Annotated in this window: 115 protein-coding genes and 3 tRNA genes (2 of these 118 cut by a window edge); 27 read left to right on the forward strand and 91 right to left on the reverse strand. The window is 59.6% G+C overall.

The window, feature by feature from the left end; translation table 11 throughout:
* Both VM554_12820 and VM554_12825 read left to right on the forward strand, forming a co-directional pair.
* On the forward strand, window positions 1-437 hold the 3' portion of the coding sequence (locus VM554_12820) for a zinc ribbon domain-containing protein (protein ID HVJ09256.1). 64 nt of this gene lie to the left of the window's left edge; 437 of the gene's 501 nt are visible here — the last part of the coding sequence; its start codon lies beyond the left edge, outside the window; it ends in the stop codon at window positions 435-437.
* A complete protein-coding gene (locus tag VM554_12825) occupies window positions 434-1516 on the forward strand; it encodes an acyltransferase (protein HVJ09257.1) in 1083 nt (360 codons plus the stop codon). Before VM554_12820 ends, VM554_12825 begins: the two co-directional genes overlap by 4 nt.
* Here VM554_12825 and VM554_12830 read toward each other — a convergent pair.
* From VM554_12830 to VM554_13085, 52 genes are all read right to left on the reverse strand, one after another.
* Window positions 1398-2816: a hypothetical protein gene (locus VM554_12830; protein HVJ09258.1), complete on the reverse strand. Its 1419-nt coding sequence runs from the start codon at window positions 2814-2816 to the stop codon at window positions 1398-1400. The genes VM554_12825 and VM554_12830 overlap by 119 nt on opposite strands.
* Window positions 2817-5852 carry a phage tail protein gene (locus tag VM554_12835; protein ID HVJ09259.1) on the reverse strand — a complete coding sequence of 1012 codons (3036 nt, stop codon included), beginning with the start codon at window positions 5850-5852 and terminating at the stop codon, window positions 2817-2819.
* A gap of 9 nt (window positions 5853-5861) precedes the next feature.
* The gene (locus VM554_12840) at window positions 5862-6260 is read right to left on the reverse strand and encodes a hypothetical protein (GenBank protein ID HVJ09260.1); all 399 of its coding nucleotides are present in this window, start codon (window positions 6258-6260) and stop codon (window positions 5862-5864) included.
* Window positions 6261-6321: 61 nt separating this feature from the next.
* Window positions 6322-7248 carry a hypothetical protein gene (locus tag VM554_12845; GenBank protein HVJ09261.1) on the reverse strand — a complete coding sequence of 309 codons (927 nt, stop codon included), beginning with the start codon at window positions 7246-7248 and terminating at the stop codon, window positions 6322-6324.
* A 31-nt stretch (window positions 7249-7279) separates the two neighbouring features.
* Window positions 7280-8167: a hypothetical protein gene (locus VM554_12850; GenBank protein HVJ09262.1), complete on the reverse strand. Its 888-nt coding sequence runs from the start codon at window positions 8165-8167 to the stop codon at window positions 7280-7282.
* Window positions 8164-10767, reverse strand: coding sequence for a hypothetical protein (locus tag VM554_12855; protein ID HVJ09263.1), 2604 nt, complete (start codon window positions 10765-10767; stop codon window positions 8164-8166). Before VM554_12855 ends, VM554_12850 begins: the two co-directional genes overlap by 4 nt.
* Window positions 10757-11092: a hypothetical protein gene (locus VM554_12860; GenBank protein ID HVJ09264.1), complete on the reverse strand. Its 336-nt coding sequence runs from the start codon at window positions 11090-11092 to the stop codon at window positions 10757-10759. Before VM554_12860 ends, VM554_12855 begins: the two co-directional genes overlap by 11 nt.
* Window positions 11093-11124: 32 nt before the next feature.
* The gene (locus VM554_12865; protein ID HVJ09265.1) at window positions 11125-11427 is read right to left on the reverse strand and encodes a hypothetical protein; all 303 of its coding nucleotides are present in this window, start codon (window positions 11425-11427) and stop codon (window positions 11125-11127) included.
* An 84-nt stretch (window positions 11428-11511) separates the two neighbouring features.
* Window positions 11512-12279, reverse strand: a complete 768-nt coding sequence (locus tag VM554_12870; protein ID HVJ09266.1) for a hypothetical protein — start codon at window positions 12277-12279, stop codon at window positions 11512-11514.
* Between the two features lie 86 nt (window positions 12280-12365).
* Complete coding sequence (locus tag VM554_12875) at window positions 12366-12842, reverse strand: hypothetical protein (protein HVJ09267.1); 477 nt, start codon at window positions 12840-12842, stop codon at window positions 12366-12368.
* Window positions 12839-13318 (reverse strand): hypothetical protein, encoded by a 480-nt coding sequence (locus VM554_12880; GenBank protein HVJ09268.1) that lies wholly within the window; start codon window positions 13316-13318, stop codon window positions 12839-12841. The genes VM554_12875 and VM554_12880 overlap by 4 nt, the downstream gene beginning before the upstream one ends.
* On the reverse strand, window positions 13315-13956 hold the full coding sequence (locus VM554_12885; protein ID HVJ09269.1) for a hypothetical protein: 642 nt from the start codon (window positions 13954-13956) through the stop codon (window positions 13315-13317). Before VM554_12885 ends, VM554_12880 begins: the two co-directional genes overlap by 4 nt.
* Window positions 13957-14841, reverse strand: a complete 885-nt coding sequence (locus VM554_12890; protein HVJ09270.1) for a hypothetical protein — start codon at window positions 14839-14841, stop codon at window positions 13957-13959. It lies immediately after the preceding gene.
* Window positions 14838-15023 carry a hypothetical protein gene (locus VM554_12895; GenBank protein ID HVJ09271.1) on the reverse strand — a complete coding sequence of 62 codons (186 nt, stop codon included), beginning with the start codon at window positions 15021-15023 and terminating at the stop codon, window positions 14838-14840. The genes VM554_12890 and VM554_12895 overlap by 4 nt, the downstream gene beginning before the upstream one ends.
* 104 nt (window positions 15024-15127) lie before the next feature.
* Window positions 15128-15373, reverse strand: a complete 246-nt coding sequence (locus tag VM554_12900) for a hypothetical protein (protein ID HVJ09272.1) — start codon at window positions 15371-15373, stop codon at window positions 15128-15130.
* A gap of 76 nt (window positions 15374-15449) precedes the next feature.
* Complete coding sequence (locus VM554_12905) at window positions 15450-15932, reverse strand: hypothetical protein (GenBank protein HVJ09273.1); 483 nt, start codon at window positions 15930-15932, stop codon at window positions 15450-15452.
* 83 nt (window positions 15933-16015) lie between these two features.
* On the reverse strand, window positions 16016-17269 hold the full coding sequence (locus VM554_12910) for a phage major capsid protein (protein ID HVJ09274.1): 1254 nt from the start codon (window positions 17267-17269) through the stop codon (window positions 16016-16018).
* Window positions 17270-17438: 169 nt separating this feature from the next.
* Complete coding sequence (locus VM554_12915) at window positions 17439-18539, reverse strand: S49 family peptidase (GenBank protein HVJ09275.1); 1101 nt, start codon at window positions 18537-18539, stop codon at window positions 17439-17441.
* The gene (locus VM554_12920; GenBank protein HVJ09276.1) at window positions 18536-20152 is read right to left on the reverse strand and encodes a phage portal protein; all 1617 of its coding nucleotides are present in this window, start codon (window positions 20150-20152) and stop codon (window positions 18536-18538) included. The genes VM554_12915 and VM554_12920 overlap by 4 nt, the downstream gene beginning before the upstream one ends.
* Window positions 20149-20328 carry a hypothetical protein gene (locus VM554_12925; protein ID HVJ09277.1) on the reverse strand — a complete coding sequence of 60 codons (180 nt, stop codon included), beginning with the start codon at window positions 20326-20328 and terminating at the stop codon, window positions 20149-20151. Before VM554_12925 ends, VM554_12920 begins: the two co-directional genes overlap by 4 nt.
* Window positions 20325-22055: a terminase large subunit gene (locus tag VM554_12930; GenBank protein ID HVJ09278.1), complete on the reverse strand. Its 1731-nt coding sequence runs from the start codon at window positions 22053-22055 to the stop codon at window positions 20325-20327. The genes VM554_12925 and VM554_12930 overlap by 4 nt, the downstream gene beginning before the upstream one ends.
* Window positions 22027-22491 carry a hypothetical protein gene (locus VM554_12935; GenBank protein HVJ09279.1) on the reverse strand — a complete coding sequence of 155 codons (465 nt, stop codon included), beginning with the start codon at window positions 22489-22491 and terminating at the stop codon, window positions 22027-22029. The genes VM554_12930 and VM554_12935 overlap by 29 nt, the downstream gene beginning before the upstream one ends.
* 264 nt (window positions 22492-22755) lie before the next feature.
* Entirely contained in the window at window positions 22756-23109 is a 354-nt protein-coding gene (locus VM554_12940; protein HVJ09280.1) for an HNH endonuclease signature motif containing protein, read from the reverse strand.
* Entirely contained in the window at window positions 23109-23345 is a 237-nt protein-coding gene (locus tag VM554_12945) for a hypothetical protein (protein HVJ09281.1), read from the reverse strand. The genes VM554_12940 and VM554_12945 overlap by 1 nt, the downstream gene beginning before the upstream one ends.
* Complete coding sequence (locus tag VM554_12950) at window positions 23345-23557, reverse strand: hypothetical protein (GenBank protein ID HVJ09282.1); 213 nt, start codon at window positions 23555-23557, stop codon at window positions 23345-23347. The genes VM554_12945 and VM554_12950 overlap by 1 nt, the downstream gene beginning before the upstream one ends.
* A gap of 18 nt (window positions 23558-23575) precedes the next feature.
* Window positions 23576-23740, reverse strand: a complete 165-nt coding sequence (locus VM554_12955; GenBank protein HVJ09283.1) for a hypothetical protein — start codon at window positions 23738-23740, stop codon at window positions 23576-23578.
* A gap of 113 nt (window positions 23741-23853) precedes the next feature.
* A complete protein-coding gene (locus VM554_12960; protein ID HVJ09284.1) occupies window positions 23854-24477 on the reverse strand; it encodes a hypothetical protein in 624 nt (207 codons plus the stop codon).
* Window positions 24478-24522: 45 nt separating this feature from the next.
* A complete protein-coding gene (locus VM554_12965) occupies window positions 24523-24741 on the reverse strand; it encodes a hypothetical protein (GenBank protein ID HVJ09285.1) in 219 nt (72 codons plus the stop codon).
* Window positions 24742-24849: 108 nt separating this feature from the next.
* Window positions 24850-25335, reverse strand: a complete 486-nt coding sequence (locus tag VM554_12970; GenBank protein HVJ09286.1) for a hypothetical protein — start codon at window positions 25333-25335, stop codon at window positions 24850-24852.
* Window positions 25332-25583 carry a hypothetical protein gene (locus VM554_12975; protein HVJ09287.1) on the reverse strand — a complete coding sequence of 84 codons (252 nt, stop codon included), beginning with the start codon at window positions 25581-25583 and terminating at the stop codon, window positions 25332-25334. Before VM554_12975 ends, VM554_12970 begins: the two co-directional genes overlap by 4 nt.
* 236 nt (window positions 25584-25819) lie before the next feature.
* Window positions 25820-26287 carry a hypothetical protein gene (locus tag VM554_12980; protein HVJ09288.1) on the reverse strand — a complete coding sequence of 156 codons (468 nt, stop codon included), beginning with the start codon at window positions 26285-26287 and terminating at the stop codon, window positions 25820-25822.
* Window positions 26288-26511: 224 nt separating this feature from the next.
* The gene (locus VM554_12985) at window positions 26512-26832 is read right to left on the reverse strand and encodes a hypothetical protein (protein ID HVJ09289.1); all 321 of its coding nucleotides are present in this window, start codon (window positions 26830-26832) and stop codon (window positions 26512-26514) included.
* The gene (locus tag VM554_12990; GenBank protein ID HVJ09290.1) at window positions 26826-27044 is read right to left on the reverse strand and encodes a hypothetical protein; all 219 of its coding nucleotides are present in this window, start codon (window positions 27042-27044) and stop codon (window positions 26826-26828) included. The genes VM554_12985 and VM554_12990 overlap by 7 nt, the downstream gene beginning before the upstream one ends.
* A 15-nt stretch (window positions 27045-27059) precedes the next feature.
* Window positions 27060-27257 carry a hypothetical protein gene (locus VM554_12995; protein HVJ09291.1) on the reverse strand — a complete coding sequence of 66 codons (198 nt, stop codon included), beginning with the start codon at window positions 27255-27257 and terminating at the stop codon, window positions 27060-27062.
* A complete protein-coding gene (locus VM554_13000) occupies window positions 27254-28324 on the reverse strand; it encodes a hypothetical protein (protein HVJ09292.1) in 1071 nt (356 codons plus the stop codon). Before VM554_13000 ends, VM554_12995 begins: the two co-directional genes overlap by 4 nt.
* 239 nt (window positions 28325-28563) lie before the next feature.
* A complete protein-coding gene (locus VM554_13005) occupies window positions 28564-29262 on the reverse strand; it encodes a hypothetical protein (protein HVJ09293.1) in 699 nt (232 codons plus the stop codon).
* A complete protein-coding gene (locus tag VM554_13010; GenBank protein ID HVJ09294.1) occupies window positions 29259-29453 on the reverse strand; it encodes a hypothetical protein in 195 nt (64 codons plus the stop codon). The genes VM554_13005 and VM554_13010 overlap by 4 nt, the downstream gene beginning before the upstream one ends.
* A complete protein-coding gene (locus tag VM554_13015; GenBank protein HVJ09295.1) occupies window positions 29454-29639 on the reverse strand; it encodes a hypothetical protein in 186 nt (61 codons plus the stop codon).
* Window positions 29636-30289: a hypothetical protein gene (locus VM554_13020; protein HVJ09296.1), complete on the reverse strand. Its 654-nt coding sequence runs from the start codon at window positions 30287-30289 to the stop codon at window positions 29636-29638. The genes VM554_13015 and VM554_13020 overlap by 4 nt, the downstream gene beginning before the upstream one ends.
* Before the next feature lie 56 nt (window positions 30290-30345).
* Window positions 30346-30894 carry a hypothetical protein gene (locus tag VM554_13025; protein ID HVJ09297.1) on the reverse strand — a complete coding sequence of 183 codons (549 nt, stop codon included), beginning with the start codon at window positions 30892-30894 and terminating at the stop codon, window positions 30346-30348.
* On the reverse strand, window positions 30891-31079 hold the full coding sequence (locus tag VM554_13030) for a hypothetical protein (GenBank protein HVJ09298.1): 189 nt from the start codon (window positions 31077-31079) through the stop codon (window positions 30891-30893). The genes VM554_13025 and VM554_13030 overlap by 4 nt, the downstream gene beginning before the upstream one ends.
* The gene (locus tag VM554_13035) at window positions 31080-31250 is read right to left on the reverse strand and encodes a hypothetical protein (GenBank protein HVJ09299.1); all 171 of its coding nucleotides are present in this window, start codon (window positions 31248-31250) and stop codon (window positions 31080-31082) included.
* Window positions 31247-31681, reverse strand: coding sequence for a hypothetical protein (locus VM554_13040; protein HVJ09300.1), 435 nt, complete (start codon window positions 31679-31681; stop codon window positions 31247-31249). Before VM554_13040 ends, VM554_13035 begins: the two co-directional genes overlap by 4 nt.
* 25 nt (window positions 31682-31706) lie before the next feature.
* Window positions 31707-33527 (reverse strand): ParB/RepB/Spo0J family partition protein, encoded by a 1821-nt coding sequence (locus tag VM554_13045; protein ID HVJ09301.1) that lies wholly within the window; start codon window positions 33525-33527, stop codon window positions 31707-31709.
* Window positions 33528-33572: 45 nt separating this feature from the next.
* Window positions 33573-34430 carry a hypothetical protein gene (locus VM554_13050; GenBank protein HVJ09302.1) on the reverse strand — a complete coding sequence of 286 codons (858 nt, stop codon included), beginning with the start codon at window positions 34428-34430 and terminating at the stop codon, window positions 33573-33575.
* A 114-nt stretch (window positions 34431-34544) separates the two neighbouring features.
* The gene (locus VM554_13055) at window positions 34545-35300 is read right to left on the reverse strand and encodes a hypothetical protein (GenBank protein HVJ09303.1); all 756 of its coding nucleotides are present in this window, start codon (window positions 35298-35300) and stop codon (window positions 34545-34547) included.
* Window positions 35301-35337: 37 nt separating this feature from the next.
* A complete protein-coding gene (locus VM554_13060; GenBank protein HVJ09304.1) occupies window positions 35338-35742 on the reverse strand; it encodes a hypothetical protein in 405 nt (134 codons plus the stop codon).
* A 200-nt stretch (window positions 35743-35942) separates the two neighbouring features.
* Window positions 35943-36278, reverse strand: coding sequence for a hypothetical protein (locus VM554_13065; GenBank protein HVJ09305.1), 336 nt, complete (start codon window positions 36276-36278; stop codon window positions 35943-35945).
* A gap of 89 nt (window positions 36279-36367) precedes the next feature.
* Window positions 36368-36646, reverse strand: a complete 279-nt coding sequence (locus tag VM554_13070; GenBank protein HVJ09306.1) for a hypothetical protein — start codon at window positions 36644-36646, stop codon at window positions 36368-36370.
* Complete coding sequence (locus VM554_13075) at window positions 36643-36924, reverse strand: hypothetical protein (GenBank protein HVJ09307.1); 282 nt, start codon at window positions 36922-36924, stop codon at window positions 36643-36645. The genes VM554_13070 and VM554_13075 overlap by 4 nt, the downstream gene beginning before the upstream one ends.
* Window positions 36897-37358, reverse strand: a complete 462-nt coding sequence (locus tag VM554_13080) for a hypothetical protein (protein ID HVJ09308.1) — start codon at window positions 37356-37358, stop codon at window positions 36897-36899. Before VM554_13080 ends, VM554_13075 begins: the two co-directional genes overlap by 28 nt.
* A 399-nt stretch (window positions 37359-37757) precedes the next feature.
* Window positions 37758-37834, reverse strand: a tRNA-Met gene (locus VM554_13085).
* A gap of 197 nt (window positions 37835-38031) precedes the next feature.
* Here VM554_13085 and kdsB point away from each other — a divergent pair.
* The gene (kdsB, locus tag VM554_13090; GenBank protein HVJ09309.1) at window positions 38032-38772 is read left to right on the forward strand and encodes a 3-deoxy-manno-octulosonate cytidylyltransferase; all 741 of its coding nucleotides are present in this window, start codon (window positions 38032-38034) and stop codon (window positions 38770-38772) included.
* 128 nt (window positions 38773-38900) lie between these two features.
* Complete coding sequence (locus VM554_13095) at window positions 38901-39512, forward strand: NAD(P)H-dependent oxidoreductase (protein HVJ09310.1); 612 nt, start codon at window positions 38901-38903, stop codon at window positions 39510-39512.
* Window positions 39513-39575: 63 nt separating this feature from the next.
* Here the strand turns inward: VM554_13095 and VM554_13100 are convergent, their stop codons facing one another.
* From VM554_13100 to VM554_13135, 8 genes are all read right to left on the reverse strand, one after another.
* On the reverse strand, window positions 39576-40241 hold the full coding sequence (locus VM554_13100; protein ID HVJ09311.1) for an HAD family hydrolase: 666 nt from the start codon (window positions 40239-40241) through the stop codon (window positions 39576-39578).
* A complete protein-coding gene (locus VM554_13105) occupies window positions 40238-41695 on the reverse strand; it encodes a phosphoglucomutase/phosphomannomutase family protein (protein ID HVJ09312.1) in 1458 nt (485 codons plus the stop codon). Before VM554_13105 ends, VM554_13100 begins: the two co-directional genes overlap by 4 nt.
* 107 nt (window positions 41696-41802) lie before the next feature.
* The gene (locus tag VM554_13110) at window positions 41803-42918 is read right to left on the reverse strand and encodes a mannose-1-phosphate guanylyltransferase (protein HVJ09313.1); all 1116 of its coding nucleotides are present in this window, start codon (window positions 42916-42918) and stop codon (window positions 41803-41805) included.
* Window positions 42919-43069: 151 nt separating this feature from the next.
* The gene (locus VM554_13115) at window positions 43070-44266 is read right to left on the reverse strand and encodes a pyridoxal phosphate-dependent aminotransferase (protein ID HVJ09314.1); all 1197 of its coding nucleotides are present in this window, start codon (window positions 44264-44266) and stop codon (window positions 43070-43072) included.
* A gap of 235 nt (window positions 44267-44501) precedes the next feature.
* Window positions 44502-45002, reverse strand: coding sequence for a pantetheine-phosphate adenylyltransferase (gene coaD / locus VM554_13120; protein HVJ09315.1), 501 nt, complete (start codon window positions 45000-45002; stop codon window positions 44502-44504).
* Window positions 45003-45140: 138 nt separating this feature from the next.
* Window positions 45141-46214, reverse strand: a complete 1074-nt coding sequence (recA, locus tag VM554_13125; GenBank protein ID HVJ09316.1) for a recombinase RecA — start codon at window positions 46212-46214, stop codon at window positions 45141-45143.
* A 195-nt stretch (window positions 46215-46409) separates the two neighbouring features.
* Window positions 46410-48221, reverse strand: a complete 1812-nt coding sequence (locus VM554_13130; protein ID HVJ09317.1) for an amidase family protein — start codon at window positions 48219-48221, stop codon at window positions 46410-46412.
* A gap of 32 nt (window positions 48222-48253) precedes the next feature.
* On the reverse strand, window positions 48254-49846 hold the full coding sequence (locus VM554_13135) for an FAD-dependent thymidylate synthase (protein HVJ09318.1): 1593 nt from the start codon (window positions 49844-49846) through the stop codon (window positions 48254-48256).
* 339 nt (window positions 49847-50185) lie between these two features.
* Between VM554_13135 and VM554_13140 the strand changes: the two genes are divergently transcribed.
* The 6 genes from VM554_13140 to VM554_13165 all read left to right on the forward strand — a co-directional run bounded on the left by VM554_13140 (window position 50186) and on the right by VM554_13165 (window position 55339).
* Entirely contained in the window at window positions 50186-50926 is a 741-nt protein-coding gene (locus VM554_13140; GenBank protein HVJ09319.1) for a DUF2071 domain-containing protein, read from the forward strand.
* A 26-nt stretch (window positions 50927-50952) separates the two neighbouring features.
* Window positions 50953-51699 (forward strand): 3-oxoacyl-[acyl-carrier-protein] reductase, encoded by a 747-nt coding sequence (gene fabG / locus VM554_13145; GenBank protein ID HVJ09320.1) that lies wholly within the window; start codon window positions 50953-50955, stop codon window positions 51697-51699.
* Between the two features lie 138 nt (window positions 51700-51837).
* Window positions 51838-52236 carry an NAD-binding protein gene (locus VM554_13150; GenBank protein HVJ09321.1) on the forward strand — a complete coding sequence of 133 codons (399 nt, stop codon included), beginning with the start codon at window positions 51838-51840 and terminating at the stop codon, window positions 52234-52236.
* Window positions 52237-52586: 350 nt separating this feature from the next.
* Window positions 52587-53864, forward strand: coding sequence for an HDOD domain-containing protein (locus VM554_13155; protein HVJ09322.1), 1278 nt, complete (start codon window positions 52587-52589; stop codon window positions 53862-53864).
* Window positions 53865-54052: 188 nt separating this feature from the next.
* Window positions 54053-54799 (forward strand): dienelactone hydrolase family protein, encoded by a 747-nt coding sequence (locus tag VM554_13160; protein HVJ09323.1) that lies wholly within the window; start codon window positions 54053-54055, stop codon window positions 54797-54799.
* A 192-nt stretch (window positions 54800-54991) separates the two neighbouring features.
* Window positions 54992-55339 (forward strand): helix-turn-helix transcriptional regulator, encoded by a 348-nt coding sequence (locus VM554_13165; GenBank protein HVJ09324.1) that lies wholly within the window; start codon window positions 54992-54994, stop codon window positions 55337-55339.
* Between the two features lie 165 nt (window positions 55340-55504).
* On the opposite strand, the gene VM554_13170 is transcribed toward VM554_13165, so the two are convergent.
* The 9 genes from VM554_13170 to VM554_13210 form a co-directional block, all read right to left on the reverse strand.
* Window positions 55505-56377, reverse strand: a complete 873-nt coding sequence (locus VM554_13170; GenBank protein HVJ09325.1) for a rhomboid family intramembrane serine protease — start codon at window positions 56375-56377, stop codon at window positions 55505-55507.
* Window positions 56378-56561: 184 nt separating this feature from the next.
* A complete protein-coding gene (locus VM554_13175) occupies window positions 56562-57056 on the reverse strand; it encodes an NADH-quinone oxidoreductase subunit I (protein HVJ09326.1) in 495 nt (164 codons plus the stop codon).
* 49 nt (window positions 57057-57105) lie between these two features.
* Window positions 57106-58011 carry a hypothetical protein gene (locus VM554_13180; protein HVJ09327.1) on the reverse strand — a complete coding sequence of 302 codons (906 nt, stop codon included), beginning with the start codon at window positions 58009-58011 and terminating at the stop codon, window positions 57106-57108.
* Between the two features lie 12 nt (window positions 58012-58023).
* Window positions 58024-59655, reverse strand: a complete 1632-nt coding sequence (locus tag VM554_13185; protein HVJ09328.1) for a UbiD family decarboxylase — start codon at window positions 59653-59655, stop codon at window positions 58024-58026.
* A 147-nt stretch (window positions 59656-59802) separates the two neighbouring features.
* Entirely contained in the window at window positions 59803-60045 is a 243-nt protein-coding gene (locus VM554_13190; GenBank protein HVJ09329.1) for a hypothetical protein, read from the reverse strand.
* A gap of 95 nt (window positions 60046-60140) precedes the next feature.
* Complete coding sequence (locus VM554_13195) at window positions 60141-61109, reverse strand: VTT domain-containing protein (GenBank protein ID HVJ09330.1); 969 nt, start codon at window positions 61107-61109, stop codon at window positions 60141-60143.
* 158 nt (window positions 61110-61267) lie between these two features.
* Entirely contained in the window at window positions 61268-62506 is a 1239-nt protein-coding gene (locus tag VM554_13200; GenBank protein HVJ09331.1) for an HlyD family secretion protein, read from the reverse strand.
* 2 nt (window positions 62507-62508) lie between these two features.
* A complete protein-coding gene (locus VM554_13205; GenBank protein ID HVJ09332.1) occupies window positions 62509-63942 on the reverse strand; it encodes a TolC family protein in 1434 nt (477 codons plus the stop codon).
* A 147-nt stretch (window positions 63943-64089) separates the two neighbouring features.
* Window positions 64090-64707 (reverse strand): hypothetical protein, encoded by a 618-nt coding sequence (locus VM554_13210; GenBank protein HVJ09333.1) that lies wholly within the window; start codon window positions 64705-64707, stop codon window positions 64090-64092.
* 268 nt (window positions 64708-64975) lie between these two features.
* Between VM554_13210 and ppk1 the strand changes: the two genes are divergently transcribed.
* Window positions 64976-67123, forward strand: coding sequence for a polyphosphate kinase 1 (gene ppk1, locus VM554_13215; protein HVJ09334.1), 2148 nt, complete (start codon window positions 64976-64978; stop codon window positions 67121-67123).
* Window positions 67124-67315: 192 nt separating this feature from the next.
* Window positions 67316-67843 (forward strand): histidine phosphatase family protein, encoded by a 528-nt coding sequence (locus VM554_13220; protein ID HVJ09335.1) that lies wholly within the window; start codon window positions 67316-67318, stop codon window positions 67841-67843.
* On the opposite strand, the gene VM554_13225 is transcribed toward VM554_13220, so the two are convergent.
* Both VM554_13225 and VM554_13230 read right to left on the reverse strand, forming a co-directional pair.
* Window positions 67795-69378, reverse strand: a complete 1584-nt coding sequence (locus tag VM554_13225) for a Ppx/GppA phosphatase family protein (protein HVJ09336.1) — start codon at window positions 69376-69378, stop codon at window positions 67795-67797. The two genes, VM554_13220 and VM554_13225, sit on opposite strands and share 49 nt — an antisense overlap.
* A 193-nt stretch (window positions 69379-69571) precedes the next feature.
* Window positions 69572-70600 (reverse strand): CHAD domain-containing protein, encoded by a 1029-nt coding sequence (locus tag VM554_13230; protein ID HVJ09337.1) that lies wholly within the window; start codon window positions 70598-70600, stop codon window positions 69572-69574.
* Between the two features lie 41 nt (window positions 70601-70641).
* Here VM554_13230 and VM554_13235 point away from each other — a divergent pair, with 41 nt between their 5' ends.
* The gene (locus tag VM554_13235; GenBank protein HVJ09338.1) at window positions 70642-72627 is read left to right on the forward strand and encodes a glycosyltransferase family 39 protein; all 1986 of its coding nucleotides are present in this window, start codon (window positions 70642-70644) and stop codon (window positions 72625-72627) included.
* A gap of 142 nt (window positions 72628-72769) precedes the next feature.
* On the opposite strand, the gene hpnI is transcribed toward VM554_13235, so the two are convergent.
* The 7 genes from hpnI to dnaK all read right to left on the reverse strand — a co-directional run bounded on the left by hpnI (window position 72770) and on the right by dnaK (window position 79472).
* A complete protein-coding gene (gene hpnI / locus VM554_13240; GenBank protein HVJ09339.1) occupies window positions 72770-73996 on the reverse strand; it encodes a bacteriohopanetetrol glucosamine biosynthesis glycosyltransferase HpnI in 1227 nt (408 codons plus the stop codon).
* 86 nt (window positions 73997-74082) lie between these two features.
* A complete protein-coding gene (locus tag VM554_13245) occupies window positions 74083-74496 on the reverse strand; it encodes a helix-turn-helix transcriptional regulator (protein ID HVJ09340.1) in 414 nt (137 codons plus the stop codon).
* A gap of 27 nt (window positions 74497-74523) precedes the next feature.
* Complete coding sequence (locus VM554_13250; protein HVJ09341.1) at window positions 74524-75102, reverse strand: GNAT family N-acetyltransferase; 579 nt, start codon at window positions 75100-75102, stop codon at window positions 74524-74526.
* Window positions 75103-75134: 32 nt separating this feature from the next.
* On the reverse strand, window positions 75135-75704 hold the full coding sequence (locus VM554_13255) for a hypothetical protein (protein HVJ09342.1): 570 nt from the start codon (window positions 75702-75704) through the stop codon (window positions 75135-75137).
* A 100-nt stretch (window positions 75705-75804) separates the two neighbouring features.
* Window positions 75805-77013 (reverse strand): J domain-containing protein, encoded by a 1209-nt coding sequence (locus tag VM554_13260; protein ID HVJ09343.1) that lies wholly within the window; start codon window positions 77011-77013, stop codon window positions 75805-75807.
* Window positions 77014-77248: 235 nt separating this feature from the next.
* A complete protein-coding gene (locus VM554_13265; protein HVJ09344.1) occupies window positions 77249-77419 on the reverse strand; it encodes a hypothetical protein in 171 nt (56 codons plus the stop codon).
* A gap of 130 nt (window positions 77420-77549) precedes the next feature.
* Window positions 77550-79472, reverse strand: coding sequence for a molecular chaperone DnaK (dnaK, locus tag VM554_13270; protein ID HVJ09345.1), 1923 nt, complete (start codon window positions 79470-79472; stop codon window positions 77550-77552).
* Window positions 79473-79735: 263 nt separating this feature from the next.
* On the opposite strand from dnaK, the gene VM554_13275 reads away from it, so the two are divergent.
* On the forward strand, window positions 79736-81301 hold the full coding sequence (locus tag VM554_13275; protein ID HVJ09346.1) for a DHA2 family efflux MFS transporter permease subunit: 1566 nt from the start codon (window positions 79736-79738) through the stop codon (window positions 81299-81301).
* Between the two features lie 55 nt (window positions 81302-81356).
* Here the strand turns inward: VM554_13275 and VM554_13280 are convergent, their stop codons facing one another.
* Window positions 81357-81983 (reverse strand): carbonic anhydrase, encoded by a 627-nt coding sequence (locus tag VM554_13280; GenBank protein HVJ09347.1) that lies wholly within the window; start codon window positions 81981-81983, stop codon window positions 81357-81359.
* Between the two features lie 268 nt (window positions 81984-82251).
* Between VM554_13280 and VM554_13285 the strand changes: the two genes are divergently transcribed.
* The 5 genes from VM554_13285 to VM554_13305 all read left to right on the forward strand — a co-directional run bounded on the left by VM554_13285 (window position 82252) and on the right by VM554_13305 (window position 87440).
* Window positions 82252-83664 (forward strand): serine hydrolase domain-containing protein, encoded by a 1413-nt coding sequence (locus VM554_13285; GenBank protein HVJ09348.1) that lies wholly within the window; start codon window positions 82252-82254, stop codon window positions 83662-83664.
* A gap of 92 nt (window positions 83665-83756) precedes the next feature.
* The gene (locus VM554_13290) at window positions 83757-84734 is read left to right on the forward strand and encodes an aldo/keto reductase (GenBank protein ID HVJ09349.1); all 978 of its coding nucleotides are present in this window, start codon (window positions 83757-83759) and stop codon (window positions 84732-84734) included.
* A 250-nt stretch (window positions 84735-84984) separates the two neighbouring features.
* Complete coding sequence (gene ffh / locus VM554_13295) at window positions 84985-86364, forward strand: signal recognition particle protein (GenBank protein ID HVJ09350.1); 1380 nt, start codon at window positions 84985-84987, stop codon at window positions 86362-86364.
* A gap of 29 nt (window positions 86365-86393) precedes the next feature.
* Complete coding sequence (locus VM554_13300) at window positions 86394-87059, forward strand: redoxin domain-containing protein (GenBank protein ID HVJ09351.1); 666 nt, start codon at window positions 86394-86396, stop codon at window positions 87057-87059.
* A 304-nt stretch (window positions 87060-87363) separates the two neighbouring features.
* Window positions 87364-87440 (forward strand) — tRNA-Met (locus tag VM554_13305).
* A 407-nt stretch (window positions 87441-87847) separates the two neighbouring features.
* Here the strand turns inward: VM554_13305 and VM554_13310 are convergent.
* Window positions 87848-89566, reverse strand: coding sequence for a hypothetical protein (locus VM554_13310; protein ID HVJ09352.1), 1719 nt, complete (start codon window positions 89564-89566; stop codon window positions 87848-87850).
* Between the two features lie 889 nt (window positions 89567-90455).
* On the opposite strand from VM554_13310, the gene VM554_13315 reads away from it, so the two are divergent.
* Window positions 90456-94136: a carboxypeptidase regulatory-like domain-containing protein gene (locus tag VM554_13315; protein ID HVJ09353.1), complete on the forward strand. Its 3681-nt coding sequence runs from the start codon at window positions 90456-90458 to the stop codon at window positions 94134-94136.
* Between the two features lie 206 nt (window positions 94137-94342).
* On the opposite strand, the gene VM554_13320 is transcribed toward VM554_13315, so the two are convergent.
* The 3 genes from VM554_13320 to VM554_13330 all read right to left on the reverse strand — a co-directional run bounded on the left by VM554_13320 (window position 94343) and on the right by VM554_13330 (window position 98625).
* Window positions 94343-95308, reverse strand: a complete 966-nt coding sequence (locus tag VM554_13320; protein HVJ09354.1) for an NAD-dependent epimerase/dehydratase family protein — start codon at window positions 95306-95308, stop codon at window positions 94343-94345.
* Between the two features lie 180 nt (window positions 95309-95488).
* Window positions 95489-96598, reverse strand: a complete 1110-nt coding sequence (locus VM554_13325) for a glycosyltransferase (GenBank protein ID HVJ09355.1) — start codon at window positions 96596-96598, stop codon at window positions 95489-95491.
* Window positions 96599-96840: 242 nt separating this feature from the next.
* On the reverse strand, window positions 96841-98625 hold the full coding sequence (locus tag VM554_13330; protein ID HVJ09356.1) for an ABC transporter ATP-binding protein: 1785 nt from the start codon (window positions 98623-98625) through the stop codon (window positions 96841-96843).
* 115 nt (window positions 98626-98740) lie between these two features.
* On the opposite strand from VM554_13330, the gene VM554_13335 reads away from it, so the two are divergent.
* The 3 genes from VM554_13335 (at window position 98741) to VM554_13345 (ending at window position 102320) form a co-directional block, all read left to right on the forward strand.
* Window positions 98741-100354 carry a glycosyltransferase gene (locus tag VM554_13335; GenBank protein HVJ09357.1) on the forward strand — a complete coding sequence of 538 codons (1614 nt, stop codon included), beginning with the start codon at window positions 98741-98743 and terminating at the stop codon, window positions 100352-100354.
* A 39-nt stretch (window positions 100355-100393) separates the two neighbouring features.
* Entirely contained in the window at window positions 100394-101350 is a 957-nt protein-coding gene (locus tag VM554_13340) for a polysaccharide deacetylase family protein (GenBank protein ID HVJ09358.1), read from the forward strand.
* Window positions 101351-101732: 382 nt separating this feature from the next.
* Window positions 101733-102320 carry a class I SAM-dependent methyltransferase gene (locus tag VM554_13345; GenBank protein ID HVJ09359.1) on the forward strand — a complete coding sequence of 196 codons (588 nt, stop codon included), beginning with the start codon at window positions 101733-101735 and terminating at the stop codon, window positions 102318-102320.
* Between the two features lie 61 nt (window positions 102321-102381).
* Here the strand turns inward: VM554_13345 and VM554_13350 are convergent, their stop codons facing one another.
* From VM554_13350 to VM554_13375, 6 genes are all read right to left on the reverse strand, one after another.
* Window positions 102382-103362 carry a GDP-mannose 4,6-dehydratase gene (locus VM554_13350; protein HVJ09360.1) on the reverse strand — a complete coding sequence of 327 codons (981 nt, stop codon included), beginning with the start codon at window positions 103360-103362 and terminating at the stop codon, window positions 102382-102384.
* Window positions 103359-104624, reverse strand: coding sequence for a glycosyltransferase family 1 protein (locus VM554_13355; GenBank protein HVJ09361.1), 1266 nt, complete (start codon window positions 104622-104624; stop codon window positions 103359-103361). Before VM554_13355 ends, VM554_13350 begins: the two co-directional genes overlap by 4 nt.
* A 76-nt stretch (window positions 104625-104700) precedes the next feature.
* Entirely contained in the window at window positions 104701-105177 is a 477-nt protein-coding gene (locus tag VM554_13360) for an acyltransferase (protein ID HVJ09362.1), read from the reverse strand.
* 130 nt (window positions 105178-105307) lie between these two features.
* A complete protein-coding gene (locus VM554_13365) occupies window positions 105308-106738 on the reverse strand; it encodes an oligosaccharide flippase family protein (protein HVJ09363.1) in 1431 nt (476 codons plus the stop codon).
* A 99-nt stretch (window positions 106739-106837) separates the two neighbouring features.
* On the reverse strand, window positions 106838-107638 hold the full coding sequence (locus tag VM554_13370; GenBank protein HVJ09364.1) for a glycosyltransferase family 2 protein: 801 nt from the start codon (window positions 107636-107638) through the stop codon (window positions 106838-106840).
* A gap of 237 nt (window positions 107639-107875) precedes the next feature.
* A complete protein-coding gene (locus tag VM554_13375) occupies window positions 107876-108649 on the reverse strand; it encodes a glycosyltransferase family 2 protein (protein ID HVJ09365.1) in 774 nt (257 codons plus the stop codon).
* Window positions 108650-108991: 342 nt separating this feature from the next.
* Here VM554_13375 and fdnG point away from each other — a divergent pair, with 342 nt between their 5' ends.
* From fdnG to VM554_13395, 4 genes are read left to right on the forward strand one after another with little or no spacing between them, the layout of a single operon-like run.
* Window positions 108992-112114: a formate dehydrogenase-N subunit alpha gene (gene fdnG, locus VM554_13380; GenBank protein ID HVJ09366.1), complete on the forward strand. Its 3123-nt coding sequence runs from the start codon at window positions 108992-108994 to the stop codon at window positions 112112-112114.
* Window positions 112114-113004 (forward strand): formate dehydrogenase subunit beta, encoded by an 891-nt coding sequence (gene fdxH / locus VM554_13385; protein ID HVJ09367.1) that lies wholly within the window; start codon window positions 112114-112116, stop codon window positions 113002-113004. The genes fdnG and fdxH overlap by 1 nt, the downstream gene beginning before the upstream one ends.
* Complete coding sequence (locus tag VM554_13390; GenBank protein ID HVJ09368.1) at window positions 113001-113624, forward strand: formate dehydrogenase subunit gamma; 624 nt, start codon at window positions 113001-113003, stop codon at window positions 113622-113624. The genes fdxH and VM554_13390 overlap by 4 nt, the downstream gene beginning before the upstream one ends.
* Window positions 113621-114415, forward strand: a complete 795-nt coding sequence (locus VM554_13395) for a formate dehydrogenase accessory protein FdhE (GenBank protein ID HVJ09369.1) — start codon at window positions 113621-113623, stop codon at window positions 114413-114415. Before VM554_13390 ends, VM554_13395 begins: the two co-directional genes overlap by 4 nt.
* Before the next feature lie 55 nt (window positions 114416-114470).
* Here VM554_13395 and VM554_13400 read toward each other — a convergent pair.
* Window positions 114471-114566 (reverse strand) — tRNA-Sec (locus VM554_13400).
* Between the two features lie 56 nt (window positions 114567-114622).
* On the reverse strand, window positions 114623-115343 hold the 3' end of the coding sequence (gene selB, locus VM554_13405) for a selenocysteine-specific translation elongation factor (GenBank protein ID HVJ09370.1). The gene runs 1199 nt beyond the window's last position; 721 of the gene's 1920 nt are visible here — the last part of the coding sequence; its start codon lies beyond the right edge, outside the window; its stop codon occupies window positions 114623-114625.

Consider the following 115343-nt stretch of genomic DNA (forward strand, 5'->3'; position numbering starts at 1 on the left):
CGGAGTATTGCAGCGGCTGCGGCCTGAGACTCGCCGCCTATGCGGTGCCGGTGGTGGCGCGGCAGCGAAGAGGTCTGCCGATCCTGCTCTGGATCGCCATCTTTGCCGCCGGGCTCTACTGCCTGAGCTACTTCCTATATCAATCGGATGAGCATGCCCATGAGGCGCATCGTGCGGCGCTGCTGGTAGCCCTGCACGATGGCTCGCTGGCCACGCCGGAGGCATTCCAGCGGAGCTGCGGCCAGGCCGACGCGATCGCCACAACGCCGCTGCGGCAGGGGCCTGTCCTGGAGTATCGCGGGCTCAATCTGGCGGTGGCATTTTCCGGCCGCGATGTACTGTTCGCCGATCGCGATCGCCTGCTGACCCGCTCGCATCCGATCTGGCTGCCGGCGGACAATAGCGCGATCGAGCCGCACTGCTCCACATCGCGATGAATCGCATCCCCACTCTCGACGGCTGGCGTGGCGTCGCCATTCTGCTGGTGCTGATCGATCACGCGATCTGGGGAATTACCGGAGCAAACCCACTCGGGCGAGTGAGCCAGCACGGAGTTGCAATTTTTTTCGTCCTGAGCGGCTACCTCATCACCTCGCGATTCTGCGAGGAGTTCGACAGGACAGGCAAGCTCGATCTTGGGCGCTTCTATGCACGCCGATTCTTCCGCCTCATGCCCGCTGCGTGGCTCTATCTCGCAATCGTCGGCGTGGTCCTTCTCAGCCAGGGATTTTTCTATACGCGGCGCGAACTGCTCGGCAGCCTGCTATTTTTTCGCAATTTCATCTACAACGAGGGAACCAGCCTCACCGGCCATTTCTGGTCCCTCTCACTCGAGGAGCAGTTTTACCTGACCTGGCCAGCGGTTTTGCTGTTCGCAGGATTCAAGCGTGCGCGCTGGATCGCCGGCGCAGCGATTGTGCTGCTGGTCGCCTATCGTTTCAGCCAGCGCGACACGCTGCTGGCACTGCCGCTGTGGGCGACGTTTCGCACCCAATTTCGCGCGGATGGATTGCTGATCGGATGCCTCGCCGCGCTTCTCCTGCCGGGCCTGTCGAGGCGGTTTCAACCATGGATGATATGGCCGCTCCTGCTCGCATTCGGATTCTGCCTGCATCGCTACGATCAGATTATCCCTGCCGGCGAGTCTCTCATCATCGCGCTCCTGCTGCATGCGACCACGCTGTTTCCACAGACCATCGCGGCCCGGCTTCTCAGCTGGAGAGCGCTGACCTTTCTCGGCGCGATCTCCTATTCGCTCTACCTGTGGCAGCAGCTCTTTCTCCTCACGCGAGTGACGCATCCCCTCGATAGCCTGGTCCCGATCGCGCTGCTCTTCGCGATCGCAATTCTCAGCCATTTCTACCTGGAGCTGCCATTGATCCGCCTCGGGAAAAACCTCAGCCCTTCGCGAGCATCACGATGCTCATCTCCGCGCTCGTCGTACTCAGCGACGAGTCCGCATAGGCGTACATCTCGATCGTCGAGCCCTGCGATAGGTGAACCACCCGCACGTTGATCGAGCCATTGCGTTTCACAGCCGTGACGAACCACGAGAACCACGAGCCGTCGACCGCCGTGGAGTTTGCTCCCTGCCCGTAGCTCACGCCCGATGTCGCGTTATCGACAATGCGCAGCTTCGTCGTAATCATGTAGGTGCCGGAGATCGGAATCGTATATTGATTCGTCGAGGAGTTCCATCCATTATTGTTATCCGCGACGACCGTCCCAAACGTAATTTTGCTGAACGCATTCGAGACCGATTGCGTGCTGCTATCCGTCACATCCAGCACCACCGATTGCGGCACGCCGATCATCACCACGACTGCCTGAAAATAGCCAGTGCCTGGCGAGCTATAACTGAAGTTAGGCGAGACCGTTCCATTGCTGGTGGCAGCTTCCAGGTAGAGACAGCCCGAAGCCCCCGCCCCGTCGTTTGCCGTTTTCTGCAGCGTGCCGCGATCGACCGTATCGGTCGAGGCACCGCGATTCATCGTGAAATACAAAATGGAACTGCCGGAGGATACGGAGGCACTCGGACCCGCGACCGGAGAGGTGAACGCCCCTCCAAATTGAGCGACGTATGCGTTGTTGAACGCTACAGTGCCGGCGCTGATATACGCGGCGAGCGCCACCACTCCCTCTCCCGATCCGATGAACGTCGCGGTGACCGATCCCGCGGTGATGTCGCTCGCACTCAGGATTTTGTACGCGACAAATCCATTGACGTAGGACAACCCGGATTCCTGACTCGCGAACGTCCACGGAGATCCGGACAGAGAACTCAGGCTCTGCCAGTGGCCACCGCAACACACAATGAAATCGCCGGCCAGCGCTCCCGACGGGAGAGAAACCGCGACGGAGGTGGTGGTCGTCGTGGCGATCGCAGTCCCGCGCAGCGTCGGAATGGTGCTGCCACCACCACCACCGCCCGTTCCATTTGCCGCCGCAGTGACGCGCCCCTTGGCGTCCACCGTGATATTCGCGCTCGTGTAGCTGCCAGCAACTACTCCCGAGGAGGCAAGGGTCGCCGCGGCGCTTCCAGGCCCGCTGGCCGTGACGTCGCCCGTCAGCGCAGTAATCGCGTTGCCTGTCGCTGCGCTGATTTTGCCAGTAGCGTCGACGGTGATGGTGGATCCATCGGGCTGGACCGCGCCCAGAGCCACAGCGGTAGCCGCAGGCACGTTCGCGGAGGTTGGGTTAACCGGCCAGCCGGTAGCAGGATCGGTGCCCGTGCTCGTGCCCTTTTGCCAGCGCACATTCACCGCGGCCGCCGGCGCTGCCGGCGTGGTGTTGTTCAGATTTACGATCTCCGACATTTATGCTCCGTTGACCTGGAAGCCCTGGCCGCCGCCGCCGGCACTGGCGGCCGCGCCCGTGGGCGTGTAGCTGTACACGACGACATCGGCGAGCGATTGCAGGCCGCCGCCAAAGGAATTAAAGCTGCAGATTTTAAACTTGAGAGTCTTGCCGATCCAGGTTGGATCCATCGTCAATTTCAGCAGCCCGCTGCCATCCGGAGAGAGGAACGCGAACCGGCTGCCCAGCGGATGGTCGACTCCGGCGCCCGTCGCAGGCGCGGCATAGACTGCGCGGCGGAGCTTGTTCCCCGTCCCCGTCGCCTGCAGCGTGTATTTGTTGGCCGCGGTCAGCGTGGCCGCGGCATAGCTCATCAGCTCGTACGCGATGGCATAGGATCCCCCGCCCGCGATATAGCAAGGGTAGAGAAAATTGTCCTCGTCGCTCACCTGGTAGCTGAGCAGCGTTCCCGCCGACTCGGTGAGATCGAGCGCGAGATTGTTCACCGTATCTGGATCGGCGGCCGCGGGCCAGTCGGCAGTGCTCACGCCGGTGATCGCGCTCGCCGTCAGTGGATCGCCGACCGGGTTGTAGGAGCTGCCCCCATCGGTCGACAGAAACACCTGGGCGCCGCCGTAGTTCGCCGCCGGCGACGAGACCGCCAGCCAGAGCTGCGCCTGGGCGGCGTTGCCATAGAGCCGCGGCACCGGCTCGAAAATCACCGGGGCATTCACGTTGCCGGCGCTGGCATTGGTGTCCACCGTGTTCTGCGTGGGCGTGGTGGCCGCGAGCAGATCGGGAGAGCACATGCCATAGACGAAGGGCTCCGCCTCGCAGCGCAGCGATCCATCCTGTTCCTCGGCCGTGCTGGTGATCCGCACCGGCACCTGGACGATGGATGCCGCGCGATCGGTGACCGTGACCAGATCCATGGGCGCGAGCAGCGACCACCTGGAGTTGACCGTAAACACATAGGTATCGCCGCCGAACTGTTTGCGCCGCGCCTGGATTGCCAGCAGTTTGCGCGCGATCGCGGCATCCTGCACCGCATTGTTCACCACCGGATCCGCCTTGCGCACGCCATAGAGCGCGATGGCCGCGGCCTCCGGCTGCTGCACCACGACGGGCGCATAGTTCGCCGCGCGGGAGATGCATTGCATCTGCAGCACATTGGGCTCATCGATGCGCGAGACGGTGGTGAGCTGGACGGGCGGCCCGCTGCCGACGAAATCGCCATTGTCGGCATCGAGCGCGGCGACCGGCCCGGAGGCCGTGGGCGCGGTATAGTTTGCGCCGTTGCCCGCCGTCGACTGCTCCGCGTAGGGAAACGAATACAGTTTGCTGCCGAGATAAACGGGCGCGGCATTGGCGGCGGCATAGAGCGTTTTGAGCCACTCACCGGCCGCCTGCTGCGCGTTCATCAGCAGCGAGCCCCAGAGCCCGTAGGCGCGGCACTGCCGGCGCACACTGTCGAGCGAGGGCAGGTCGAGGAAATCGCCCAGCGGCCGCGGCCCAGGCGCAGGATCGACCGCTTTGAAGGCGAGCATGCAGATGCCATCGGGCGCGCGCGCGCCGGGCTCGACAAACGTATAGCTGCCGCCGCTGCGCACCTGGCGCTGATGAATATGCTGTCCGCTGGCGGGCATCTGCCCGGAGAAATTGACCCGCGTCAGACAATCCCACTGCGCGACCACGGGATTGGTGATGATTGTTCCGCCGCCGTTCTGATAGAGTCCGATGGCGAGCAGGTAGGCCGGCAGATCCTGCAGGTTGGTCGTCGTCCCCGTCACCCGCGCTGCGCTGCCCACCGCGACCGAATCCAGAGTATCGACTCCCGCCACCTCGAGCAGCGTGGTGCTCCAGCTGTAGCTCTGCCCGGTGACGGTGACGGTGTTCGCGCCCGAGGCCGCGCATTTGGCGTACCACACCTGGTAGCCTGGCGTGCCGGAAAACACCGGCGTCCAGACGTTGCCCGCGGTATCGCTGATGCTCATCGCACCCACGCCGCCGTTGGCGATGACGACGAGAAAATTTCCCGCAGTATTCGGCTGGTTGTAGGGGATCGGCGCGAGGGTGAACGCCTCCGTGCTGGTCTCCGATTTCTGCTGCACGCATCCCGGCAGGTCGTAGCAGGAGAGCCCGCGTTCGAGCGGCGTATAGGCCGTGCCGGAGCCGATCGCGGCCTGGGTGATGCCGCTCTTGACCACATCCTCGATGATGTCGGCGAAATCGCAATCCCCGCTGGGGTAGATGCCGAACTTGCCCCGCACCTCGCAGAGCAGATGCGGAATCGCGGCGCTCGATCCGAGGTCGAGACTCGAGCTGCCCATGCCGGCAAACTGGGGATAGACGATCTGCTGCGCCGCCAGGCCCGCATCGGAATATTCCGTCCCCGAGCCGAGCTGGCTCTCAAACGCCAGGCGCAGGCGCTGCTGCGGCGGCTGGTAGCTGGTCGCCGCTTTGAGCCGCGCATAGTAGATGTTGATGTTGCCGGTCACGAACGCGCCGCCGGCGTCATATTGCAGGGTCGCGCCATAGCTCGGCTGCCAGCGATAGCAGTGCGGCCAGTAGCGGAATGCGGCATTGAACGTGGGATCGGGGCCCTGCTCCAGCTCGTTCCACATCGGGATTTCGTAACTGCCGGTGAGCGTGACGCTGCCCTGACCGCCGTAATCGTTGAACGTGACGTTATAGGTCACCGTGCGCGTGACCGCGATGACTGCGTAGAAATGCGCGTCGCTCACCGTCCACGAGCTGCCGCTCTGCACCGCGAAATCGAGCGGATAGAGATGGCCATTCGACCACATCTGCAGCACGCCCATGAGCGGGTTGTGCCCAATGCAGAAATCGACATTCTCGACGTAGGCCGTGATCCCCTTTTTCATTTGTTTCAGTTTTTTCGTGCTGCCGCCGCGGCGCAGGTTGGCCGCCCAGATGGCGAGCAACGCCGATTGCGTCTGCCCATAGATCTGCGGGATGGTGCTGCCGTAGGTGGAGGACTGCAGCAGCGAGCCCAGCGCGGTGGGACGGGTGGTGGATTGCGATTTTCCCTGCATAGTGTCTGCCTAGCCGAACGGGTTGAACACGTCCATCTCGCGATAGCCGGTGAGCGGATGCTGCGTCAGATCGGTCTCCTGCACGCGATCGTCGGCGGCATGGATGCCGAGCGGCCATGCGGTGACGATCGCGCCGTGGTTGTGGATCCTGCTGCCCGCCACGCGGAACAAAACCAGGTCGCCGGGCCGAGGCTGGGCATCGCCACGGCAGAGCGTCTCCGCCACCTGGCGCGCGTGCCGCATCAGCCGCAACAGATAACGCTCGCTGCTGGCGTGACAGAACCAGTCGTGACTGTAGATGCCAAGATCCTGTAAATCCTCCGCCGCGGCCGCGCCGATCTCGATCAGGTATTCGGCGAGCAGCGTGGCGCAATCGCATCCAGCGCCGCGTACACGGCCCCGCAGCACGTAGGGCGTGCCAATCCATGCCCGCGCACACACGATGGCCTCTGCGCGGCACTGCGGCGTATCAGACAGCGGTCTGTGGACTGGGCACATAGGGGAATCCGTAGTAGCTCTCATCGCCGAGGTTGATGGGCGCCGCCTTCGAGACGTAGAACGTATCCACGCCGGGCGTAGGCGGCCAGGGGAGCGGCGAATAGATCGTGAATGCGGAGTGGCTGTTGCTCGAGCCGTCGGTATATCTCCCGTTGCCGCCGATCGCCGACCAGGCCCCGGCAAGCGTCGCGCCGGGCCCGTCGAGAAACACCATGTAGCCGTGCTGGAACTGGTTGCCGGAATAAATTTTGTTGGCTGTCGGCGTCAGGCAGTCGGCATAGATCTGGTTGACCGTCGAGCCGGTAAAACATTTGAAAACCGGCAGCGAGGGATCGCCCGGCACCCGCGATGCGCCTGCATAGGCGGCGAGCGGATTGGTGACCTCGACGACGGTGGAGGGAATTTTCTGCGTCACCACATTGAGGAAACTCTTGAGGCGGAAAACGAGTTGGCCGCGATCGACGATGCAGGTATCCACCCGGCCGCCGAACCAGTCGGCGCAGCCCAGCGTATTCGCGTCCCCTGGCGCCGGCATGAATGCGCGGAACAGATGTACCGGCCAGTTATCATAAATGTGCAGCCTGGCGCGTTGCCGAGGCGATGCGGTGGCCATGCTGGCGGTCGCGGTGGCGGAGCCCGGCGACCAGGTGACCTCCAACTGCTGCACCTCGAGGCCGATTTTGGCGGTCACGCCGCCGCGCGAGACCACCGCCGGCTGAAACGTGCCCCAGGGAGAATAGAGCACCGGCGCCTCGTGATTCGTGAGCCAGATGGAGCGCGGATCCTCCGGCGCGCCGATGAGATAGAGATCGCGCAGCAACAGCTTGTTGTTCGTCGCGAGATAATTTTTCACCGCGGCCGTGTTGTCCTGGCCGGTGCCGCCGATTACTGTACGCATCGCATCCTTTCATCCTGAGCGCAGCGACGAATCAGAGCGCGCTGGGCCGCGACTGCTGCAACCGGATCTTGCCCGAGCCCTTGCCTGCCGCGGATCCGCCGATCGTCCAAAACTGATTGGAGAATTTCTCCATATCCTGCGCATCGCTCGCGAAGCGCACACGGAAATAAAAATTAAATTGCGCCGTCACTGGCGCGGCCGGTCCGGGATTATAGCCCTGATCCGTCCAGGTAACGGTGCCGTCGGTGGTGGTTCCTCCGGCATCGTTCCAGCTGGGCGCCGTGCTGCCGGTCGTGCCCGCCGTGGTCACCTTCTGCAGATGCCCGGCGGGGTCGAGGATCTGATAGCCCAGCGCCCGCGCTGCTCCCGCGCTCCACCCCGGCGGCGAGGGCCATTTAATCACCAGCCCCATGTAGGAAGCGCCGGGCAGCGCCAGCCCCGGCCCCTGCACGGTATACGAGGAGGAGGATTGCAGCACGCCGTTGCAATACACGGTGAGCGCGCCATTGAGGTCCGTGACGTCCTCGTAGAATAGCCCGCCCAGAGTGCGCTGCACTGGCGAATAGTAGTTGCCCACACCATCGTTGACGAGCTGCAGCTGTGCCAGCGGCGTATTCGGCGCGCCCGCCAGCATCGCCGGGCCCACCGAGTTGTCGTCGGGATCGAGAAACAGGAAATCGGCTGCCTGCCCGCCGTGGTAGAGAAAAAAGTCCTCGAGCGTGCGCAGCTCGCTGACTGTAAAACTCCCCGCCGGCCAGTCGCGGAGAAAATCATAGACCAGCTCCCAGCTCCATTGCGGATTGACCGTCTGCGGCAGGCGCACCTCGTATTTATTGGGCGCGGCCTGCACCAGGGTATCGAACTGCACCGTGCGCAACACCGGCAGCGTGAGCCCCGGCAGCGTGGGAAATATTTTCATGCGAGTGCCCCGGCGCGATAGCCCTCGCGCACAATGCTGAGGATGTCGTCGGCATGGGCGCGCAATGTGCCACGCATCCCGCTGCGATCGTAGGCATTCACCTGCCCGTTGTAGTGCAGGTTGACTGTAGTGCTCTTGTGCTGCGAGCTGCTGGACTGGTTGACCAGCGACTCGAAATTCTGCGTCTGCGTCGGCGTCAGCACACGTTCGCCCGCTTTCGCCAGCACCGGCACATGCATGCCGCCGCCGGCAGTCACCACGCCGCCGCGGTCGAACATGGCCATCGGCATATAGGCGAGAGTCATGGCGGCCTGCGCCGCGGCCATGGCCGGGGCGATCGGCGGATTGATGGCCGACCAATAGGCCATGGCGCCGGCGGCCGCGACGCCCGCATCGCCGGTCACCGTGGCCGCATTGCTGGCCGCCACGGCGGCGTGCTTCCTGGCCCGGCCGGAGACCTCAAGCACCTCATCCATCACCCACATCTCGGCTTTTTTCAGCAGCCATTGCAGCACAAAATCGGCAAGGCCGGTGAGAATCGAATTGAACATCCGGGCAAATCCCTGGGCCAGCGACTGCGTGCCCTGCATCATGCCCTGCAGCACGTTGCGGAATCCCGCATTGATCTGCTGGAACGACTGCTGCCATTTTTTCTGCTGCTGATCCTGCATCTGCTGCTGTTGCTGTTGCAATTGCTGATCGAGCTGCAGCATCTGGCGATCGTGCTGCCGACGCAGCTCCAGTTGCTTGTTCAGATCCTGCTGGTAGCGCGCGCCGTCGGCCACATCGAGCACAGCCTCCGCCTGCAGCGCCTGCATGCGGATCTGAAACTCCTGCTGCGCGGCCTGGCGGAGGATGGCGAGGCGCTGCTCCGCCGTCATGCGATGCATTTTGACCTCGAAAGCACTGTCGGCCTCGAGGTCCCTGTAGTTCTCCTGCGCGATGCGGCCCTCCTCCTCGCGCGCGCCGCGATAGATCTCGACGCCCCTGCGGGCGACCTCCTCATTCGCGCGAATCTCGCGCTCGCCGGCCTGGATGAATTCGTCAACATCGCTGTTGACCTTGGGCTGCGTAGTCTCGATCCGCGGCGGCTCTTTGCCTGCCCTGGCCGCCCTTGCCGTTTTCTCTTTCCTCCCTTTGTCCTCGGGATGCAGATCCGAATCGAGAGTGTTTTCGATTTTCTTGCGCTCGGGGCGCGCGTCCGGAACAAAATTTTTATAGACACCCTGCCAATCACTGGCGATGTCCTTGAATCCCGCCTTCCAGGTGTCGACGAAATTATCCTTGAGCGCCGCCGTATCCGCCTGGATCGCGGAAAAATTCCCCGTAATCGCGTCATAGAACAGCTTGCCCACGCCCCCCAGGGCACGGGCATTCGCCACGATGATGGTTGCGATTCCCTCGAATACGGTGCGGAACGTAGCCTCGGCGAGATGCAGCGTGCCCACGATCCCCATGACCGCATCTTCCGCATGCTCGAGCACCGGGATCATCCCGTGGCGGAACTCGGCCGACAGCCGCGCGGTATCCTGCGTCCAACGGCGCGAGGCTTCGATGCTCTCCTCGGTGATGCCCGTCAGCTCGGCGGCCTTTCGGGTATCGTCGGCGAGCGCTGCACCCTCCTCCATCAGCACCGGGATGAGCGCCATGCCTCCCCGGCCGAAGAGCAGCCGAGCGGCGTGGGCGCGAGTGGCAGCATCGCCGGTACTGGCCATGCCCGCGGCCACCTTCTCCAGCAGCTCCTGCGGACGCGAGTTGCGCACCTCTTCGATCGAAACCCCGATCTCGTGAAATCCCTCGGCGGTCTTCTTGTTGCCGGTCGCTGCCTCGACGCGCGCAACGTTGAGCTTGACCAGTCCGGTGGCGACCGCATCCCAATCGCCGCCCATCTCCTTCACGATCTGCTGCAGCCCGGCCAGCGGCCCCACGGCGATCCCGGTTTTGGTGGCGAGGTGGTCCAGCTCCACGTTGACCTTGGCCAACTCGTCGAGAAAATGCGTGGCAAACCCGACGGTCATGCCAGCGCCCAGCAGCGAGCCCAGCCCGGCAAAACCAGCAGTCATGCCTGCGCCGGAGAGTTTGGCCGTCTCCGCCGCCTCGATCATGCGCTCTTTAACCACCGTCGTGGCCTCGGAGACGCCGGCGGTCAGCCGCTCGAACGCGGCCAGCACGCCAGTGGTTGCGACCACCTCCTCGGCGGCAGCCTGGGTCACAGAAGCGGCCTCGGCCTGTTTGGCCGCGGCAACCTCGGCAGCTGCGGCGGTCACCTTCTGCTGAGCGGCCGCCAGCAACGCGCTCGATTGCACGCCGCCCATCGCGCCATCGCGGGTGAGAATCATCGCCCGCCGCAGATCCTGCATGGCGGCGGCCTGCGCCTTGGTGGCCTCGGCCACGCGCAGCGATTCCTTGGAGATATTCAGCGCGGACGCTTTCACGTCCTCACTGAGACCGCGAAACGCAGCCTTCGCTTTGGTGCTGGCCTGCTCGAAGGACACAGCCATGCCATTGGCCGCGGTCCTGGTGATCTCCTGGACACTGGCCATTCCGTCGTTGATTGCGCCGACATCGACGGTCGCGCCGATTGCGAGATTAGCCCCCATTCTGCCTCCCCTTCCCTCGCAGCCTGTCCTGCTGCTCGTCTGCCCACTGCGCCATCTCACGCAATTCCGGCGGCATGGATTGTTGCGCGAATCCTGGTCCCATCTGCTGAACGGCCAGCAGCTGGTCGCGCGCCTGGTCCTCGCTCACCGGCTGCCGCTTGCGCTCGCCGAGATAGCGCAGCGCAAGGATGACGTGGGTGGGCGGCTCCTCGATCCAATAATCGAGCAGCTCGAAAATATTGACGACCGGCTCCTCATCGATCGCCGACGGCAGGCAACCGAGAGCGGTGGCGACGCGGCCATAGACCCAGCGCCAGTCGGCCACCGCCGCGGTCCTCCTCTGCGTGCCGCCGGCGCCTATTCCCCCTCGGAGACCGGAGCCATGCCGGAGGCCGACTGCACCGCCCGTATCGCAAGCTGAAACGTGTGCAGGTCGAGCCACTCGGCGAGCTGCTCATCGGTCACCTCGGGATAGTTGCGGCGCACGGCCAGGCCGATGATGGGGATGTAGGCATCGAACGTTGCGAGCGCATCCTGCGGCTGCTCATCCGCGCGGGTGAGCGTGGCATATTGCGCGCGAAAATCGCGGGTCGAGAGAGAGGGGATGTAATAGTTCTGCCCGTTCATATAGACGGGCACGCCGAGATATTTCAATTTCATGGATGCAGCTCCTCGAGATAGAAACACACAATGAGCCGCGGCTGGTTGGCGCGCGGCTCATCTTTTGCGGGGGGGGGTAACTGTTTAGTTGACGTCGGCGTAGATGGCGCCCACGGCTCCGGTGACATCGGCCGAGGCGTCGAACGTGATATCGGCCATCCAGAAATCCTCCTGTTTCGTGGGAATGCTGATCGATCCCATGGTGCAGGAGTTGAGCTGCAGGGCAAAATATTTGGTGCGGAACACGTTGTACAACAGCGCGCTGAACTCGGGCGCATATCCCATGAGCTGGCTCGTGAGATTGATGGTCACACCATTGGTTGCGTCGGAATAGAGATAGCTGAGCAGCACCGCCGAGGCTGTCTCTGCGGCATTGAACGTGTAGCTGGCCGCGGTGGGCGTGCCGCCCGTGGTGGCCTGCACAAACGTGTATTGTCCGACGAGGGGCGCCGTGGCCACCCGGATCATATTCAACCCGGTGTCCTTGTTGATGACGCCGTAATCGGTCAGCAGCGATCCAGCAACGGCTTTCGTGGGCGCGATGGTCGCCGCCGGCACGTGCGATTCCAGATCGACGATGCGCTGCACCCCGGCCGCCGAGGCGAGGCCGAAATAGAGCTGGTTCATCATCGTGGGATCGAGCGTCGCAATCTTTCCTTTGCAGGTGACGTCGATCTTGCCGCGCGCCTTGGCGGCCGCGAACTGGTTTTGCCCGTAGAGCTTCTTCAAATCCGCCTTGAATTCGACCTGCACCTCCTGCAGAATGCCGAACCTCTGCGGCGTGGGATTGGTGGCGGTGTTGCCGGCGTTGGGGTTGCCAAAGAGCACCCCGGAACCAAACTGCAGGTTCATAGCTGTCTCCTCCTGGCGCTCTCTGTAGCGCGGTTATAGCGCTCGCGAGAGCGCGGTTGTGGTTGTGGGGTTTGCGGTGAGCGAGATTACGGCACGAGAATTTTGAGAGGCAGGATGGCCGCGGCCTGCGCGCCGAAAATGCCGGGATCGAGGCTGGTCTCGCCCTCGATCCAGCAGTGCGAGAACCGGCCGCCCAGGGTGAACACTCCATCCACCAGGTTGTCCGGCTGCAACGCGTCATCGATCGCCTTGAGCATGGCGTTGAGCTGCGTAGCTGCGAGCGTCGTCTCCTGGCCGACATCCTCGTCGACCACCGGAGCCTGGCAGTATAGAATGATGTAGCCCTCGAGCATCAGCCGAGTCGGCACGCCGCGCGGTTTGGGCAGGTGCTGCTCTTTCGTCTGGATGAGAAACAATGCAGGTTGCTCGGCGATGCCCAGATCCGGCGGCGGCTTGTGTTTACGCCCTATGCTCACGAACATCCCCGCCGGCAATTTGCTCTGGAACCAGGCGAAGAGCGCGGCCCACAGCGCCTCGCGATCGACACTCTGATAGGGATTCATTCGGCGATGGCCTCCGCAACCGCATCCGCGAGGATCTGCAGGATCGAGTCCTGATATTTCTGGAGCGCGGGATTCATAAATGGCCGCGCCCTGACCTGGAACGCCGCATGGCCATGGCTATAGAGGCTCTCCGCATCCGGCTCGGCAAACTCGAAGATTTTGCCCTCGACCGCGGGAACATTCGTGCCCTCCTCCATCCAGAGGCCGACGTGTTTCATACCCACATCGGCGGTGACGTTGCCGCGCAGGATCAGCGGCGTCTCGCTCACCCAGGGACTGCGCACGATCGCCCCTTTCAGCTCGCCGGAGCGATTCTGGATGCCCGCCTCGGCCATCTCCTCGACCGCCGCGCCGGCGAGGCCAGCCATGGCCCGCTGCATGCCATCGCGGAGCGATGCCAGGATCCGCTGGCGCACCGCGTCGATATGCTCGACAGCCTGGTCGACGCTCTCCGGCTCTACTACGAGGCCGATCATCGCTGCGGCCTCTGCACCCGCGATTGCATGCGGGCCTGCTGCTCATCGCGGCGGCGGTTGACCGAGGGCAGGCAGCGGCGATAGCGCTCGATCACGGAGAGCGTAGTCGGCGGAGCGTCCACCTGCTCCACCTGCACATCCTCGCCCTCCGTGCTGCGGCGGCGAACGGTGCCGGTATTGGGCCGCCCCTTGTAGCGGTAGACGACCCAATCGATGACCGCCTGCTCGATATCCGCGGGCACGGTGGCGTAGCCCGCGCTATAGCTGATCGCAATCGGCGCGCCGTCGGTAAACGTCTGGCCGATGAGGTACAGCTGATAGATGCGCTCCGGATCGATGTCCTGATCGATGTAATAGCCGGGTGCCATCTTGTCAATGCTGGCGGGAACCGCGACACCATTGATTTTGAGCGTAGCGACGGCCACGATCGGCCAGTGCCAGAGCGTGATCCGCGTGGCTCCGTCGCCCATGTGCACCTCGCTGTAGCTGGTCTCCAGCAGATCCGGGCGCAGCGTGGCGCGCAGAAAATCCTGACTGCAGGAGCTGATGAGGCGGGTGAGCAGCGCGTCATCGCTCACCGTGGTGGTGGCGATCGGCGCCCAGCCCTTGACGTTCGCGAGTGTGGTCAGATCTGCCATTTATGCCACCTGGTTCCGGTAGGGTTCGAGGAAATTCGCGACGACGCGCGGCAGCTGCAGATCCTCCGCTCCGCCGTGGTCGTAATAGAACTCGACCAGCATTTTGACTGCGGACAGAATCGGCCGGGGCACAGGATCCCCCAGCCATGCGGTCACGCCACTCACCGTGGTAGAGCCCGCGGCCGCCAGGGTTGCGTTGCCATTGCTGTCGACGCTCGCGATATTGGTCACCAGGGTTGCGCCGGCAGGTCCCGCGCCCGGAATCGAGACGGCCAGCCCGCGATCGCCGGGGAGCAGTGGCGCATCCGCCGGATTGAATTTGTATCCCGGTATGGTCAGCGCCGCCGATCCCGCCGCCAGCGAAACCGCGAGCGGGCCGCCATAGCCGCAGCGAAACTGCACCAGTACATTGCTGGGCACCATGCGCGTCGGCGGCCAGGGCCGCGCCCAGGCAGAGAGCAGGCGTCCCGGCTGCGTCTCACTGCCGCGCTCCAGTTGATAGCCATATTGCAGCCCACCATTCCCGTAGGTCGTGTCCAGCAGCAGATCCTGCACCGCGCCGAACGTGTCGACGTAGCGCACAAACTCGATCGACTGCACCGGCGGCTGCGGCAGATCGATCTGCGGATAGCCTCTCCAGTTGTAGCGCGAGGGCGTTCCGGGGAAACCATCGAGGCGCAGCAGCCAGGTCTGCGTGAGGAATGCTCGCCGGCAGTGGTTCTCGCAGGCGACGCGCGCGGCAACGATAAATCCGCGCAACTTGTCGGCGAGGATCTCACTGGCGAGCCGGTCAGAATCCTCGACGGGGCCGAAACCGAGCTGCAGTTTGACCTCGGCGAGCGTGACCGGCTCCGCGGCCGGTGGCGTGATGAGGACGAGGCTCATTTCAATTTCCTGCGTTTCGCGGCGGGCGGCGGTTGCAGCGGTTGGGGCTGCGCCTCAGCTGCAGGCGCAGGCTCAGCATACGGATCCTCGGCGCGGCCGGCGGCCAGCAGCGCCAGCCCGACATCCGAGGGAAATTCGCGGATCTGGCCCGCGTAGTAACCATCTAATTCGCGCAGAAACATGGGAAACTCCAGAGCCTGATTGTTTCGGGGAAAAGAAAGGCGGGGCAAGACTGCAGCCCCGCCTTTGCGCGGAAAATCACACACTTCAACTCCCGCGAGCTGCGTTAACTCGCGGGAACCTCCGTGAAATCCAGGTAGAGATATAACCCAACCAGCTTCTCGAAAAACTCGGCAGCAGCGGGGTTGGTGATCGTCAATTCGCATGCGCCTGATGGCGTCGAATTGGAAAAACTCTCGTTCTCAGGGGTGTGTTCGTCACCCTTGTAAACGGCGTATAGCTTTACGACCGTAGTGCCGTAGTTGTCTTTCAAAATCTGGCCCACACAGAACTTCGCTCGTACACGTTCCATCGTCCTTCTCCATTCCCGTCGTAATTCCCAAAAAGAAAGGCGGGGCAAAACTGCAGCCCCGCCTTTGCGCGGAAAATCAGGCCGTTGCCGTGGGGTTCTGGTCGCCGGCAAACCGCAGGCCGGAGAGGATTGCCACAGCACTGGCGATGCAAGAGTTGACGCCGTTGGCGAGTGCCAACTGCACATATTTCAGTCCGGCAGGCAGCGCGTCGGCATCGACCTCGATGACGTAGAAAATGCCGTCGTTGGGAGAGGGCACGAAACCCGCAGCGGGGACCGGCGTGCGCGTGGTGAGCACGTCGTTCGCGGCGCCGGCGGTCTCCTGCTTAAACACGTCGAACGGGATCGCCGTAGGATTGCTGCCGAGGTTGTCGGAGCAGGCGTTGAGGGTTACGGCGCCGGGCGCGGCTGCGCTGACGCCGATCTGCAGCAGAATGGAGGCATGGCCGGCCAGGGCCATGGAAAACGGCTGACCGGTTTTGCCGCCGGTGATATCGACCGGGGGCAGAACATTGACCACGTGCCCCGACTGGGCAACATAAAATCCCTTTGCGCTCATGGATCATTTTCCTTTCCGGGCCCGCAGGCCCAGGACGAAAGAGCTAGGGCGGTGCGAAGCAACCGCGCCGCCCTAGCGGTGGATTACGACAGGGCGACGAAGGGCGCCAGAGTGTTGGCGCCGTTCTTCGGCGTGAGGGGTTTTTTCCAGGCAGCCTGACCATCGAGGCGCGCCTTCCAGCGGAAAGCGGCCTGATCGGTGAGGAACTGCACGTGGATCGAGGTATCCATCTGCACGCCGCTGCGCCGCGCGAGATAGTACTGGCTGAGATCGGCCAGCACGATGTCGCCGCTGGTTCCGGAGGTAGCGGCATATTCCACCGGGATCACCGGACGGCCCATCATGACGCCATAGTTGGAGTTGTTGCCCCGCTCGCCGGGCGCAGTGTAGAGCAGCTCCACTGCCGTGCCCGAGCCGCGGGTGAGGTTCCAGAGCAGATCCTCAACATCCTGGTTGATAAACCAGCAGGCATTTTTCCGCGAGGGAGCCCAGCAGCGTTTCCACATGGCGAAAATATCGGTGTTGACCACCGTGCCGCCGGTAGTGCGGTTGAGTTTGAGCAGCGCGCCCGATTTGGTATAGCCAAGCGGCATGCCCGCGCCGGTGCCGTTGACAATCGCATCATCGATGCGGAAGGCGAACTCCAGCGGGACAACCTTGTCCACATACGAGGCGAACGCTGCAGCATCGGAGAGCTGCTCATCCGTCGCATACGTGATCGCGATGAGTTTTTTCGCGATGAACTCCATCTGGCGGAACTTGGGCTGCGAGGCGGTGTAGGGCTGCGATTCTCCCAGCCAGAACGACTGGATGCCGCCCCAGCGGCTGCCATCGGCGCGGCTGTCCTCGTCGACCGCATTGACCACCAGGCGATTACTCGTCGTCATCGGCTGGTCAAAGCAGCGCTGCGCCAATTCCGAGGCATCGTAGGCACGCTGCCAGACGCCGGGAGCGAACTCCGGAGCGATCAGGAAACCGCCCTCGGCGTCCACTGACTCGTTGCCACCCAACCCGGCGGCCATCAGCCGCGGATCGAGCTGCGCCCCCTTGCTGACCGAGTGCTGGCGCACTGCCTGCAGCTGCTCAGCGAGCGAGGCCCAGGGCCGTTTGCTGGCCTCGGGCGCGCTGACCTCGATAGCCGGCGAGTTGCGCTCGAGATCGAGCAGCGCCTCCTGCGAGGCGATCTTGCCCTGCAGGGTGGTGCACTCCGCGATCAGAGCATCGAACTCCTTCTGCTCATCCGCGGTGAGGATGCGATTCTCTTTTTCGGCCAGGGCATTCAGAGCGTTGGCTTTCGCACGCGCGTCTGCAAGCTGCTGCCGCAGTTTTTTCAACATTGCGTTCTCCTTTTAGGGTTGTGTCGGGTGGGACTGCTGTGCGCTGCGGCAGGCTGCCATCGGGCAGGTTTGCATGCGCGATGCGGGATGGCGTCGGCCTCCCCGGAAAATGTTTGGATCTGAGCGGTAAAGCAGGTCCTCGCTGCGCTCAGGATGACAAGGGCTTCACTTACAGGCCCGCGAGCAAAGCCTTGCGCCGCTGGGCTGCCTGCTGGATGCCGATCGCGCTGGGGCAATCGCAACCCTCGCAGTTACAATTCACGTGATCGCAATCGTCGCAGTCGTCATTGCTCTGGCAGGGCTCGCAGGGGCAGGTGCAATCGCCGTCCTCGGCATCTCCCTCGGGGCCTCCATCTGCCGACGCCAACGGCGCCTCCACTCCAAGCGCGGCGCGGGCCGCGGCCCCGCTGTTGCGGGTGACGCCATACTGGCCGAGCACGTCATCGAGCGTGGCGACGCGATCGGCGAGGCCCAGCGTCACCGCCTGCTGCGCGGGAAACACGCGTCCCTGGCCGAATTTGCCGGTCACCTCCGCCAGGCTGACGCCGCGGCCGCGCGCCACGGCTTTATCGAACATCGCGCCGGGGCTGTCGACCATCTCCTGCAGATGCTCCAGGGCAGCAGGCGTCAATGGCTGATACGAATTGCCCTCCGTTTTGTTTTCGCCGTGCTTTACGAAGGTCATCCGAATGCCCTCCTCATCGAGCCGTTTCGAGATGTCCTCATGCAAGATATAGACCCCGATGGAGCCGGTGAGCGACGACGGGCTGACCACCACCTCCGAGCAGGAGCAGGCGATCCAGTAGGCAGCGGAGGCCATCAACGAGTTGCTGACAGCGATAACTTTCTTGGTTTTGCGCGCCGCATAGATCTCGTCGGCCAGCTCAGGTACGCCGCTGATGGTGCCGCCGGGCGAATCGACGTCGAAAACAATAGCCCGGACATTGGGATCGTTGCGCGCCTGGCGGAACTGCGCCGTCAATTGCTCGGTCGAGCAGCCTCCGGAATATTCGCTCATGAGCGTGGCGCGCTGCACGATGGTGCCATAGATGGGAATGACCGCGACCGCGCCTTTGGCCGAGGCGCTGGCATTCTGCACCCTCGCCGCGCGCACCTGCTGCTCTGCGCGCAGCGTGGCCAGCTGGGCCTCGCCGGGGCCGCCGCCGGTCGCCTTCATCTCGAGGAATGCTGCGATCTCCTGCAGTTTCTCGGGCAGGATGGCCCAGGGCATGGCCGACAGGGCCGCGAGAATGCGCGTGTATGTTTTCATTGAATCACCCCTTGCACTGCAATGGTTGCGAGCCGGACCGGCTCATGGATCGCGACCTGATCGAGCCAGGCGGACGCGCGGACCCGATCGCCCGCGACGATAAACTCCTCGAGCCTGCCGGCGCGCTCCGCCATCTGGGAGCGAACCGCGGAGACGGTCTCCGCCGGCAGGCGCAGGACGTCGCAGATGAAACGCTCCTGCTCCGAATAAAACTCGGCAACCTCATAATCGTTGGCGTTGCGCTCCACCAGTTTTTTTGCGCCGTTGACCTCGCGGCGCACGCAGCGCGAGGCCGCGTCGCTGGCCAGCAACAGCAGCCGCGCAGAGGCCGGATCCTGCTGCGGATCCGCAGTGTCGGTGCTCCCAGGAGTGGCCGGTGCAGGCGCGGCCGGCGACTGCTGGATCTGGTCGAGCGGCAGCCAGTTCGACGGCCGCCAGTAGGTTTTTCCTTTGCCGCCGGGAATCGGATTCAGATCCTCCAGCTCGCGCACATCGTCCTGGCACATCCAGCCGTTCTCGACCGCGACTTTGTAGGCTGCATAGCGGCTGGCCGTATCGCCGCGCAGCAACGCGGCCATGGAGAATTTGGCGAAATAACGCGGATTCAGAATCAGGTCGCGCTGAATGGCCTGCTCCCACATGACCAGACGCGGCAAAATGCACTGCACGGCAAACATGATGTTGAACTGCTCGACGCTCGCATAGGTCGCGGTTTTTTCCGTCTCGCCGATGAGGTGCGGCGGCACGCCGAAGATGCTGCAGATCTCGATCCGGCTGAATTTGCGCGAGTCCAGGAGCTGGGCGTCGATGGGCTTGACGCCAAGCTCCTTAATGGTGAGCCCGAGCGGCAGCAGCGCGGTTTTGTGGCGATTCTCTCCGGTCTGCGAACGCTGCCAGCTCTCGCGGAAGCGCAGCTCGTCTTCCTTGGTTTTGAAATTGGTGTTCTCGATGACGGTGCCGGGCTTGGCATCGTTTTTTAGGAATCGCGCCGTGTAATCCTGCTGCGCCAGGGCCACGCCAAACGTATCGACCGCCATGGCGATCGTCGATTGGCCCGTCATGCCATCATCGGACCAGCCGCGCAGATGAAACACCTCGTCCTGCATCAGGTTGCGCGTCTGGTTGACTAGCGGATCGTTGTAGACATAGCGCAGGCGGCCGGAGGGCAGGAGTCGCTCGACGCGCACGCGATCGGGATGCAGCGGGATGAGCTGATCGACCGCGCCACGCGGGCCGGGCACGATCTCGGCATAGGCGTTGCCGCGCAGCTCGAAATGGCCCTGCATCATTTGCTTGAATTCGTAGGCGGTCTGCTGTGCATTGGGCTGCGAATAGAGCAGATCGTAGACGGGATGATGCACGACAACCTTTTTCCCATCGCCCGCCATGGAGGTGTAGAGGCGGCAGGGCATCATCGCTATATTTCGGCTGATGATGCTGACGCAGGCGTGCACGGCGGCGAGCCGCTTGGCGCTCTCGGGAGAGACGCGCATGCCGGTGGCGCTATCGTAGCCCAGCGGGCTGTACCAGTAGTCGTCCCAGGGCGCGGGCGTCCCGCTCGCGTCCGCGCGGAAACCGATGGCTCCGCGAGTGATGCTCTCAATCAGGCTCACTGATTACGCCCCCTGAAACGGGTTGCTCCATAGCCGAGGAAAAAAGAGGCTGCCGACACGAGCAGGCCGCCCACGACGAAGCCGAGCGGCGGCCAGGCCAGCCACAAGCCATACACAAAAACGCCCGCGCCGGCGATCACGCCCAGGTCACAGAGAAATTTGACGAGCTCCTTCATACCACTCCCACGTCGGTCGAGGTGTACGCGTTGACTGCGGAGGCCGCCATCCAGCGATTGATGGCGAGGATGATGGCCACAGCGCCATCGATTTTGCGTTCGATATTTTCCCGCACGGGATACCAGTTTTCGCGCAGGCTGACCCGGCAGATAGTGTTCGACACCATCCACGTCAGGAGTGGATTGCCGTCAAAATGGAATCGCCCGCTGAGAACAATTCCCTCAAACTCCTTCATCGCTGCCGAGGTGTTCTCCTCGCACTGTTTCAGCTCGGAGATCTCGACGCCCTGGTTCCAGTCATCGCGCACGCGCAGAAACTGGACCAGCGGCGCGGCGTGCAGCGGATCGAAGACGAGCTCGCGCAGCAGCAGCTGCTGCGCGTCGGCGGCCAGATCGTCGTTGACGTGCAGGTAATCGGTAATGTCGCCGGGCGTCTCGATCAGGAAGCCCTGCCTGGACCACTCGAGGAAATGCACATTCCTGGGATCGCGGATCTGCTGCTCGTTCAGGTAGTGCCGCGAAAAACAGTAGTAGTGATCCTCCCCATTGATGCGGCGTTGGAAAACGCGCACGCTCGAAACCGTGTCGCGCCGCGAGGCGAGATCGATAGCCTCAATGCAGGGCTCCGCCAGGAAGTCCTCGATCCGCAGCGTGGGATCCGCGCAGGCGTCCCATTTGACCATGTTCATCCAGGCCACCCGCTGGTTGACCCAGATGTTGAGGTTCTTTGTTTTGAATCCGTTCTGCCGCGCCGCCGACTGCGCGGCCTGGAACTGATCGGCCTCGATGATCTCCGGATTGACCGAGACCCCAAAATTCGGATTCGCCTGCAGCAGGGCTTTTTTCGATTTCCAGTCGATCCCCTTATCGACGGTGAAAATGATGGTGAAGAGCCGGTCATTGATGCGGCGGCCGGCGAGGACCTCCTGCGCCTCCAGGTGTTTGTTGTAGCAGGGCGATGCGGTGTTGCTGCCCGCCGTGGTGATCTCCAGCAGCAGCGGCTGCCGACGCGCCTGCATGCCGGTGCGCGCCCAATCGAGCAGCGCATCGGTTTTGTATTCGTGATACTCATCCGCAGTGACGCAATGCGGCGAGGGTCCATCTGCCGGTTTGCCCTTCAGCACCTTGAACGACGCGCCGCGCGACTGGATGACCAGGCTGGCGGCGTTGACCCAGATGCTGTACGCCTTGCGAAACTCCGGCGAGGCCTCGACCATCGCCCGCGCGGTGCGAAATACCTCGCCCGCCTGGTCGCGCGAGGCTGCGCCGGCAAAAACTTCCGCGCCGAACTCGCCATCGGCTGCGAAGCAATACAGCGCGAAAGCCGCGGCCAGCGTGGTCTTGCCGTTCTTACGCGCGACCTCGATGTAGGCTTCCGAGAAGCGCCGGAAGCCCTCCACGCGATCGACCCAGCCGAAGATCGAGCAGCCGATGAAGATCTGCCACGGCTCGAGCTGGATCAGCTCGCCATGCGAAGCATTGCCGCGGAAATCGTCCTTGATATGCGGCAGCGCCTCGACGAATCGGCAGAGGCGATTCGCTTTGGTCTCGTCGAAACGCCAGCGATAACTTTTCCGGCGGCTGCGCTTCAGGTCATCGAGATGACGTTTGCAGGCCTGCCGCACCTCCGTGCAGGCCAGGATTTTTTTGCGCACGACATCGCGCGCATATCGCTCGGCGCGCTCCGCGTAGGTGAGGCTATTGGATGCTGGCCTCCTCGGCGGCAAGCTCCTCGAATACGTTACTGTGGCCGCTGCGCTCACTGGTGCCTGCTGCGCCTGCACCTACAGCGCTGGGCGCGATGTTGACCTTGCTGCGATCGGCCGGATTCATCCCCATTTTCCCCAGCAGCTCGGCCAGGCGGTTGAAGTCGCCGATTTTGGCATTCGGGTTGGTGCGAATGCGATAGTAGAGGCGGCATGCGAGCTCCAGATGCGCGCGATCGGCCGAGGTCAGCACACCTGCGGGCGCCTGCGACACCAGCTCGTGCCAGATGGCCAGCAGCCTGGATCCGCTATAGCCGTCAGGATCAAAGCAAGCAGGCGGCGGCCCCAGCGGGCCATCGGGTTTGGGCTCATTCGCCCTGGCCGCACGACGCTCCGGATGTTTCTCGAAGCTGCCAGAACGCTCATGCTCGGCGGTAGATTTTCGCGGACGGCCCATTGTGTTTTCCTGAGACGCATCGCGCCATGTTTTCCCGTCGGACGCCTGCTGCGAGGCGGTCCTATGGGCATTTCTGCGTGACGAGTGACAAATCTATAGAGGTGATTGACTATGGCCTAACGGTGCTCGGTTTGACCCTAAAATCGTGATTTTGGAGACGCACGTTTGCTATGCCAATCGGTCTAAGCTGGCCGGCTTCCCAGAGATTTTGCCCCCCCCACCCTCGCCCCACACGCCGACCGTAACCCCTTGTTATCCATGCATTTACCGACGATGGCCAAAGCCGCCGTCCTCCATCGCAGTCTTGCGTGAGTGGCACCGATGGCACAGCGGCTGCCAGTTGCTGCTATCCCAGAAGAGCCGCATATCCCCGCGATGCGGAATGATGTGATCCACGCAGCTGGCTGCCACCTCCACCTCCCCATGCTCCCCCACGCACAGCGGATGCGCCGCCAGATACGCCTTGCTGACCCGCTGCCAGCGCGCACCATAGCCACGCTGCGCCGCAGTGGGACGCTGATCCTCGCCCCGCCCCCGCGCCCGGCATGGCTCGCAGTAGCCATAGCTAACCAGACGCCCACACCCTCCAGGGCACGGCCGCTTGGCCGCAAACGGCACTACTCCACCGCCGCAATTGCATCGTGGATCTGCGCCGCGAACGCGTCCAGCGAATGAAACACCGGAGCACTGCGCACCGTGATCGTCAGCGCCGGAGCCACATACGCATAATGCACGCGCGCGCCATAGCCGCAGATGTCGCCCTCCGTGCCCTCCAGCCGAAATCCCCTGGCCGCCATCGCCTCGCGAATCCGCTCCAGCCGATCCGGCGTGACATCAAACGTCAATACCTGCATTACGCTCTCCCCTCATCCAGCGCTGGCAGAATGTCGTGGATGGCGGAGTTGATCTCGCGCGTCTCCCGTATCGACCGCTCCCACCACGCGCCCTTGATCGTCTGCACCTGGGCGTCCTGCATAGCGGGAAACCTCGTGCGGATCGCGCTGTCCATCCGCGCATCCATCCTCATGCTGTGCAGTATCCGCGTATCCATCCTGATCGGACTCATCCCCATATCCCCGCCCCCTTATGGCCACATCTCATTGCGCGCAATCTCCAGCAGGATCAGCAGCACCTGCTCGATCTCGCGCGTGTCGTGCAGCGCCTCAATGACCCGCGGCGCATACCGCGCAAACAATTGCCGCTCCGCCGCGGCCTTCGGGCTGTAATCGCGTGTGGCAGCTCGCGCCATATCTGCCCTCGCAGGATCGCCGCAAAAAAACGGGAGCCGCTTTCGACGGCTCCCAACTCACCTTGACTACTCACTCCTCCGTGGTTGAGCCACGGGGACCCAATAGAGCCGCGCTACATCCCCAGCGCGTGCTGCTCCGCAGCAAATGCCGCATAGGTTGTTCCCTGCGTCACCGCTGCCCGTTCCAGAATTCCATGATCGAGATAGCGATCGATCTCGGCCAACTTCACCGCACGACTCGCGGCATTGGCCTGGATCACCCGCTTCGGCTCGACCTGCTGGATGAATCCGTCGATCACGACCAGCACCGCATTCAGGCTCCCCAGCATCGCCAGTGCCTGCTGCTGCGCCGCCTGAGCCTTAATGCCGAACGCCCGCAGCGCCTGCGTGTTCTGCGTCAGCAGATTGTTGATCGCGCTCTCGATGCGAGCCAGCAGGCTGGCATTCGGATTCGCCAGATAGGCGCGAATATCCGACTGCAGCAACGGCAGCGCCGCATCCACCGCGGCCACTGCAATCCCCACGGGAATCGCGATCGCCGGATCGAGCGCCGCCACCACCGGCCCAACCGAATCCGCCAGCGCCACCGCCTGCGGGATCTCATCCGCGATTTTCGTGAGCACGTCGTTTACCTGGGCGTTCGTGCAGCCCACGGATCCTACCGTGACAAACGTCGCACTCAACAACAGCGCGATCGCTGCCCAGCCCTGCAGCCTGCGTTGCAGATTCCAAATCATCGCCATTCCTCTCGCCCTGCTCGATTTTTTACCGCGCGGCCCGTCCTACTTCGCATCCCGCTGCAGCACTCCCAGCAGCACGCGGCCCAGCCCGGCGACCACCGCGCTCCACAGCGCCATTTTCTGCGGCACCACCGGCGACGATACTGTCGCCAGATACGTGCCTGCTACGGTTACAGTTGATAAAATCCCCGCCAGCGTCGTCAGCGGATTCGCCAGCAGATGCGACAGCGCATCGCTCAACGTCGTGCGTAAATTGCCCATGCGTTCCCCCTTGTTTTTAGAGCGCCATTTCGCCCCTGCGAGCGCCATTTCGCTTGTCATCCTGAGCGCCATTTCGCTTGTCATCCTGAGCGAAGCGAAGGACCTGCTTTATGCCGGCATCGCCGTGGTGTCGTAATATCTGCGGCAATCAGCGATGTACCTGTCCGGAACCAGGCGGTCGCGCCAATCGCCGGAGTTATATGCATCGGCGATCGCCTCCACCGTGGGCGCGTGCTGCCCGCGCAGAATGCGCGTGTTGAGAAACGAGGCCGTCTCCATCGCGCAGCGCCCCAGGCGGACGAAATCCTCCGGAGTGGTGAACGGCGAGCAATTCACGAGCAGGATCTGCCACGGCCCGAACGAGCAATGCGCATCGTGTCCAAACTCGCGCGTCAGCTCGACCACGCGCGGATTCTGCGAGTAGCGCCCGGTGCAATACGCCTGCTCATGGCGCGGCGTGCAGTTGGCTCCGAAACTACTCTCGCAGCCGCTCAGCGCCCACAGCAGCCGGGGGCCATCGATTCCCATCGGCAGCCAGAGCTTTGCGCCCCAGACGCGGCAGACCTCCGCGACCTGCTCCGGTAGATAGCTCATCCCCGCACCCGCGTGTGCAGTTGCGACTCCATCACCGAGAGCCGCTCGCCGTGATGGTTCAGCACGTCGTCATGCCGTTCGAGTTTGAGCTGGATGCGATCGAAATGCGCATCGTGGCCCGTGATCCGGTTGTCGTGCTCGTCGACTTTGCCGACGAGCTTGCCATAGAGGTAGATGTGCCCCGAAACGGTAAACAGCAGTAACGCCACTCCCACCAACGCCGAGATCATGGCCCAGTTCACGAGCATCGATCCTCCCGGACTGCAATGGCTGCCTACTGACTGGATTCCTGCGATTCAGCGGCAATAACGCCGCTGGCATGCGGGACACAACTTTTCGCCCGACCGGACATCCTCGGGCACGGGCCGATAAAAATAATTGGGGCAGCGCTCGCACATTTTGCGCTCCACCCGCATGGCGTCGCGCGGAAACATCTGCGCCCGCCCGGAATAATCGATGTCGACGTGACCCCCGCCACCGTTGCCTAGCATCCGCGTGCCCCCTTCGGACTCACCCGCACTGCGCGGCGATCGCCGATCACCGGCCACAGCTCCACCTTGGCGCGCACCCGCTCGATGCTGTCCTCCATCGGCAGCGGATGGCCCATCAGGTCGCGCCGCATCGCGCGCAGCTTGCGGCGGTCTTCGCGCAGATGCGCGGTGCGCGAGGCGCCCGCCTCGCCGGCATTTTTGCGGCTCTCCCCTGCACTGATTGAGGTACTCGATGGTTGCGACGGCTGATCGTCGTCGAACTGTTTCGGCGGCGCCTGGATCGGCTGGTAGCCGACGAGCTCACCGCGCTCATCGACCACGTGGCACAAACGCCCCTGCTCCACACCACGCTCCCCTTCGACCAGGCTGATGATGCGAGCCCGGCGCCAGCCTAGCGTAGTAATGGCGGAATAGAGATAGAACGATGTGCTGCGTGTACGCTCGCTGCGCGATTTCGGCATAGTGCACGATTCGCGAAGCGCCATCCGTGGGCGTTTCAGCCTGAACGCAACAACACCGGCGCGAGGCCGGTGGAGGAATGCTGCGTTAGCTGCTTTTCGTTACTGCGGGGCGAAACGATTGTATATGGAAACAGTGCCGCGACCTGGTACTACTGCACCTATCGCGGGCCGAGCTCTTCGGGAGAGCAACGCTGCTTGCGCAGATCGATTCGTGACGAATCATTTCAGGAGTCCAAGCATTTTGTCAAGCAAATGTTTGGAATTTTACACAGCCCCCTGTCTCCCGTGCGCGGCAACGCAACCAGCAACTCCAGCGGCAGCGCCTCGCGCAGCTCGCGCACCCGCCGCACCATGGTGCGCAGGCTCACCCCATGCATCCAGGCCAGCTCGCCCTGGGTGTAGCCCATCGCCATCTGGTAGAGCAGCTCGCGCTGGCCGGAGCTGAGCGACCGCCCCAGATAGCGCTCCAGGTCAATCGCAGCCAGCGCCCTGCCCGAATAGCGCGGATCCGCGCGATGCGTCAGGTACGCCTCCACCGTCAGCACTTCGCCCTCTCGCGCTCGAGAGCGGCGACCGCGGCTGCGATCACTGCCTCCAGCCGGCGCACATCCGGCGCGATCGCAGGATCGAGCGTTGACCGGATCGGATGGCGATCGGCATCCAGCAGGCAACTGCACTCCAATGTCGACTGCAGATCTGCGCGGAGAATCTCGATACAGACCGCCAGCACCCGCACCAACTCAGCTTGCTCTTTCATCGTGCCCTCCCTCTCTCATCCCGCGCGTTCCACGGCCGCAAACGATCTGCCGCCGCGCGGCTCCGTGCACATCATTCCCGAGCGATAGCCGCTGTTGCCGAATCGCTGCTCCATCTCGTAGGCCTGCTGCACCCGCTGGCTCTCCTCCGCGGGCAGCGCCTCGGGAACCGCCAGCACGCCCCGCCGCAACGTCGCCACCACGCGCCAGTTCATCTCCAGCACCCCACCCGCGCGCCCTGCTGGCGGCGCAGCTCCTCGAGATCGAGCGGCCAGCTCTCAGGCTGCAGCCAGTGTCCCTGGCGAAAAAATTTCACCGGGCCCCACACGTAGGCGCGCAGCGTGCCCAACTGCTGGTACTCGAGCCAGGCGGCAATCATGCGCTCCGCAATCTCTCCGGCCGCGCCGGCACCGGCCTCCATCTGCTGCACGAGCACCGCCAGCAGCACCCGCTCCATCCGGCGATCCCTGACCATGCCGCAACCCCGCATCGCCTGCTCCACCGCCGCCCGCCTGTCATCCCGCTTGTCATCCTGAGCGCCACATGGCTTGTCATCCTGAGCTCCACATGACTTGTCATCCTGAGCTCCACATGGCTTGTCATCCTGAGCGAAGCGAAGGACCTGCTCGTCTTCCACCGCGACCTCCGTCTGCTCTGCGAGATCCCCTTCCCGCGGGGAAGGGGTAGGGGTTGGGATTGTAGTTTTGTTGTTTTGTGTCTTGTTATCTAATGCGTGTCCTGCAGGAGCGACAGACGCGCCGCTCAGAGCGACAGATCTGTCGCTCCGTGCATCCGCCGCACTGTCGCTCTGAGCGACAGACGCCGTTTTGCTCCGCTTGCGTTGCGCACTGCGCAGCAGTGTGGCCACCTGCTCGCGCAGCCTCCCGCTGACATCCTCCGGAAGCGCATACGCCGCCCGCTGCCGCACAAACACTCCGCCTAGGTCGATGGTGAGCAGTTTCAGATCGGCCAGCAGATAGCGTCCGCAGGCCCGCGGCCCTCGCCCCCGCGTGCGCACCATGCCCAGGTGCAACAGCACCTGCAGCGCCCGCGAGACGCTGTCCTTGCTCATGCAAGCCAGCTCGGCCAGCTCGCGCAGCGAGGCGTCGACCTCGGCCCCATAGCTCACGCGGGTCATCGTGCTCCAGACCAGCGTCGCATCGCGCCCGATGATGGGCAGATACACGTCATAGAGTTCGTTCTCCTGCCAGGCGTGGCCGGGTTTGCGCACCGTCCGCGTCCCTGGCCCCTCGTTCTCTAGCCCCTCGTTCTCTAGCCCCACTGCTCTGCCCTTTCCACCGCTACGCTATGCCCGGCCCTGAACCCTGTGCCCCGTCTACTCTCCGCGCTTCTCCGCCTCTGGCGCGACGCTACCGCATCGCGCGCAGATCTCGGCGCATACCGGCTCGTAACTGCCATCAGGTCGTCATCGAACGGACTTGCAGGGATAGAACACCGTGCTCTATCTGGGTTCATCGTGCGTGACGTCTCTGCCCCGCATTTCCATCGTTATCGTCTTTTTCATCTCTCCCCTTCCTGCACCGCGGCGCCTGCTACGCCGACCGGTACGCCATTCTGCGCGACAAACATCAGGATTTTGCCGTATTCCTCGATCTGCTCTGGCGTGTAGCCGTTTTCCTCGCCGATCTCGCGGTAGTTCTCCAGCCAGTGCTCGACGGTGTGTATCAGGCAGCCGATTGCAACCTTCCCGAGGCTGTGCTGATTAACGAGGTGCATCGTGCCCTGCACGGCGAGCGGCGATTGGTGGAATATGGCCCGTTCACCGATGATTGCCCTGCCGGCGATGCTCGTCTCGTTGCCGATGCGTGCATGGTTGCCGATGCGCGTCAGGGGCCCAATGCTCACGCCGTCGCCGAGGCTCGCCCCGTCGCCAATGCTCACCCCCTCGCCAACCACGTTCAGCCCGCCAATGCGTACATGGTCGCCGATGCATACGCGGTTGCCGATGCGTGTCTCGTTGCCAATGCTCAGCCCGTCGCCGAGGCTCACCCCGTCGCCAATGTCTCCCCAGCCGCCAATGCTCGTTTCGTTACCGATTCTCACTTCGTCACCGAGGCTCACGGAGATTCCGAAATGCGCACCATGGCCGATTTTCACCTCGTCACCGTCTGGTAATACCCGCCAGCCGTATTCATCGACGGGGAGAGCAAACAGCTCCTCGTTTGTCAGGATGTTTCCATTCCTCAGCAAAATGCTCATCTCTCCCGTCCCTCTGCGCGCTGCCTCGCGCGCAATTGTGACTGCCGTTGATACATATTCGCGTAGAGCTGGCGCACGTCGTCGGGCAGCGCGAGAAACTTGGCCGCGCCGCCGAACGAATGCAGGAACCTCTGCGTCACTCCGTAGCGCGCGTAGATCTCGGCGCATACCGATCGCCTGGGCCGCCGCATCTATCCCCGCCTCCAGCTGCACAGCATGCAGCGCTGCCCGTCGTCGCCGATCTCGTCGATCTTCCAAAACTTGCTGGCGTGCAGGAAGATCCGCCCGCGCACCGGGGTATACCAGTCGCGGTTCTCCACCGGCTTGCCATGCAGGATCGCCCACCACCATGGAGCGCGCACGCTCAACGCCTTCATCGCTCGCCCTCCGCGATGCAACCAGGGGATGCCTTCCGCTTCACAGGATTCCAGCCAGCAATGACTGCCCACCAGTAGTGGGTTTCGCACAGGGGAAATCCGTCACCGGAGCGACTATCGGCAACAGCGGCGCGCCCACAATTAAAGCATTTATCTCTGTCCTTCTCTTTGTTCCGATCGTCTACCATTTCATCCTTCTCCGCGGGGGTTCTGGCGCTGGATGGGGAGCAGTGTGTTGCCCGCTGGACGAACTCGGCCACTTTGAAGCCCATCTTGTTCCAGCGATAGGCAAAGCGAATACGCGCCATTTCCACCATCTGCTCGAATGTAAAATCGCCCTCCGCAAAGTAGTTACTGTTGCAAGCTCCGCGAGAGTCTACGCTTCGATCCCAGAAGCTCAGTGCGGTCCATCCACCCCTGTGATGAACTAACGCGACGCCTTGCGGAGCCTCTTCCTTTCTGCGGTAGCCACCTTCATGTTTGCTCCCGAATGTGCCATCGCTCCACGGCTGGAGGCTGCCGTCTATATCGCCCTCACTCCAAGGGAAGTTGCCGCGCCGAGCTCCATAAACACCGTCCCCGCGCTCGCCAACAAGATAATGCCCCGCCCTATCCCACGGTCCGAAATAAAGCATTCTTGGTTCTGCCATTTCCGCTCCTTTCGCTCCCCAGCCAGTTATCGTGGGGCTTCCCGCATTTGCATCGCTCACTCACTTCGCCCTCCGGTTCCGCGCTGCTTGGCGCGGGCTTCTGCCTTGGCTCTCTGCAAGCGGTCGATATCAGCCGCGATCAGTGCGGCAGCTTTGACGCGGTTGCGCACCGGATCGGTTGAGGGCTTCCACCACTTCGCATCCCACGGCCAGCACGCTGGGATGCACGATAAATCAACGTCCGCATACCTCTCCTGTAATACGGCAATTCCCGCGTATGCCTGTGCAGCGTTGGTCAGGCTGGGAGACCAATGCTCTTCGTCGTCGTGCTCGGAGGTAAATCCCTCAACCTCTATCTGGCGTCGGCGCTCTGCTGCTATTAGCCCTATCGCGGATGCGCTTGAGTTCGCGGCACGGGCGGCGAGGAGTTCTCGGGCCATCTCCTCGATGTCGTGCAGTTCCGATAGGCCTGTTGGCGGCTCCATCACATATGCGCAGAAATACGCATACAAGCCGCGTGGCAATGGGATATTCGCTCTGTCCAGAAACGAGATTGCCGTTTGGCTCAGCCTCGTGTACTCTTCCAGCTTCTTGTTATCGATCATTTCCCCCGCTCCCCTACGCGCTGCTGCTTGGCGCGCAATTGTTGGTACATCCCTGCGTAGAGCTGGCGCACGTCCTCGGGCAGCGCGAGAAACCGGGCCGCGCCGCCGAAGGCATGCAAGAACCGCTGCGTCACGCCATAGCGCGCATAGATCTCGGCGCATACCGATCGCCTGGGCCGCCGCATCTATCCCCGCCTCCAGCTGCACAGCATGCAGCGCTGCCCGTCGTCGCCGATGCCCCGATCCCCACAGAGCGCGCAGGGCTGGCGATGCCGGTCCTCATAGACGCCGAGGCCGCCCATCACCGCCAGCAGCAGCGCCAGCAGCGATAAAAAGAACCACACCGTATGCGTCATGATTCATCCCCCAGATCGTCGTCGTACTCGTCATCGCTATCTGGCTCGAAGCTGGCATCATCCCCGGATGCAATCTGTTTGCCTTGGGGAAACGATATGATGGCAATCTCGCGCGGCGCATTCTCCTCGAGCGCTTCACGGGCTACTGCCTCCGTACAGGGATTGAGCGCATAGATCGCGCTTGGTCCAACCAGGCGAGTGCGCCCAGGGACTGCCGACTTCGTCACGATCGCTCCGGCTGGCACTAGGACATCTCCCGCCCAGCTCGCCCGCTTCATCACAACTTCCCGCTCGGGGAGTTCGGGCACATCGATCTGCAAGAGGGCTGCACCTCCGAAATATTGCGTGGTGACGAATCCGACTTCCTTCTGATGGCCGAATAATTCGACTACGGCCCATCCTTCGAACTTCGCACTTTGCGTATCACTCATTTCCGTTCTCCTCGATTGATTGGGATCACCCCTTGCCGCCTTTCCCGGTCGACTTCCGGGCGGCCCAGCGCTTCTTCTGCACCGCGGCGATCCGTTTCTTCGCGGCAGCCGTCAGCCCCTTCTTTTGCTGTGGCGCCTTTGCCTTTGCCTTCGCCTTCGCGGGTTCCGCGGGCTCCGGCTGCACCTTGCCGGCGGATTCCGCGCGGATCCGCTTTACATCGAGGCTCAAACATCCGGCGAGCTTCTCCAGGTCCTCCGGCTTGGAGTGCAGAGCATATTCATTCACCGCCAGCTCCCCGGCGTGGGCGGCCAGAAGAGCCACGCGCAGCCGCTCCGTCGGCGCCAGCCCGGCCATGCCCTCACGCAGCTGCCTCGTTCCGCCCCAGCCGAAGATGTCCGCCGGCCAGCCCAGCGCCTCGGCGACCTTTACCCCATACTGGCCAGGCCCGCGGCCGATCGCATACAGGCAGACCTCGAGATTCAGATCCGACGCGTAGAGCGCAACCAGCGGCGCCTGGGCCACGGCGGCAAACAGAGCCATGCGATATTTTTTCTCTGCATTCACCTTTTCGAGCAGCTTCTTGCGCTCGGCCTTCGCCTTCTCCGGATCTTTCGCCGGTCCTGTATAGTGACTCTGCCCCTTGTGCTTCTTGCATTTTTCGTCGCGGCAGATCTGCACAGCATGCCCGGCCCGGCGACCACTGATCCAGATCGCCTCCTCCTGCGACGAGCAGGGAAGATTCTGTTTTTCGATGAGCACCACGGAATAGTCCGGGATCGCGCCGGTCGCCGAACTGTAGCCATCGCTGAGCTGCAGCAGGGGCCGTTTCTCCAGCTCGGCATTGTCGAGCTCGTGACGGATCCAGGCACGCACTTTGCCGCTGAAACAATCGCCATCGGTGCACGTGTCCTGGGCGACGTCCTCGAACAGCAGCGCCGCATTCGTGCTGCGCCGCGGGCATACCGTGCAGGCCATCGGCGCCCAATCCAGCCCGAGCGGGAAAGGGGCATCGCTCAACACGCGCAGCGTCCTCTCGGCGATTCGCGAGCGGAGCTCCGAGAGCGACCAGCGCGTCGGCCGCCAGGCCGTCACACCGCGATCTGCATTCCACTGCTCCACGCATCCCGGACGGTTGCAGACCGTCCGCTCCGCATTTGCCCAGGAACATGGCGCGCCATCCACCTCGCATGCCCCGCACGCATTTTCCTCCGTGCAATCGCAATATCTGCAGACGCCGGCCTCCGCAAATTCCTCAGCCTCATCGTCCTCGTCGTCATCATCCGTATCGCGAGGGTTGAATCCCACGTCCAGCCAATCGAGCATGCGCTGCTGCTGCTCCGGGCTCAGGCGCGCCAGCTCCAGCGCGTGGCCCACGTCGATTGCGCCCGCCGCGAGCGCCTCGCGCACCGGCGCGATCGCATCCAACAACTTCAGCCGGCGGCCGACGAAGCTCGCCGACTCGAGCGGCGGCAGATCCTCGCGCTGCAGGTTGCTGACAATGCCCAGCTCGCGCGCCTCCGCGTCCGCCATCTCGCGCACGATGCACGGGCAGCTCGCTTTGCCCGCGAGCCGCGATGCGGCATGCCTCCGTTGACCCGCCACGATCTCGTAGGCGTCGACGCCGATCGGGCGTACCAACAGCGGCTCCTGCACACCATGCGCCGCGATCGATGCAGCCAGATCCCTGAGCGCAGCCTGGTCGATCGTTCGCCGCGCCTCCTGTGCAGAAACCGATAACTGCTCGAGCGGGATCTCGCGCACCACCGTGCTCCCGTCCGGGTTGTTTTTGGCGGTCGTTGCCGCCGTGCGATTTTTTCCGTTCCGTATCCGCGCAACCTGCTCCATCACGATTCCTCGATTCTGTGAAATTTCCTGCTGAGCCCAACCTCTCTACACTGCCGATCTCCGTGGATCATCGCGAGCGCAGGCAGCACGCAGCGCCCGCGCTTTTTGCAATAGCGGCAACGCTCTCCACACGAAATCCGCCATCGCCTCATCCATCTCGATCGAGACCGTCTCCGGCAATGGATCGGCCGCGACGCCCGGCTTCTCAGGAGCCATGCCGACGAGCTGCGGCGGCAGCTCGAATATCTCGCAGATCTCGGACTGGCTGAGTTTGCATGCGTCGCATAGCTGGGCCTCGCTCTGGCTGAGTTTGATTGGATCGCATAGCTGAGCCTCTGACCGGCCGCTGGCGGGCGCCTTGATGGCGACCGGCGCGACCTTCGCCGCCCTCTTCGCTGGCGTCCGGGGCCGGGCGGTTGCGGCCTGGATGCCGGCCGCTCTGCGGATGGTGCCGACCGAGACCGCGCTGATGTTGAACTTGCGGCCGAGGTCCGCATGGGAGATTGCGCTCGATTCGGCGAGGATCGCGTCTTTCACAATTTCCGGGATCCGGCCGCTCGGCTTTCTGTCTGCCTTCATTGCTGGGAGCTCCTTTCGTTTTTGCTGCACAACTTCCGGGGACGGCGCCGGCATGGGCTCCGGCTCGAAACTGCCTGCGAGATCCGCGGGTGTCCGCGAGATGACGGGAGCAGGAGCAGAGATGGGTCTGCCAAATACATCCACGTCCTCGACCGCCACGCGCCGGCGCACGCGATCGTACGAGCAGGGCTCCCCATCCGCGCAATCCAGGCAGAGCGGCTCCTCGTCGACAAAAATCTGTGCCGGGCAGAGATGCCCGCGGCGGCTGCATTCGATGCATGCGGTATTGCGATCCGGACGGCTCAATCGTTTCCCCTTCAGCATGTAGAGATCTCATCTGTACTGCTGAGCGCGCGGTGTTTCATGCGGGGTATCCCAGCCCTGACCGGAGATCTCCTCCGGCACCATGCCGCGCGCCCAACCCTCAGGCAACCGCCATCACGCGATAACCGGAACCTCTGGCAAATTCTGTTCGAAATACTTTTTGATCGCGTGCTTCGTTTCGAGCGGCCACTTGGCATCGATCTCGAAGAGCGCAATCTGCGGCAGCGAGTCCTTCACGCCTTTCATGCGCAGCAAGAATTTCGATTCGACTGGATGTGCATCGCGGAAGGTTCTCCAGGGAATCAGCGGCACTCCGTCGGCCGGAAGCGCGATCGAGGCGCGGGTGACCGTTCCTGACTTGATCTGCACCTCCTGCGAGATCCCGTCATCCAAAACCAGCACCGCATCTCCGCTGCCTACGCTGGAGCAGAGCTGCTGCACCTTCACCGCCTCGTCGTTAAAGAGGAAGCTGGCGCGGAACTTAATCAGGAAATCTTCCGGCTGCTCATACTTGCCGAACACGAAGGGCGTCTCCTGACGATGCGACGCACGAGCCCACAGATGGCGGCGGCCAAAATCATCCGCCTCCAGCGAGAGCAGATCGACAGTCAGAGGATCGACGATGTGCAATGCGGTGCGGTGAGTTTTAATCGAGTCCAGATCGCCATGCACAATATCGACCAGCGCGCCCAGGGTGCTGACCTGCAGGCTGGGCTTGGTGAATTGCGGCGCCAGTTGCAGCACGGGCTTGTCCAACGTGCCATCGGCCTTGAGCGCGTAGGGCTGCCCGTCGACAACCTGCACCGCCGATTTCTGTTTCGTCATGCGATCGAGCATGCCGTTGATAAACCTGTCCATTTCTTCCCACATCGCGTTTCTCTCCTCGAATGAAATTGCGTGATTGGTTTTAGCGCTGCACTCCGGCGCCGTCGAAGTTGATTATGGCCGGAACCTCCTTGGGCTTCGGCGCGCTCCAGAGCGGCATCTGGCGCGGGTCCGCAGTGAACGCGAGCATGCCCCCGTCCTCCCCCTTCCCCATAAAGCACTTCGCTTTATGCGTCTCGATCGGCGCCAGCTTGGAGCTGACCTTGAATGGCGCCAGCTTGGAGCTGACCTTGAATTCGGTTTCGATGGTGACGCGATCGGAATGCGGTTTGAGCACCAGCTGCAGCGTTACCGCCCGCGTCGCCGTGGCCGGGGTATTGAGATCTGCGATGTTCTCGAGCGCCTTGCGGAACTCGATATCGAAACCCTCGATCATCGCGCCGTCATTGATATTCCCGATGTTGATCGGGATCATCTCGTCTGCCACTTCTCTCCTCCTTCACACCTGAGCAGGCAACATTTGCGCGGCGGAGCTGGCCCGCCTGGGGAGCCTGGTATCAGCCGATGTTTTAGCCCACCCGCAGCCCGCCGCACAGTTCCCGCACGTCTCGCAGTCGTGCAGGAAACTCAAACTATCCCTCGGAGAACTGCGGCATCCGAGGGCACACAGCCCGCCGCATCGGGATGTCAAAACGAGTGCGGGAACCAGCGGTGCAGGCCCCAGGACAGCAGCATCCAGGCGCCCGCGATGCAGAGCGTGCCGATCGCCGCGCAGATCATGGCCGCGGGCAGCATCCTGCCGTCCATGCCGCTGTCGTCCTCATCGGCGGCGATGCGGGGCAGCGAGCCCAGCAGGCTATCGGTGCGCTCGGCAATGCGCTTCCTCTCCGCGTAGCGCGCCTCCATCTCCGCCTGCAGCTGGCAGCAGCTCGCGCAGTAATCGGTCGCGTCCCAGGTCGCCATCTCGCAGCCAGGACAGATATGCAATGTGCTATCGGGAAAATGCAGGATCGGTTCGCTCATCTCTAATTCCCCCTCCCCGCATCGATTGCGAGAGACATCGCCGGCAAAGCGACCATCACGACAAACAGAAACGTCCAGAGTCCGCCCATTTACGCCACCCGGCCTTTCCGGCTCCGCTTCCGCTTGCCCTGGATGAGCGCATGCACCTCCGCCGGCGTCCGCCTGCGCTTGATGTCGCGCGCCGCCTGGTTCCGCGCGGCCAGCTCGCGCTCGCGGGCACGGATGCAGCCCGGCGCGGTGCAGCAGTTGCGCTGCGTGTTGACCCAATAGGGGCCCTCCTGGCGGTGCCAGCTGCAGGGCGACTCCTCGGAGCAGGAGCAGAACCGGCAGGTGCCGGGCTCCGCCAACAATTCGCCAAAATATTTCATCCCCTACCTCCTTTGGGTTCGAGCGACCTGGCGTACTCCTCCAGTGCCTCCGTCGCGACGCCGGCGCAGGCATTCACGCAGGCGACGATCCGCCGCATATAGCGCGCCTCCTCGGAGAACTCCTCCAGCGTCGAGCCGTACGGATCGACCACTACTACGCCGCGGCCGTCCAGAATCTGGCCGGTGGTGTCCGATGCGAGATCCATATCCATTCGCCAGGGCTCGTGGCAGTGCAGTGTCGTGGTCGCGGTCATTGCGCTCCCCCAAACTGGAACCACGCGCGGATTGTCTCGGCAGAAAGCGAGGGCCGCGGCTCCTCAACCGCGGCCTCACTGGATGGCGCTTTCGCGGATTCTCCTTTCGTCGGGGTTATTGGGGTAGATATTGGGGCAGAAACAGACGGGGTTTGCAGGTGCTCGAGCGAGCGCAGCACGCGCCCCACGCGGCAGACCCGCGCGTGAGCCAGGGGCAGATGCGGATTCGCAGCGCGACACTCGGAGCAGAGGCGCATGCCATAGCGGTCGCGGGTAAAGCTCGCCTCCGCCAGGTCTCGGGCGGCAAAGAGGAGCGTTCCCAGCTCCCCCTGCAGCTCCGACCAGCTCGGGGCCGTCTGGACGGATTCGCGACGGGGAACCCGATGCGCCCTAAACTCGTCGTCGGGTCGCTCGCGCTGAACGCGATGAAGAACAGCCCATGCATCTGCACGGGTCATTATGCCTTCGGGTGTAGGGACGTCTTCGTATTGGAGTTCGCTACCAACCCATTGCTGAGTACAGCGCTGGATGACCCACTCTGGCGCACGGTTGGCACACGCGCGGCAGAGCCCGTGGTCGATATCGGATCCGCCGCAGATTCGGCAGGTCAATGTATGCGATGTTTGCCCGGAATTGGGCGTGGCTGGCTGGGACTGAGACTGGGACGACTGGATGCTGCGAGATCCATCCATGACGGCGCTCTCCATTTTGGCTGGGCGGAGAGCGGCCGCGGGCGGGGTCGACCTACGGAATCGCCGTTGACCTACGGGACGGTGCCCGTAGTTCAAGGCTCGATGGCCCCCACATATCGGGGGTCACGCCGTGAGATCTACAACCTGTTGGGTTTCAATTCGGTGTGGTGGCGGTGGACAGAATCGAACTGTCGACCTACGGGTTATGAGTCCGTCGCTCTAACCATCTGAGCTACACCGCCAACTCTGGAGGGAACACAGCCGCGATGCGGCCAAGCCCAATGATACCAGCCCTTCCACCTGACTCCAAGCTCTCTGGCCCTCGCACCGCATAAGTTTCCGGCAAACCATACAGAAAATCGCATCCGTCTGTTGAAATCCAGCGGCTGAAGAGCGCTCGCCTTCCCCTCCGCACGGCTACGCCCTAAACTATTTTGCAATGCCCAACAGCACAAAGATCCTCGCCGTCATTCCCGCGCGACTCGCTTCCACCCGCCTTCCCCGCAAAGTCCTGCGGACCATCGCCGGAGCTCCCATGATCCAGTGGGTCTACAACGCCGCCCGTGCCTGCAGCCAGCTCGACGACGTGGTAATCGCCACCGACTCCGAGGAGGTGCTGGCGCTTGCCCGGCAGCGCGGATGGTCGGCGACGCTCACCTCCCCGGCCTGTGCAAGCGGCAGCGATCGCGTCTACGAAGTCTCCCGCAGGATCCCCGCTGCGATCTACGTCAATATCCAGGGTGACGAGCCCCTGCTCCGCCCCGAGCATCTCGATGCCCTGCTGCGTCCCCTCGCCCGCGCCGAAGTTCAGGTTTCCACCCTGTCCACTCCCTGCAAGCCGGAAGAGGTCCACAACCCCAACGCCGTCAAAGTCGTTACGTCACCCGATGGCCGCGCGCTTTACTTCTCCCGGGCTACCATCCCTTATGACCGGGACGGCGCCGGCAACGCTCCGTATCAAAAACACCTTGGCCTCTACGCCTATCGCAGCGACGCGCTCCAGCGCTTTGCCCAGTTGCCCCCCAGCCAATTGGAAACAATCGAGCGGCTGGAGCAGCTTCGTTTTCTCGAAAACGGCATAGACGTCTTCGTAGAGAGCACTCCCTACGACACGATCGGAGTCGATACCGAAGACGATCTTCTCGCCGTTGAAGCGCTGCTAAGCTCGGCGCGCTCCTGAGCCGGACCGGAAATCGCAATTTCTGCATCATTTCTCGCCGTCCTGCCATCTATTCGTTATAACAACTATCGTCGATCCATCCGATTTCGGCGAGGTTGCAAATCGCGGCTATTACCGCAGGAGATCTCATGGCCAAACTTCTTGTCATCGAATCCAGCCCACGCAGTGAATCCGTCTCCAGTCAGTTGACGACGACTTATGTCCAGCAATGGCGGGAAAAGAATTCCGGCGGCACCGTCAAGCGCCACAACGTCGCGCTCCAGCCCCCTCCTCCTGTAACCGAAGCATGGATCAACGCCGCCTACACCCCGCCCGACGCGCGGACCGCGGATCAGCAGGAATTGCTGGCACCTTCGGACGGCTACGTGCAGGATCTGATCGATGCCGACACCATCATCCTCGGAGCGCCGATGTGGAACTTCAGCATCTCCGCTCCTCTCAAGGCTTGGATTGACCAGGTAGTTCGCGTGGGAAGGACCTTCAACTACACGTCCGAAGGCCCCAAGGGACTGCTCGATTCCTCGAAGAAGGTCATAGTGGTCGCAGCCCGCGGCGGCGCCTACAGCGGCGACTCGGCGTATGCCTCCCTTGACTTCCAGGAGCCCTATCTTCGCATGATCCTCGGCTTCATCGGCCTGACCAATGTGAAGTTCGTCTATGCCGAGAACCTCAGCCGCGGTGGAGAAGCTGCCGCGCTCGGCATCAAGTCCGGCGAAGAAGCTCTCCTGCAGTTGGTTTAACCCTCAGCGTGTCAAGAGGTTGTACCGCGGGCTCTCTCCTTGGGAGAGCCCGCAAATTTTACGCTACGGCCGCACTAGCGGTTCAAACTCCAGTTCCAGCCCCTCATCCCCAGGCAAAATCGTTATCCGAAGATCTTCGAGCGACCGGATGATCCAATCTGCCGCTGCCAGGCTCTCCATGGAGTGAGAGAAGGTTGTCGCCAGCACCTTGCAACCGGCGGCATGGCCAGCGTTGGTACCGGAGGGCGCATCCTCGATCACCACACACTCTTCCGGCTTCAGCCCCAGCAACTCCGCACCCCTCAGATACGGCTCAGGGTTCGGCTTCCCCTGCTTCACCATATCCGCTGTGACCAGCTTTCTCGGCACCGGAATCCCTGCATGCCCCATGCGGACACGCGCCAGTCTCTCTGTCGCCGAGGTAACCACCGTCCAATACTTCTCCGGCAAGCCCTTGAGAATACGAACGACTCCCGGCAGGATGGAGATCCCCTCGTTGTCTGCGACTTCGATGTCCTCGATCACTTTCAGTTCTGCCTGATCGTCAAGATCGGGACGCAGCCTGCGGATGGTCTCAATCGCGCGACAGCCGTGCGCCGTGCGGATAGCAAGGTCCCTGTCCACACCGTGCATTGCGGCCCACTTGGTCCAGCTCCGCTCTACCGATCCGAGCGAACTCACCAGCACGCCATCCATGTCAAAGAGAAGTCCGCGAGTCTTCCACCTCATCGGGCCGTCCCGGCAGCCGCCGGATCGCTGGTCAACGCAAATTCGCGAGCAGCCTCCAGCAGCGTCTTCACCGACTCCTTCGAGCAGGATTCCGAATAGATCCGCAGCAGCGGCTCGGTTCCCGAGGCACGCAGCAGCAGCCACGTCTCGGCAGCATTCTTTTTCGTTTTGGCTTCAGGATTGTCGAGGAAGAACTTGATCCCGTCCATCGTCTCCACTCGCAGCACCGGCATTCCGGCAAACTCCTTGACGCCGGCGTTGGCGCGGGCAATGGCCGCCTGCTTCAGATCCTCGCGGATATGCAGATCGATGCGTCCATACTGATGTTCGCCATACTCCTCCTGCAGGCTTGCCACCAGTTCTCCCAGCGTCTTTCCCTCTTCCGCCATCACGTTGGCAAGCAGCAGCGAATTCAACAGGCCATCGCGTTCCGGCAGGTGACGCTTGATGCCGATGCCGCCGGACTCCTCGCCGCCTATCAGAATGTCCTTTTCGAGCATCAGGTCGCAGATGTACTTGAAGCCGATACCGTGCTCGTGCAGCGTCCGCCCATATTTCCGGCAGATACGATCGATCATGCTCGTGGTATTAAAGGCGCGCGTCACGTCTCCCGGCCACTTGCGGCGTTCGATCATCCAGCGCAGCAACACACAATAAATCTTGTGCGGATCGACAAAGTTGCCATGCTCATCCACTGCGCCGATGCGGTCCGCATCGCCATCCGTCGCCATTCCCGCCTGGCACTTCTGCTCCACCACCAGGTCCTGCAGCGCGCGGATGTGCGGCTCGATAGGCTCCGGGTTAATGCCGGGAAACAGTGGATTCACCTCGGCGCGAATCTCTACGAAATCCACCCCAATCGAGCGGAAGATATCCGCCAGCACTCCGCGCCCCGTTCCATACATGCAATCGATGCCGAACTTCAGGCCGGATTTCGCGATGCAGTCGAGATCGGCAAATTTGCGGATCGCGGCAACGTAGGGCGTCTGCAGATCCACTTCACGAATCGCCGCCGGCTGCTCCGCCTTCGGCAGCGGCTCCCCCAGAAAGGATTCGATCTCCGCAATAATCGAGGGTCTCCCCGATCCGCCATAGGATGCCTTGTACTTCACGCCATTCCACTGGAAAGGGTTGTGACTGGAGGTGATCATCACGCCGCCGGCGCAGCCCCGCTCCTTCACGGCAAAGGAGAGAGCAGGTGTAGGCGTGTAGCGGTCGGCCAGAATCACTGGAATCCCCGCCGACGCCAGCACCTCGGCCAACGCCATCGCAAACTGCCTGGAGCAGAAGCGCGTGTCATACCCGACCGCTACGCCCTTCTGCGGATCTTCCTTGCGAAGGATATAATTTGCGATGGCCTCAGCCACCACCCGCACATTGGCGTAGGTAAAATCATCGGCGATGATTGCCCGCCAACCATCCGTACCAAAGTGAATCGAAGTTGTATTTGTCATTCTTTCGTCCGGTTGGGGTTACAAGACTGTGTTTCCGGCCACAAGCATCGCTCGTTCCGGTGGATCCGCCGCAACCGAGTCCGCATAAGGACTCAGCAGAGTGGAGTCTATATCAGTTCCTTGCGGCCGGAGGCTTCCAGCTCCTTGACGACCTTGCCTACCTCTTGCGAGTGGTCGCGGTCGGAGATGAGCAGAGCGTCCTCCGTCTCCACCACCACCAGATCCTGAACGCCGACCAGCGCAACAAACTTCTTGGGACTGTAGACGTAGTTGCCCTTTGCCTCAAGGCTTACGTGATCCAGGCACTCGGCAACGTTGCTGTGCTCGTCGCCCCGGCTGCGGACGTTGAGCTGGTACTCGTAGAGAGAGGCCCAGGAACCAAGATCGCTCCAGCCGAACTCGGCGGGCAGGCAATACAGGTTGGACTTGTGCTCCCCTTTGGCAGAGCGGGGCTCGAGGATCGCATAGTCCACGCTGATGTTTTCGCAATGAGGATAGAGTTCCTTGAAGACCTGCTTGAACTCCGGAGTGCCAAACGACGCCGCGATCTCCTCCAGCATCGGAGCGGACTCCGACAGGTGCTCCCGCACGGCATTGGCCAGCGTTGCCGCGCTCCACAGGAACATTCCGCTGTTCCAGTGATAGTTTCCGGCGGCGACAAACTCCTCCGCCCGGGCATGGTTCGGCTTCTCCGTAAAGCGCCGTACCCTGAACACGCCATCGCTCAGTGGGCTGCCGGTTTCGATGTAGCCATATCCGGTCTCGGGGCGCGTGGGCGAAATGCCGATCACCACCATGTTTTCGCCCGCCGCTGCCAGCGCGATTCCCTTCTCCAGCGTCTTCAGAAATCGTGGCTCATCGGCAATGACATGATCCGACGGAAAGATCCCGATGATCGCATTCGGATTCTCCCGCTCGATCAGGAACGCCGCCAAACCCGCTGCCGGTGCGGTATTCCGTGGCGCTGGCTCACAAATCACCTGCTGCGGCGGAACGCCTGCCAGTTGCTCGGCGATAGTCTCCGCCATCAGATCATTGGTGAATACCCAGACGTCAGAGCACTCCGCCAACGGTCGCAGCCTCTCCACCGTCTGCTGGATCATGGTTCGATCGCCATCGAGCGCCAGCACCTGCTTGGCATGCGCCTTTCGGCTGCGGGGCCAGAAGCGGGTGCCGCTGCCGCCAGCCAGAATAATCGGTCGAAAATCCATTTCCTCAGGCATTCCCACTCCTATCCGCTGGAACAATTCCGCTCTTGCGAAAATTGCTCCAGCGGATTCTAAACGATCCTCTGTGCAGATAGATTGACCGCCAGGCAGTGAACAGCGGACACGAAGGAATTCCGGCGCTGCGCGGAAAAGCACTCACCCGCACTCAGCCCAGTTTGGAGAAAAACTCCTTCATACGCTTCAGGCCTTCGTCCACATCCTCGTGAGACGCCGCATAGGACAGGCGAATGTGCTCGCGAGTGCCGAATGCCTCTCCCGGCACGGTCACCACATGCGCCTCATTCAGCAGCCGTGTCGCCAGCTCCGTTGCGGTCGCAGCGCCTGGCTTGCCCAGGAATGCAGAGATATTCGGGTAAACATAGAACGCGCCTTCCGGCACCGTGCAGGTTACGCCGGGAATCTCCGCAAGCCGCGCCAGAACCTGGTCGCGCAGCTTGATGTATTCCGCACGCATCTCGGCAACACACTGCTGCGACCCATTCAGCGCCGCAATCGAGGCCTTCTGCACAATCGAAGTGGCCGACGACGTGGACTGACTCTGCAGCTTGCTCATCGCCGCGATGATTGGCTTGGGGCCCAGTGCGAAACCGGCGCGCCAGCCCGTCATGGCGTAGGTCTTGGAGAGAGAGCCCAGCACAATCACGTGCTCCTTCGCCGCGAGATACGAGCCGCCGCTCACCGGCGCACCCTTGAAGTTCAGATAGACATAGCACTCATCGAGCAGCAGATAGATTCCCCGCTCATGCGCCATATGCACAATCCGCTCAAGATCCTCCGCGGATACAACCGACCCTGCGGGATTCGATGGCGAATTGAGGATGATCGCCTTGGTGCGCGGCGTGATCGCCTTCTCAATGGCATCTGCCGTAATACGGAAGTTCTCCCTCTCCTCCGTCTTCAGGTAGACAACCTTCCCGCCTGCATACTGGATGATGTCCTTGAACGACACCCAGTAGGGGACCGGGAGAATGACCTCGTCCCCGTGATCGATCAGCACCTGAATCACGTTGAAGAGGGCCAGCTTGCCGCCCGTCGTGAAGACGGCCTCGTCAATCGCGTAGTCGGAACCGAAGTCCGTGGCGTGGCGCTGCACGATAGCCTTGCGAAGGTCGGGAATGCCCGGGACCGCGGTGTAACGCGTGAAGTTGGCTTCAATCGCGGCTATCGCGGCGTCTTTAATGTGGCGGGGTGTGGCGAAGTGCGGCTCACCGGCTCCAAAATCCACCAGGTTAATACCCTGGGAGCGAAGCTTAGCGGCTTCCGCGGTTACGGCCATTGTTGCAGAGACTTCAATACGGCCGATACGGTCGGCAAAGAGCTTGGAGGCTGTCGGTACTGTCATGCTTACTATCTTGTCAGAGTTATGGCCTTTCAGGAAACAGCAGTACCCATAGTTTTGCCGGAATATTTCGAACGGGAGTGTCCCAGATCACACACCCCCTGCCTGCTAACCGTATTTCGCCGCAATGTTTTCCCTTATTGGCGTAAAGGTAAAGGATGAGGGATGATGCCGTTCCATCGAAGTTACTGCTAAACGATTCGCGGAAAAGAATGGCTCCCGCTGCACACCCCAGGGGCTAGCCCTTGGTAGGCTTGACCTTCATCAGCGCGAGCCGCCGGTTCATACGGGCGATTACCGAGTCTGGAACCAGTCCCTCCACGGAACCGCCCAGGCGAAAGACCCCCTTCACCAGCCGCGAGCTGACATAGGAGAATTCGCCGGAGGTCATCAGGAACACGGTCTCCAGCTCGGGAGCGAGCCGACGGTTCATCAACGCCATCTGAAATTCATACTCGTAATCGCTGATAGCCCGGATGCCCCGGACGACCACCGCAGCTCCCAATTGACGGGCAAAATCCACCATCAGGCCGTCGTAGGTCGTCACCGTCACGTTTCCAAAGTGAGCAACGCCCTCGGTCAGCATCTCCACCCGCTCGGGCACGGTAAAGAGCGGCTGCTTTTCATCGTTTTTCAGGATGGCGACCACGAGATGGTCAAACATCTTGGCCGCACGCGCGATCAGGTCCAGATGGCCGTTGGTCATCGGGTCGAAGGTACCGGGGTAGATGGCTTTCACGTGGCTCAAGACAAGAAAGAGTTTATACGATAGGCGTGCGCCAGCCGAAACCTGGATAAAAATCCGGGGAATTCTGCTCGCGAAAGATGACAGGGAACGAGGCGCAGCTTCTTCGCCGCGCCTCTTTCATTGCATACTCTACCGCTTGCTGCTCTTCACGACCTCGGTTGCCGCCGCGGCCGCGTTCGCCGGAACGGGCGGCACCTCGGCACCAGGCAGATTGGCAATGCCAAGTTTCTGCCGCAGCGCCGTCTCGATGCGGTTAAAGGTGTCGCGATTCTCCTTGAGGTACTGCCGCACATTTTCGCGTCCCTGGCCGATCCGCTCCCCGGAGAAGCTGAACCACGCACCCGACTTCTCCACAATGTTGTTCAGCACTGCCTGGTCCAGCACATCCCCTTCCCGCGAGATGCCCTCGCCGTAAAGGATGTCGAACTCGGCCTCGCGGAAAGGCGCGGCCACCTTGTTCTTGACAATCTTTACCCGGGTGCGCGAGCCGGAGACCACGTCCCCCTCCTTGACGGCCGCAATACGGCGGATATCGATGCGCACCGAAGCATAAAACTTCAGCGCGCGGCCACCGGTGGTCGTCTCGGGATTGCCGAACATAACACCAATCTTCTCGCGAATCTGGTTAATAAAAATCAGGCTGGTGCGCGACTTCGACACCGTGCCGGTCAGCTTGCGAAGCGCCTGCGACATCAGCCGCGCCTGCAGGCCCATGTGGGAGTCGCCCATCTCGCCGTCCAGTTCCGCCTTCGGCACCAGGGCAGCCACCGAATCCACCACCAGCACATCGATAGCGCCCGAGCGCACCAGCGCCTCGGTAATCTCCAGAGCCTGCTCGCCGTAGTCCGGCTGCGAGATCAGCAGGTTGTCGATATCCACTCCCAGCTTGCGCGCATATGCCGGATCGAGCGCGTGCTCGGCGTCCACAAATGCAGCCAGGCCGCCGGCCTTCTGAGCCTCGGCGATAATCTGCAGCGTAATCGTGGTCTTGCCCGAAGATTCCGGTCCGAAGATCTCAATCACGCGGCCGCGCGGCACGCCGCCAACGCCAAGCGCGGCGTCAAACGAGATCGAACCGGTAGGGATGACCGAAATCGGCACAATCGCCTCTTTGCTGCCGAGGCGCATGATGGAGCCTTTGCCAAACTGCTTTTCAATCTGCGAGAGGGCGAGTTCTACCGCGCGGGAACGATCGTCTGCCAATTCTGTCTCCAATTCAAAGACCGCCTGCCATCTTTGCGAGCGGACGCACACCGCCCGCCTACATGCTATACAAGCCCGAGGTGAAGGCCAGTCGAATGGGCGGCGCGATTTTCAGAGATTCTAACACTGCCGCAGCAATGGCGAACAAAAATCGAAAATAAAAGCGATTCGCTCTCGATTCCTGCCGCATCCCGCCTAAAACCCGCCCGGACGCGCCTCGGCCACCCCAAAGCTCCGCTCCAGAGCCAGCCCGGCACGCCCCAGCGTCCCTTCTTCAAACAGCCTCCCGATCAGCGTGATCCCATGCGGCACCCGCCGCGGCGGCGAAAACTTTGGTAACGACTTCCCCGCCTCCGGAGCCCAATCGCTGCGCGCCTCCGACACCTCCACAAAACCGGCGGGCAGCGTCAGCGACGGGTGGCCGGTGAAATTGGTGATCGTCAGCATCTCATCGCGCAGAGACGGAACCAGCAGCAGATCCACCTGCGAGAAAACCCGCGCCATCTCCTCGGCTACCTTGCGCCGCAGCCGGTCGGCCTGCACAAAATCCACGGCAGAGAGAAAACGCGACTGCCGGAAGGTATTGGGCCACGCGTCTGGTAACTGAACCCGCAACTCATTCACCGCGTGACTCAGCGTCAGGTCCTCAAATGCCGCCGCTGATTCGGCGAAAAGAATGATTTCCAGCGAACCATAGGGCCAGTTCGGAATCGTCATCTCCACCGGAACCATGCCCAGCTTCTTCACCGTCTCCAGCGCTGCGCGGTCCACCTCTGTCGCCGGGCTCTCCTTCATCCAGCCGGGGAAATATCCCACGCGCAATCCCCGGACCCCGGCGCCGGCATCGTAGTCCAACCTGCTCGGCACGGAGTTCGCATCTCCCGCATCCACGCCGGAGATGGCCTGGAGCACCAACATTGCGTCTTCCACGCTGCGCGTCATCGGACCCAGCTTGTCCAGCGACCAGCACAGCGTCATTGCGCCGGTTCGCGGCACCCTGCCGTAGGTGGGCCGCAGCCCGGTAACGCCACAGCGCATGCTGGGACTCACAATACTGCCCAGTGTCTCGCTGCCGATGGAAAATCCCACCAGTCCCGCTGCCGTTGCTGCACCCGGACCCGCGCTCGATCCGGACGATCCCTCTTCCCGCAGCCACGGATTCATCGTCTGCCCGCCGAACCACACATCGTTCAGCGCCAACGCGCCCATGCTCAACTTGGCCACGAGCACCGCGCCTGCCGCATTCAGGCGCTCGACCACCGCCGCATCCTTCGTGGGCACCCGGTCGCGGAAGGGCTCGGCGCCATACGTCGTTCGGATGCCCGCCGTATCCAGCAGGTCTTTTCCGCCCCATGGAATGCCGTGCAGTGCCCCGCGATATCGGCCCGCTGCAATCTCCTCATCGGCCTTCTTCGCCTGCGCCAACGCCAGCTCGCGCGTCAGCGTGATCACGCAGCGCAACTCGGGATCGAACTTCTCCAGCCGCTCCAGGTAGATCTGCGTCAGTCGTGTCGAGGTGATCCGGCGTTGCTCCACCCAGCGTGAAAGGCGGGTGACGGGTGCGTAGGCAATGTCCGCGTCCTTTGCCGGGAGCGGTCCCGGATCGGTCCGGCTGCGGAGAAACACCGCTTTCGGCAAATCTTTGGCTGCGTCTTCCGCCGGAAGCGGCATCTTCCCCGGCAATACAGGATCCCAGCGCGACCCGGGAGCCACGGATGATTCCAATGCCACTCTGCGAGGCCCCGTGCGGCGCTCGTAGATGGGTGCCATGGCGCTACGCCAGTTCTGGGCTGCTGTGATCCGTTCCGATGCGCTAAGCTCCACCTCGACCAATTTCTCGGCCTCAGCGAAGGTAGCGGGAGATACCTCCGGCCCGGCCTCAGGCGCAGTGCCGGAGGCCGGTGCGGGCGAGGCATCCGGCTGTTGCGCATGGCCGCGGGATGCGACCGCCGCTCCCAGAAGACCAACCGAGGTTTGCGCGAGGAATTGCCGCCGGGACTTTGCCATGCTCCCCCTGATGAAGACTGGATTGACTCCCTTTAGCGCTTCAGCAAATCAACCGGGGCGTGGATGTCCTCAATCCGAAAGTACTTCGCCAGCGTGGGGTGCTGTTGCGCGACCGCCTGATACATCTCCCAGGCCACCCGCCGATAGGAAAAATGCCCTTGTGGCGTCGACCTTAACTCCGCGATATACACCGCCTCGGCGAAGTCCATCTTGAAGAGCGCGCGGTTGCGCGTGCCCAGGGGCAATACATACGTCGCCGCCTGTGCCGCCTCGGGAGCCTCGGAATGGGCAATCTTCGCGTAGGCCGCATGGGCGCCGGACATCGCCGCTTCAAAGGGTCGGCGCAACCCCGCCTCCGTCACGCTATCCGGCGTTTCAAATCCGTGCGCGCTGGTAAACGGCTGCAGGATCTGCGTGCACTTGCGATGCCGGTGCATGTCCCGGAAGCCGCCGATATCCATCAGGATGTCGAAGCGCAGGGACTGGCCGGAGGAAAATTCGCGCAGCAGCTCGTCATGCCTGCCGCGGCGCCGCAATCCCATATCGACAATCTCTTCCTGTTGGGCGGCGGTCAACGCCGCAACGCGCTCGCGCACCTGGCGGTAGGGATAATGGCAAACCCCATAGAGCAGAGTCGTGGCCAGCTCCACCTCCAGCGACTCCGTCGGCTCCACCAGATCCACCACCGGAGCCACCGCGATCGGCTCCTTCTTCATCAGGGCGGCCGCCGCCTCGGCAAGGTCGCGCCGGGTATCGATGGCGTAGTTGTTCGGCGCGGCATACTTCACCAGGGTCGGCGAAGTCTTCATCTCCCGCAGCAACAGGTCTGCCGTCTTTGCTCCCAGGGCGGGATCGAGCCGGGCGATCTCCGCCTGCAGCGCGGCGCACGGCTCATGCTGCACATTCCAGGCAGCTCCGGCGGCAGCCTCTTTCAGCTTCGCGCCCAACTCGCGAATCTCCGCCGCGGGATGCGACAGCAGCCGGGAAATCTGGCCCTCCAGCGTGCGGGCATTCACAATCTGCCCCAGAGACGTATTGGTTGCCAGCGGCAACAGGTAGCGCGCCACGTCAAAGGCCCGGGCCCGCAGCGTACGCTCAAATGCGTCCTGCTTCATCTCCTCCGGCCGGGGTGTCTTCTCCCGCAGAAAGACGAACATGGACTCCGCCGTCGCATGGTACTCGCGGAAGAGCGCGCCTATCGTCTCCTTGTAAAGCTGCCGCGACTGGTCAGCATCGCCAAACTCCGGCAGATACCACCCGCTCTTCGAGAAGTTCTGATAGCGCGTCGAGCGCTCCTGCCCGTCCCAGCGCTGCTCATCCACCAGAACAATGGCGGCGGCCAGCGATAGCCTCTCAATGGCAAAAGCCACGTGGGCCAGGTCCGCAATCGAGCGATGGCCATACTGGAAGTAGAACGTGTTCAGAAACTGCTCCGCACGCTGGCTGCTGATCTCGCGCAGCGAGTCCTTCATGGAGAGCGCCGAGCGCGAATACTTCGCCATGGCATACGCCAGCACCTCGGGATCTGCGCCCAATACGGCGAATACTTCAGTCTGATTCCGAGCCTCGGCTGCCGGGTCTGCAGCGGGGAGAGGGGCGTGAGTAGTGGTTTCTGTTTCTGCCATGATCGCAATCAGAATACGGCATACCGCCCAGGATTTCTCCTTGCATCCCTGTGGAAGATCGGCGGCGGACGCGGTAAGCTACATAGGGCCTGTTGACCCCCATCCAGACAGCGACGCCCTGCGACAGGGTTCAACCGGCTTCAGAGACCCTTCCCAGGAATCCGCTGCTTTGGATCGCAACCCTGCCGGCTTGGCTGTTCGTCTCTCTTGTTCGTCTCTATTCGGTAAACGTGGCGTTGTAAACCTGGCGTTATGAGCAGCCCAAACAGACACGACCCAGCGGATATCCTCACAAAGACCAGCCATCGAACCTGGCCGCCCCCATCTGGGCCATGGACGATGAGCCAGCGCTGGAACGATCTGCTGTTTGCTCACTGGCCAGTGCCCCCCGAGCAGCTTGCTCCCCTCATTCCGCCGCAGTTGGTGGTGGACACCTACGACGGAGAGGCATGGGTGGGCGTAGTCCCCTTCTGGATCGACCGCATCGAGCTTCGCGGAATGCCGCAGGTCCCCGGAATCGACCACTTTCCGGAGCTGAACCTGAGAACCTATGTGCGCGAGCGCGACACGAATTCCTATGGAGTCTTCTTCTTCTCGCTCGACGCCGCAAACGCCCTCGCTGTCGCCATGGCACGCGCTCTCTTTCACCTGCCCTATTACTGGGCGCGCATCAAGATCGAGCCGCAGGAAGACCGCAGCTTCCTCTACAAGAGCGAGCGATTGCTCTCTCCCCATCCGGTGCGATTCCAGGCCAGATATCGAGGACTGGGGCCCACCCTGCCACAAAGCTGCCCCGGCACCATCGAGTATTTCCTCACCGAGCGATACTGTCTCTACACAACAAATCGCCACGGCGAACTGCTGCGCGGCAACATTCACCACAGCACATGGCTTCTTGAAAAAGCCGAGGCGGAGATCCGAATCAACGATCTGCCTGCCGCTCACGGCATCCGCCTGCCCGATACCGCTCCTCTCCTCCACTACTCGCGCGAAATGGCGGTCTACATCTGGACGCTGGAGCTGGCCTATGCCATGGCGGCCGGCGCCCGCGCTCCGCTCTCGGCAGCCGAACCTCTATAATTCCTCCTCAGGAGAACTGGCAGAACATGGCATCACTGGAAGGGAAAACCGCCCTCATCACCGGAGCGTCCCAGGGCATCGGCCGCGCCTGTGCGCTGCAATTGGCAAAGACAGGAGCCCGCATCGCTCTGGCGGCGCGCAACCAGGCAAAGCTCGAAGAGGTCGCCGCGGAGATCGCCGCCGCGGGCGGCACCGCCGGGATCTTTCCCCTGGACATCGCCAGCGAAGAGTCCATTAAATCCACCGCCAAAGCGGTGATCGCGCAGTTTGGAGCGGTGGAGATTCTGGTGAACAACGCCGGCATCACCCGCGATGGCCTGATGATGCGCATGAAGCGCAGCGATTGGGACGACGTCCTCAACACGAACCTCACCGGAACCTTCCTGCTCACCCAGGCCGTCATGAGCTCGATGCTCAAGGCCCGCTGGGGAAGGATCATTAACATTTCCAGTGTGGTGGCGCGCAGCGGACAGGCAGGACAGACGAACTACGCCGCCAGCAAAGCCGGATTGATCGGTCTTACCCGGTCGATCGCCCGCGAACTGGCCTCACGCAGCATTACCGTCAACGCCGTTGCCCCGGGATACATTGAAACCGCCATGACCGCTGTGCTCGACGACAAGCAGCGCGAAGCCATGATGTCCCAGATTCCCCTGGGACGCGCCGGCACCGACGCCGATATCGCCCACGCCGTCGCCTTCCTTGCCTCACCGGAAGCGGGATATATCACCGGCCACGTCCTCGACGTGAACGGCGGCATGTACATGGCCTAGGCGCTTCGGATAAAGCAGATAATCCGGTTGAAATGAAGGCATCGAAAACACTTCAAGGTCCATCTAGTAGGTATAGTGTTTGACGCCAAACTCCTATGCAGCCATAGGAGGCCGTGAAGAGCTGGCTCAGAAGATATCGTGAAATCTTTTAGACCATACTTTGACGCGATGGGATCCAATATCTTCTTCTATGGCGAGAACCCAGGAAACAGTCAGGTAGCGAAGTTAGTCAACAATATGATTCTGGGTATCCCCGTGAACGCTGTGGCTGAAGGGTTGAAATTATCGAATTACTACAAGTTACCTCAAGAAGAGCTATTCAACCTCTTAAAAGTGAGTACAGGTGATAGCTGGGTAGTTAGAAATTGGAAAGATGTTTCAGAATGGACAGCAGAAACTGCCTTGTCTGTTTTACTGAAAGACCTAAAAGCGACTTACAACGAAGGGCTTCAACACAATGTAGCTTTACCCTTCAATGCCCTATCCTCCACACAGTTATTTAATTCCATGGGAAAAGAAAAACCCGAAGCTAAATAACTGGATAAGTCAGTGTTTTGTCCCACTGTAATAGTGTTTCGATATCCACCATTAGGCGCTGGATATTGCATTTGAAGGTCTTCGAAATATCCCCCAGGATTTGCCACGCGGCGTGGTCCCGAAACCATTTGTGGTTGGCCGGGATGGTAATCCACGGGCTTCTTTCGTGCTGCACCGGGAAAGCATAGCGTCGAACCCTCCCATATACTCGTCCCAAAGTTCAGGGTCTGCGTAATCGCTCCCACTGATTTTTCCAATGCTTCGCCGGATCATCCGCGACCAAAAATTCTGAAACAAAACTTCCTCATGTTTCCTTCCTGCATGCCGATGTAAGGAGGAAAGGTCCCCGCATGCTACAGATCGCCCCCGCAAGAGACGATTCCACCATCAGTGTCTCCGAACTGCCACAGCACCGCTTTTTTGCGCGTCAACCGATTCTCGACCGGAACAGGAAGATCTTTGGCTACGAGTTTCTCTTTCGGTCCAGCATGCAGAACAAGTTTCCCTATGCATCTCCTACTGAGTCGGACTATGCAACACGCCTCATGGTGGATAATTCCATCCTCTATAACTTTGAGTCCCTCGCGGGTCGAGGCAAAGCCTTTCTCAATTGCACCCGGGAGGCTCTGACCCAGGGATTCGTGACCCTGCTGCCTCCCCAATCCACCGTCCTGGAGGTTCTCGAGGGTGTCGAACCCGACAACGAGGTCGTGGATGCCTGCCGCTCTTTGCGCAGCCAGGGGTATCAAATCTCGCTGGATGACTTTATCCCGCGTCCGGGCATGGAACGTCTCCTGCCCTACGCCGACTACATCAAATTTGATTTTCGGCTGTGCAATGCTGCGCAGCGCGCCGAAATCCGCCAGTTTGTGAAGGGCTCCAAATCTCTTCTCGTCGCTGAGAAAGTCGAGGACGAGGAGGCGTTTCGACTGGCTCTTGAAGAGGGCTTCGACCTCTTTCAAGGCTACTTTTTTTGTCAGCCCTCTGTTTTTTCTCGCAAAAAAGTCAGCTCGCAGCGCCTCCGGCACCTCAAGTTATTGACAGCGGTCAGCCGGTCGCCTTTTAACTGGCACGAGATCGAGTCCATCGTGCGCAAGGACGCCTCTCTCTGCTATCGCCTGCTGCGCCTGGTCAACGCTGGCCACTACATGGTGCGCAGTGAGATTTCCTCGATCCAGACAGCGCTGGTCACGGTTGGAGAAGATCGCTTCCGCAAGCTGCTCACCCTCGCCGTTACCTCCCAACTCGATAACGATCCGTCCTCGGAACTCACGCGGCTGGCCCTGCAACGGGCACGCTTTTGCGAGATGGCCGCTCCCTACCTGCAACAGGACCCGAACGAACAATATCTCTTCGGATTGCTCTCGCTGTTTCCTGCATTCATGGGGATCTCTATGCAGCAGGCGATCACTCAGCTCCCGCTGCGCCCGCCCGTCAAGGCAGCTCTGTTGGGCGAGCCCAACGAAATCAGCTTTGCGCTCCGCTGCCTGCATCGCTACGAATCCGGCGAGTGGAATATTTTGCCGGAAGACACTGCTAACCTCGCCCTCAACATGGATACATTAGACATTCTTTACCAGCACTCCCTGTGCTGGGCCGAGAACAGCACCTCCTCGGCCGCTCAATAGCTGCTATGGCCATATAGCCATATTGAGGAGCTGCTGCGAGTTAGAGATAACCCGCCCCGGTGACCCCGCGTCCGGGAACTGCGCAGCCCGTTAACCCTGCATCTAATTTCTCTATCGGCATCAGGGCGCAGGGTAAGGCATACTGTGCTTCGTAATTTCCGCGATTTCTCCTGGACGAAAGGACTACCGTGAGACGAATCCTGACTTTGCTGATCCTGTTATCCGCTGCGTTCGCCTCGGCTGCAAATCCCGAGCCGCAGCGCGTCTCCTTCCCCAGCGGCAACGACACAGCACAGGGCCTGCTGTATTTGCCCACGGGCGCCGGACCGCATCCCGCATTGGTCGTCATTCATGAGTGGTGGGGCCTCAATGACTGGGTCAAGGAGCAGGCAGCGCAGTTTGCCGCCCTGGGCTACGTGGCCTTGGCGGTGGATCTCTATCGCGGTCAGGTCGCCACGGATCCGGATGCCGCCCACCAGTTAAGCCGCGGCCTGCCCCAGGACCGTGGCGTACGCGACCTGGTCTCCGCCGTTCACTTTCTGGAGCAAAGAAAGGATGTGGAAGCCAGGCGTATTGGCGCAATTGGCTGGTGCATGGGAGGCGGTTACGCCATCCAGCTTGCAGTTGCCGAGCCCACATTGCGCTCCGTGGTCGTCAACTATGGATCGCTTCCGACGGATCGTGCATCGCTGGCCAGGATTCATGCCTCCATCCTGGGGAACTTCGGCGGCAAGGACATGGGTATCCCACCCGCAGCGGTGGATGACTTTGCGGCGGAGATGAAACAACTAGGCAATCCACCCGACGTAAAAATCTATCCCGAAGCCGGTCATGCGTTTGAAAATCCCAACAACAAAGTGGGATTCCGGAGTCAAGATGCGGAGGATGCGCATCGAAGGATTGTTACGTTTTTGTCACGTACACTGCAAAAATGACATCTTTTGTGGGGTTGTCTATAGCCCACAAGTCGCAGGTACCAATAGAGGTTCGGGAATGGCCGGAAAGATTTACCTCCAAATATTGCAAAAAATGCTTGATTGAGGTCCAATGGTCGTGTTAACTATGAAGCCAACACTACAAATATTTTGACCTTCCTAAGGGGAAAGTGCCGTTCAGGGTATTCCATTATGCAGATTGGGACGACGATTCGAGGCTATCGGTTACAAAAAGGGCTATCGCAGGGAGATATTGAAAAACGCACGGGATTGCTGCGCTGTTACTTGTCCCGCGTGGAGAACGGACACACTGTTCCGTCGCTGGACACGCTCGCCAAGATTGCAGGAGCTCTCGACCTGCCATTAGCGCAGTTTTTTGCTGAAGACTCTCTTGGCCGAGAGATGAACACCCAGAAGCTTACCGACGATGAACTCCGCTTCCTCACGCAGATTCGTCGTTATTCCTCCAACCTGAATGACAGCGACCGGAAGCTGCTCCTGGCCATGGTCAAGAAGTTCGCTGCCACAGCCGTTCGTTAGAGCATCCTGGTTGTACCGATAGGGACGCACAGCTTTTCGATTCAGCAAAGCTGCTGCATCCTGAGGGCCGGACGAAGAATTGCTACCGTCTCACCCCCGGAGACGATGGTCAAAAAAATAGCCCCGTTGCTGCCTCTGCAGCCGGGGCTTTTTCTGCTCCTGCTCTCAGGCGGAAAGCCAGAAGGAAAAGATTCCGAATCCCAGCACCATCAGCAGGATCGCCATGCCGTAATAGGCGAGCCGCTGCCGCTTACGAAATTGCTGCCGGGGCGCTCCAATTCTCGGAACCAGCGGGACACCGAGGGCCAATCCGCAGAGGAATCCGCCAAGATGGGCCATGTTGTCGATCTGCAAAGACGCATGGAAAAACCACGTCGAGCCGCCAATAACGAAGTTCAGAATGGCAAAATTGATGACGCTCTGCCGCAGCCGCTTCACTTCGAGCGGCGGTACCGGCAGCAGGGGCGACTTCAACAGCATGATGAGCACACCGCAAAGGCCGAATACGGCTCCGGAGGCGCCGGCCCCGATCACCCCGGGATGTCCCGGAATTCCTGGGTGGACTGCGTCGCTCAACAGGTTCCCGGAGATGCCGCTCAGGACATAGACAGCGGTCAACCCGATGGGGCCTAGCAGCGGTTCCCCCAGCAGTCCAAGGTTCCACAGGCACCACATGTTGGTCGCCAGATGGATGAGGCCGACGTGCACGAATGCCGCCGACAACAGGCGCCACCACTCGCCATGCAGCATCACCAGCGAGCCGTTATTTGCGCCCCAGGTGAGTAATTGCGTTGTAGTTGGCAGTTGTGGCGAGACGCCGTTCAACACCATGACGAGGAAGACCAGGCAGTTGATGGCGACCAGGACGTAGGTTGCCGGCGCATAGGCCCAGCGCGACTTTCCCCGCTGGCTGGTGTGCTCTACCGGTTCGTCGCGCATGGGCTCGCGAAACCTTGCGTCCGGCTCATAGCCGGGCGGCAGGATTTCGGGCTGCACTTCGATCGGGCGCGAGAAGCCGTTGGGCCTTTGCGAATCCATATCTTCTAAGCTATCGTGGACCCTCGCTCGTGACAAATTGCGGCGCTTGCGACCTTGCGCTGGCGGGCGATGGGATGACACAGGTGGTGTTTGAGAAGCAGGTCCTTCGCGCCGCGCAGGATGACAAGTGGGAGCTTCGCCCAGGTTGTCATCCTGAGCGAAGCAAAGGACCTAAACTATCGTGCTATTGGGCTTCAGCGGAGAGTTCAGCGATTGGGGCGTGAACTCCACCGATCTGCACCAGCATGTCTTCTTTACGCATCACCATTGTCGTGGCATTCAGCGAAGCCAATTCAAACTCGCGTCCATGGGTAATGGCGTCGGTGGGACAGGCCTCCACGCAATACCCGCAGAAGATGCACCGGTTGTAATCGATGTTGTAAACCTTGGCGTAGCGCTCGGCGCTCGAAATCCGCATCTCGGCAGTATTCTCCGCCGCTTCGATGTAGATGCAGTTGGAGGGGCATGCGGCGGCGCAGAGGAAGCAGGCAACACACTTCTCCAGCCCGTTCTCATCGCGCTGCAACACGTGCCGTCCGCGGAAGCGCTCGCCGATATTGGCGCCGCGCAGCGGTCCGGGGCCGTCCGGATAGTTCTCCACCGTGGTGGGTTGAAAGATCTCCCCGAGCGTGATGCTCATGCCCTTCGCAATTCCGGCGATGTTGCGTACGATCGACATGACGTTAGTATACGATGCTCTGCCGGATTGCGACGTATTTACGCGCCACCTAGCGGGGCCTCGATTCTCCCACCAGCGGCCTGGTAAAGACCCTGCGGCGACGCGCGGAATGCCTCGGTGCACGCCGCGCCGCAGCCCGCACGATCTGCGCGCAACTGGCGGTGTCCTGCCCGGCAGCAATCTCCAGCACTTCGCCCTCTGCCCGGCACAACCGGGTCTTCAGCGGCCCGGCCTCGGTGCCCACCACGGGGCGCGAGCGCTCCAGCCCGGTGGCTGGGTCCACATCGTACTCGAAGAGGTAATCCTCGCCCTTTACACCCCGCTTCTGCTGAAAGTGGGACCACGTAGCCAGCACCGCCCGCCCGTCTTCGCCCACCATCAGGGCATAGGCCTGGTCGGTCTCCCCCGAGTTGCCGGGAGTGGAGGAGAAGAACGGCGCTCCGGCAACCTCGCGCGGCCAGCGCGCCCGCCATTTCTTCGTCTTTGGATCCAGGTAGAAGGAGGTCAGAAACGTGGTTGTGCGGCAGTCGCTGCAGTCGTCATAGGTTGCGACCAGTTCCGTGTTGCCATCGCGAACAAAACGCAGCCAGTCACGAAATCTCAGATTCATTCCCGTCATCAGTTGGACTGGCTTGCCGCTGTCATCCTTCAGCCCGACGCTATATGCGGTGTAGCGATCCTGATCCGGCCTTGCCGCAGGATTTGGCCGCGTTGCCGTGATCACCAGGGCCTCGTCGCCCACCACCGCAATCTCGCGCAGCGCCGTGTACTTTTCCCCATCGAGCGCCTTGGTCACAGCCGCAACACGATCCGTCTCCTCATGCAGATTGGTCCACGCGAAACCCTCGATCGCCTGTGCACCCGCTCTCTTGCTGCCACCGAGAATCGCCAGCATCCCCAGGCCCAGAACCGCCATGCAGCGCAGGCCCGCTAAAGTACGCCTGCTCCTCCCCATCCCACCCCTCATCTACTCAATCCCCAGCTTCTTCCAAATTTCGTCGACCCGCGTGCGCGTCCGGCCATCCATCTCGATCATCGGTGGCCAGGGCCGGGTAAAGCCCTCTGCCGCCCACTTGCGGGTGGCATCGATCCCCATCTTGCTGCCGTAGTTCGGCATGCGCGATGCGTGGTCCAGAGTGTCCACCGGCCCCAGCGTGAACTGAATATCCCGCTCCGGGTCGATATTGTTCGCTACCCGCAGCGTAACCTCGCCCAGGTTCTGGACGTCGCAATCCTCGTCCACCACAATCACGCACTTGGTAAACATGGCCTGCCCCAGAGACCAGATGCCGCTCATCACCTTGCGCGCCTGCCCCGCATAACTCTTGCGAATCGACACGATCATCAGATTATGAAAGACGCCTTCGACGGGAAGATTAATATCCACGATCTCAGGAATCGTCAGCCGCATCATCGGTAAAAAGATACGCTCGACGGCCTTGCCCATCCATGCATCTTCCATGGGAGGCTTGCCGACGATAGTGGCGGCATAGATTGGATCCTTGCGGTGCGTGATGCAGGTGATGTGGAAGACAGGATACTCGTCCTCCATGGTGTAGAAGCCGGTGTGATCCCCAAACGGACCCTCTGTCCGCAGCTCGTCGAGGCTTACATAGCCCTCAAGAATAATCTCGGCGCGCGCCGGTACCTCCAGGTCGACCGTCTCGCACTTCACCAGTTCGACCGGAGATTGTCGCAGGAAGCCGGCGATGACAAACTCCTCCACCTCGGGAGGGGCGGGAACAATGGCGGAAAAGGTAGTCGCCGGATCGGTACCGATCGCGACCGCCACCTCCAGCCGCCCATCCTTCCATTTCCCCAGCGCTATCTGGGGCATCCCGCCTGCCGGCCCTGCTGCGCGGGTGGATCCGCCGCCGGTCTCGGCCATTACGCCAACCCGGGCTGCCGCAGCATCGCCCGTCGCGCTCTGCTCGGCGGCTGCGCGCAGATGGTTCCGGAAGTGCTCGGCGGCTACCTTCTGCCGCTGCCAGTGCATGCCCGTAGTCTGCCCGTCATACACCTGCATGCGATACATGCCGACGTTGCGCTTGCCCGACCTGGGATCGCGCGTAATCACGCAGGGCAGGGTGATGAATCTGCCTCCATCCAAAGGCCAGCATTGGAGCACTGGAAAATCCAGCAGATTGATGTCGTTCCGGTGAATGACTTCCTTACACGGGGCGTCATCCGCGGAGATTGTCCGGGGGAAGTACCTGCCCACCTCCGCCAGCATCGGCAGCATCTTCAGCTTGTCAAAGAAGCTCTCCGGCGACTTGACCTGCATCATCCCCTGGATACGGGCGGCTACCTCGTCGAGGGAATCCACGCCCAGCGCCATCTGCATGCGCCGCTCGCTGCCAAACTGGTTCATCAGTACGCGGTGGCCGGGATGCCCCTTGATGTTCTCGAACAGCAGGGCCGGGCCGCCCGGTGGATAGGCATTTTTGGCGTGCTTGCCGGGCGGAGTTCGCCCCATCTTGGAAACGCGGTCTGTGATCTCAGCGATCTCCAGAATCGGGTCCACCTGCTCCCGCACACGCTTGAGTTCGCCAGCCTTTTCCAGCGCTCGAATCCAGTCTCTCAGATCATCCAGAGCCAAGTTGCTTTCCCCCGCGCCGCGCTGTAGCTTCGGTCCACCTGATTTTCGCAGCGGCAGCTACCATACTATCGGCAGCCATGACCCCCAGTCACGACAGCCAGTCACGACGCTGTGCAGCTCCGGATCTTCCCGGCCGTGGACACAGACTCACGAAATGTGGTGTGACATGAACCGATCCATCTGGGTCTGGGCGCAGCGCGCTCCGCAAAGATGCTTCACTCCGGGCCCATGCGCGAGGAGAACATTCCAAGGGGTGAGCTTGAGCACGGGCTGGGCCGGCATGTTCTCCGCGGGAGTCATCTCCTCGGTCCACGCCAGCCACCAATCATCTTCCCGCTGCTTTTTAGGCTTGTTACACACGTCGCAATGATAGGTCTCGGTCCATGCCATTAGGGTCCCCTTGCCTGCCGGGAGACAGGCAATTTTCTCCGTCCCTGCGAAGTTAGCACACGTATCGGTCTTAGTTTTGCGAGTTATGCGGGAATCTAGGAAGCTACTTCTTTCGATCCTGCCGTTTCTTCAGCCGCGTCCACGAGCGGGAACCCAAGATTCTTCCACCCGTCGAAGCCGCCACGCAGCGGACGCACCCTCTGGATTCCCAGCTTACGGATGCTCATCGCCGTCTTGGCCGCGGTCGCCTCGCTGGGGCAGGTGCAGTAGAGCACAATGTCGCGGTCCCGGGGGATGTCTCCGCTGTTCTCCAGCAGGCTTGCCGAGGTGTAGCGAACCGCTCCCGGAAGGACGCGGGGATCGGGAAGATAGTCCAGCGGATGGCGCAGATCCACGATGTAGACCGGTTCCCCTTCGTCGATCAGGCGCTTCAGCTCTTCCGGCTCAAGCCGCGAGTTGCGTAGCTCCCGCAGGAATGCCTGTTGCCGCATGATCCTGTAGAGGACCAGGGCAAGAACAGCCAGCAAAACCATGGCGGCAAAGGAATTTCTCACCCACGACATCGCTGCCGGGTTGTGCTTCACCACATCTCCGAAAAATCTTCCGGAGAGCGTCAGTGCTAGAGTCCAGATCAGTGATCCCATAAAGTCAAATAACAAAAAGGACCGATAGGGCATCTTCGATTGCCCGGCAATCGGGGCTGCCAGGGTCGTCAGCCCGGGAATAAACTTCGCCACCAGCAGCGACTTCAGGCCGTGCTTGCCAAAGTAATCTTCGGTGCGCCGTACACACGTGGATGCCTCCAGCGACAAGCGGCAAACCAACCGCACCATTGCACCGCCATAACGCTTGCCGAGAAGGTACCAGGTCGTATCCGCGACCAGGCATCCTGCGGTCACAGCCAGCACTACCAGGACAAGGCTCAGGCGATGCGTCGCGGTCAAAGTACCCGCGGCCAGCAGCAGCGGCGTGCTCGGAATAGGCATCCCGAGCATCTCCACCAGCACCCAGACAAACAGGATCAGGTACCCGTATTGAATAACGAAATCGAGCCCTGCCGGCATACCCTCAGTCCATCTCCTTCGGTTGTCTATAAGATGACACGAATTTGAAAACGTTGCGTCGGGTTTTCTTCGCACGATTTGGCAATGGCCGCCACGCATAAAAAAGAAGAGGCGGCCTCCCGCATATCCGGAGGCCGCCTCTGTGTTTGAAGATCTCGTTACTGCTTGACGCGAACGCTGGGAACGACCGAAAGTCCCGGTCTTAACAGGTGATCTTTGTTGTCGTTAGGGTTTTTCAGATCAATGCGAACCGGGACGCGCTGCACCACTTTGACGTAGTTTCCTGTCGCGTTTTCGGGCGGAAACAGGCTCATCACGGACCCGGTTGCGCCGCCAATCTGCGTAACAACCCCGTCATATTTGCGCCCATACGCATCGACCTTGATCTCGACGGGCTGTCCCTGCTTCATATGGCGAAGTTGAGTCTCCTTGAAGTTCGCCGTAATCCACACGTCGTCCAGCGATACCAGCGTCATCAGGTTCTGGCCGGAGCTGACGTTCTGGCCCAGCTCGACGCTCTTGCGCGTGATGATGCCGGAGATCGGCGCCACGATCCTGGTATAGCTCAGGTTCAGCTTCGCCTGCTCCAGAGCCGCACTCGCCCGTTGTGCCTCGGCAGACGCCTGATTGGCGCGGGCCCTCTGAATCGCTACCTGCTGCGGTCCAGTCTGGGCGGTCTTGAGCTGGGCCTGGGACTGGTCCAAACGCTGCCGGGCCATTCGCACGCCCTGGTCCGCCGCCAGTTCGGTCGCAAGGGCATCGGCTACAGCCGCCTTGGCTGAAGCTGCTGCGGCCACCGCCGCATCGAACTGCTGGCGCGAGATTACATCCTTCTCCACCAGCGGCGCATACCGCTTCAGATCGAGCTGCGCCTTCTCATTGTTGGCTCGCGCCTGCTCCACCCGCGCATGGGCCGCTTCCAATTGCCTCTGGGCCTGTATTACGCCCGCCGACGTACTGCGCACATCCGCGCCGGCTGAAGTCAGCGTACTGCCAGTATTGACGCCGATGATGGGCACATTGACCTGCGCAGCCTGCGAGCTCGCCTCCGCTGCCTGAAGATTGGCGTCGTTCTGCTTGACGGCTACCTCAAAATCGCGGGGATCGATCTCCGCGACCACAGTGCCTGCCTCGACGTACTGGTTCTCCTCAACATTCACCTTGACGATCTGTCCGGAAATACGGGAGCTGATCTGCACCAGGTGGCCGCTCACCTGCGCGTCATCGGTATCCTCATAAAAAGTGGAATGCCACCAGAAGAGAAGTGCTCCGACGACGAGGGCCACGACAACGCCAAAAATAATAAAGTGGTGGCGGGGCCGCGGTTCCGGCGCCTCTGGAATCTCATCCATCTCCGCGTTGGTCTTTTCCCCTAACTCCAGATTCTGCTCAGCCACTGTTACTTTCCTCCGACGTAGTCCTTGTAGTTCGTATGGGCCACTCCCAGGGCACGCGCCAGTGCGAGTTTTGCCACGTTGTGCTGGTAGAGACTGCTGACATACTGATCGTTCGCCTGGGCTACGGACTGCTGTGCCTGGGTTACCGCGAGATTATCCGATACTCCCGCCGCATAGCGCTGTTGCGCTTCGCTCAGGGCCTCGGTAGCAAGCAGAACATTGCTGTGCGCCACTTCCACCTGCTTGACTGCGGCCTGTATGTCCAGAATGCTGTCGCGCACATCGGCGTTGATCTGCCCGCGCATATCGTTTAACTGCGCCCGCCGCTGATTCAGTTGGGACTGGGCCAGTTGCGCATCTCCCCGCAGCTTAGGCTCGGCAAAGATGGGGAAGCTCAGCGTTCCCACCGCATCGCCGGTGCCATGAGATTTCGCCAGATTCACTCCGATATCCCCATAGTCGCCCTGAAAGCCCAGTGTGGGATACCTCTCCGCGGTAGCGGCCGAGCGCTGCTTCTCGGCGCTCTTTACCTGCTCCTCCAGCGCCTGCAGATCTTTGCGGCCGATCAGCGCCTGCTTCACGGCGGAGTCCACGTCCAGAGTATCCAGCGCCGCGTAGGGAGCCTGATCGGTCAATTCGAATTTCTGATCGAGCGGCAGGCCAATCACACGCGCCAGCGCAATCTTGTCCTTGGCAAACTGATTCTGCGAGGTGATCAGCGACTGTTGCAGCGTCTGGTAGTCCACGCGCGCGCGCAGTTCATCCAGCAACGGGGCCGTGCCTGCCTGGTGGTTGGCGACTGCCTGATCGAGTGAAACCCTGGCGGTATCCACCTGCGCCTGAACGCTGCGAATTCGCGCCGCATCCGAGATCACCAGCAGATACGCATTGCCCACCGTCAGCGTTACCATGTCGCGCGCGTCCTGCGCGGAGAGCCGCGTGCCAGCAAAATTGTGCTTCGCCGCCAAGTAGTTCTGCAACGAGGCAACGTTGACCAGCGACCAGGAGAGAGCGCCGCGCAGATCGGTATAGCCAAAGGGGCCAACGATCGCGGGAAAACCCGGGATGCGCAATCCCTGCGCCTGCAGATCGGTCTGCATCACCGCTTCCTTCAGCGACCCGTTCACCGTAGGGAGTAGCGCCTGCAGCTCCTGCAGCCTCTGCCCGGCAGCCGCCTGCTGGGACGTCCCGCTCAGGATAATTCCAAGATTCTGCCTCAGGCCTCGCTGGATGGCTTCGTCCAGGCTCAACGACAGCACGCCGGCAGTCGCCTGCCCCTCCACCACGCTGCCCTGAAACGGCGAAGTGCTGCCCTGCGAGGGCACAGCCGTCGATTGCGCGGCCACGCCATAGGGTGAGGCGCTGCTTCCAGCACCTGAAGCCACTGTCTGCGCCAGTACAGGGATAGAGTTGCAGGCCAGAAGCGCAAGGGCCATATTCCTTCTCCAGCCCTTCTGCGCCCCAGCCAAAAACATGATGTCCACGACGGTCAAGCCCTCAAAGATATGTGCTCTTGGATGCACCTCACCCAAAAGAAAGTGCAAAAAGTCACGGAGAAAGCCAGACTACTATCTTACTTTGCTTCAGCTCTTTGCGGGCAATTGGCGGGAGATCGCAGCGTGGCTGCAATGCAGCAGCGAGGTAGCCAGGGAGCACAGCGCCTGGCGGTACACCTGGCTCACAGTACTGGGCGTCCAGGCCGAAGCTCCCCGCGAACCGCTGGCCTGCAGAGCCTCTGCCGATATCGCGCTTCCCCGCCCCAACACGGCTCGCAGCACAAACACGGCACGCATCGCAGGAGAAAGGCGGTCCAGCCATTCGCGAAGACGTGCCCGGCCGGGCCCTTCCATCAGCGACTCCAACTGAGCCACCGTCACCCCGGCAGCCTCCAGATCCTCGCTCTCAATGCAGCTACGCTGGGTCGTCCCTCCCGCCGCCAGCTCTGCATCCAGTCCGCCTGCGGGATACTTCGCCAGCCGCTTCAGCGAGGCCGCAATCACTCGCTCTCGCGCTGCCTGATGGGCCGTACGTGGATCCCCGCAGGGGTCGCCCTCCGTCTCTGCCACCACTTCCTCTATCACGCTCACTGCCTCCTGCTCCTTACCCAGCAGCATGGCCGCGGTCTGGAACAATTCAGAGGCAGAATCCTGCACGTTTTGCACTTCGCGTATAGCCCTGTTCTCGGGATCCCAATAAGTCATAAAGATATCCTTCTGCCAGCCAGACGTGGGTTCTGATCGTGCAAGGGGCAAAGATAGCCCTATCCTGCATGAACTCGCTACAACGGAAATACCCTGGCTGCGCGTATGGCGCTCCTCCACCATCCTCCTCGACTGCAAACCAGTGCGTCAAATCCTGTGTACAGGATATGAAAATGTCCTCCGCAAACCCGTATGATCTGAGATAAGCTTCTGTGGTTCCCATGCTTGTGTAAACTGCGTCCAGAGGTCAGTCTGGAAGCAGTACCTTATGACTACAGTACAGATCCGACGCAAAAAACTCTTTATCAGCCGGGACACCTCGTGGCTCAGCTTTAATCGGCGCGTGCTTGAGGAAGCCGAGGATGCAAGCAATCCCCTGCTGGAGCGGGTCAAGTTTCTCGCTATCACGGCCAGCAACCTGGACGAATTCGTTGAGATCCGCCTCGCAGGCATCTTCCAGAGAATCGAGGATGGCTATAAGGACCCGGGGTTCGACGGACTGACGCCGCAGGAGACCCTCGATTCTGTCGCCGGAGATGTCCAGGCCTTCGTGGCAGAACAGTACCGCTGCTGGAACCAGCAGCTCCTTCCGGAACTCAGCGCGAGTGGGGTTCGGGTTCTTCGCTGGCAGGATCTCACGGAAGAAGGCCGGTCCTACGCCACTGCCTTCTACCAGCGCGAGGTCGATCCGCTGCTGACCCCGATTACGATCGATCCGGCGCATCCCTTCCCCCGCGTGCTGAACAAGGCTCTCTGCGTTGCCCTGCTGCTGCGGCGCAAGCGTAAGGGAACAGCAGGACCGGTACTGGGAGTCGTCACCATTCCACGGGCCTTACCCCGACTGATACCAATTCCCTCGGAGGCAGGATCCTTCGACTTTCTCTTCCTGCACGACCTCATCGAGCGCAATGCCGCCGGAATGTATCGCGGGTATGAGATCCTCTCCGCCGCAGCCTTCCGCGTCACGCGAAACAGCAACCTCTACCTCCAGGAGGAAGAGGCCCGCAGCCTGCTCGAAAGCGTCCGTACCGAATTGCACAACCGGCGCAAGGGCGATGTTGTGCGGCTGGAGATCGAGCAGTCCGCCGATCCCGAAATTATCGACCGCCTGCGCGTCAACTTCGAGCTCGACGAATTCCAGATCTTCCGCACAGACGGGCCGGTGAACCTTTCCCGTCTGATGAATCTCTACAGCGACACACTGCGGCCCGACCTCAAGTTCCACTCCTTTACGCCGCGTGCGATCCACCTGTCGAGGAATGCCACGGACCTCTTTGACGATCTGCGGCACCGCGACATCCTGCTGCATCACCCCTTCGACTCCTACGACCCGGTGGTGGGCTTCATCGAGGCGGGCGCACAGGATCCCAACGTCGTCACCATCAAGCAGACGCTCTACCGCACCAGTTCCGACTCGCCCATGTTCCAGGCGCTCACGCGGGCCGCGCAGACCAAGGAGGTGACGGTCGTCGTGGAGTTGATGGCGCGCTTCGACGAGGCCTCCAATATCCGCTGGGCACGCGATCTGGAGGATGCGGGAGTGCAGGTCTTCTATGGCATTGTCGGCCTGAAGACGCACTGCAAGCTCGCCATGCTGGTGCGCCACGATCCCGATGGAGTGACCCGGCGCTATTGCCACCTGGGCACGGGGAATTACAACCCCGACACCGCCCGTTTTTATACCGACATCAGCCTGCTCACGACAGACCCTGAGATTACGGCGAGCGTCCACAGCGTCTTCAACTATCTCACCGCTCACTCGGAGTCGGACGACTACTGCCCGCTGCTCGTCGCGCCGCTTACCCTCGCCGAAAGCTTGACCCGCATGATCCATCGCGAGGCCGAAAACGCCGCCGCAGGCAAACCCGCCTTCATCATCGCCAAGATGAACTCCCTCTTGGAGCACGGCATCATCGAGGCGCTCTATGAAGCATCCCAGGCAGGGGTACAAATCGACCTCATTGTCCGCGGCATCTGCTCTCTGCGCCCGGGGATGAAGCGGATCAGCGAAAATATCCGCGTCCGCTCCATCGTGGGCCGCTTCCTCGAGCACAGCCGCATCTTTTACTTCTACAACGACGGAAAAGAGGACATCTACTGCGGCTCCGCCGACTGGATGCCCCGCAATTTCTTCGAACGCTGCGAGGTGGTCTTCCCCGTCAAGGATCCCTTGCTCAAAGCGCGTCTACGCCACGAAATCCTCGCCGCTTATCTCGCCGATACCGAGAAATCGCGGCTGATGCAGCCGGATGGCTCCTACATTCGCGCTCGCGATGGCGCTGCCCACCCCTTCAACGTCCAGGAATTTCTCATGCGCCTTGCCGAGGGCAAGGAGAGCATCGAGAGCATCCCCAAGGTCACCCCGCCTGCACCCCATAAAACACGGCAGAAGACCCCAAAGACAGTCAACGTTTAGGCTGCATCCCTGCTGAATCGCAATCGGCCGGGAGGGGGAGGAGTGGGGAGGGCTCTGGCCGGGGCTTCTCTGCAAGCGCGGCACTCTGTATTCCCTGCCCGACAATTGTTACAATTGTGTGAATATGGCTCCCCGTTTTCTGCGAGGGAGTCCTCCCGGACGATTCCCTTCCCGTGAGAGAAGTTGAGGACCATGAACCTGTACGTGCTTCGCCATGCAAGCGCCGGCACACGACGCATCAATCCCAAGCTGGACGTCAAACGCCCCCTGGACAGAGACGGGAAACAGCAGTGCATGATGCTCGGGCGCTATCTGAATGCGCTCAATCTGCAGTTTGACGTAATTGCCTCCAGCCCTCTCAAGCGCTCGTTACAGACCGCTTCGATGGTGGGCACCGAGACCGGCTACGAGGCGAAGGTTATGGTAGCGGAGGCGCTCAGTCCTTCGGCCACCTTCGCGTCTTTCAAGCAGCTGCTCGATGAGCTCTCGCACTACGAAAATGTGCTGGTGGTGGGCCACAACCCGAATTTGCAGAACTTTCTCAGCGCGCTCGTCGGCCTGAACGGACGCACCTGCTTCAGACTGCGCAAGGCTGGCATGGCGCGGCTCGACTGCACCCGCCGGCCGGCGACAATGTTCTGGATGGTCGAGCCTCGCCTTCTGCGCTCGATCTACACCAGCGTTACAAAGAGTTCGCGCCGGAAGACCTCGCGGAAATAATCTGCCTCCTTGCGCAGCGACCACAGTTCCAGCTCCGCGCCGGTGCGCCCCGGGCTTAACTCCAGCAAAACCCGCTTGGGATACACCCGAGTCGTCACCTTCAACACATCGCTGGCCCGGTCCTGATTGAGCGCCATCGCCAGCCGTAACAGCACGACGGCGCGCTTCACCCTTTCATGCTCCTCAATCGGAATGGGCCGCATCGCCCGGTCCGCCGGGGTCGGCCTCGATTTGCCCAGGTACCGCGCAATCGCAGAGATGATGGTCCGCTGCGCGACGTTGAAGCCATAGATCTCCGAATGGGCCACGATGTACTGCGCGTGACGATGGTGCCCCTGGTAGTTGAGGAACTTGCCCACGTCCCGCAACATGGCCGCCGCCTCCAGCCAATGCCGGTATTCGGGAGGCATCTCATGCACCCGCTCCAGATCGCGAAAGAGCTGGACAGCGTGCTGGCGGACCGGCTCTGCCTGCTTCGGATCTACTCCATAGGATCGGCAGGTAGCCAGAACACTCTCCCACCGCTCCCGCTCGAACTCCTGATGCACGACCGTTCGCGAGTCCTGCTCGGCCACCATCTGCGCCAGAATGCCGTCCCGGAGCCCGAGAGGCGAGTAAGAAAATCCTCGCAGACCGAAGTGCTCCAGAATGTCGGCGTAGACATGCGCTCCTGCGATGATGATCTCCGAACGGCGTGGCCCAATGCCCGGAACCATGGCTCGCTGCTGGTTGGACATGCGCGAGAGGCGCGTAGCGAGACGGCGCACCGCGCTTGTCGCCGTCACCTCCTCCGTTTTGCCCACGCTGGACTTTGCCGCAGCGCCGTTCTTGCTCCCCTTCTTGATCCCGTTTTTACTCAGGGATCGGCTTGCGTCGGCCAGCGCTGCCGCGGTCCCGGAGGTCGCAATGACCCGCGCTACACGAGTCGCATCAATTCGGCGTGTCGCGCGGCGCAGCTCCCGCTCGATGTACTGCCGCATGCGGGCAATATCCTCGGGAGCGGGCAGGTCTGCCGGCAGAAACTCCTGGGTCAAGCGCACCGCACCCAGCGGCAGGCTCATCGTCTCCTTGATGCGGTTGTGCTCGGAGAGGGAAATTTCACAGCTCCCGCCGCCCAGGTCCAGCAGAAGGGTGCGTCCCCTGGTCAGCGGATCGCCGCTCATCACTCCGCGGTGGATCAGGCGGCCCTCTTCCAGCCCGGAGATGACCTCAAGCTCCCAGCCCGTCTCCGACTTGACCCATGCGCGAAACGCCTGTGCGTTACGGGCATCGCGCAGAGCCGCGGTGCCAACCGCACGCACCCAATCCGCCCCGAAGGACTGCACCGACCGCTGAAAGCGCTTGAGGGCGCGAAGCGTTTGCGCCATGGCGTCTGGGGAGATTAAGCCGGTGCTGAAGACGCTGCCCCCCAGCCGCGTCACCTCACGATCCTCGTGCAGAACCTTCAGGCGGTGTTGCACCACCCGCGCAATCTTCAGCCTGCAGGAGTTGGAACCTATATCGATGGCAGCAAAGATCTGCATCCGCTCAGTCATGCCTCAGAAGAAAAATTATTCTCTGGAAAGCACCATACACCCTCCGCCGCAAACAAAGCTCGGCGAAGGTTGCACTGCCCGAAAACAAGGATTAGAGACAAGGATTGGAAACAAGGATTGAGAACAAGGATCGGAGATCGGAGACAAGGATCGCGAGGAGCGTAAAGACACAGCGCATGAGCGCTTCTAAGGCTCATACACGGTGCAGGGCGCGCCACTCGCCCACCAGTCTGCCCCGCATTCGCTCCGTCACGCGCTTCGCTTCCTGAAAGCTGCGGCTCACCTCTACTGCCAGCATCGCGGTAAGCTCCTGCCCCGCGTCGCCCAGAGCAATGTGCACCTCCTCTGCAAGGCATAGCCAGTCGTGCCAGTCCCCGATGGCGTCCTGAATCCGCTTGATGGCTCGACCCACCGCCTTGGCATGGGCATCGTCGCCGCCCGCCTCGGTTATATAGCGAGCCTTCTTCGCTCCTTTGCGGAAGTCGTGCAGGTTGGCAGCGTCCAGCAGGGGCATCTTGTCGGAGAGCTCGACAAAAGCATCCAGCGCCGCCTGCGCCACTCTTCGAACCGCTATCCCGCGGCCATGCCGCGTCTGCCACGAGGTGGCGAAACCGGCTGCCAGGCCGTCCAGCTTTTCCAGCCGCCGTGCAATCTGCCGGGTCAGATCCCGGGCACGCTCCTCGCGAGCGCACTCCAGCCAGGCATCCAGCTTTTTCGCCTGGACCTGGAGTGCCTGCTCAGCCTCGGGAGTGGCCGCCTGCCGCTCGACCTCACTCTGCTCCATACGGGAATGCTCTTTTTCTCCGGCTTTCCCGACTCCGGCAAATTTTTCAATCAGCTCGCGATGCACGTCCAGATCGCGCACCGGGCCGGCAGCCCGGCGAATCTTCTTCAACTGCCGCCGCCACCTGTCCGCAGCGTCCGTCAGCTCAGGATTTCCTTCAGGAACCTCGCGCAGGAGCACGTCGACCATGGCCTCCACGCGGCGGGTGCCGGTGCGAACCCGATGCACCGTCTCAACTTCAGAGTCTTCAAGGCACTTCTCCAGGTCCTTCTTCCACTCCGAGGCGAGCCGGGAAAGGTGCGTCAGCCGCGGATCCGGTGCTCTTCGCCGAACGGGCTTGGCAACACGGTGCAGCCCCGGCGGAACCTTTTGCGACTCCCCGGGCGATTGCCTTTTGGCTGTGCTTCCTGGACTGGCGTTCATCGGATTCTCAGACATCACTGATATTCTGCTACTTGAGCACCAAAACGACCGAATTCATGTCAAAACATTCTTCTTCTGCCGAATACACCGAGCTATCGAAGCCGTTGGCCAGGCTTTCACCGCTGCAATCCTGGGCGATCCTGCTGCTGTTCTACTTCGCAATTCACGTTGCGGCCCTCTTCTCGCCGTCGCTGCTGGACGATGCGGACGCCACCCACGCCAATGCGGCGCAGGCTATGGCGCAGAGCGGCGACTGGGTAACGCTGAAAGTCAACGGGCTCCGCTACCTGGAGAAGCCGCCGCTGCCCTACTGGGTTGTCGCGGCCAATTATCATCTCTTTGGCCAGAATGTCTTCTCCACGCATCTCCCACTGAGCCTCGCCGTGCTGGGTTGCGCCATTCTGGCATGGGTATGGGCGCGAAGAGCCTACTCGGACCGCGCCGGATTTTACGCCGCTCTCGGCGTTCTCACTTCGCTCGGAGTCTTTCTCTTCACCCGCATCTTTATCCCCGAGGTCCTGCTGACCTTCTTCCTGGGGCTGGCTCTGTACTTCTTCCTCACCGGGATGGAAGACCGTAAGCCCTCTCGGATCTATGGCATGTGGGCCGTTCTGGGACTGGCCATCCTGACCAAGGGACTGATAGCTCCGGTCTTCTTTTTCGCGGCGATCGTGCCCTACCTGGTGCTGACCGGCCAGTGGCGGCGCTGGCGCGAACTTCGTCTCGTCACCGGCGGCCTGCTCTTCCTGGCCATCGCCGCCCCTTGGCACGTCCTGGCCGGACTCCGTAATCCCGACCATGGGAATCCGATTGGAAATATACCCACTCCAGGCAATGTCCACGGCTTCTTCTACTTCTACTTCTATAACGAGCACGTCCTGCGCTTCCTGGGCAAGCGCTATCCGCATGACTACAACAAGCTGCCGACGTTTCTCTTCTGGGCGTTGCACCTGGTCTGGCTCTTTCCCTGGAGCCTCTACGCCCCGGTAGCCTTGCGCCGCGCATGGCGCACTCGTCACAGCTGGCTGGAGCTGCTTCGCCCCGCCCCCGCGCAGACCGTCGATTTTTATCTGGGCGCGGCCCTCACCTTTGATCCGGCAGCAATCAGCGCCGAACGAAAGTTTCGCGCTCGCACCAACTGGCTGCTCTGTATCTATGCCGCCGTCATTCTGATCTTCTTCTCGCTTTCGACCAACCAGGAGTACTACACCTTCCCCGCCTACCTGCCCCTGCTCATCATGACCGCAGGCGTGCTTGCCGGTGTGGAACTGCGGTCCTCAAGCGATCAGGCGCCGGACTTCTACGACGCGGGAGCCCTCCGCTGGCTGGACGCCGCTCAGGCTGTCTTTGCCGTTCTCGGCATCGCGGCGGCGGCTGCGCTCGGCTATGGATTATGGGAGTCGCGGAATCTCCCCTTCGTCTCCGATATCGGCACGCTTCTGGCGCATCGGGGAGTGGGCAACTATTCGCTGTCCATGTCCCACTTCTTTGACCTCACGGGGCCTTCGTTCGCGGCGCTGCGGCTGCCGGCGATCCTGGCTGCCCTGGCGTTTCTCTTCGGCCCGGTCATTGCCTTGATTTATCGACGGCGGCGCAAGCACCTCGCGGCTACGCTGTCGGTCGCGATCACGTCGGCTGTCTTTTTGATTGCGGCCCACATCGCCCTGCATCGATTTGAACCGATGCTCTCCTCGCGCGCCATCGCCGATACGATGAACCGGCTCTCTGCCCCGCAAGATCAGTTCCTGATCTACGCGGATCAGTCCGATGCTTCCTCGGTCATCTTCTATACCCATCGGCAGGCCCTCCTCGTCGAAGGACGGACGACCTCTATGTTGTGGGGTTCCTGTTATCCCGATGCGCCAAAGATCTTCCTGAAAGACGCGGATCTGGTGCGCGATTGGGGCCAGGGCGAGCGGAAATGGCTCTTTGTGCCGGGCCACAGTCACCAGCATGTGCGCGATCTGCTCGGTAACCGCCTGATCCTGGTTCAGGAGCTTTCCGATAAGACTCTCTACACCGACCGACCGCTAACGAAGTAACCGCGGGACTACTAACAGCAAAGGGCTGCTTCCCCGAAGGAAGCAGCCCTTTGCTGTTGCGTGAGTATGATGGCGAGCCTAGAAGTGGAGAGGTCTGAAGATACCGCGCAACGCCGCGACCGCTCTCATTCGCCGGACGCGCTTAGCTGCTAAGCTTTCCCGGCGTAGTAAGTGCAGGCTCCGGTTTCTTTGGAGCTTTCGTGGAGGTGCTGCGCATTCGTCCGCCCTCGATCAGCCGGTAGATCTCTCCCCGCCACACGATCTTGTCGTTCAGATAACTGGCTGACCAGTAGCAGAAGCCGAGGAGATCGCGCAGTGGATAGAGCAGCGCAAGCCGCAGCAGATGGCTTTCGCCGACCACGGCAGAGCCCACCAGAACCGCCAGCGCCGACCGGCTCAAGACACTCCAGGCGAACAGGCCAAGCCCCAGCCACGGCATCCCCAACGCCAGTGCCGATGCCCCGCTCAGCAGCCCGAAAGGCACGCTGAAGGTCAACACCGTTCCAAGATGACCCAGCGGCCGTGAAAACCGGGTGCTCTTCATCCAGCGAATCTGGTGCTTTACAGAAGACACGAATCGCGCGTTGATCACGATATGGTCGATGATGTGCTCGCTGAGCACCACCGTGTGGCCCTTCTCGGAGACGAGGTTTCCCAGCACGAAATCATCCGCGCAATAATCCCCCAGGACACCAAAGCCGCCAATCTCCTGGACGCATTCGCGGCGGACGACCATCGTCGGTCCCAGGGCAAAGCGCATGCCTTCCGTCAGGTCCGCTACCAGAACGCCGGAGGTCATCTCGACCGACATGCCTGCGGCCTCCAGCCGCGACCAGATTCCGTTGTCGGCCGCAACCCCGCGATAGAGGCAGGTCAGCAGGCCAACCCCGGGGTCGGCAAACGGTGCAACAATGCGGCGCAGATAGTCCGGCCGCACGCGCACATCGCTGTCGCTGATCACCAGCAGCGAGTGGCTCGCGACCGCCTCCATCCGCTCCAGCGACGCCACCTTCGCATTGATGTACTGCGGCTCTCCGGTGGTTACAAACTTCACCGGAATATGAGGAAAGCGAGCGGCCACGCGCATCGCCGTCTGCAGGCCCAGGTCTTCACTCTGCCGGGCGCAGAACAGGATCTCGAAAACGGGATAGTCCTGCTGAAAGAAACTGGTGAGGTGTTCTTCGAGGTTGGGCTCGGATCCGTGCAGGGGCTTGAGCAAGGTCACCGGCGGAAGATCGGCTGGTGCGGCCGCCAGGCTGCGCTGCCTGCGCATACGGACAAATCTCCACACGCCGATGGCAACCATCGCAGTGAAGACGGTGGAGGTGAACAGGCCCAAAGCACCCAGGCCGAAGAGAAGCTTTATCATGCGGTCCAACTAAGCTGCAAAGTCCTTGAGATTGAGACGGAGGTGACCGCGAAAAAGTCGAAGCCTGCCGCCAATCCCGGCGTGACTTAACGCTTCCTCTCCCCCGAACCAGACCGGTGCGGCGGCACGATCACGGGCCTCCTTGAGGGTACCATTGCCGCGGCCTGCCCCGCGAAGCCCTCCTGCATCCGCGTCAGCATCTCCGTGCGTACGTAATCCACAAAACTCTGCATCTGACGATTCATCTCCTCCATGCGTTCGCGCATCTGCAGGATGATCGCGATTCCCGCGATATTAACCCCCAGATCACGCGCCAGATTCAGGATGAACTCCAGCCGCTCCAGATCCTCATCTGTATAGAGGCGTGTGTTGCCCTCGGTGCGGGAGGGCTTCAGTAGCCCCTCACGCTCATACATCCGCAAGGTCTGAGGATGAATCTCGTACATCTCGGCAACCGCCGAGATCATGTAAGCACCTTTCGACTTCCGCTTTGTGACCATATCTTGCCTGGTTTCCCGCCTTACTCCCTAGCCTGACTTCCCATCCCGATCTTCCCATCTGCGCCCAGCCGGGAAGGTTTGCGCTGGCAGAGGATGCGCATCCTCACGCTTCAACTGGTAGATGCAGTGGTCGTATCCCCTCCAGAAAACCACCTTCTCGACGGCGAGTCCATTCTTTTCTGCGACTCTGCGCGAGGCCAGGTTCTCCGGGCGAATCAGGGAGATCACCCGGCGGGGACGCAGTTCGCGAAAGGTGTAGTCGATACAGGCCTTTGCCGCCTCAGTCGCGATTCCAAGATTCCATAAATCGCGATGGACATGGTAGCCGACCTCGATCTCGTGGTGGTCGTCTACCTCCTGCTCTACTGTCCCGCAATCGCCAATCAATTGCCCTGAAGACTTCAGGCACACGGCGAGAAGCCCGACTCCCCTGTCGAAAAAGGACTGCCGGAATCGTTCCACCCACTGCACGACCTCCAGCCTGGTTCGCGGACGCGGATAGTAGCGCATTGTCTCCGCATCCCCCAGCACAGAAAACAGCGCCAGGTCGTCCCCAAAAGCAAAAGGGCGCAGGTAGAGCCGTTCCGTTTCCAGAACGAAGCTCATGTCTGCGCCTCCTTCAAACCGTTGCCGCGCGTCTAGTTAAGTACTGCGATGGGGGTCTCCCACAGCATGTGCTTGACGGCTTCCACACCCGGCGACGGTTTCAGATTTTCCATCAAATCGTTACGCACCTGCATGCCGCAGGTCAACTGCCAACGAGCATCCTGGGCGGTCGGACCAGCCCCGCCAAAGCAGGCATCCTGGCAATCCTGAATCCATGCTTCCCGCAGCCTGCGATCTCTCTGCAGCCCATCGGGCAGCTCACGAGTCAACCCGATCAGAGCCAGCATTGCCAGCCCCATCGATGGTCGAATCTCCATGTTCGATACTTCGGAAAAGCGCTCCGCCCGGTAGGCCTCGACAAAAGTGTCGACAGCCTGCGCACGAACCGCACTATCGGCTGGCTCTGCTCCACACCATGCTTCGTACACGGCCTGAGAACTGCGGAGGTATTGCTGGAGAACGCTGTCGGTCGTGACGCTACCGATATTTGCGTTCGTCCAACCCTCATTATTTTTACGAAAGATATCGCAGCTGGGTGTCAAAGCATGAAGCGAAAGCGAGCCCATTATTAGAAACACTGTTAGTACAAGTAGCTTTCTCATCGTCTTGGGCCTCTATATCCCCCAAGGGCATGAGTGCTATCCCCCAGAGGTGTTACGACGCTACCACGGAGGGGGGTAATTCGCTTTAAAACTTTAGTACTTAAATGTCTTTAAATAGGCCACTTCGAGGATCTTCAGGGTTCAATTGGGCCATTTGTCTCATGATTTCCTTCGATTTCTCGTCCTTCAAATGAGGAATGACAACGTGCACCGTGACGATCTCATCTCCGCGAACTCCGTCATGAGTAGCCGATGGCACACCCCGCTCCCGCATGCGAAGCTTCTGACCGCTCTGCGTGGCGGGAGGGATCTTCAACTGCGCCCGGCCATCAATTGTCGGCACCTCAATTTTTGCGCCCAGCGTCGCTTCTGTAACCGTGATCGGCACAGTTAAGTGAATGTCGTCGAGTACACGGGTGAAGACGGGATGCGAACCGATCTTGAGAATCAGATAGAGATCGCCGGCTGGGCCGCCATTGATGCCGGCATTGCCCTTTCCTGCGAGGCGAATCCTCTGCCCGTCGCGCGTTCCAGCCTTGATGCGGAACTCGACGACCTCCGAACGAGTTACCGTGCCCTCTCCATGGCAAGTGCTGCACGCATTCTGTGCCTTGCCGGTGCCGCCACAGCGCGGGCACTGAATATCGAACTTCATGCGGCCGCCCATCTGCGTCACCTGGCCCGTGCCGTGACACTCCGGACACTGCACCTGGCCGCCGCTCGAAGCCTTCCCCTTGCAGGTGGGACACACCTCTCGCCGCTGGATATCCAGTCGGGCTGTGCCGCCGCGAATCGCCGTCCAGAAATCTACCTGGACCTGGTACTCCAGATCGGTGCCGGGTTCAGGACCACGCGCCTTCTGCTGCGCCGCCTGGGAAAACATTCCCGAGAAGATGTCCTTGAAGTTTCCCCACCCCGAAGACTGCTGCTGTCCGCGAGCGCCCGCCCCCTGGCCTCCCTGGAAGTCCGAAAAGTCGAAGCCGCCGAAGTCAAACTGCACGCCCTCGTCACGATGTCCCCCCGCCGTCCGGCCATAGCCGCCTCGCGCTGCAGCTTCCGCCGCCGCAGGATCGATCTGATCGGAGTAGAAGCCAAGCTGGTCATAAACCTTGCGCTTCTTCTCATCGCTCAGAATGTCGTGAGCCTCGGAGATCTCCTTAAACTTCTCTTCGGCCTTCTTGTCATTGGGATTGACATCGGGATGGTACTTCCGCGCCTGCTTCCGGAATGCCTTGCGAATCTCATCCGGGGTGGCCGTCTTCTTGACCCCGAGTATGCCGTAATAGTCCTTCTGATTTGTCGTCGCCATTGTTTTCTGTGCAGGGTATATCCGCTTCTTCTATCGGAGTACCAGTACCTTACAAAATGAGCCTACAGCAATTCCGCCTCCGGCATAGCCAGAAGATGCAGTCGCAGTGCTGTTTTGTCTCTCGCCAGGCCACCAGCAAAACCTCGCTGGCGGCCCGTAGCCAGGAGAGACATGCGCCCCATCTGCTCCTCTGGGATACGCGGAAAGCGGAACAGCCGAAAGCCGGTATGACCCCTCAATTCCAGATCTGACGCACCTGAACAGGCTCGACATTCCAGAGCAGATCCGGCTCAACATGCCGCATCTTCGCCGCGAATGACTCCGCCTCTTCCTGCGTATTGAACAGAACTTTGTTATAGACCTTGCCTGCGCGCCATTGCTCGCATTTCCAAACGGTATCGGTCATCTTTTTCTCCACATCCTTCCTTATTAAAAAAGACGGGGCGTTCCAGAATCTCTGGAAACACGCCCCGTAGTCTTACCTACGGGGAATCGTAACCGTTACAGCTACGATTCCCCGTAGTGTTCGGTTCCTCTTACTTCTTCTCGTCGACGTCTACGTACTCGGCATCGATGACGCCTTCATCCTTCTTCTCGGCACTCTCTGCCGGCGCACCACCGTCTGCCGGCGGGGCGGCTCCGGCCGATGCCGCGGAAGTGGCCTTGTACATAGCTTCGGCCATCTTGTGCGAGGCCTCGGTCAGCTTGTCGCGCGAGGCGTTCATTTCTGCTGCGGTCGGCGTGCCTTCGAGCGTCTTCTTTGCCTCGGCAAGCGTGCTCTCAACCTCTGCCTTGTCGCTCGCGGAGACCTTGTCGCCGCTCTCCTTGAGCATCTTCTCGATGTTATAGACGAGGTTATCGAGACCGTTGCGGGCTTCAATCTCCTCGCGCTTTGCCTTGTCTTCGGTGGAGTGAGCCTCAGCTTCCTTCGCCATCCGGTCCACTTCTTCCTTGCTTAAGCCGCTGGAGGACGTGATCTGGATCCGCTGATCCTTACCCGTCGCGGTATCCTTGGCCGTCACGTTCAGAATGCCGTTCGCATCGATGTCAAAGGTCACCTCGATCTGCGGCACCCCACGCATGGCGGGAGGAATACCAGCGAGCTTGAACTTGCCCAGCGTGCGGTTCTGGCTCGCCATTGGGCGTTCGCCTTGCAGCACGTGCACTTCCACCTCAGTCTGGTTGTCGGCTGCCGTCGAGAAGGTTTCCGTCTTCTTGGTCGGGATCGTTGTGTTGCGCGGAATCATGGTCGTCGCCACGCCACCCAGCGTTTCGATGGAGAGCGTCAACGGCGTCACGTCCAGCAGCAGCAGATCCTTCACTTCGCCTGCCAGGACACCGGCCTGAACCGCCGCTCCGATGGCAACCACTTCATCGGGATTCACTCCCTTGTGAGGTTCCTTGCCAAAGAGCTTTGTGACCAATTCCTGGATGGCCGGCATACGCGTCTGACCACCAACCAGCACGACTTCGTCGATCTTGCTGGCGTCGATCCCAGCGTCTGCCAGAGCCTTCTTGCAGGGCTCGATCGAGCGCTGCAGCAGATCGCCCACCAACTGCTCCAGCTTGGAGCGAGTCAGCTTCCGCACCAGGTGCTTCGGGCCGGTCGCATCTGCCGTGATAAAGGGCAGATTGATCTCGGTTTCCATCGTGGTGGATAGCTCGATCTTGGCCTTCTCCGCAGCATCCTTCAGCCGCTGCAGGGCCATCTCGTTCCCCTTCGAACGCAGGTCGAGGCCTTCATCCTTCTTAAACTCCTCGGTCAGCCAATCCACAATGCGTTGATCCAGGTTGTCGCCGCCCAGATGCGTATCGCCATTGGTCGATTTCACTTCGATGACGCCCTCGCCAACCTCCAAAACCGAGATGTCGAAAGTGCCGCCACCAAAGTCATAGACCGCAATGGTCTCGTCCTTCTTCTTGTCCAGGCCATAAGCCAATGCGGCGGCTGTCGGCTCATTGACGATGCGCTTTACATCCAGACCCGCGATGCGGCCCGCATCCTTGGTGGCCTGGCGCTGCGCATCATTAAAATACGCAGGAACCGTGATTACGGCCTCGGTTACCGACTGGCCGAGATAATCCTCCGCAGCCTTCTTCAGCTTCTGCAGGATCATGGCCGAGATCTCAGGCGCCGTATAGTCCTTGCCCTGCGCCTCAATAACCACATGGTCGCCCGACTGCTTGACCTTGTAGGGCACCATCTTCATCTCATCGTTCACTTCGTTGAAGCGGCGGCCCATGAACCGCTTGATCGAATAAATCGTGTTCTCTGGATTCGTGATCGCCTGACGCTTTGCCACCTGGCCTACCAGGCGCTCCCCGCTCTTTGTGAAAGCCACAACCGAGGGCGTAGTCCGGCCACCCTCCTCATTGGCGATTACCTTCGGTTCGCCGCCTTCCATCACTGCCACGACCGAATTTGTCGTGCCGAGGTCGATTCCAATAATTTTTGCCATTTTGCTCTTCCCACCCTCGAATTTCCGCTGTAACTAATCTTGAACTTACATTTGCCAGCATCGCACTTGAGTCAAATGCTGTCAAGGTATCTGATGTCGATTATCACTATCACGATTCGAAAAGTTATAACGTCCAGTTTATGAATCACTTGACCTTGTTTCTGCGTCAAAGCTTTATTCAGGAAAGTGCTCCTCCGCAAGCCGAGGACGCTCGAATTCCGCAATTCAGACCCATAAACTGTTCTATTGTTTAGGATTCTCCAATGGCTGAACCATCTGGACAGGCTGCCCCGGTCAGCAACCCTTGGCTTGTGGCTATCTCCGTCATGCTGGCGACCTTTATGGAGGTCCTCGACACGGCGATCGCTTCGGTTGCCCTGCCCTACATCGCGGGCAGCTTGTCCGCCAGTACTTCAGAGGCAACCTGGGTCCTGACCAGTTACCTGGTCGCCAACGCCGTCATTCTCCCCGCCAGCAACTGGTTTTCTCTTCGTTTTGGGAGGAAGCGCTTCCTCATCACCTGCGTCATCCTGTTCACCATTGCTTCCTTCTTCTGTGGTGCGGCACCAACTCTGCCGCTGCTGCTGGTGGCTCGCGTTCTCCAGGGGGCAGGAGGCGGCGCGCTTCAGCCTATCTCCCAGGCCGTTCTGCTGGAGAGCTTTCCTCCTGCCAAGAGGGGTGCGGCGATGGCCTTCTTTGCCTTCGGAATCGTCGTGGCGCCTGTTTTGGGACCGACGCTCGGCGGCTGGCTGACGGATACCTATAGCTGGCGATACGCCTTTTACATCAATATCCCCATCGGCATCCTGGCGGTCTACATGATCAACCGCTTTGTGCACGATCCGTCATACATCAAGCACGCCAAGGTTCATCCCTTCGACAACCTGAGCTTCGGTCTTCTCCTTGTCTGGGCCGGTTGTTTGCAGGTGGTGCTCGACAAGGGGCAGGAAGACGACTGGTTCGGCGCGATCTGGGTTCGCTGGGCGGTCTTTGCCATGGTCGTCTGCCTGATCTGGTTTATCGTTCGTTCCTGGAGAAACAGGAACGGGCTCGTGAACCTCCAGATTCTCAAGAACCGCAACTTTGCGGTTGGCTGCCTGCTCATCTCCCTGCTGGGCGTGGCCATCTACATCACCATCACGATGCTCCCGCTCTACTACCAGGAGGTGCTTGGATATACGGCATTCTCGGCGGGCCTGGTGGTAGGTCCACGCGGCATTGGATCGATTCTCGGCATGCCGATCATCGGCTGGATCTCCAATAAGGTGGACAACCGCCTCCTGCTCACCTTTGGCTTTACCGGCTTTGCCATCTGCTCGATCATCTTTGGGAGGGTGGATCTGGACATCAGCCCCACGACGCTGCTGATTCCCATCGTGATCACCGGTTTTGTCCTCAGCTTCGTATTTGTGCCTATTTCTTCGCTGGCCACCTCCACGATCCGCAATGAAGACATGGGCAATGCCACCGGCATCTTTAACCTGCTGCGAAATGTAGGGGGGTCCATCGGCATCGCAGGCGCGCAGACCATGCTCATCCGGCGCACGGACTTCCATCGGAGCAACCTGGTGGCGGCGGTTCCCCGTGCTGGGGCCGTCTACCAAAGCGTTACGCAGGAATACACAAGCTTTCTGGCGCGGCATCTCGGAAAAGCCGCAGGCGGTATGGCTGCCCAGGGTGAGTTGTACCGGCAGCTCAATCAACAGGCTCTGCTCTGGTCCTTTGTCGATATCTTCCGCTGGACGGCGCTGCTGGGTTTCCTCGCCGCAATCCTCTCCTGGCTCTTCCAGAACGTGAAGCACAGGTCCGGCGCTACGGCGATGCACTAGGCCTGTTAACCCCATCCACTCAGGCAGGGTTAGCAGGCCCTCATTGCGTTCCCGGTCACCAGCCCAGCGGAACAAACTTCTTGAGCCCAGGGTCATAGAACTCAATGGTCCCGCTGAGGATGTCATAGAACCAGCCATGAACCTGGAGTCGGCCCTCCGCCAACGCGCCGGCAACCTCGGGATGAGACTTCAGGTTCTGCATTTGAGCGATCACGTTGGCGTGAATGAGAGCCACGACGCCTGGCTCGGTCTTCGTTCCCTGGCCTTCGCTCCCTACTTCATCGAGGAAGTTCCAGGCGCTTTCCACATAGTGCAGCCACTGGCTCGCCGCAGGCAGCGCCGCCACGGACTGCTTATCGAGCGCGGCTTTGATGGCACCGCAATCCGAATGGCCGCAGATGATGATGTGCCGGACCTTCAGAACCTGCACGGCATACTCAATGGTTGCGGAGACGCCTCCGGCCATCTCTCCATTGGGGGGCACTACGTTGCCGACGTTCCGGCAGATGAAGAGATCTCCCGGCTCGGTTTGGAGAATAAGGTCGGGCACGATCCGCGAATCGGCACAGGTAATAAAGAGCGTGTCGGGCGACTGCCCCTCCGAGAGAAGGTGAAAGTGCTCCCTTTTCTCAGGAAATGCATCGCGGCGGAATTGCCGGTAACCTTCGAGTAATCGCTTCATATCTCTCTATCCTCAGATGCTTGAGTCTCTATTCTCGAGCAGTTGCTCACCGCGGCTCAACTTCGCCGGCAATCTTCTGTCGTCACCCACTCAGAAGGAAACGCTCAGAGGGTAACCATGGAATGCAGGAGCCTTTATAGAGATGCTCGCACTTCTCCGTTTGACGCGTACGGAGCATGGAATTTCCGAAAGCATAGCAGACCAGCGAGGCACACCCGTCAGGAGCTGACCTGCTAATCTGCAGGGAGAAATTTTTGGAGCTTAACGCATGACTCTGCCACACGTCCGACACTCGATCGCTGTTCTTCTGCTGGCCGCGTTCTCCGGCTCTCTGCACGCACAAGCTGTAGACACACTCCCTGCGGATCTTCGCAGCAAGATCGACGCCGTTGCGGCAGAGGTACTGGAGGCGACAGGTGTGCCCTCTGCTTCGCTTGCCGTGGTGAAGGACGGCAAAGTCGCGTATACGCACGCGTACGGCCTGGCGCGTCTCTCACCCCCGCTGTCCGCCGAGCCTTCTATGCGTTACTCGATCGGTTCGATCAGCAAGCAGTTTACTGCGGCGGCGCTGCTGCTGCTGCAGCAGGATGGCAAGCTGAAGCTCGACGACCCGGTTGCGAAGTATCTGCCCGGGCTTACCCGGGCCAACGAAATCACGCTGCGCATGCTGCTCTCCCACACCTCCGGCTATCAGGATTACTGGCCGGAGGACTATGTAATGACGCCGATGCTCGAGCCTGTTACCAGCAAGGAAATCCTCGACACGTGGGCGAAGAAGCCGCTCGACTTCGATCCCGGGACCAAATGGCAATACTCCAACACAAATTATGTGATCGCCGGGGTCATCATCGAGCAGGTGAGTGGAATGCCGGTCCTGCGTCTCCTTCAAACGCGCGTCTTTACTCCGCTTGAGATGAAGTCTGTCTACAATACCGACGAAGGACGCCTCCCTGCCGGGGATGCAACCGGCTACTACCGCCATGCTCTCGGGCCGCTTCGCCCCTCTCCCAAGGAAGGCAAAGGCTGGATGTTTGCTGCCGGGGAGTTGGCCATGCCCGCCTACGATCTGGCTTTGTGGGACATCAGCCTGATGAATCGATCCCTGCTGGCTGCCACGTCGTACCAGCAGATGTTCGATGAAGCAAAGCTGAAGGATGGCGGCGCTACCGGCTATGCCCTTGGCATCCAGGTCAGCCGGCTGGAGGGACATCTTCTACTGGAGCACTCGGGCGAAGTCTCCGGCTTTGTCTCGGACAACCTCATCGACGTGGACAACAAAGCAGCCGTCGCCGTGCTGACGAACCAGGATGCGATCTCCGCCGCAAGCAGCATTGCGCGCAAGGTGAGGCAACTGCTGGTTGGCCAGCCCTCCGTTGCCGGGAGCAGCGAGGAGACCCGGGCGGCTGCCGTCTTTGCCGGACTGCAGGACGGCAAAATCGACAGGAGCCTTTTTACGAAGAATTGCAATGACTACTTTGACGAAGTGGCTTTGCAGGATTTCGCGCAGAGCCTCAAGCCGCTGGGGACTCCGGAGAGCTTCCACCAGACGCACAGCGGACTTCGCGGCGGCATGACGTTTCGCGTCTTTCACGTGGTGTTTCCCCACCAGCAGTTGACCGTTACTACGTACGAGATGCCCGACAAAACTTTTGAGCAGTACCTCGTGATGCCCGCGCAGTAATTCTCCTCTGGAATTGCCGGTTCGAACGCTATGTCGTTCGAGGTCGCGCCGCGAGGCGCTGAGCGGTGTAATCTGTTGCGGGAGATGAACCAATGAACTATCGCGCCCTGGGTCGCACGGGATGGAAGGTTTCTGAAGTCAGCTTTGGTACCTGGGCCATCGGCGGCTCGTGGGGCACGGTGAATGACGAGGAATCTCTCGCCACGTTGCGCGAAGCCCTCGATTGCGGCGTCAACTTCCTCGATACAGCCGACGTCTATGGCGACGGACGCAGTGAGCGATTGTGCGCGCAGATCAGGCGCGAGCACAAGCAGGATCTCATTATCGCCACCAAGGCAGGCCGCGGCCTGAATCCGCACACCGCTGAGGGCTACAGAAATCTGACGCCCTTTGTCGAGCGCAGCTTGAAGAACCTCGAGACCGATTGCCTCGACCTTTTGCAACTGCATTGTCCACCGACCGATGCCTACTACATGCCGGAGATCTTCGATGGGCTCGATGAACTGGTGGAAGCCGGGAAGATTCGCTATTACGGAGTGAGCGTAGAGCGAGTGGAAGAGGCGCTGAAGGCGATCGAGTACCCCAATGTTCAGACGGTCCAGATCATCTTCAACTGCTTCCGCCAGCGTCCCGCCGGGCTATTCTTTGAGCAGGCGAAGAAACACAACATCGGCGTGCTGGCGAGAGTGCCACTGGCAAGTGGGCTGCTTACCGGCAAGCTGCGGCGGGACTCACAGTTCGCTGCGGACGACCATCGCAACTTCAACCGTCGCGGCGAGGCCTTCGATGTTGGCGAAACCTTCGCCGGCATCGACTACGACAAGGCCCTGGACGCGGTGGAGGAGTTGCGCGATCTGCTGCCGCCCGAAGTAAGCATGGCGGAATTCGCCCTGCGCTGGATCCTGATGTTCGATGCCGTCTCCTGTGCCATTCCCGGGGGCAAACACGCCGCACAGGTCTTTGAGAATTGCCGCGCCTCCGACCTGCCGCCCCTCTCCCCGCAGACCATGGCGAAGGTGAAGGAGATCTACGACCGCCGCATCCGGCCCTTCGTCCACGACCGCTGGTAGGTGCTGGCCGCACGGGCGGGCGCGGCTTTCGCCGCCAGTCAAGCTCGCGGCATGAAGTTTTCCCGCTAAATACGTCTGGATGCATACGATATTTCCGATTTATTTCCGGCCCGGGAATGGATTTTTGCCAGGAGACACCGCGTAGCGACCAACGGGAGCGCAAGAGCGAGCATCGTTTCCCATAAAATAGCGGCGAAAGCCGCGCCCGCCCGTGCGGCCAGCACCGCTGGTAAACTAAGGATGGCTAACTATGTTTGAGAACCTTTCTGAAAAGCTGCAGCGGGCGTTTAAGAATCTTCGCGGTCAAGGTGTTATCACCGAGGAGAACATCGGAGAAGCGCTGCGCGAAATCCGCGTCGCGCTGCTGGAAGCCGACGTCAACCTGAATGTCGTCAAAGATCTGATTGAGCACATCCGCGTCAAGGCCATCGGCCAGGAAGTGATGACGGCTCTTTCGCCTGGCGAACAGGTAATCAAGATCGTCCGCGATGAACTGATGACGCTGTTGGGCAAGGACACAGCGCGATTCCAGTTTGCCTCTCGGCCGCCGACCGTGATTTTGATGGCCGGTCTGCAGGGCTCGGGTAAAACGACCACCTCCGGCAAGCTTGCAGCCTGGCTGCAGAAGGGTGGACACCGGCCCATGTTGGTTTCGGTGGACGTCTATCGCCCGGCGGCACGGGAGCAGTTGAAGGTGGTAGCCGCCTCGATCAAAGCCAGTCTGTACGAGGGAGATTTGAAGGGCGAGGCTCCCGGCTCCGCTCTGGTGGAACGCCTTGCGAAGGAGGCCCGGCGGGAGGCGGTCAACTCGGGTTGCGACACGCTGATCGTCGATACGGCCGGCCGCCTCCATGTGGATGAGCAGCTGATGGACGAGATGCAGCAGTTGAAGACGCTGCTGAATCCGCAGGAGATTCTGTTCGTCGCCGATGCCATGACGGGCCAGGATGCAGTGCGCTCCGCAGAGGAGTTCCACAAACGCCTTGCGCTGACCGGAGTGGTGCTTACCAAGATGGATGGCGATGCTCGCGGTGGCGCGGCTCTCTCCATTCGCCAGGTTACCGGCCAGCCGATCAAGTTCATCGGCACTGGCGAAAAGCCAACTGCGTTTGAACCCTTCCATCCTGATCGCATCGTCGGCCGCATCCTCGGCATGGGCGACATCATGACGCTGATCGAGCGCGCGGAAGAGACGCTGGACAAGAAGAAATCCGAGGACTTCGCAAAGAAGGCCCTCTCCGGCGACGGCTTCTCGCTGGAAGACTTCCGCGATCAGCTTCGTCAGATCCGCAAGCTGGGCTCGCTGCAAAGCATTATGAAAATGCTTCCTTCGGTTGGCCCCTTTCAGGGCATCCAACAGATGGCCGACCAAGTGGACGAAAAGCAATTTGTGCACGTGGAGGCGATTATCAACTCCATGACGCCGAAAGAACGCAACAATCACGAAATCATCTCTGGAAACCGAAGGAAACGAATCGCGCGTGGTTCCGGCACAACCGTGCAGGAAGTGAACCAGCTACTGCGCCAGTATGCCCAGATGAGGAAGATGTTCAAATCTGCGGGCAAGGGCGGTGCCTTGCAGCGGCGGTTGATGGGAACCATGGGCGGAATGCGCGGCATGGGCAGGTAGGATAACGAACAAGAAACTGGATTGCGGTTATGGAAAACGTATTGCACCTGCAGGACCAGCTTGACGAAATTACAGCAAACACACGGCTGCTGGTTCAGCCGGAACGTCTTGAAGTGAGCGAGCGCGCCGTCAGGGACCTCTTTGGTTCCGGCGTTGAGAACAGGATTCTGCCTGTTGGTGCGAAGGCTCCCGAGTTTACCCTGCCAGACTCCACCGGTCCCATGGTTCATAGCAGCGACATGCTGGCGCTCGGCCCGCTGGTCATTGACTTCTTTCGCGGGCGCTGGTGCCCGTATTGTGTGACGGAGTTGGAAGCATGGCGAGGGCTGTATCCGGCGCTGCGCGAGATGGGGACGCTGATGGTTGCCATCTCTCCGCAAACCGTGCGCCAGAATGACTTCACTGCAGGACAACACTCGCTTCCCTTTCCCCTGCTTTCTGACGCGGGATGTGAGGTAGCGGCGAAATTCGGTCTCGTCTATCAAGTACCGGAGTTCCACCAGCAGTACTATCGCAGCATCCTGGTGAATGTTCCTTTCGTAAACGGCGATGAGAGCTGGCGACTGCCCTTGCCGGCGACCTATGTGATCGACCGGGATGGCACAGTGCTCTTCGCAGAGGCGCATGCCGATTTTCGAGTTCGGCCAGAGCCAACCGAAATCCTGGATCTGTTGCGCCGTCGCGTGTATAAGTAAGCGCCCCGAGAATCCGTTGCCGTTAATTCCTGCGCTATGCACATGCAACCGGAAGATGGTGGTTCTATCTGGCAATGCGCGTGAGATAGGGTATCGCGGTCCCACCGCATGGATAGCTATTGCTTCTCTGGCCTCTAGCTTAACGAGGCAAGGGCCGCTATAAGTTGCAGGAAGAAAGATTCTGGAAAGAGTGGATCGGACGGCCTCGAACCAGACGCGAAAGATGTTTGCAGTATGGTAGTTTCTGCCCTGTTATACACAGGCCATCGTTTGACCCACCCCCCTGCGATTGTTACTATGATGTTGCGGGGTGGAGCAGTCCGGTAGCTCGTTGGGCTCATAACCCAAAGGTCGTTGGTTCAAATCCAACCCCCGCAACCAATCAAATCAATAACTTAGCTAAATTATTCAGAGTTTGACGACCAACTTCGCGACCAACTAGCGTCCAAACATCATTGAATCTGTAGTCTACGTCCCCTTCCTCGGCCTTTCTGGCCTCCTTATATTTCTCACCTACATCAGCCTCGCGGGTTTATGGCCTCCAAAGAGCCAAACGCTACTCTGGTCCTGATTCATCATCGAACCCATACCTGCCATTCTCTCTATAAAAGAGCAAGCCTGCCGACTGTCTACCGTACGCGGCAAGGAAGCCTGATTGTATGGCTCAATCGCAGCGGGGTCGCCTCTGAGAGGAATCTCTCGGCCCTCAATCCCGCAGTTGCTGCCAGCACTTCCAGGGCTGGTTTATTCATTCGATCCTGGACCTCTCCGAACCGTTATTCAGTGATTCAATTGCCGTCGAGATCTGTTGTGTAGAGGTCGCCGGAACGGATGTGAACTCGAACGAGCGGGACGCTGTCTGGAGCGATGCCGCAGAAGAAATAATCTCCTGGGCTAACGGATCGAAACGCCTTCAGAGTAGTAATCTGCTCCAGCCGCCCGTCGCGAATATTGACGCGATAGAGCGGTTGATACTCCTTCAACGAAGCTTGGAAATAGATTGTTTGGCTGTCTGGGGACCATATCGGGTTATTGGCCGATGTGCTTGCTAAAGTCGTCCAGGTGCGCGCGGCTACGTCGTACAGCATCAGGTTCTGTTGATCGAGCGTGGTTGCAGCTATGTAGCGACCATTCGGGGACCACCGCGGACTGAAGAGGCCCTCTGAATGAGGTATGGGAGTGGTATGCCCTGTTTCAAGATCAAGCACATCCAACATGCGAGGAGCATTCTCTTTCCCCATCATGTCGTAAACTCTTCCGAAGACCAGATAGCGGCCGTCAGCCGACCAGGATGGATCGGCAGCATTCCTATATTCCTGGAGCAGGCGCTGGGGATTACCGCCATTGGCGCTTAGCAGATAAATCTGCCACGGTTCATCCGGCTCCCTGGCCATGATAGCCAGTCTCTGTCCATCGGGCGACCAGGTTGCGAGAAAGACGTTGATAGAGTCGGGAGTCAGCTGAATCCGTTCACTGCCATCCACTCGGGCACGCCAGAGCCGATGTCGAGAGTCGACCCATGCGACCCATTGGCCATTGCGAGAAAAGTTCAGTCGAACCGCATTGGAAAGAAAACCCGACTTCGCCACGAACTCATCGCGTGCCGCATCATAGGAATACAACTTAGAACGAGAGTTGACGCCCAGGAAAAAGATTCGATGGCCAGAACGGGCGGCCACCGGAGCCTTGTAGTTCAAAGGACCATTTGTGATTTTGATTGGGCTCGATGTGGCCTCCCCGTTCGTTCTCCAAAGATCGGTGCGGCCCTCTCGTGTCGCTTGAAAAATAAAGATCTTGCCGTCAGACGTCCAGGTTCCGCAACACTCATTGGAAGGAGAGTTCCAGTTCTTCATAAGCTTCTCCGGCGTTGAGCTGCCAGCGCGAATCTCCCACAGAGAAGAGTTATGCCTCGTTGGATCGATCGCAGTAAAACGAAGAAGCTTGTGATCCGGAGACCAGCGCAGCCAATAAACCCCACCGAACGGTAGACTGGCGAAACGCCTCGATGTGGCATTATCCAGACGAAGCTCGATTAGCTGATTGCCAATGGAGTAGAGGATCCCTTTGCCATCCGGCATCCACGTTGCATCGTCGGCGAGAATATTAGAGACACGGAAGGCTGAACCACCTCTGATGGGCACGATCCAGAGCGGTTGTCCGGATTTTGCGGATAAGTGCCCCCTTACGAGCAATTGAGAGCCATCTGGAGAGATGTCTCCGAGTGCAGGATTCACGATTTCGCTCGGAAGCTGCAAGGCTTGCACATCGCCTTCGCTTATCGCGATTTTTGAGGGAACTGCCCGGCCATCCTCGATAGCGGAGGCAAATACGTCCACGCCATCGGTGGCTGTGGCCGGCAGGTTCTCCATAAATGGCGCTCCAGGCGAGAGATTGCCGGTTTCGGTCACCGGCGAGATCCGGGGTACCGTGGATGCCTCAAACCGCGAACCCCAGAGCCGGCCAAGAAGAATGCAGATCACCGCGCATATGACTGCGATAGAAGCCATATATAGATAGCGCATTCTATAGACAGAACGAGGTGGCGCTGCGGAAGCTGATGTAGTTAGGACAGCAGGTTCTATCCCTGTTTCCTTATCCAGCGAAATTATCTCTGCGGGTAGTTCCATCGATGTGGCGGGAACAGAAATATCCTGACTAACCGATATAACAGGAGCAATGAAGCGATAGCCTCTGCGCGTCAGCGTCTCAATAAACCGGGGATTAACGGCAGAGTCACCAAGAGCCTCGCGGATTCGGTTGATCGCAGTCCCAAGAGAGTGTTCGAATTCGACAACAGTGTCCTGGCCCCAAAGCTCTAGTTGGAGTTCTTCGCGGCTAATGATTTCGCCGGGCCGCTCAACGAGGATAGCCAGGAGTTTAAATGGCTGGCTCTGTAGTTTGACTCGACGGCCCGCCTTCCACAGTTCGCCTGTCTTGAGATCGGCTTCGAAAAGGCCGAAACGCACTCGTGTTGTATCAACAAGTGAAGGCGGCATAGTTAATCAAGTCATCCGCAACTACATAAGGCTCACTGAATCGTTGGCGGTAATTGTATGCCGCAATTCCCTTTTCATGTCCCTAAATTCCGTTTTGACCGGAGCGCGGCACGGAAACTTATCGCCTATATTACAGAAAATAGAGGCCTTATCAGGAGAACTTTTTTTGGAAAAAGAGTAAAGCTTTGTGCATTGCAGATCCTATGGGGAAGGGCTTTGATTGGCCATCGTTATCCAAATCATGCAGCAGAAATGCTGGCTATAGTGCTTTTCCCCAGTTGCAGGAATGTAGATGTCGTTGTGCATGGAACATATTTATGAGGAAACTTCTCATGCACTCACACCTTTTGCCTTCCTCCTCCGTGTGGAAACGCACTATTGGGATCCCGGAGGCAGGCAGATGTCACAAAACTCAAACGGAGGACAGGGAATTTTGCGCATGGCGGTCGCCTTGACGCGAGTTCTGATCCTTATGTTGTTCCTGGTAGCGTGTTGGCGCGGAGAATTAGCTTTTGCGCAGGATGCTCGCGCAACAATCGGAGGCCGCGTTACAGATCCACAGGGCTCCGTTATTCGGGGAGCGACCGTCACCGTGGTGTCCGACGACACCAATGTCGCGCGTAGTTCAGACAGCAACAACGATGGTCTATGGCAAATTCAACTGCTTCTTCCGGGAAGCTATCACTTCACGATTACGTCCCCGGGCTTCCGGACAGAGCGGCGTATGGGCATTACGCTCCAGGCTGCCGACGTCAAGCAAATTGATGTGCAACTCACAGTTGGGAGCCAGGTCCAGTCCGTCACAGTTGTTGCCGACACACCACTGATCGACACTACTGCAGCCACTTCCGGCACGGTGGTTACCCGCGTCGAGCTTGATACACTACCCACGCAGTCCCACGTGCCGACTCTTTTTGCAACGCTGGCTCCCGGCGTCATACAGCGAGAACAGGGCTCAAATGTGGCTCGCGCTTGGTCTAACGACGCAGCCTCCCAATTCACCGCAGACGGCGGTCGTAACACCACCTATTCCAATAATTTTCAACTTGACGGCATGCCCAACACCAAAACCGGCGGAGATATCAACTTTATTCCGCCCATGGACAGCGTGCAGGAATTTCGCGTTCAGACGAACGCCTACGATGCTTCAATCGGTCGCCAGGCAGGTGCCACCATCAACATGCAAACGCGCAGTGGCGGCAAGCAGTATCACGGTGTTCTGTACGAGTACAACCAGAACAACATTCTCAATGCGAACTCATACCAGAACAACCTTATTGGCTTGCCGAGATCTTCCGTCCACTTCAATCAGTTCGGAGGCACCATCGGGGGCCCGGTTCGGCTGCCAAAGATATACAACGGAGAGGGCCGCACCTTCTTTTTTGTCGCTTACGATAAGACCATCAACACGAACCCGCTGTCACCGACGCTCTCCGTGCCCACGCAACTTGAGCGCTCGGGAGATTTCAGCCAGTCCTTCACAACTCAACTTGTGAACGGCACGCGAGTCGTCTACCCGATCAAAATATATAACCCATACCAGGTTGACTCGAAGGGCAACCGGCAAATCTTCGCTGGATCCGTAATCCCGTCCACACTCCTTGACCCTATTGCACAAAAGATTCTTGCCTTTTTGCCATTGCCCAATGCCAAGGGTGATGGCACATCAACCGACTCGAACAACTTCGTCTCACCTGCTCTTCGCAGGGACACTTATCCTGTAGTCTCGGTCCGGGTCGACCAAAACTGGAACAACTCACAGCATAGCTTCCTCACTGTCAACTGGGACCATCTCACCGAGATTACAGATAACTGGTTCAATACAATCGCTACCGGTACCAACCGTGTCCGCGTTACGAAACGAATCGGCATTGATCATCTCTGGACGATGAGCGACAACCGTATTCTTTCCATGCACTACACGCTTAACAGATGGGAGAATCCCGAATCCAGCCTCGGTGCGGGTTTCGACCCCACCAGTCTAGGATTTTCATCTACGTTTACGTCACAACTCGCTAAGCCGTCATTTCCCTACATCAGGGGTTTTGCCGGTGATTTCGGCGCTTCAAATGCACAATCCAGCAACTTTGATACCGATCATACGTGGGCAGCAACTCTTACCCAAATCTACAACAAGCATAGTTTTCGTTTCGGCGCTGAATACTGGGTTCTGCAGCACGCAGTTGCCAACCGCGGCAACCAGGGAGAGTTTGACTTCGGTAGTGAGTGGACCCGTCAGAATGCACTTACATCAGGAGGTACCGGAAACGGCAGTACCTTTGCCTCCTTTGTGTTAGGCCTTCCGAATGGCGGGAATGTACCAGTAAACGCCACAGCTTTTTATTCGCAGCATTATATTGCGGGCTTCTTCCAGGATGATTGGCGCATCACGCCCAGACTAACGTTGAATCTTGGCATGCGCTGGGATCTGGAGCAGCCAGTTACCGAGCGATTCAACCGCTTGACCGATCGATTTGATCCTACGGTGACCAACCCGATCAGCGCTTCGGCCCAGGCTGCCTATGCCAGTATTCTGACAAACTCCTCAACCAACTCAGGCGTTCAGATCTTGAGCCAGTACTTGCCCAGTTCCGCCTACACCGTGATGGGTGCGCAGCTCTTCGCCGGTGTAAACGGTACGCCGCGCACCCCTGTTGATCCTGACTATCATGAGTGGCAGCCGCGCGCAGGCTTCGCTTATACCCTGACACCGAATACTGTGATCCGCGGCGGCTTTGGCCGCTTCACCCAGGCTAGTTTCGTGAATGGCGGACAGAATGGGTTCTCTCGGACTACATCCTTGATAGCCACGCAGGACAATTACATGACCCCGTACGACACGCTCTCCAACCCTTTCCATAGTGGCGTGCTCCAACCTACGGGTTCTTCCCTTGGTCCGTTGACGAATCTTGGCCAGGGCGTTAACTGGGAAGATCCGCACCTCAATCGCATGTACTCCTGGGAGTACTCGCTGCACTTACAACAACAAGTTCGTAGTTGGCTCTTTGAGGTTGGCTACTCTCATAACAAGACCTACGACATCCCCTGGAGCTGGAACCAAAACCTGCCGAGCTTCACCCTGTGGAAGCAACTGCAGCAACCTGTCTTTGACGCAAAGGGTCGGCCCGGCGATATCCTTCCTTGGAATACTCTGGTTCCCAACCCGTTTTACCATCTGCCAAATGTCACTGGAACGATTGCAAATACCAAAACCGTCACGGTCAACCAACTCCTCAATCCCATTCCCCTGTTAGGCAGCATCGGCAAAAACCGTCCAACCGGGAAGAATGGCTACGATTCCATGCAAGCAAAGGCGGAACGCCGCTTTACCAACGGTTTCTCGTTCATCGCCGCCTTCACGTGGTCGAAGCTCTTTGAGGACACAGCCTTCCTTGGCCCGCAAATCGCGGGGCCGCGCATCGAACACAAGCTTGGCGGCGAAGACCGTCCATTCGCTCTCGCTCTCACAGGTGTCTGGGATCTCCCCTTCGGACGTGGAAAGCATTGGGGCACCGGATTACGTCGTCCTATCGACATGGTCATCGGCGGATGGCAAATAACCGGGAATTACTCCTCTAGTTCAGGCGTCCCGGTCGTCTTCTCGACTGATTCTTTTTACAGCGGACATAGCGCTGCTCTTAGCCGTAGCCAGCGCAAACTGCGCCGCTGGTTCGATACCAGCCAGTTCGTCGCATTCCCCAACAAAAACACTGACATCTCAAACTATCCTGCATGGACCAACATCCAGCAAATGCCTGGAGCCAGTTACGTGCCCACAGCCAAGGACACAATACGCAACGGCGTTTACCAGGATTTCGCAACCTACATCCGCAACTACCCAACGCGTTGGGGTGACATTCGCCAGCAGGCCATGAATGAAATGTCTGTGGGCGTTAACAAGAACTTTGCCATTAACTCCACCACCCGCCTGCAGCTTCGCTTTGATACGTTCAATACTTTGAATCATCCTCGTTTTGGCGCACCCGACACCAATCCTAATGATTCGAACTTTGGCGTTGTCGCTTCGTCGCAGATTAACCAGGCGCGCACCGTTGAACTCGGCGGCAAGTTCTACTTCTGAGTGGCCAGAAGTAGTCCTCTGCTGTTTAGCGGCCGGCATTCAGATGGGGACCTGAACTCGAGGTCTCCATCTGAAAAATAAAAACTAACCCCTACAACTCGAGGACAAACTACTGCTCTATTTGTCTATGTCTGAATGCATTGAGCAAAGGGCTGCATTAAGCGAGGAGCGGAACAGAGAATAGCCCGCGAACGTCCTGCGTGGAATCAGCCGTTGAGCACAGATGCTTTGGACGCAAAATGCTGGCGAAACCATTCGACGGTTAGCTCTATACCCTTCTCATAAGGGATGCGGCATGTCCAGCCAGGCAACACGCGGTGCGCTAACGTCAGATCGGGACAACGATTGGTAGGATCCTGGGGAGCTGGAGGCAGATGCTCAATCTGCAGCCCACCAAACAAGTCGCTGACAAAGCGCGCAACCTCAATCACCGGGATCTCACGAGTGTTGCCGATATTCATTGGCCCAGGATGATCCACGGGATCACGCCAGAAGTATCGCTCCAGAGCTTCAAGGATATCGTCGATGTAGCCCCAGCTTCGGGATTGCATTCCGTCGCCGAATACTGTGAGCGGTTTCCCGGTCAGGGCCTGGGTTACGAAGTTGGACACGGCGCGGCCGTCATTGGAGCGCGTGCGGGGTCCGTACACATTGAATAGCCGGACCACTCGAAGATCGAGTCCCCTGGTCCGCCGGGTTTCAAACAGAAGGGCCTCCGTGCAGCGCTTGCCCTCGTCATAGGAAGAGCGCGGCCCGGTACAATCCACTAATCCACGATAGCTCTCGGGTTGCGGAGACACATTCGGATCACCGTAAACCTCCGAAGTAGACGTGTAGGCGAACCGCCCTCCTGGAGCTAAGACATCCAGGAGCCGCATCGCTCCCACCACATTCGCAGAGATCGTCCGCCGAGGCTCCTTCATATACCAGATAGGAGAGGCCGGAGAGGCCAGATGATAGATTTCGTCGAAAAGCTCGTCCGTCTGGAATTGTTCCACATCCGCATGGACGAACCGGAACCTCGGGTCTGCAATGTGAGCCACATTGTCGAATACCCCGGTCCAGAGATTGTCGAGAGCAACGCAAGTCTCGACATCAGGACGCTTCAGGAGTCGATCGCATAGGTGAGACCCAATAAACCCGCAACCGCCAGCAACCAATACCCGTGCCATATCCGGCTTGCCCTTTCTCTACTGGAACACTTACGGCTCACATTCCCCGTAACTTCTAGCTTACCGAAGTGAGTGGTTGGCCTACAAAAATAAATGCGATGGCCATCGTTCCACTTGCAGGGTTTTCAAGTTCAAAGCGCTGAATCTCTCCCGATGAAGAGCCAATGTTTTGAAGAGTCGCTACCTTGCACCAGACTCCTGTGCCTTGTACTCCGCCAATTGCGCATCTACTGTTTCCAGAGAGCGGATCACTTCCCGATCACGAAATTGGGGAGTACTCACAGGATAGTGTGCGTCGAAATCAGGGCTAACGTCATAGAACGAGGGTGGATCACTGGATTCTGTTCGAGGCGACCGGAACATGGACCAAAATCGCTCGTTTTTGCGCCGGAAGAAGCCCTTGATGAATTCGAGTCCGCGGCCGGCATCGAGACCGGACAGCTCGATGAACTCCTTCCTCATCAGCGACCAATCCCTGGCGGCAACGAAGTTATACAACGCATATTCCGAAATGGAGGCGCGTGCGCACCGAGCTGCCCACTCCGGTAACTCGGGAGAGCATTGGATGTGCTGCGAGATGATGGCAATGGCTCCGCGCGCCATTGGCAACAGCATATTGTTTGTCATGCTGCCGGGATGCGCGCGATAGCCGACGAGATATTGCCCCACTGCGGTGATCGGGTACTTGGCAGCAATCTTCAACTCAAAATCAAGATCCTCACATCCCCCCATGCCACGGGATCTCCATGTGGAATCGAAGCCTCCCACTTCAAGCGCCACCTCCCGGCGCACTAAAATCGAACTTCCGTTTCCAATCGGTCGGGCGTAAAGATAGCGCGCAAATGCATACCCGCTGAGCAGAACACCTTGTCCATACCCGAGTATTTGATCCCGCGAATCGATCGATCGGTTCCAGGTGTAAACCGCCGCCGCCTGAAAGCCCCTGCTCAAATCATTGGCCGCCGCTACCTGGCGCTCAATCTTCGTCGGGTGCCACAGGTCATCCGCGTCCAGAAAGGCCACAAACTCGCCGGTTGCTCGATTGAGGCCGGCATTACGGGCCTTGGCAACTCCACCATTCGGGATTGTGATGATCTCAACCCGATCATCCGTCGCAGCAATGGCCTCGGCAATCGCTCTCGTCGTGTCCGTGGAACCATCGTCCACCACGATCACTTGCAGGTTGCTATAAGTCTGCTGGAGAGCGGATCGAAGCGTTCGCTCAATAAACCTTTCTGCGTTATATGCCGGAATTACGACGCTTGTGAGCGCCTGCTTCTTCATAATCATTTATCTATAGATCCTGGGAAATCGCTTTGCGCGGAAAGTACTACCAGTTATCGGTATAAAGAAGATGGCTGCAAGCTGCGGCGTTACAAACGCCGTCGGGGCGTTTAGTCTACCAATGCCTGGCTTTGATTCGGTCACATTTGTCGATTCCTCATTCGTCCTGCGTACAAACAGTCATGAATGAGTATCACTCTAAAGATCACTAACTTAGCAGCGCAAGCTTGATATTTCTTAAGCCAGATTCACTCTGGAATAAGATCGCGTTCTGTACCGGGCTGCATAAAACGATCGGAGAGGATAGACGGGAGAGGGCCTGACTCTATCACTCGACCACGACTCAGCACGATCCCATTGTCGCAAAAGACCAATGTGTTGACTCTGTGGCTTACGACGATGATTGTCATGGATTCCGATAGCTCTTGCAATGATTTGATGATGCCATTCTCGGTTTCGTAGTCCAAGGCATTGGTCGCCTCATCGAGTATCAATATTTCAGGATCCCGAGCGAGAGCCCGGGCTATGCCAATGCGCTGCCTTTGGCCGCCCGACAAACTCAGCCCGCGCGGACCGACGAAGGTATCCAGCCCCTGAGGCATGTCGTCGATGAAATCCGCTTTGGCGTAGCGTGCAGCCCGCTCAATCTTTGCCCGATCGGTCTTCGGCCTGCTATAGGCGATATTTTCCGCAATTGTACCGTCGATGAGGTCTACATCCTGCCCAGCGATTGCAATAGCATTGAGCCAGTCCGAGATATTGATACTGCTAAGCGGCTGACCGTCAACCTCGATCGTCCCTGAGACCGGCTCCAGCAGGCGGCAAAGAAGGTTGATCACGGTCGACTTACCTGCGCCAGACTCTCCAATGAGAGCCGTAGACCGGCCGCTGCGCAATTCAAAGGTCGCCTCCATAAGCGCCGGCTCATTTCGGTCAGGGTATTCGAAGGTGACGTTATTGAACTTTATGCCTTTGTGCAGTCCTGGAAACGCCAGCTTGCCTGTCGGGGTGGGGTTGTCTTTTTGATCGAGGAGCCATTCGACTTCATTAAAGTGACCTGCAGCCGAAGCAAAAGAAGCCCCCGTGTGCTCCACCATGCGGAGATGGGGCTGTAAGCGATTCATCAATACAAGGAAAGCGATCAATACGGGGAGAGACATACCGTTGAACACAGCAATCAGCACCACAGCCAGAAAGAGAATGCCGTGCATTGTTTCGAGCAGCGGCCCCTGAAAGTTCGACAAGGTCTCCGATTTCAGAATGGCGCGACGTACTTCGTCTGAGCTGGCCATGAAGCGCGCGTGCTCCGCTTGCTGATTGTTGAAGAGCCGAATGATGCGGGATCCAAAGATCGCAAACAGCATGCGATCCGCCAGAACCTGGTTCGAGGATACTTTCTCTTTACTAAGCTCACGGAGCCTGGACTCCGCCCGCCTCTGGACATATCTCGCGATCAAGCCGCCCGCGAGCACGATGATCGATAACCGCCAGCTTACGAGGATTAGCAGAACACTGAAAACCAAGGCAGCGGCGCATGCTCCTATACGGATGAGCAAGAGACGCACGGCGTCGGAAGCCTTCCAGGACTCCGTACCCAGAATATTCATCAGTCGCGCAGGTTCCTGGACGAGGAAGAAGGGATAACCAACGCTCTGCAGGCGCGCAGACAACCCACAACGGATATCGTGGCCAACGCGCCCATCCACCCAGGAAGCAAATGTATTCGACACGACCTGGAGAGCACTCTTGAGCAGCAGACAACTCAGGATCACCGCGGAAACGATCAGCAATCGTTCGTTTCGGCCGTAACCTTGTGCGAAGCGCCCGAGGAAAGCCAAGGCGCCCACACCGCCCTTGGATGGTATGAAACTATTGCCGAATGTCGAAAGCAGCGGAATGAGAAGACTTACTCCAAAGCCCTCAAGGACACCGATCACCATTGCCAGGAACGTGACAACGGAGGCCGTCCAGAAGTAGCGGCGCACCAGTGCGGCGAGATGCTTATTTTCCCCGAAAAGATTTATCGGCTTCATCTTCGAGTCGTCCTCTCCGCGCTTCACCGTTGGTTCGGGTTGATTCCACAGCTTCTAATGGGGGTATCGGCCAGTCTCCATCCGATTATAATGGGCCAATTGTTGAGGTTGCAGAATGGGAGACCGCGGCATCGAGGTCGGCAATAACCAGAAAACCGCTGGCTCCATAAGCATTACGGATGCGGATGAAAGCATCGCGGTTGTGCTAACCACATACAACGATGCTGCTTACCTGCAGGAAGCTCTATCCAGCGTCTTCGCGCAGAAGCGTGCAGCTGACGAGGTCATAGTGGTTGACGATGGGTCGGATGTCAGCCCTGCATCTATAATTGCAGATTTTCCTCAGGCAATCTTACTTCGCAAGCCCAATGGCGGCCTGGCTAGCGCTCGCAACCTGGGGCTGCAGAAGGCTCGTTCTCGATATATCACCTTTCTTGATGCAGATGACCGACTGGAGCCGAACGCGACCGCATCCGGCCTTGCCTGCTTCGCCCATAGGCCGGATGCAGCGCTGGTCTACGGTGGCCATCGGCGAATCCATGCGAACGGAGACCGGGCCAGCAACGACATTTATCAAGGGATAAGTAAGGATGCTTATGCCGACATGCTTGCGGGGAATCGCATTGGCATGCACGCAACGGTCTTGTATCGACGAGACATACTTCTGAAGCTCGGCGGCTTCGATGAAGGGCTTCGCAGATGCGAAGACTACGACCTCTATCTCCGTATTGCGCGCAGCTATCCGATTGCCTCCCATCCTGAGACTATTGCGGAATATCGATGGCACGGGCAGAACATGTCCCGTAATACCAAAGAGATGCTGCGGGCTGCGCTTGCGGTGCATAACCGCTATCGTGGCCAAACCCCAAAACAGTGCAGGGCATGGCAGGAAGGGCGGCGTATATGGAAAGCCTGGTACAGCACAGGCCAGTACAAAAATTGGGACATGCATATTGCAGGGAGAAGCGCCGGACAGCGATTCAAGGAGTCCTTGGGCTCAGTGGTGAGATGGATGAAGGATCGGCTTCGTAACAGCCGTCTGAATGCTCTCCGGCCACGGTCCCGCAGCACCTGGCCACCTCGTGTCGGATGCGTCGATTTTGGGCAGCTGTCCAGTACCAGACCTATCAGCCTCGACTTCGGTTGGGATCGCGGTACTCCAGTCGACCGCTACTACATCGAAAACTTTCTGGCCGATCATGCAGGCGATATAACGGGGCGCGTTCTCGAGATTGGGGACGACGCATATAGCCGGCGCTACGGGTCCAAAATCAGCAGGCAGGACGTGCTGCACATCGATCCTCGCCATTCCAAAGCAACGCTATTTGGAGATCTGACTCAACCAGAGGTTCTTCCAGAAGGAGCCTTCGACTGCATCGTTCTGACTCAGACCCTGCAACTGATTTTTGATCTCGAGAAAGCTGTTACGCGCCTTCACGCCGCGTTGAAGTCAGGGGGGATCCTTCTTCTCACCGTGCCCGGAATCAGTCCCATTGATCGAGGGGAATGGGCGAGCAACTGGTGTTGGTCTTTCACAGAGACGTCGATCCGCCGGCTTTTCCAGCAACGCTTTGCCGCTGATGCATTGGAGATCGAGGCGCATGGGAATGTCTTCGCGGCAACAGCTTTCCTGCAAGGAGTAGCACTCGAGGAAGTTGATCGGGTTAAGCTCAACATCCAGGATGAGGCTTATCCCGTGATCATCACCCTGCGAGGCCAGAAGCGCTGAATGCCAACCCCAAGCCTTCTGCCAAGGATCCTTGCCCGATTGCATCGGCGGCGACCGCGACCCTTAATCCTCATGTACCACCGTGTGGTGCGAGTTCAGCACGATCCGTGGGGGATTGCCGTTGACCCGGAATTTTTTGAAGAGCAGATCGATTACGTGAAGCGGCATCGTAGCGTGATGTCCATGGATGAGTTAGTCCAACAACTCAACAGGAAGACCTTGCCGGCGGATGCGGTAGCCATCACCTTTGATGACGGCTACCGCGATAACCTTATCCAGGCCAGACCGGTTCTGGTCCGTCATGGTGTGCCTGCCTGCATGTTCCTCACGACGGGCTATGTCGACCGGAACGTACCCTTCTGGTGGGACGAGCTTGCCGCAATGATCCTCGCGTCAAGGCACTCCATGCATTGCGAACAGGTCTGCGGTGTTGAAACTATCCTCCTCGATTGGCCGGCATTGGACGCCCCCGCCGCTGCGACGAATTCATGGAGAGCATGGGATGAGCCACTTACCGCCAGGCAGAGGGCATATGTGGCAATCTGGCGAATCCTTCAGCGCCTTCCGGAAGAGGAACGCAATGCAACAATGGATTCTCTCCGGCTTCGCTTCGAGGCGATCCCGGACCCTGTAGCGATGCCGATGACGGCACACGAAGTACGCAGCTTTCTCGAAGGCGAACTTATGGCTCTCGGCGCTCACAGCGTCACACACTCCCCTCTCACGAGCCTGAACCGGCTTGAGAGCCGCCGCGAAATTGCGCTCAGCGGACAACAATGCCGTATCCTTGCCGGCGAACGCGTGCACGGTTTCGCTTACCCGCATGGAGATATGAATTCAGAGGTGCAAGGAGATGTAGAGGCTCTCGGCTTCTCCTGGGCATGTTCTACCGAAGGTGCATGGTTGGACCGCGACCAGTTGAATCTCTATGCTCTGCCCCGCATTGCCGTCCCCAACGCTCCATTGCGGACTTTTATCGGCCTGATGAGGGCCTGACTCGCGTCCGGGAAATCTGGCTGCAGATTGCCCATATCGGAGGTCCGTCCTTCCTTCCAAGGCTCCGAGACAGATTTTCATAGAAACTTAGTTCTGCCTCGTTGTAAATTCCAGGGCGAGCAACGCCTGGGCTGTCTTCGACATCTTATCGGCATACCGGAATCGGGCAGCATTATGAAGTTTGGGTGCTTGAACGCAAAGGAGTTCCGTGAACTGTCACATCTGTCAACAATCTGTCACGATGTTCGCGCAATCGACGATTCTAAGTAAGTATCAGGCATCCTACTTCCGCTGTACTGCGTGTGGCTTTATCCAGATAGCAAATCCCACATGGCTGCCGGAAGCTTACTCGCATGCCATATCCAAGCTGGATACAGGCATCATGCAAAGAAATCTTGCGAACGCCGACCTTACATGCGCGGCGATTCGGCTTTTTGCGCCGAATTCCAAACTGTTCCTGGATTATGGGGGTGGACACGGAACCTTCGTCCGAATGATGCGAGATCGAGGGTTCGATTTTCGCTGGAGTGACGCCTTCGCTCAGAATCTCCACGCCCGTGGCTTCGAACACCGTGAAGGAACCAGATACGATCTTCTGACTTCCTTTGAGGTACTCGAACATCTGTGCGAGCCGTTAACAGACCTAGCGGAAATGATGTCGCTTGCGGACAATGTTCTCGTCAGCACCCTGGTTCTGCCCCAACCTGCACCGCAACCCGGGGAATGGTGGTACTACATCCCCAACAGTGGGCAGCATATCTCCTTCTACTCACACGCAGCACTCCAGATCATCGCCGAGAAATTTGGCAGATATCTGGTATCGAACGGATTTATTCACCTATTTTCCAAGACTCGCAACTCGGATAGGATCTTCCGGTTGGTGACAAGGCCGAAGGCGGCTAAGCTGATCGGCGCTGTTGCGAATCGCCCCAGCCTTACCCAGCAGGACTTTAGCGAGTTCGCTGCCTGAGGGCAGCCTGCCGCCGACCAGAGAAGACAGGTAAGGCAGCTTCTCTGGTCTCTCGATCGGACTACATTTTCCCTGCGTTGCGGATCTCTGCGATCTCCGCCTCCAGCATCTTCGCCACAACCTCGGGCATCGAGGACGCCGCCTTCCATCCAAGCTGCAAATCTGCCTTGGACGGATCGACCTTGTTTCTGAGGATGTCGGTCGGCCGCAGCAGATGCTCGTCGATGCTGACAAAATCGTGCCAATCCTTACCCACTAGCCGGAATGCCGTCTCCACGAATTCAACGAGCTTATGGCTCTTGCCGGTCGCGACGATGTAGTCATCCGGCGTGTCGTGTTGCAGGATGGCAGCAATCGCCTCAACATAGTCCGGCGCCCAGCCCCAATCTCTCTCCACATGCAGGTTGCCCAGCGAGAGCCTTCCATCCTGTCCAAGCGCCAGCAACGCGGCTGCGTGAATGATCTTCCTGGTTACGAAGCGGCGTGGCCGCAAGGGAGAATCGTGGTTCGACAAAATCCCGGTGCAGGCGAACATACCGTAAGCCTGCCGGTAATTTGCGACCATCCAGTGCGCCGATGCTTTTGCCACCGCATACGGACTGCACGGATTGAAGGGAGACGTTTCCGTGGCGCAACCCTCTCCTGTATCGCCAAAGCACTCACTGGATCCAGCGTTATAAAACCGGATATTCAGTTCGGAGAGCCGGATGCCTTCGAGCAGGTTCAACGTCCCGATCGCGATACTCTCCACTGTCTCTACCGGTTGTTCAAAGGACAATCCAACGGAGCTCTGCCCCGCAAGACTGAAGATTTCATCCGGACGCAGCCTCCGCAGCAGGCTGAGAATTCCGCCGATATCGCCGGAGTTCAGCGAGACAAGATGAATGGAGTCATAGATCCCCAGGCGGTGCAAATTGGCAAAGGGGTTGAGTTCAGCATCCCGCGAACTACCCCAGACCTCATAGCCGCGTTCCAGCAATAGTTTGGCCAGGTAACTGCCATCCTGCCCGGAAATACCACAGATCAATGCGCGTCGGCTCACTCAGCCACACTCGACTTTCCGGCTGCCTGCGCATATGCCATCTCATTCCTGCCTTCTCTACCCTGCCGCGTCGCCGTGAGAGCGTAGAGTTTCTGAAATTGAACAGCGGTATCGTCAATGGAAAATTGAGACAAGATTGTCTTACCTTTCGCGATCAGGCTCTCTCGTAGCCCAGGCTCATCGAGCATCCGGATCATCAGATTCGCGAGTTCCGTCGGAGCATCGGGATCGAAGTAAAGAGCAGCATCCTGCGCAACCTCCGGCAGAACGGTGGCATTCGAAGAGAGGACAGGAGCACCCGCGTGAAATGCTTCCAACACGGGCAACCCAAATCCCTCGAACTTACTGGGGAAGACCATGGCTGTCGCAGCTCGGAAGATAGATTGCAACTCTTCAGGACTTACAAATCCCAGGAAGTGCAGTTGCTCGCTAACTCCCAGGCTGCGCGCCAACTCATCCAGTTGCCCTCGGTACTCCGTCGATGCACCGGTAAAGTACACATCCACGATCCGCTGATGCTCGCGCTTCAGCAGCGAGAGCGCACGGAAGATGACTTCGTGGTTCTTGTGTGGCCAGGTAACTGCCGGGTAAAAGAAGAATTGTTTCGGAAGTGCGAACTTTTGCGAGATAGCCTGCTGCGCCTCGATAGACGGCTCCGTATAAGCATCAAAGACTGATCCCCAACGTATGACTACGACTTTCTCTGGTGCAATGCCATATTTCTGAATCACATCCTGCCTGGACCACTCCGTCTGGACACACACGTAACGGGCTTGACTGCAGAAGGCCCGGTACTCCAGTTCCCGCCTCTCCCACTCACCCTGGGAAAAGAACTGGGGATAATGAAGATGTTGCAGATCCCATGGTTGATAGATGGAAGGCAGTTCGGTTAGATAGGCCGCCTGAGTCGGAAAATGTACCATGTCAAACCCTTCCGACTCCACGAAGCCATCCGAAGCGGGAACACGGAGCGCCGGTTTGCGCACTTTGCGCGCGATAGCACGAAGCGGCGCGAACGCACGAAGGCGGCTCTTGAAACCGGAGGGCGCTGCTACTGGAATCGTCTGGAGCCGGCAAGGGCCGGAGACATGGGGAGCAACGGATTCGCGCAGATGCTCATGCACGATGAAGGTATACTCCTGCCCGACGTCAGCTGACTTGGAGAGCGCATTTGCGAGCGATAGAACTGCCGTGCCGGTGCCTTGTTGAAAAGACCAAATCCTGCAATCGATTGCAATGCGAACCGTGGGGGTTTTGTGCACGTGATGATCACCAATTGTCTAAGGTTTAGATGCTTCGACTCCGGCCACAGGACAGCCTCTCCAGGAGATTCTGTCGTCACCGTTCTTCAGGGGGGATCTCACGAATCACTCTGGCGGGATTGCCCCCGGCAATCGTCCACGGTGGCACACTCTTTGTAACAACCGCACCGGCAGCTACAATCGCCCCCTCACCAATCTCTACGCCCTTCAGTATAATTGCGTGCATTCCGATCCAGGACTTATTCCCAATCTTTACCGGCCGGGTCACTACACCTGACCAATCCTTTTTGTCTCTCCCCAGATACCAATCCTTAACGTCGTTCATACGCTTGCTCCAGCCAATCGCATGGGAATTGTGGTCGATGATCTCGCAGCCCCATGAAATCTGTACGTCGTCGCCTACCTCAATCCGGGATGCGCAAGCGATCTGGGAACCGCCCATGAAAGTATTGCGGCCAATGTGAATCTCTCCACCTTCCCTCTCAAATACCAGCGTGCCCTCGATAATGCATCCGGCACCAATGCTGAGGCGGTTAGTGGGACGTATGTGCAATCTCCTGCAATTTATTTTTGCTGTATCCGCTATCGTGACACTTGATAGAGCCGTTATTTTTTGGCGAGCGCGTCTCTCCAGCGCCCGTACGAGTAAGCTGCGCATTTTCCTCCTGGTGATACAAGATGGATCAGGACTTCGCCTGTCCAAGGATTGTTGATTGTTGGTAGTTGCGAAGGTAAAGGAACATGGGGATCAGATTCACCAGGACCTGGGTAAGGATGGATCCATAGAGGACGCCGGGAACGCCAATCCGATAGGTCAGATAGATGGAAAGAGAAATGTTAGTCAGCGCTGCGACAACCGCAACCTTCACCTGAAAGGACAAAATCGAAAGGCCATTCAGGAAAGTCGCAAGGGTTGAACTCAAACTCATCAGAACACACCAGATTCCAAGGCCGATCAGCAGGGTCAGTGAGGGATTGATCTTTGGCCCAACCCACAGATGAAGAATCTTCGTTCCAAAGACAACCAGGACGAGGCCCAAAGGAACGGAGATCGCCAGCGAGGTAACGAGAGAGCGGCGCAGAGTCTTACGGATCCAGGCGATATCCTGCCTGGCCAGCGCCTCACCATAGGCTGGCCACAGCGGGCTCATCAGCATCGAACAGAGCATGGATACCTGGTTGAAGAGGCGGAACGGTATCGAGTATTGAGTAACAGCCTCTGGTCCGAGAATCCGCGCAAGTACGATATTGTCGCTGGAATAGCTGACCGCCACCGCAACCTGCAACAGAAAGAAGGCCATGCCCGCGTGCAATAGACCTTTGGAAACGTCTGGCGTGACATAGGACCAGGATGGCAACAACCAGGGCCGCGCGCGGAAGACGAAGATACTTTGCACCAACACGGCCAGCATCGGCGCACCTGCAAGGGCAAGGACGAGCAACATCAAGGACCCGTGCACGTGGATCACCAGCAGTACCGAAAGCAGACCTATGATGCCCCCGGCCGAACCCCAAAGAGATCCTGCAAAACCCTCCTGATATCCGGCCTGAATCCGGCCGATGATACTGGTGGGAATTCCGAGCAAAAAGCATCCGATAAAAGCCGCGACAGCAGGGCCAGCCTCCGCAACTGCCTCTGGCGAATGTACGCGGAAGAACCCGCTCCACGATACAAAGGGATATGCGATAGCAAAGGCAAGCCCGATGATCATCGCGATCGCTGTAAGGAAGAAGAACGCGCTCGATACGTACTGGCGCGCAAGCTCATGGTTGTCTTCGCCATGTGCCTTGGCTATTCCGTTATAGAGTCCGTTTGAGATGCCCAGATCGGAAAACCCAAGAACCGCAATCACCGAACTGATCGCCATCCAGAGTCCGTATCGCTCGGTGCCTAAATACCTGAGCGTCAACGGGACGGTTATCAAGGTTGTTGCCGCAGTGATGACTCTGGAAAACACTGACGCGGCGGTTGTCAGGATTGCGCGCCGGTAGCGTTCCCGAGACCGCCCCTCTGTCGTGGAGGTGTCGAACGGACGCAGTCGAGTCACTGACAATACCCGTCGCACAATATTGACTGGCGAATTGAAGCTCTGATTCAGAGTGGCAAAAGACATTAGAAGCGATTCTCCGCGAGGTGGCGTATTGACATCTGGCTTGCAGATGCAAACCCACTGAGATCAACTGCGTTGGACAGCGATGATTCCGCATATCGATCAGGCACTTATTTTCAGCCGCTTCCGGCATCGTTGCATCAAGGACAGGAAGTGTATTTTCGAGCGATGGATCACGTATACGTGCGCAGGAAGGTGCCTGCGAATCAAGCGAAACCAATCCCGCCAAAAAACCGGGTCGTTTGCTCGCGAACTGATTCCCTTGTCGGAGTAAATCGCAATTACATAAGGGATGTATTGAAAATGAAGTCGCTTGTCACCAAAGCAACACAGGTTAAAGGCATAGTCCGCAGTGATCTTGTAGTCCGTGCAGAAGGATGCGTTTTGAAATGCACAAATAGGGTAAAAGATCGCCTGTTGGCACATGGTGCCTTTTGCGAGTCTCCATACATCGTAGGGGCCGTTCCAGGAAGGGATTTCGCCTGAAGGCAGAACCACGTTGCCATAGTAGACAGCATTGGGATCGGTGAGCACGGAGGCAAGGACCTTCAGATCCACGGTAAGCAAGTCGTCGGAACCCAGAAAATAAACATACTTCCCACGAGCCAACTTGACGGCTTTGTTCATTGCGTCATAGATGCCGTTGTCCGGCTCGCTCATCCAGTAATCGATCGTATCGCTATGCTTTTCCAGAACATCGAGCGTTCCATCGGTTGAGACACCGTCGATTACCAGCAACTCGCACAACTCTTTGCTCTGCGCAGAGACGCTGGCCAAGGCATTCTCAATATCATTTTTGCCATTGCGCACCACGATGATGACGCTAACTAATGGCTGCGTGGTACGGACGTCTCCGCGAGTACGACGGCCACCTTCCACGCGCTGGATTGTATCTGGCTGCATTCCAATAGTTCCTTGTTGCATTGTGCTGAATTCCCTGCACCTTGAGCATAGTTCCCGCATAAGCCGGTTATTTCCACTAACCCCGACGAAAGCGGCAGGAGATGGTTTTGAATCACTCAACAAGCGAAGAGCAAACTGCATCGGATCAATTGCGCGATGCGAAGCGCGGTCCAAAGCTGGCCAACGAGTTGCGATAGCAAAGGGTTCTCCCTTGCAGCCGGCATAATTACAGTGAAATCAGGCACGCTTGATCAGCCTCTTCAGGCGCTGCTTCGAGCTATGAAACAGATAAACGTACGCAGGAAGATACTTACGTATCAACTCGATCCGATCACGCTCAAATACGGGATCGGCAGCTTGCCCGCTTATCCCTGACTCCGAATAAACCGCAATCACATAGGGAATGTATTGAAATCGAAGCCGCTTATCGCTATAGCAGCGCAAGTTGAATACGTAGTCCGCAGCGATCTTGTACTTTGTGGCAAAACCCTCAGCCTGCACTACTCCGAGGGGATAGAAGATCGATTGCTGGCTGATGGAAGATTTGGCCATTTTCCAGGCATTCAGCGGACCCGAGAAGGGATGAATATCGCCGGAAGGCACTCGAACATCACCGTAATATATGGTGTTCGGATCAGTAAGTACGGGAGCAAGCGACTTCAGATCCACGGTAAGCACGTCGTCCGATCCCAGAAAATAGACATACTTCCCGCGAGCCAACTTGATGGCCTTGTTCATCGCATCATAGATACCGTTGTCCGGTTCGCTCATCCAATAATCGATGCTATCGCTATGCTTTTCTATGACATCGAGTGTCCCGTCGGTTGAGACGCCATCGATAACCAGTAATTCGCACATCTCCTTGCTCTGCGCAAACACGCTGGCCAATGCGTTCTCGATATCGTTTCTGCGATCGCGCACCACAATAACAACGCTGACTAAGGGCTGCGTGGTACGGACGTCCCCGCGAGTACGCCGGCCACCTTCCATGCGTTGAGTGCTCGACTGCATCCATAGCTCCTAACCAGAGTATAAAGGCTACCTTCCTGATTATATTTGAATTGATAACCCTTGTTCCCCGTCGAGGACGTGGATTGCTGGAGAGAAAGTGCCGCACCCGATGAGAATGCTTCAGGCGAGCATAGACGCGTTTTGGATGCACTGAAACCGTCTCACGTTGTACGAACCCTTCTTCGGGAATTCGGTCTCACGAACTTCTGCATCTCAAACAAATCACAATTATTTAACACTCCGAAGCAAGGCCCAGATTTCGTCTTGCACGTTTCCTAATTTGTGGCTTACGATCCTGCCAAGCTTTTTGGACGATGGCCTGCAGCCATCAGGAGGTGAAACGTGGAGGTAACCCGGCGCGTTTTTCTCAAAGGTAGCGGCGGCTTAATCGTAGCGTCAGCATTTGGATTCGATCTGCGGAGGGCGCAGGCTCAGGCGCGAGAGTTGAAGATTGCTCGCACTACTGAAACGCGCTCCACTTGCCCGTATTGCTCCGTCAGTTGCGGCGTTATCATCCACACCCTCGGGGACAAGGCCAAGAACGTAACCGCTCAGGTCATCCACGTCGAAGGCGATCCGGATCATCCCATCAATCGCGGCACGCTTTGCCCGAAGGGCTCGTCGCTCTACCATGACATCCTCAACGACCGTCGACTGCTGAAGCCGCAGGTACGTCGTCCGGGCTCGGATCACTGGGAGGACATCCCCTGGGACCAGGCCTATGAAGAAATCGCTCGCCACATCAAGAAGACGCGCGACGAAACCTTTATCACTATGGACGCGCAGGGCCACACCGTGAACCGCTGCGAGAGCATCGCGTGGAATGGCGGCTGCACGGATACAAATGAGTTCAACTACCTGGTCGTGAAAACGATGCGGAGCCTTGGACTCACTTATCTAGAAAATCAGGCCAGGGTTTGACACGGTCCAACGGTCTCCAGTCTGGGGCCCACATTTGGACGCGGTGCAATGACGAATGGCTGGATCGACATCAAGAACACCGACATGATGTTGATCATGGGCGGCAACCCGGCCGAAAATCACCCCTGCGGTTTTAAGTGGGCGATTGAAGCCAAGCGCCAGCGAAATGCGAAGATGATCGTGGTAGATCCACGGTTTACGCGGACTGCGGCAACTTCAGATCTCCATCTGCAGATTCGTGCAGGAGCGGACATCGCATTCCTCGGGGGCGTGATTCACTACGCGCTAGAGAATCAGCGGATTGCTCACGAGTATCTGGTCAACTTCACCAATGCTGCCTTCATCGTGCAGGAAGGCTTCAAACTGCCGGAAGACGGTCTCTACTCCGGCTTTGATGAAGCCACGAAGACCTATGACCGCTCTTCGTGGAATTACGAAGGAAGCAAAGGCTCCTCCAGCGGAGGGGTGAATGCTCCGGCGTCAATGCCTGCGAACGTCGCTTACGATACGACGCTCGAACACCCACGCTGCGTTTACCAACTCTTAAAGAAACAATATTCGCGGTATACGCCCGAGATGGTCGAGCGCATCACAGGAATACCGAAGGACCAATTCCTGAAGGCTGCGGATATGTTCACCTCCATCCGCAAGGATGGGAACACCAAGCAGGTTGCCACGATCATCTACGCGGTCGGTTGGACCCAGCATTCTTTCGGCACGCAGATCATCCGGACAGCAGCAATGCTGCAACTGCTGCTCGGCAACGTGGGAAGGGCCGGCGGTGGCGTCAATGCTCTCCGTGGGCATTCCAACATCCAAGGCGCCACGGATATAGCTGGCATCTTCGATAATTTGCCGGGATATCTGAAAGTCCCCACTCCGGCGGACAAGGACTTCGATGCGTGGATGAAGCGCATCACTCCCACCGCGTCCAAGCCAGGCGAATGGCAATCCTATAACTACTGGTCCAACACGCCGAAGTTTGCGGTCTCGCTGATGAAGGCCCTGTATGGCGATGCCGCCAAGAAGGAGAACGGCTGGGCCTTCGACTATCTGCCAAAGGTGGATCGGGAATACTCCTGGAGCCACATCTGGGACGACATGTACAGAGGCAAGGTCAAGGGCCTGCTGGCATTCGGCATGAACGGGGTGGCAATCGGGCCGAACTCAAGCAAGAATATCGATGCTCTCAAGAAGGCCGATTTTCTGGTCGTCTGCGACATCTATCCAGAGGAAACGAGCGACTTCTGGAGATCTCCCGGCATAACCGCCGATGAGATGAAGAACATCAAAACCGAAGTCTATCGGTTGCCCGGCGCTGGCTTCGCGGAAAAAGACGGAACGTTTGTCAACTCCGCGCGCTGGCTGCAATGGAAGTGGGCGGCTGTTCCGCCTCCGGGAGATGCCAGACTCGATCAGGAGATTCTCGCTCGCATCTTTCTGAAGGTTCGCGAAATGTATCGGAAGGAAGGGGGCAAGTTCCCGGATCCGATTCTGAATCTGACGTGGAACTTCACGACTCCCGAGAACCCGTCCTTGTCTGAGGTCGCGAAGGAACTGAATGGCCGCGCCATTGGTGACGTGGAAGACAAAGCCTCGGGTCCAGTCGTAAAGGCAGGCCAGCAACTTCCCGGATATGCTTACCTCCGCGACGATGGATCGACTCTGTGTGGCAACTGGATCTGGTCAGGTTCGTGGACCGAAGCAGGCGCCATGATACAGCGTCGCGGGACAGAAGATCCTTCGGGCCTTGGAGTTTATCCGAACTGGGGATGGTCATGGCCAGCGAATCGCCGCGTTCTTTACAACCGTGCTTCGTGCGATGTGGCAGGCAAGCCCTGGGACGCGGATAGGAAACAGGTATGGTGGAACGAGGCCCAGAAGAGATGGGTCGGCAATGATGTCCCCGACTTCAAAGCCGATTCCGCACCTTCGGAGCACATGGGGCCATTCATCATGAATGCCGAAGGCGTGGGGCGCATCTTCGCTCCACTCGGCGCCTTCGCCGATGGTCCCTTCCCGGAGCACTACGAGCCGACGGAGAGCCCTATCGCCAATCCGCTGCATCCAGCACAATCTCAGAGTCCCGTGGTCAAGAGGTATACCACGGACATGGATAAGTACGGAACACCGGAGCAGGGGTTCACCATCGTCTGCACGACCTACCGTCTGACGGAGCACTATCACTACTGGACAAAGAACAACCCGATGAATGTGCAGTTGGTTCCAGAGCCGTTCGTCGAGATCCCTGCTGAGTTAGCGTCCAATCTCGGCATCAAGGGCGGCGACAAGGTGAGAGTGACCAGCGCGCGTGCCGCGTATACGGCAAAAGCGATGGTCACACAGCGCATCCGGCCAATGACGATCGATGGCAAGAAGGTGTATCAGATCGGCATTCCTATTCATTATGGCTATCGCGGAATACAGGAAGACGCCGGGAAGACATCCAGGTCGTTGACGAACGCCCTGTCACCCACGGTCACCGATCCCAATGCGTATACGCCCGAGTTCAAGGGCTTCCTAGTCAAACTGGAGAAGGTCTAATGGCAAACGGACCGCTCGAAATCAAAGCCATCTCCGGACACACCGGCACAGTGCCCGGCCGCGATGCCTCCCGGGATTACCCTGTCGCGAAGTTGATCGATGTCACCACCTGCATCGGCTGCAAAGCATGTGAGGTTGCCTGTCTCGAATGGAATGGGTACCCATTTCGAGAAACCGTCTTCGACAACACGTACCAGACCATGCCGGATCTGGAGTGGAATTACTACAACCTGATTCGCTTTAACGAGCATGTTGACGAAGACGGCACGTTAAGTTGGCTGATGCGCAAGGATGGCTGCCTCCATTGCGAGGATCCGGGTTGCCTGAAGGCTTGCCCGGCGGACGGCGCCATCATCCAGTACTCGAATGGCATTGTCGATTTCCAGCAGGACAAGTGCATCGGATGCCAGTACTGCGTTACCGGGTGTCCCTTCAACATCCCCAAGTTCAACTCGGAGACGAAGAAGGTTCACAAGTGCACGCTTTGCTCGGACCGCGTGGGTGCGGGGCTTGAGCCAGCCTGCATCAAGGCCTGTCCAACGGGCTGCCTTCATTTCGGCAGCAAGGAAGACATGCTGGTCCTCGCCGATCAGCGTGTTACGCAGTTGAAAGAGCACACTTCGCACAAGAATGCCGGCGTATACAACCCAGCCGGCGTCAGCGGAACGCACGTGATGTATGTGCTGCATGACATAGAGCACCCCGAAAACTATGGTGGCCTGCCTAAGGATCCGCGCATCCCGCTGCTGGTCCAGATCTGGAAGGGTCCCGTAAAGTGGCTGGGCAATCTCGCGATGGTGGGCGGAATTCTTGGAGTAGCGCTCCACTACATGCGATTCGGCCCGAAAGAAGTGAAGAAGGAAGGCGGGAAGGAGGCGGGCGAGCCATGATCGAGCGCTATACCTTAAAAGAGAGGCTTTGCCACTGGCTCACCGGACTCTCGTACCTTTATTGTCTGACGAGTGGTCTTGCGCTTTATACACCCTACCTGTTCTGGATGGTGTACCCTCTTGGCGGCGGCCCGACCGCGCGCTTCTGGCATCCATTCATCGGTATGCTGTTCTTTGTTGCTGCGATGTGGATGCATAGCATCTGGCGTAGCGACATCCAGGTCACCAAGACAGATCGCGAGTGGCTCGACAAAGTGGAGGATTACGCGACCAATCGGGACGAACTTCTCCCCCCTCAGGGACGCTTCAATGCAGGGCAGAAGCTTTTCTACTGGGCGATGTTCTATGGAGCATTTCTGCTGATTGTTTCCGGACTCTTTATGTGGTTCCCGGAATACGTGCCCTTCAACCTTCGATGGATACGTCCGATCGCCGTCATTCTTCATGAAGGCGCGGCGTTGATCACGATAGGCGCGTTCATCATTCACATCTATATGGGTATTTTCATGGTTCCTGGAAGCATGACGGCGATGATTCGAGGTTGGGTCACGACCGATTGGGCACGTACACACCATCGTCTGTGGTACAGGCGAATCACCGGCCAGGGCCCGAATGCATGAAGGCAAGTCTGGAAGATCGAATTGCCCGGGCCACGGAACTCATCAAGTCTCATCCATCTGCCAGCGAGCTTCTAAGCTTCTACCGCGAACTGGCGCTGTTTCAGAAATCGATCTACGAAGAATTGCGCTCCAGCGATCAGACTGATATGCACGCGCTGTTGCGCCACTTCCCTGCTCTGATCGAACTGGTGCGGCGAGCCGGCCCGGAGCCGCTGGCCAGTTTCGGCGCGGAGCATCTCCGCTCGCCTGAAGAGCAGTGGGAGTTGCTGCTCGAATCCTGGGAAGGTCAGGCCACAGAAGGCCAGTCCGGGGAAGATCAGCCCAGGAGCGATCCGGAGAACTCCGGCGCAGGGCGATTCTATGCCAGGGTGCTGCTGCAACCCTATGCTGAAAATCTGGCCAAACGAGGAACGGTCGACCTGCAGGAGACCACAGCGATCTGCCCATTCTGCAGCGCCCGCCCCGTCGCTGGCGTGCTGCGCGGAGAAGGGGATGGAGCGAAGCGGTGGCTGCTCTGCTCGCTCTGCGCGACCGAATGGCCTTTCCTGCGTGTGGCCTGCCCCAACTGCGGCGAGCGGGATAAGGACATGCTCCCCATCTATACGGCATCGGAGTTCGAGCATGTGCGGGTGGAAGCCTGCGATCGATGCAAGACCTATCTCAAATCCATTGATCTCACGCGGGATGGGCATGCGGTTCCGGTGGTCGATGAACTGGCGACCGTCGCGCTGAATCTCTGGGCAGAAGACCACGGATACTCAAAGCTGGAATCCAATCTCCTTGGTTTATAGATTGGATTTATAAGACGCATCCATCACGTTTGCCGCAGAGAGCGGCGCTTTTTTATGGCGGAAAAGAGTGGGAGTCGAACCCACCAGAGACGTCTGACGCCTCTCATCGGATTTGAAGTCCGCGCGCCCCACCGGGGTGCGTTTCTCTTCCGCAGTGGTACGATCCGTCCGTGATGCGAGGGTAATTATAGCGGACGGCTTTTCCTCTCAGCCATCTCCCAACACTTCTCGTGCCGACCGGAGCAACTGATGCTCGTCTCCGATGCGACGCGTAAATTTAATCCGGTCGAAATACTCTAAAATCTCAATGGCCACGCCGCGGCCGATTCCTGTGCGATCGCGAAGCCTGGCAGCGGTGATCCATCCCTCGTTCGCCGCCGCAATTTCCTCGGTAAACTCAGCACCACGGCGCAAACCGTCCGGCAGGAAAAAGCGGTTCTCGGCTACTCTCACCGCCAGGCCCATGCGCGAAACACGAACCAAAAACGATTCCGTATTCTTCGGATCCATGCCCAGCGCACTGGCGACATCGCGGATGGTTGGCGGCCGCAGAGGATGCTGGTTCAACAATGGCTCCGTCTGCTTCCACAATGCCTCATCCGCCGGGCTGAGTTGCGTCACATGCGTGCTGAGGCGTACGCCGGAGGGTTCGCGTACGATGACGCCTGCTTTCGTTAACTCCGCTGTCAGCGCCGACGTAACCTCCTTCGGCAAGCGGAGCCCTGCATCCCAAAAAACGCGATCTTCATTGGGGATGACGTTGGGCGTCCTGCGATGCAGTAAGGTGAGCGTTTCGACAACCGCGGTCTTGAGCAGGCTCCAGTTCTCTAGCGAAAATCCCAGCACACCGGATGGCGTTACCACGCACCTGGTCGAAGTGCCCGTATAGAGCTCCGCGGCTTCCCGCGCTGTAAGGTTACGGTTCTGC

Source organism: Acidisarcina sp. (assembly GCA_035539175.1).
Lineage (GTDB): Bacteria > Acidobacteriota > Terriglobia > Terriglobales > Acidobacteriaceae > JANXZS01.

What these genes read in the sequence shown, in the direction of transcription:
- VM554_12825 (HVJ09257.1), top strand. Translation starts at nt 434, where the DNA reads ATGAATCGCATCCCCACTCTCGACGGCTGGCGTGGCGTCGCCATTCTG.
- VM554_12830 (HVJ09258.1), bottom strand. Translation starts at nt 2,816, where the DNA reads ATGTCGGAGATCGTAAATCTGAACAACACCACGCCGGCAGCGCCGGCG.
- VM554_12835 (HVJ09259.1), bottom strand. Translation starts at nt 5,852, where the DNA reads ATGCAGGGAAAATCGCAATCCACCACCCGTCCCACCGCGCTGGGCTCG.
- VM554_12845 (HVJ09261.1), bottom strand. Translation starts at nt 7,248, where the DNA reads ATGCGTACAGTAATCGGCGGCACCGGCCAGGACAACACGGCCGCGGTG.
- VM554_12850 (HVJ09262.1), bottom strand. Translation starts at nt 8,167, where the DNA reads ATGAAAATATTTCCCACGCTGCCGGGGCTCACGCTGCCGGTGTTGCGC.
- VM554_12855 (HVJ09263.1), bottom strand. Translation starts at nt 10,767, where the DNA reads ATGGGGGCTAATCTCGCAATCGGCGCGACCGTCGATGTCGGCGCAATC.
- VM554_12865 (HVJ09265.1), bottom strand. Translation starts at nt 11,427, where the DNA reads ATGAAATTGAAATATCTCGGCGTGCCCGTCTATATGAACGGGCAGAAC.
- VM554_12870 (HVJ09266.1), bottom strand. Translation starts at nt 12,279, where the DNA reads ATGAACCTGCAGTTTGGTTCCGGGGTGCTCTTTGGCAACCCCAACGCC.
- VM554_12875 (HVJ09267.1), bottom strand. Translation starts at nt 12,842, where the DNA reads ATGAATCCCTATCAGAGTGTCGATCGCGAGGCGCTGTGGGCCGCGCTC.
- VM554_12880 (HVJ09268.1), bottom strand. Translation starts at nt 13,318, where the DNA reads ATGATCGGCCTCGTAGTAGAGCCGGAGAGCGTCGACCAGGCTGTCGAG.
- VM554_12885 (HVJ09269.1), bottom strand. Translation starts at nt 13,956, where the DNA reads ATGGCAGATCTGACCACACTCGCGAACGTCAAGGGCTGGGCGCCGATC.
- VM554_12890 (HVJ09270.1), bottom strand. Translation starts at nt 14,841, where the DNA reads ATGAGCCTCGTCCTCATCACGCCACCGGCCGCGGAGCCGGTCACGCTC.
- VM554_12895 (HVJ09271.1), bottom strand. Translation starts at nt 15,023, where the DNA reads ATGTTTCTGCGCGAATTAGATGGTTACTACGCGGGCCAGATCCGCGAA.
- VM554_12900 (HVJ09272.1), bottom strand. Translation starts at nt 15,373, where the DNA reads ATGGAACGTGTACGAGCGAAGTTCTGTGTGGGCCAGATTTTGAAAGAC.
- VM554_12905 (HVJ09273.1), bottom strand. Translation starts at nt 15,932, where the DNA reads ATGAGCGCAAAGGGATTTTATGTTGCCCAGTCGGGGCACGTGGTCAAT.
- VM554_12910 (HVJ09274.1), bottom strand. Translation starts at nt 17,269, where the DNA reads ATGTTGAAAAAACTGCGGCAGCAGCTTGCAGACGCGCGTGCGAAAGCC.
- VM554_12915 (HVJ09275.1), bottom strand. Translation starts at nt 18,539, where the DNA reads ATGAAAACATACACGCGCATTCTCGCGGCCCTGTCGGCCATGCCCTGG.
- VM554_12925 (HVJ09277.1), bottom strand. Translation starts at nt 20,328, where the DNA reads ATGAAGGAGCTCGTCAAATTTCTCTGTGACCTGGGCGTGATCGCCGGC.
- VM554_12935 (HVJ09279.1), bottom strand. Translation starts at nt 22,491, where the DNA reads ATGGGCCGTCCGCGAAAATCTACCGCCGAGCATGAGCGTTCTGGCAGC.
- VM554_12945 (HVJ09281.1), bottom strand. Translation starts at nt 23,345, where the DNA reads ATGCAGGTATTGACGTTTGATGTCACGCCGGATCGGCTGGAGCGGATT.
- VM554_12950 (HVJ09282.1), bottom strand. Translation starts at nt 23,557, where the DNA reads ATGAGTCCGATCAGGATGGATACGCGGATACTGCACAGCATGAGGATG.
- VM554_12955 (HVJ09283.1), bottom strand. Translation starts at nt 23,740, where the DNA reads ATGGCGCGAGCTGCCACACGCGATTACAGCCCGAAGGCCGCGGCGGAG.
- VM554_12960 (HVJ09284.1), bottom strand. Translation starts at nt 24,477, where the DNA reads ATGATTTGGAATCTGCAACGCAGGCTGCAGGGCTGGGCAGCGATCGCG.
- VM554_12965 (HVJ09285.1), bottom strand. Translation starts at nt 24,741, where the DNA reads ATGGGCAATTTACGCACGACGTTGAGCGATGCGCTGTCGCATCTGCTG.
- VM554_12970 (HVJ09286.1), bottom strand. Translation starts at nt 25,335, where the DNA reads ATGAGCTATCTACCGGAGCAGGTCGCGGAGGTCTGCCGCGTCTGGGGC.
- VM554_12975 (HVJ09287.1), bottom strand. Translation starts at nt 25,583, where the DNA reads ATGCTCGTGAACTGGGCCATGATCTCGGCGTTGGTGGGAGTGGCGTTA.
- VM554_12980 (HVJ09288.1), bottom strand. Translation starts at nt 26,287, where the DNA reads ATGCCGAAATCGCGCAGCGAGCGTACACGCAGCACATCGTTCTATCTC.
- VM554_12990 (HVJ09290.1), bottom strand. Translation starts at nt 27,044, where the DNA reads ATGAAAGAGCAAGCTGAGTTGGTGCGGGTGCTGGCGGTCTGTATCGAG.
- VM554_12995 (HVJ09291.1), bottom strand. Translation starts at nt 27,257, where the DNA reads ATGAACTGGCGCGTGGTGGCGACGTTGCGGCGGGGCGTGCTGGCGGTT.
- VM554_13005 (HVJ09293.1), bottom strand. Translation starts at nt 29,262, where the DNA reads ATGAGCATTTTGCTGAGGAATGGAAACATCCTGACAAACGAGGAGCTG.
- VM554_13010 (HVJ09294.1), bottom strand. Translation starts at nt 29,453, where the DNA reads ATGCGGCGGCCCAGGCGATCGGTATGCGCCGAGATCTACGCGCGCTAC.
- VM554_13015 (HVJ09295.1), bottom strand. Translation starts at nt 29,639, where the DNA reads ATGAAGGCGTTGAGCGTGCGCGCTCCATGGTGGTGGGCGATCCTGCAT.
- VM554_13020 (HVJ09296.1), bottom strand. Translation starts at nt 30,289, where the DNA reads ATGGCAGAACCAAGAATGCTTTATTTCGGACCGTGGGATAGGGCGGGG.
- VM554_13025 (HVJ09297.1), bottom strand. Translation starts at nt 30,894, where the DNA reads ATGATCGATAACAAGAAGCTGGAAGAGTACACGAGGCTGAGCCAAACG.
- VM554_13030 (HVJ09298.1), bottom strand. Translation starts at nt 31,079, where the DNA reads ATGCGGCGGCCCAGGCGATCGGTATGCGCCGAGATCTATGCGCGCTAT.
- VM554_13035 (HVJ09299.1), bottom strand. Translation starts at nt 31,250, where the DNA reads ATGACGCATACGGTGTGGTTCTTTTTATCGCTGCTGGCGCTGCTGCTG.
- VM554_13040 (HVJ09300.1), bottom strand. Translation starts at nt 31,681, where the DNA reads ATGAGTGATACGCAAAGTGCGAAGTTCGAAGGATGGGCCGTAGTCGAA.
- VM554_13045 (HVJ09301.1), bottom strand. Translation starts at nt 33,527, where the DNA reads ATGGAGCAGGTTGCGCGGATACGGAACGGAAAAAATCGCACGGCGGCA.
- VM554_13050 (HVJ09302.1), bottom strand. Translation starts at nt 34,430, where the DNA reads ATGCTGAAGGGGAAACGATTGAGCCGTCCGGATCGCAATACCGCATGC.
- VM554_13055 (HVJ09303.1), bottom strand. Translation starts at nt 35,300, where the DNA reads ATGTGGGAAGAAATGGACAGGTTTATCAACGGCATGCTCGATCGCATG.
- VM554_13065 (HVJ09305.1), bottom strand. Translation starts at nt 36,278, where the DNA reads ATGAGCGAACCGATCCTGCATTTTCCCGATAGCACATTGCATATCTGT.
- VM554_13070 (HVJ09306.1), bottom strand. Translation starts at nt 36,646, where the DNA reads ATGAAATATTTTGGCGAATTGTTGGCGGAGCCCGGCACCTGCCGGTTC.
- VM554_13080 (HVJ09308.1), bottom strand. Translation starts at nt 37,358, where the DNA reads ATGACCCGTGCAGATGCATGGGCTGTTCTTCATCGCGTTCAGCGCGAG.
- kdsB (HVJ09309.1), top strand. Translation starts at nt 38,032, where the DNA reads ATGCCCAACAGCACAAAGATCCTCGCCGTCATTCCCGCGCGACTCGCT.
- VM554_13095 (HVJ09310.1), top strand. Translation starts at nt 38,901, where the DNA reads ATGGCCAAACTTCTTGTCATCGAATCCAGCCCACGCAGTGAATCCGTC.
- VM554_13100 (HVJ09311.1), bottom strand. Translation starts at nt 40,241, where the DNA reads ATGAGGTGGAAGACTCGCGGACTTCTCTTTGACATGGATGGCGTGCTG.
- VM554_13105 (HVJ09312.1), bottom strand. Translation starts at nt 41,695, where the DNA reads ATGACAAATACAACTTCGATTCACTTTGGTACGGATGGTTGGCGGGCA.
- VM554_13110 (HVJ09313.1), bottom strand. Translation starts at nt 42,918, where the DNA reads ATGCCTGAGGAAATGGATTTTCGACCGATTATTCTGGCTGGCGGCAGC.
- VM554_13115 (HVJ09314.1), bottom strand. Translation starts at nt 44,266, where the DNA reads ATGACAGTACCGACAGCCTCCAAGCTCTTTGCCGACCGTATCGGCCGT.
- VM554_13130 (HVJ09317.1), bottom strand. Translation starts at nt 48,221, where the DNA reads ATGGCAAAGTCCCGGCGGCAATTCCTCGCGCAAACCTCGGTTGGTCTT.
- VM554_13135 (HVJ09318.1), bottom strand. Translation starts at nt 49,846, where the DNA reads ATGGCAGAAACAGAAACCACTACTCACGCCCCTCTCCCCGCTGCAGAC.
- VM554_13140 (HVJ09319.1), top strand. Translation starts at nt 50,186, where the DNA reads ATGAGCCAGCGCTGGAACGATCTGCTGTTTGCTCACTGGCCAGTGCCC.
- fabG (HVJ09320.1), top strand. Translation starts at nt 50,953, where the DNA reads ATGGCATCACTGGAAGGGAAAACCGCCCTCATCACCGGAGCGTCCCAG.
- VM554_13155 (HVJ09322.1), top strand. Translation starts at nt 52,587, where the DNA reads ATGCTACAGATCGCCCCCGCAAGAGACGATTCCACCATCAGTGTCTCC.
- VM554_13165 (HVJ09324.1), top strand. Translation starts at nt 54,992, where the DNA reads ATGCAGATTGGGACGACGATTCGAGGCTATCGGTTACAAAAAGGGCTA.
- VM554_13170 (HVJ09325.1), bottom strand. Translation starts at nt 56,377, where the DNA reads ATGGATTCGCAAAGGCCCAACGGCTTCTCGCGCCCGATCGAAGTGCAG.
- VM554_13175 (HVJ09326.1), bottom strand. Translation starts at nt 57,056, where the DNA reads ATGTCGATCGTACGCAACATCGCCGGAATTGCGAAGGGCATGAGCATC.
- VM554_13180 (HVJ09327.1), bottom strand. Translation starts at nt 58,011, where the DNA reads ATGGGGAGGAGCAGGCGTACTTTAGCGGGCCTGCGCTGCATGGCGGTT.
- VM554_13190 (HVJ09329.1), bottom strand. Translation starts at nt 60,045, where the DNA reads ATGGCATGGACCGAGACCTATCATTGCGACGTGTGTAACAAGCCTAAA.
- VM554_13195 (HVJ09330.1), bottom strand. Translation starts at nt 61,109, where the DNA reads ATGCCGGCAGGGCTCGATTTCGTTATTCAATACGGGTACCTGATCCTG.
- VM554_13205 (HVJ09332.1), bottom strand. Translation starts at nt 63,942, where the DNA reads ATGGCCCTTGCGCTTCTGGCCTGCAACTCTATCCCTGTACTGGCGCAG.
- VM554_13210 (HVJ09333.1), bottom strand. Translation starts at nt 64,707, where the DNA reads ATGACTTATTGGGATCCCGAGAACAGGGCTATACGCGAAGTGCAAAAC.
- ppk1 (HVJ09334.1), top strand. Translation starts at nt 64,976, where the DNA reads ATGACTACAGTACAGATCCGACGCAAAAAACTCTTTATCAGCCGGGAC.
- VM554_13220 (HVJ09335.1), top strand. Translation starts at nt 67,316, where the DNA reads ATGAACCTGTACGTGCTTCGCCATGCAAGCGCCGGCACACGACGCATC.
- VM554_13225 (HVJ09336.1), bottom strand. Translation starts at nt 69,378, where the DNA reads ATGACTGAGCGGATGCAGATCTTTGCTGCCATCGATATAGGTTCCAAC.
- VM554_13230 (HVJ09337.1), bottom strand. Translation starts at nt 70,600, where the DNA reads ATGTCTGAGAATCCGATGAACGCCAGTCCAGGAAGCACAGCCAAAAGG.
- VM554_13235 (HVJ09338.1), top strand. Translation starts at nt 70,642, where the DNA reads ATGTCAAAACATTCTTCTTCTGCCGAATACACCGAGCTATCGAAGCCG.
- hpnI (HVJ09339.1), bottom strand. Translation starts at nt 73,996, where the DNA reads ATGATAAAGCTTCTCTTCGGCCTGGGTGCTTTGGGCCTGTTCACCTCC.
- VM554_13245 (HVJ09340.1), bottom strand. Translation starts at nt 74,496, where the DNA reads ATGGTCACAAAGCGGAAGTCGAAAGGTGCTTACATGATCTCGGCGGTT.
- VM554_13250 (HVJ09341.1), bottom strand. Translation starts at nt 75,102, where the DNA reads ATGAGCTTCGTTCTGGAAACGGAACGGCTCTACCTGCGCCCTTTTGCT.
- VM554_13255 (HVJ09342.1), bottom strand. Translation starts at nt 75,704, where the DNA reads ATGAGAAAGCTACTTGTACTAACAGTGTTTCTAATAATGGGCTCGCTT.
- VM554_13260 (HVJ09343.1), bottom strand. Translation starts at nt 77,013, where the DNA reads ATGGCGACGACAAATCAGAAGGACTATTACGGCATACTCGGGGTCAAG.
- VM554_13265 (HVJ09344.1), bottom strand. Translation starts at nt 77,419, where the DNA reads ATGACCGATACCGTTTGGAAATGCGAGCAATGGCGCGCAGGCAAGGTC.
- dnaK (HVJ09345.1), bottom strand. Translation starts at nt 79,472, where the DNA reads ATGGCAAAAATTATTGGAATCGACCTCGGCACGACAAATTCGGTCGTG.
- VM554_13275 (HVJ09346.1), top strand. Translation starts at nt 79,736, where the DNA reads ATGGCTGAACCATCTGGACAGGCTGCCCCGGTCAGCAACCCTTGGCTT.
- VM554_13280 (HVJ09347.1), bottom strand. Translation starts at nt 81,983, where the DNA reads ATGAAGCGATTACTCGAAGGTTACCGGCAATTCCGCCGCGATGCATTT.
- VM554_13285 (HVJ09348.1), top strand. Translation starts at nt 82,252, where the DNA reads ATGACTCTGCCACACGTCCGACACTCGATCGCTGTTCTTCTGCTGGCC.
- VM554_13290 (HVJ09349.1), top strand. Translation starts at nt 83,757, where the DNA reads ATGAACTATCGCGCCCTGGGTCGCACGGGATGGAAGGTTTCTGAAGTC.
- ffh (HVJ09350.1), top strand. Translation starts at nt 84,985, where the DNA reads ATGTTTGAGAACCTTTCTGAAAAGCTGCAGCGGGCGTTTAAGAATCTT.
- VM554_13300 (HVJ09351.1), top strand. Translation starts at nt 86,394, where the DNA reads ATGGAAAACGTATTGCACCTGCAGGACCAGCTTGACGAAATTACAGCA.
- VM554_13310 (HVJ09352.1), bottom strand. Translation starts at nt 89,566, where the DNA reads ATGGCTTCTATCGCAGTCATATGCGCGGTGATCTGCATTCTTCTTGGC.
- VM554_13315 (HVJ09353.1), top strand. Translation starts at nt 90,456, where the DNA reads ATGTCACAAAACTCAAACGGAGGACAGGGAATTTTGCGCATGGCGGTC.
- VM554_13320 (HVJ09354.1), bottom strand. Translation starts at nt 95,308, where the DNA reads ATGGCACGGGTATTGGTTGCTGGCGGTTGCGGGTTTATTGGGTCTCAC.
- VM554_13325 (HVJ09355.1), bottom strand. Translation starts at nt 96,598, where the DNA reads ATGATTATGAAGAAGCAGGCGCTCACAAGCGTCGTAATTCCGGCATAT.
- VM554_13330 (HVJ09356.1), bottom strand. Translation starts at nt 98,625, where the DNA reads ATGAAGCCGATAAATCTTTTCGGGGAAAATAAGCATCTCGCCGCACTG.
- VM554_13335 (HVJ09357.1), top strand. Translation starts at nt 98,741, where the DNA reads ATGGGAGACCGCGGCATCGAGGTCGGCAATAACCAGAAAACCGCTGGC.
- VM554_13345 (HVJ09359.1), top strand. Translation starts at nt 101,733, where the DNA reads ATGCAAAGAAATCTTGCGAACGCCGACCTTACATGCGCGGCGATTCGG.
- VM554_13365 (HVJ09363.1), bottom strand. Translation starts at nt 106,738, where the DNA reads ATGTCTTTTGCCACTCTGAATCAGAGCTTCAATTCGCCAGTCAATATT.
- VM554_13370 (HVJ09364.1), bottom strand. Translation starts at nt 107,638, where the DNA reads ATGCAGCCAGATACAATCCAGCGCGTGGAAGGTGGCCGTCGTACTCGC.
- VM554_13375 (HVJ09365.1), bottom strand. Translation starts at nt 108,649, where the DNA reads ATGCAGTCGAGCACTCAACGCATGGAAGGTGGCCGGCGTACTCGCGGG.
- fdxH (HVJ09367.1), top strand. Translation starts at nt 112,114, where the DNA reads ATGGCAAACGGACCGCTCGAAATCAAAGCCATCTCCGGACACACCGGC.
- VM554_13390 (HVJ09368.1), top strand. Translation starts at nt 113,001, where the DNA reads ATGATCGAGCGCTATACCTTAAAAGAGAGGCTTTGCCACTGGCTCACC.
- VM554_13395 (HVJ09369.1), top strand. Translation starts at nt 113,621, where the DNA reads ATGAAGGCAAGTCTGGAAGATCGAATTGCCCGGGCCACGGAACTCATC.